Origin of the sequence: Micromonospora sp. II (assembly GCF_001709195.1) — a bacterium.
In the GTDB taxonomy this organism is placed as follows: Bacteria; Actinomycetota; Actinomycetes; order Mycobacteriales; family Micromonosporaceae; genus Micromonospora; species Micromonospora chalcea.
In genome coordinates this window covers 114350-229044 of the sequence record NZ_LYXF01000057.1, presented here as the reverse complement: position 1 = coordinate 229044, position 114695 = coordinate 114350, and the positions used below count along the sequence as shown (strand labels likewise).

Annotated in this window: 108 protein-coding genes (2 of these 108 running past the window's edge); 49 read left to right on the top strand and 59 right to left on the bottom strand. The window is 73.6% G+C overall.

Annotation, left to right across the window (positions count from 1 at the left end; translation table 11 throughout):
• The 5 genes from A8711_RS24340 to A8711_RS24320 all read right to left on the bottom strand — a co-directional run.
• Window positions 1–1374: the 5' portion of a GH1 family beta-glucosidase gene (locus A8711_RS24340; protein WP_043325603.1), read on the bottom strand. It extends 60 nt beyond the left edge of the window; the window shows 1374 of its 1434 coding nt (coding positions 1–1374); it begins with the start codon at window positions 1372–1374; its stop codon lies beyond the left edge, outside the window.
• Window positions 1371–2171, bottom strand: coding sequence for a carbohydrate ABC transporter permease (locus tag A8711_RS24335; protein WP_197494916.1), 801 nt, complete (start codon window positions 2169–2171; stop codon window positions 1371–1373). Before A8711_RS24335 ends, A8711_RS24340 begins: the two co-directional genes overlap by 4 nt.
• Window positions 2172–2276: 105 nt before the next feature.
• On the bottom strand, window positions 2277–3257 hold the full coding sequence (locus tag A8711_RS24330) for a carbohydrate ABC transporter permease (RefSeq protein WP_043325606.1): 981 nt from the start codon (window positions 3255–3257) through the stop codon (window positions 2277–2279).
• A 119-nt stretch (window positions 3258–3376) separates the two neighbouring features.
• Window positions 3377–4696, bottom strand: coding sequence for an ABC transporter substrate-binding protein (locus tag A8711_RS24325; protein ID WP_043325608.1), 1320 nt, complete (start codon window positions 4694–4696; stop codon window positions 3377–3379).
• Window positions 4697–4929: 233 nt separating this feature from the next.
• Window positions 4930–5475 (bottom strand): plasmid pRiA4b ORF-3 family protein, encoded by a 546-nt coding sequence (locus tag A8711_RS24320; RefSeq protein ID WP_069089401.1) that lies wholly within the window; start codon window positions 5473–5475, stop codon window positions 4930–4932.
• A gap of 150 nt (window positions 5476–5625) precedes the next feature.
• Between A8711_RS24320 and A8711_RS24315 the strand changes: the two genes are divergently transcribed.
• The 10 genes from A8711_RS24315 (at window position 5626) to A8711_RS24270 (ending at window position 17635) form a co-directional block, all read left to right on the top strand.
• Window positions 5626–6468 carry a pyrimidine reductase family protein gene (locus A8711_RS24315; RefSeq protein WP_069089400.1) on the top strand — a complete coding sequence of 281 codons (843 nt, stop codon included), beginning with the start codon at window positions 5626–5628 and terminating at the stop codon, window positions 6466–6468.
• A gap of 472 nt (window positions 6469–6940) precedes the next feature.
• Entirely contained in the window at window positions 6941–8689 is a 1749-nt protein-coding gene (locus A8711_RS24310) for an ATP-binding protein (RefSeq protein WP_043325613.1), read from the top strand.
• A gap of 11 nt (window positions 8690–8700) precedes the next feature.
• Window positions 8701–9849, top strand: coding sequence for an exonuclease SbcCD subunit D (locus A8711_RS24305; RefSeq protein WP_069089399.1), 1149 nt, complete (start codon window positions 8701–8703; stop codon window positions 9847–9849).
• A complete protein-coding gene (locus tag A8711_RS24300; protein WP_069089398.1) occupies window positions 9849–12323 on the top strand; it encodes an AAA family ATPase in 2475 nt (824 codons plus the stop codon). The genes A8711_RS24305 and A8711_RS24300 overlap by 1 nt, the downstream gene beginning before the upstream one ends.
• Entirely contained in the window at window positions 12320–13291 is a 972-nt protein-coding gene (locus A8711_RS24295; protein WP_064447178.1) for a hypothetical protein, read from the top strand. Before A8711_RS24300 ends, A8711_RS24295 begins: the two co-directional genes overlap by 4 nt.
• A complete protein-coding gene (locus A8711_RS24290; protein WP_069089397.1) occupies window positions 13291–14148 on the top strand; it encodes a spermidine synthase in 858 nt (285 codons plus the stop codon). Before A8711_RS24295 ends, A8711_RS24290 begins: the two co-directional genes overlap by 1 nt.
• 82 nt (window positions 14149–14230) lie before the next feature.
• Window positions 14231–14929, top strand: a complete 699-nt coding sequence (locus tag A8711_RS24285) for a sigma-70 family RNA polymerase sigma factor (RefSeq protein ID WP_030503038.1) — start codon at window positions 14231–14233, stop codon at window positions 14927–14929.
• Window positions 14926–15708 (top strand): anti-sigma factor, encoded by a 783-nt coding sequence (locus A8711_RS24280; protein WP_030503037.1) that lies wholly within the window; start codon window positions 14926–14928, stop codon window positions 15706–15708. The genes A8711_RS24285 and A8711_RS24280 overlap by 4 nt, the downstream gene beginning before the upstream one ends.
• 205 nt (window positions 15709–15913) lie before the next feature.
• Window positions 15914–16573: a hypothetical protein gene (locus A8711_RS24275; protein ID WP_064447175.1), complete on the top strand. Its 660-nt coding sequence runs from the start codon at window positions 15914–15916 to the stop codon at window positions 16571–16573.
• Window positions 16574–16720: 147 nt separating this feature from the next.
• Window positions 16721–17635, top strand: coding sequence for a DNA-3-methyladenine glycosylase (locus tag A8711_RS24270; RefSeq protein ID WP_069089396.1), 915 nt, complete (start codon window positions 16721–16723; stop codon window positions 17633–17635).
• Window positions 17636–17639: 4 nt separating this feature from the next.
• On the opposite strand, the gene A8711_RS24265 is transcribed toward A8711_RS24270, so the two are convergent.
• Entirely contained in the window at window positions 17640–18161 is a 522-nt protein-coding gene (locus A8711_RS24265) for a DUF1990 family protein (protein WP_043325624.1), read from the bottom strand.
• Window positions 18162–18216: 55 nt separating this feature from the next.
• On the opposite strand from A8711_RS24265, the gene A8711_RS24260 reads away from it, so the two are divergent.
• Entirely contained in the window at window positions 18217–18705 is a 489-nt protein-coding gene (locus tag A8711_RS24260) for a GNAT family N-acetyltransferase (protein WP_043325626.1), read from the top strand.
• Here A8711_RS24260 and A8711_RS24255 read toward each other — a convergent pair.
• Both A8711_RS24255 and A8711_RS24250 read right to left on the bottom strand, forming a co-directional pair.
• The gene (locus A8711_RS24255) at window positions 18680–19102 is read right to left on the bottom strand and encodes an SRPBCC family protein (RefSeq protein WP_069089395.1); all 423 of its coding nucleotides are present in this window, start codon (window positions 19100–19102) and stop codon (window positions 18680–18682) included. The genes A8711_RS24260 and A8711_RS24255 overlap by 26 nt on opposite strands.
• Window positions 19103–19371: 269 nt before the next feature.
• On the bottom strand, window positions 19372–19584 hold the full coding sequence (locus tag A8711_RS24250) for a hypothetical protein (RefSeq protein ID WP_069089394.1): 213 nt from the start codon (window positions 19582–19584) through the stop codon (window positions 19372–19374).
• A gap of 136 nt (window positions 19585–19720) precedes the next feature.
• Here A8711_RS24250 and A8711_RS24245 point away from each other — a divergent pair, with 136 nt between their 5' ends.
• Both A8711_RS24245 and A8711_RS24240 read left to right on the top strand, forming a co-directional pair.
• Window positions 19721–20833, top strand: coding sequence for an ATP-dependent DNA ligase (locus tag A8711_RS24245; protein WP_069089393.1), 1113 nt, complete (start codon window positions 19721–19723; stop codon window positions 20831–20833).
• A gap of 34 nt (window positions 20834–20867) precedes the next feature.
• Window positions 20868–22457 carry an alpha/beta hydrolase gene (locus tag A8711_RS24240; protein WP_124778834.1) on the top strand — a complete coding sequence of 530 codons (1590 nt, stop codon included), beginning with the start codon at window positions 20868–20870 and terminating at the stop codon, window positions 22455–22457.
• 51 nt (window positions 22458–22508) lie between these two features.
• Here A8711_RS24240 and A8711_RS24235 read toward each other — a convergent pair whose 3' ends face one another.
• Entirely contained in the window at window positions 22509–23783 is a 1275-nt protein-coding gene (locus A8711_RS24235; protein WP_069089392.1) for a YncE family protein, read from the bottom strand.
• A 163-nt stretch (window positions 23784–23946) separates the two neighbouring features.
• On the opposite strand from A8711_RS24235, the gene A8711_RS24230 reads away from it, so the two are divergent.
• Together A8711_RS24230 and A8711_RS24225 are read left to right on the top strand one after the other, a co-directional pair.
• Window positions 23947–25095, top strand: coding sequence for a helix-turn-helix domain-containing protein (locus tag A8711_RS24230; RefSeq protein ID WP_064447170.1), 1149 nt, complete (start codon window positions 23947–23949; stop codon window positions 25093–25095).
• Between the two features lie 67 nt (window positions 25096–25162).
• Complete coding sequence (locus A8711_RS24225; protein ID WP_069089391.1) at window positions 25163–25615, top strand: GNAT family N-acetyltransferase; 453 nt, start codon at window positions 25163–25165, stop codon at window positions 25613–25615.
• Window positions 25616–25712: 97 nt separating this feature from the next.
• On the opposite strand, the gene A8711_RS24220 is transcribed toward A8711_RS24225, so the two are convergent.
• Genes A8711_RS24220 through A8711_RS24205 form a run of 4 tightly spaced genes read right to left on the bottom strand, consistent with a single transcriptional unit; the run spans window position 25713 to window position 33340 of the window.
• Window positions 25713–26438 (bottom strand): ABC transporter ATP-binding protein, encoded by a 726-nt coding sequence (locus tag A8711_RS24220; protein ID WP_030503025.1) that lies wholly within the window; start codon window positions 26436–26438, stop codon window positions 25713–25715.
• On the bottom strand, window positions 26438–27427 hold the full coding sequence (locus A8711_RS24215) for an ABC transporter ATP-binding protein (protein WP_069089390.1): 990 nt from the start codon (window positions 27425–27427) through the stop codon (window positions 26438–26440). The genes A8711_RS24220 and A8711_RS24215 overlap by 1 nt, the downstream gene beginning before the upstream one ends.
• A gap of 1 nt (window position 27428) precedes the next feature.
• The gene (locus A8711_RS24210) at window positions 27429–30158 is read right to left on the bottom strand and encodes an FtsX-like permease family protein (RefSeq protein ID WP_069089389.1); all 2730 of its coding nucleotides are present in this window, start codon (window positions 30156–30158) and stop codon (window positions 27429–27431) included.
• Window positions 30155–33340 carry an FtsX-like permease family protein gene (locus A8711_RS24205; protein ID WP_069089388.1) on the bottom strand — a complete coding sequence of 1062 codons (3186 nt, stop codon included), beginning with the start codon at window positions 33338–33340 and terminating at the stop codon, window positions 30155–30157. The genes A8711_RS24210 and A8711_RS24205 overlap by 4 nt, the downstream gene beginning before the upstream one ends.
• Before the next feature lie 248 nt (window positions 33341–33588).
• Here A8711_RS24205 and A8711_RS24200 point away from each other — a divergent pair, with 248 nt between their 5' ends.
• Entirely contained in the window at window positions 33589–34434 is an 846-nt protein-coding gene (locus A8711_RS24200; protein WP_069089525.1) for a hypothetical protein, read from the top strand.
• Between the two features lie 18 nt (window positions 34435–34452).
• Here the strand turns inward: A8711_RS24200 and ligD are convergent, their stop codons facing one another.
• Window positions 34453–35478, bottom strand: coding sequence for a non-homologous end-joining DNA ligase (gene ligD, locus A8711_RS24195; protein ID WP_069089387.1), 1026 nt, complete (start codon window positions 35476–35478; stop codon window positions 34453–34455).
• A gap of 47 nt (window positions 35479–35525) precedes the next feature.
• Here ligD and msrB point away from each other — a divergent pair, with 47 nt between their 5' ends.
• Complete coding sequence (gene msrB / locus A8711_RS24190; RefSeq protein ID WP_030503019.1) at window positions 35526–35936, top strand: peptide-methionine (R)-S-oxide reductase MsrB; 411 nt, start codon at window positions 35526–35528, stop codon at window positions 35934–35936.
• Between the two features lie 8 nt (window positions 35937–35944).
• On the opposite strand, the gene A8711_RS24185 is transcribed toward msrB, so the two are convergent.
• Complete coding sequence (locus A8711_RS24185) at window positions 35945–36220, bottom strand: isoamylase early set domain-containing protein (protein WP_043325634.1); 276 nt, start codon at window positions 36218–36220, stop codon at window positions 35945–35947.
• A 155-nt stretch (window positions 36221–36375) separates the two neighbouring features.
• Between A8711_RS24185 and A8711_RS24180 the strand changes: the two genes are divergently transcribed.
• The 3 genes from A8711_RS24180 to A8711_RS24170 all read left to right on the top strand — a co-directional run bounded on the left by A8711_RS24180 (window position 36376) and on the right by A8711_RS24170 (window position 38373).
• Window positions 36376–36636, top strand: coding sequence for a hypothetical protein (locus A8711_RS24180; RefSeq protein WP_030503017.1), 261 nt, complete (start codon window positions 36376–36378; stop codon window positions 36634–36636).
• Window positions 36637–36704: 68 nt separating this feature from the next.
• Window positions 36705–37148 (top strand): GNAT family N-acetyltransferase, encoded by a 444-nt coding sequence (locus A8711_RS24175; protein ID WP_069089386.1) that lies wholly within the window; start codon window positions 36705–36707, stop codon window positions 37146–37148.
• A 106-nt stretch (window positions 37149–37254) separates the two neighbouring features.
• Entirely contained in the window at window positions 37255–38373 is a 1119-nt protein-coding gene (locus tag A8711_RS24170) for a lytic polysaccharide monooxygenase (protein WP_069089385.1), read from the top strand.
• A 96-nt stretch (window positions 38374–38469) separates the two neighbouring features.
• On the opposite strand, the gene hemQ is transcribed toward A8711_RS24170, so the two are convergent.
• Genes hemQ through hemE form a run of 3 tightly spaced genes read right to left on the bottom strand, consistent with a single transcriptional unit; the run spans window position 38470 to window position 41678 of the window.
• The gene (gene hemQ / locus A8711_RS24165; RefSeq protein ID WP_043325639.1) at window positions 38470–39171 is read right to left on the bottom strand and encodes a hydrogen peroxide-dependent heme synthase; all 702 of its coding nucleotides are present in this window, start codon (window positions 39169–39171) and stop codon (window positions 38470–38472) included.
• On the bottom strand, window positions 39168–40577 hold the full coding sequence (hemG, locus tag A8711_RS24160) for a protoporphyrinogen oxidase (RefSeq protein WP_069089384.1): 1410 nt from the start codon (window positions 40575–40577) through the stop codon (window positions 39168–39170). The genes hemQ and hemG overlap by 4 nt, the downstream gene beginning before the upstream one ends.
• Window positions 40578–40586: 9 nt before the next feature.
• Window positions 40587–41678, bottom strand: coding sequence for a uroporphyrinogen decarboxylase (gene hemE, locus A8711_RS24155; protein WP_043325641.1), 1092 nt, complete (start codon window positions 41676–41678; stop codon window positions 40587–40589).
• Between the two features lie 172 nt (window positions 41679–41850).
• Between hemE and A8711_RS24150 the strand changes: the two genes are divergently transcribed.
• A complete protein-coding gene (locus A8711_RS24150) occupies window positions 41851–42420 on the top strand; it encodes a DUF3000 domain-containing protein (protein ID WP_043325643.1) in 570 nt (189 codons plus the stop codon).
• A gap of 64 nt (window positions 42421–42484) precedes the next feature.
• Here the strand turns inward: A8711_RS24150 and A8711_RS24145 are convergent, their stop codons facing one another.
• Both A8711_RS24145 and A8711_RS24140 read right to left on the bottom strand, forming a co-directional pair.
• The gene (locus tag A8711_RS24145; protein WP_069089383.1) at window positions 42485–43288 is read right to left on the bottom strand and encodes a hypothetical protein; all 804 of its coding nucleotides are present in this window, start codon (window positions 43286–43288) and stop codon (window positions 42485–42487) included.
• A 93-nt stretch (window positions 43289–43381) separates the two neighbouring features.
• Complete coding sequence (locus A8711_RS24140) at window positions 43382–44971, bottom strand: S1C family serine protease (protein WP_069089382.1); 1590 nt, start codon at window positions 44969–44971, stop codon at window positions 43382–43384.
• A 234-nt stretch (window positions 44972–45205) separates the two neighbouring features.
• Between A8711_RS24140 and A8711_RS24135 the strand changes: the two genes are divergently transcribed.
• The 4 genes from A8711_RS24135 (at window position 45206) to A8711_RS24120 (ending at window position 50852) form a co-directional block, all read left to right on the top strand.
• Window positions 45206–46528, top strand: a complete 1323-nt coding sequence (locus tag A8711_RS24135; RefSeq protein ID WP_069089381.1) for a ribonuclease D — start codon at window positions 45206–45208, stop codon at window positions 46526–46528.
• A 101-nt stretch (window positions 46529–46629) separates the two neighbouring features.
• Window positions 46630–47826: a thiolase family protein gene (locus A8711_RS24130; protein ID WP_064447157.1), complete on the top strand. Its 1197-nt coding sequence runs from the start codon at window positions 46630–46632 to the stop codon at window positions 47824–47826.
• Window positions 47823–49886, top strand: coding sequence for a 3-hydroxyacyl-CoA dehydrogenase NAD-binding domain-containing protein (locus tag A8711_RS24125; RefSeq protein ID WP_069089380.1), 2064 nt, complete (start codon window positions 47823–47825; stop codon window positions 49884–49886). The genes A8711_RS24130 and A8711_RS24125 overlap by 4 nt, the downstream gene beginning before the upstream one ends.
• Window positions 49887–50069: 183 nt before the next feature.
• Window positions 50070–50852 (top strand): hypothetical protein, encoded by a 783-nt coding sequence (locus tag A8711_RS24120; protein ID WP_069089379.1) that lies wholly within the window; start codon window positions 50070–50072, stop codon window positions 50850–50852.
• Between the two features lie 56 nt (window positions 50853–50908).
• On the opposite strand, the gene A8711_RS24115 is transcribed toward A8711_RS24120, so the two are convergent.
• The 4 genes from A8711_RS24115 to A8711_RS24100 form a co-directional block, all read right to left on the bottom strand.
• Window positions 50909–51295 (bottom strand): VOC family protein, encoded by a 387-nt coding sequence (locus tag A8711_RS24115; RefSeq protein WP_043325653.1) that lies wholly within the window; start codon window positions 51293–51295, stop codon window positions 50909–50911.
• Between the two features lie 249 nt (window positions 51296–51544).
• On the bottom strand, window positions 51545–54091 hold the full coding sequence (locus A8711_RS24110; RefSeq protein ID WP_069089378.1) for a malectin domain-containing carbohydrate-binding protein: 2547 nt from the start codon (window positions 54089–54091) through the stop codon (window positions 51545–51547).
• A 205-nt stretch (window positions 54092–54296) separates the two neighbouring features.
• Window positions 54297–55454, bottom strand: coding sequence for a cell wall metabolism sensor histidine kinase WalK (locus A8711_RS24105; protein ID WP_176722869.1), 1158 nt, complete (start codon window positions 55452–55454; stop codon window positions 54297–54299).
• A gap of 2 nt (window positions 55455–55456) precedes the next feature.
• On the bottom strand, window positions 55457–56122 hold the full coding sequence (locus A8711_RS24100; RefSeq protein WP_043325656.1) for a response regulator transcription factor: 666 nt from the start codon (window positions 56120–56122) through the stop codon (window positions 55457–55459).
• Between the two features lie 635 nt (window positions 56123–56757).
• Between A8711_RS24100 and A8711_RS24095 the strand changes: the two genes are divergently transcribed.
• A complete protein-coding gene (locus A8711_RS24095) occupies window positions 56758–57948 on the top strand; it encodes a peptidase C39 family protein (protein ID WP_069089377.1) in 1191 nt (396 codons plus the stop codon).
• Here A8711_RS24095 and A8711_RS24090 read toward each other — a convergent pair whose 3' ends face one another.
• Window positions 57949–59241 carry a PQQ-binding-like beta-propeller repeat protein gene (locus A8711_RS24090; protein WP_069089376.1) on the bottom strand — a complete coding sequence of 431 codons (1293 nt, stop codon included), beginning with the start codon at window positions 59239–59241 and terminating at the stop codon, window positions 57949–57951.
• Window positions 59238–60473, bottom strand: coding sequence for a PQQ-binding-like beta-propeller repeat protein (locus A8711_RS24085; RefSeq protein WP_069089524.1), 1236 nt, complete (start codon window positions 60471–60473; stop codon window positions 59238–59240). Before A8711_RS24085 ends, A8711_RS24090 begins: the two co-directional genes overlap by 4 nt.
• Before the next feature lie 93 nt (window positions 60474–60566).
• Here A8711_RS24085 and A8711_RS24080 point away from each other — a divergent pair, with 93 nt between their 5' ends.
• Window positions 60567–62435, top strand: coding sequence for a hypothetical protein (locus tag A8711_RS24080; RefSeq protein WP_176722879.1), 1869 nt, complete (start codon window positions 60567–60569; stop codon window positions 62433–62435).
• A gap of 13 nt (window positions 62436–62448) precedes the next feature.
• Here the strand turns inward: A8711_RS24080 and A8711_RS24075 are convergent, their stop codons facing one another.
• Complete coding sequence (locus A8711_RS24075; protein WP_069089374.1) at window positions 62449–64227, bottom strand: hypothetical protein; 1779 nt, start codon at window positions 64225–64227, stop codon at window positions 62449–62451.
• The gene (locus A8711_RS24070; RefSeq protein ID WP_233607798.1) at window positions 64185–65936 is read right to left on the bottom strand and encodes a hypothetical protein; all 1752 of its coding nucleotides are present in this window, start codon (window positions 65934–65936) and stop codon (window positions 64185–64187) included. Before A8711_RS24070 ends, A8711_RS24075 begins: the two co-directional genes overlap by 43 nt.
• A 333-nt stretch (window positions 65937–66269) precedes the next feature.
• Here A8711_RS24070 and A8711_RS24065 point away from each other — a divergent pair, with 333 nt between their 5' ends.
• Window positions 66270–67460, top strand: coding sequence for a hypothetical protein (locus A8711_RS24065; protein WP_064447146.1), 1191 nt, complete (start codon window positions 66270–66272; stop codon window positions 67458–67460).
• Window positions 67461–67776: 316 nt separating this feature from the next.
• Here the strand turns inward: A8711_RS24065 and A8711_RS24060 are convergent, their stop codons facing one another.
• From A8711_RS24060 to A8711_RS24040, 5 genes are all read right to left on the bottom strand, one after another.
• Window positions 67777–68283, bottom strand: a complete 507-nt coding sequence (locus tag A8711_RS24060) for a GNAT family N-acetyltransferase (RefSeq protein ID WP_255365677.1) — start codon at window positions 68281–68283, stop codon at window positions 67777–67779.
• 131 nt (window positions 68284–68414) lie between these two features.
• Entirely contained in the window at window positions 68415–70358 is a 1944-nt protein-coding gene (gene dxs, locus A8711_RS24055; protein ID WP_064447144.1) for a 1-deoxy-D-xylulose-5-phosphate synthase, read from the bottom strand.
• A 58-nt stretch (window positions 70359–70416) separates the two neighbouring features.
• Entirely contained in the window at window positions 70417–71577 is a 1161-nt protein-coding gene (locus A8711_RS24050; RefSeq protein ID WP_069089371.1) for an anhydro-N-acetylmuramic acid kinase, read from the bottom strand.
• 45 nt (window positions 71578–71622) lie between these two features.
• The gene (locus A8711_RS24045) at window positions 71623–72903 is read right to left on the bottom strand and encodes a class I SAM-dependent RNA methyltransferase (protein WP_083297083.1); all 1281 of its coding nucleotides are present in this window, start codon (window positions 72901–72903) and stop codon (window positions 71623–71625) included.
• Window positions 72900–74969: an APC family permease gene (locus A8711_RS24040; protein WP_069089370.1), complete on the bottom strand. Its 2070-nt coding sequence runs from the start codon at window positions 74967–74969 to the stop codon at window positions 72900–72902. Before A8711_RS24040 ends, A8711_RS24045 begins: the two co-directional genes overlap by 4 nt.
• Before the next feature lie 158 nt (window positions 74970–75127).
• Between A8711_RS24040 and A8711_RS24035 the strand changes: the two genes are divergently transcribed.
• Window positions 75128–75793, top strand: a complete 666-nt coding sequence (locus tag A8711_RS24035) for a TrkA family potassium uptake protein (protein WP_043325668.1) — start codon at window positions 75128–75130, stop codon at window positions 75791–75793.
• 3 nt (window positions 75794–75796) lie between these two features.
• Window positions 75797–76480, top strand: coding sequence for a TrkA family potassium uptake protein (locus A8711_RS24030; protein ID WP_043325670.1), 684 nt, complete (start codon window positions 75797–75799; stop codon window positions 76478–76480).
• Window positions 76481–76487: 7 nt separating this feature from the next.
• Here A8711_RS24030 and A8711_RS24025 read toward each other — a convergent pair whose 3' ends face one another.
• The 4 genes from A8711_RS24025 to dut form a co-directional block, all read right to left on the bottom strand.
• Window positions 76488–77168, bottom strand: coding sequence for a DUF3159 domain-containing protein (locus tag A8711_RS24025; protein WP_069089369.1), 681 nt, complete (start codon window positions 77166–77168; stop codon window positions 76488–76490).
• On the bottom strand, window positions 77165–77545 hold the full coding sequence (locus A8711_RS24020; protein ID WP_043325675.1) for an OB-fold nucleic acid binding domain-containing protein: 381 nt from the start codon (window positions 77543–77545) through the stop codon (window positions 77165–77167). The genes A8711_RS24025 and A8711_RS24020 overlap by 4 nt, the downstream gene beginning before the upstream one ends.
• A 172-nt stretch (window positions 77546–77717) precedes the next feature.
• On the bottom strand, window positions 77718–78341 hold the full coding sequence (locus A8711_RS24015; RefSeq protein WP_043325677.1) for a DUF3710 domain-containing protein: 624 nt from the start codon (window positions 78339–78341) through the stop codon (window positions 77718–77720).
• A 25-nt stretch (window positions 78342–78366) separates the two neighbouring features.
• The gene (dut, locus tag A8711_RS24010; protein WP_030502984.1) at window positions 78367–78864 is read right to left on the bottom strand and encodes a dUTP diphosphatase; all 498 of its coding nucleotides are present in this window, start codon (window positions 78862–78864) and stop codon (window positions 78367–78369) included.
• 85 nt (window positions 78865–78949) lie between these two features.
• Between dut and A8711_RS24005 the strand changes: the two genes are divergently transcribed.
• Window positions 78950–79441, top strand: coding sequence for a DUF3093 domain-containing protein (locus A8711_RS24005; RefSeq protein WP_064447141.1), 492 nt, complete (start codon window positions 78950–78952; stop codon window positions 79439–79441).
• Window positions 79442–79503: 62 nt separating this feature from the next.
• Here A8711_RS24005 and A8711_RS24000 read toward each other — a convergent pair whose 3' ends face one another.
• Complete coding sequence (locus tag A8711_RS24000) at window positions 79504–80346, bottom strand: hypothetical protein (protein ID WP_369830126.1); 843 nt, start codon at window positions 80344–80346, stop codon at window positions 79504–79506.
• Between the two features lie 236 nt (window positions 80347–80582).
• A complete protein-coding gene (locus A8711_RS23995) occupies window positions 80583–80879 on the bottom strand; it encodes a DUF4193 domain-containing protein (RefSeq protein WP_013284790.1) in 297 nt (98 codons plus the stop codon).
• A 439-nt stretch (window positions 80880–81318) separates the two neighbouring features.
• Between A8711_RS23995 and A8711_RS23990 the strand changes: the two genes are divergently transcribed.
• On the top strand, window positions 81319–81834 hold the full coding sequence (locus A8711_RS23990) for a LytR C-terminal domain-containing protein (RefSeq protein WP_176722878.1): 516 nt from the start codon (window positions 81319–81321) through the stop codon (window positions 81832–81834).
• A gap of 71 nt (window positions 81835–81905) precedes the next feature.
• Here the strand turns inward: A8711_RS23990 and A8711_RS23985 are convergent, their stop codons facing one another.
• Entirely contained in the window at window positions 81906–82727 is an 822-nt protein-coding gene (locus tag A8711_RS23985) for an inositol monophosphatase family protein (protein WP_069089366.1), read from the bottom strand.
• A 287-nt stretch (window positions 82728–83014) separates the two neighbouring features.
• On the opposite strand from A8711_RS23985, the gene A8711_RS23980 reads away from it, so the two are divergent.
• Window positions 83015–84619, top strand: a complete 1605-nt coding sequence (locus tag A8711_RS23980) for an RNA polymerase sigma factor (RefSeq protein WP_064447138.1) — start codon at window positions 83015–83017, stop codon at window positions 84617–84619.
• Between the two features lie 244 nt (window positions 84620–84863).
• Complete coding sequence (locus tag A8711_RS23975) at window positions 84864–85097, top strand: hypothetical protein (protein WP_013284786.1); 234 nt, start codon at window positions 84864–84866, stop codon at window positions 85095–85097.
• A 150-nt stretch (window positions 85098–85247) separates the two neighbouring features.
• Here A8711_RS23975 and A8711_RS23970 read toward each other — a convergent pair whose 3' ends face one another.
• The 3 genes from A8711_RS23970 to A8711_RS23960 all read right to left on the bottom strand — a co-directional run bounded on the left by A8711_RS23970 (window position 85248) and on the right by A8711_RS23960 (window position 88070).
• Window positions 85248–86969 (bottom strand): DEAD/DEAH box helicase, encoded by a 1722-nt coding sequence (locus A8711_RS23970; protein WP_043325686.1) that lies wholly within the window; start codon window positions 86967–86969, stop codon window positions 85248–85250.
• A gap of 191 nt (window positions 86970–87160) precedes the next feature.
• Window positions 87161–87811 (bottom strand): trimeric intracellular cation channel family protein, encoded by a 651-nt coding sequence (locus tag A8711_RS23965; protein ID WP_043325688.1) that lies wholly within the window; start codon window positions 87809–87811, stop codon window positions 87161–87163.
• A 40-nt stretch (window positions 87812–87851) separates the two neighbouring features.
• On the bottom strand, window positions 87852–88070 hold the full coding sequence (locus A8711_RS23960) for a DUF3039 domain-containing protein (protein WP_030502976.1): 219 nt from the start codon (window positions 88068–88070) through the stop codon (window positions 87852–87854).
• An 88-nt stretch (window positions 88071–88158) separates the two neighbouring features.
• Between A8711_RS23960 and A8711_RS23955 the strand changes: the two genes are divergently transcribed.
• Together A8711_RS23955 and A8711_RS23950 are read left to right on the top strand one after the other, a co-directional pair.
• A complete protein-coding gene (locus A8711_RS23955) occupies window positions 88159–89085 on the top strand; it encodes a pseudouridine-5'-phosphate glycosidase (RefSeq protein ID WP_043325690.1) in 927 nt (308 codons plus the stop codon).
• On the top strand, window positions 89082–89978 hold the full coding sequence (locus A8711_RS23950; RefSeq protein ID WP_064447137.1) for a carbohydrate kinase family protein: 897 nt from the start codon (window positions 89082–89084) through the stop codon (window positions 89976–89978). Before A8711_RS23955 ends, A8711_RS23950 begins: the two co-directional genes overlap by 4 nt.
• Before the next feature lie 39 nt (window positions 89979–90017).
• Here A8711_RS23950 and A8711_RS23945 read toward each other — a convergent pair whose 3' ends face one another.
• Window positions 90018–90374 carry a DUF3099 domain-containing protein gene (locus A8711_RS23945; RefSeq protein ID WP_013284780.1) on the bottom strand — a complete coding sequence of 119 codons (357 nt, stop codon included), beginning with the start codon at window positions 90372–90374 and terminating at the stop codon, window positions 90018–90020.
• Window positions 90375–90481: 107 nt separating this feature from the next.
• Between A8711_RS23945 and A8711_RS23940 the strand changes: the two genes are divergently transcribed.
• Both A8711_RS23940 and A8711_RS23935 read left to right on the top strand, forming a co-directional pair.
• On the top strand, window positions 90482–90793 hold the full coding sequence (locus A8711_RS23940; RefSeq protein WP_043325691.1) for a hypothetical protein: 312 nt from the start codon (window positions 90482–90484) through the stop codon (window positions 90791–90793).
• Window positions 90783–91094: a hypothetical protein gene (locus A8711_RS23935; protein ID WP_030502972.1), complete on the top strand. Its 312-nt coding sequence runs from the start codon at window positions 90783–90785 to the stop codon at window positions 91092–91094. The genes A8711_RS23940 and A8711_RS23935 overlap by 11 nt, the downstream gene beginning before the upstream one ends.
• Before the next feature lie 4 nt (window positions 91095–91098).
• Here A8711_RS23935 and A8711_RS23930 read toward each other — a convergent pair whose 3' ends face one another.
• Together A8711_RS23930 and A8711_RS23925 are read right to left on the bottom strand one after the other, a co-directional pair.
• A complete protein-coding gene (locus A8711_RS23930) occupies window positions 91099–92331 on the bottom strand; it encodes a low temperature requirement protein A (protein ID WP_069089365.1) in 1233 nt (410 codons plus the stop codon).
• Window positions 92332–92403: 72 nt separating this feature from the next.
• The gene (locus tag A8711_RS23925; protein WP_043325693.1) at window positions 92404–92988 is read right to left on the bottom strand and encodes an HhH-GPD-type base excision DNA repair protein; all 585 of its coding nucleotides are present in this window, start codon (window positions 92986–92988) and stop codon (window positions 92404–92406) included.
• 101 nt (window positions 92989–93089) lie between these two features.
• Here A8711_RS23925 and A8711_RS23920 point away from each other — a divergent pair, with 101 nt between their 5' ends.
• The 3 genes from A8711_RS23920 to A8711_RS23910 all read left to right on the top strand — a co-directional run bounded on the left by A8711_RS23920 (window position 93090) and on the right by A8711_RS23910 (window position 97355).
• Window positions 93090–94439 carry a DUF2716 domain-containing protein gene (locus A8711_RS23920; RefSeq protein WP_124778799.1) on the top strand — a complete coding sequence of 450 codons (1350 nt, stop codon included), beginning with the start codon at window positions 93090–93092 and terminating at the stop codon, window positions 94437–94439.
• 131 nt (window positions 94440–94570) lie between these two features.
• Complete coding sequence (locus A8711_RS23915) at window positions 94571–96154, top strand: DUF262 domain-containing protein (RefSeq protein WP_069089363.1); 1584 nt, start codon at window positions 94571–94573, stop codon at window positions 96152–96154.
• 1 nt (window position 96155) lies between these two features.
• Entirely contained in the window at window positions 96156–97355 is a 1200-nt protein-coding gene (locus A8711_RS23910) for a type II toxin-antitoxin system HipA family toxin (RefSeq protein ID WP_043325695.1), read from the top strand.
• A gap of 74 nt (window positions 97356–97429) precedes the next feature.
• Here A8711_RS23910 and A8711_RS23905 read toward each other — a convergent pair whose 3' ends face one another.
• Window positions 97430–98650, bottom strand: coding sequence for a S8 family peptidase (locus tag A8711_RS23905; RefSeq protein WP_043325696.1), 1221 nt, complete (start codon window positions 98648–98650; stop codon window positions 97430–97432).
• A 180-nt stretch (window positions 98651–98830) separates the two neighbouring features.
• Between A8711_RS23905 and A8711_RS23900 the strand changes: the two genes are divergently transcribed.
• Window positions 98831–100315: a methyltransferase gene (locus tag A8711_RS23900; protein WP_043325698.1), complete on the top strand. Its 1485-nt coding sequence runs from the start codon at window positions 98831–98833 to the stop codon at window positions 100313–100315.
• Window positions 100315–100737, top strand: a complete 423-nt coding sequence (gene dtd, locus A8711_RS23895) for a D-aminoacyl-tRNA deacylase (RefSeq protein WP_069089362.1) — start codon at window positions 100315–100317, stop codon at window positions 100735–100737. Before A8711_RS23900 ends, dtd begins: the two co-directional genes overlap by 1 nt.
• Here the strand turns inward: dtd and A8711_RS23890 are convergent.
• On the bottom strand, window positions 100734–101522 hold the full coding sequence (locus A8711_RS23890) for a sporulation protein (protein ID WP_043330535.1): 789 nt from the start codon (window positions 101520–101522) through the stop codon (window positions 100734–100736). The genes dtd and A8711_RS23890 overlap by 4 nt on opposite strands.
• Window positions 101523–101742: 220 nt before the next feature.
• On the opposite strand from A8711_RS23890, the gene sigB reads away from it, so the two are divergent.
• The 4 genes from sigB to A8711_RS23870 all read left to right on the top strand — a co-directional run bounded on the left by sigB (window position 101743) and on the right by A8711_RS23870 (window position 104067).
• Window positions 101743–102729 carry an RNA polymerase sigma factor SigB gene (gene sigB / locus A8711_RS23885; protein WP_043325701.1) on the top strand — a complete coding sequence of 329 codons (987 nt, stop codon included), beginning with the start codon at window positions 101743–101745 and terminating at the stop codon, window positions 102727–102729.
• Window positions 102730–102839: 110 nt separating this feature from the next.
• Window positions 102840–103175 (top strand): helix-turn-helix transcriptional regulator, encoded by a 336-nt coding sequence (locus A8711_RS23880; RefSeq protein ID WP_043330536.1) that lies wholly within the window; start codon window positions 102840–102842, stop codon window positions 103173–103175.
• On the top strand, window positions 103172–103663 hold the full coding sequence (locus tag A8711_RS23875) for an SRPBCC family protein (RefSeq protein WP_064447132.1): 492 nt from the start codon (window positions 103172–103174) through the stop codon (window positions 103661–103663). Before A8711_RS23880 ends, A8711_RS23875 begins: the two co-directional genes overlap by 4 nt.
• On the top strand, window positions 103660–104067 hold the full coding sequence (locus A8711_RS23870; RefSeq protein ID WP_069089361.1) for a VOC family protein: 408 nt from the start codon (window positions 103660–103662) through the stop codon (window positions 104065–104067). The genes A8711_RS23875 and A8711_RS23870 overlap by 4 nt, the downstream gene beginning before the upstream one ends.
• A 169-nt stretch (window positions 104068–104236) precedes the next feature.
• Here A8711_RS23870 and A8711_RS31725 read toward each other — a convergent pair.
• From A8711_RS31725 to A8711_RS23845, 4 genes are all read right to left on the bottom strand, one after another.
• Window positions 104237–105063, bottom strand: a protein-coding gene (locus A8711_RS31725; RefSeq protein WP_199744113.1) for an IS5 family transposase whose coding sequence is annotated in 2 segments (ribosomal slippage) — window positions 104237–104700 and window positions 104700–105063 — 828 coding nt in all. Because the reading frame shifts where the segments join, the coding sequence is not laid out codon by codon here.
• A 76-nt stretch (window positions 105064–105139) separates the two neighbouring features.
• On the bottom strand, window positions 105140–107695 hold the full coding sequence (locus A8711_RS23855; protein WP_069089359.1) for a bifunctional GNAT family N-acetyltransferase/acetate--CoA ligase family protein: 2556 nt from the start codon (window positions 107693–107695) through the stop codon (window positions 105140–105142).
• 24 nt (window positions 107696–107719) lie between these two features.
• Complete coding sequence (locus A8711_RS23850) at window positions 107720–108901, bottom strand: acetoin utilization protein AcuC (protein WP_043325704.1); 1182 nt, start codon at window positions 108899–108901, stop codon at window positions 107720–107722.
• 47 nt (window positions 108902–108948) lie between these two features.
• Window positions 108949–109806, bottom strand: a complete 858-nt coding sequence (locus A8711_RS23845; RefSeq protein ID WP_069089358.1) for a sulfurtransferase — start codon at window positions 109804–109806, stop codon at window positions 108949–108951.
• Window positions 109807–109904: 98 nt separating this feature from the next.
• Here A8711_RS23845 and A8711_RS23840 point away from each other — a divergent pair, with 98 nt between their 5' ends.
• Window positions 109905–110591, top strand: coding sequence for a metal-dependent transcriptional regulator (locus A8711_RS23840; protein WP_082931031.1), 687 nt, complete (start codon window positions 109905–109907; stop codon window positions 110589–110591).
• A gap of 6 nt (window positions 110592–110597) precedes the next feature.
• Here A8711_RS23840 and A8711_RS23835 read toward each other — a convergent pair whose 3' ends face one another.
• The 7 genes from A8711_RS23835 to A8711_RS23800 all read right to left on the bottom strand — a co-directional run bounded on the left by A8711_RS23835 (window position 110598) and on the right by A8711_RS23800 (window position 114013).
• Window positions 110598–111146, bottom strand: coding sequence for a hypothetical protein (locus A8711_RS23835; protein ID WP_064447128.1), 549 nt, complete (start codon window positions 111144–111146; stop codon window positions 110598–110600).
• Window positions 111147–111232: 86 nt separating this feature from the next.
• Window positions 111233–111466, bottom strand: coding sequence for a DUF5522 domain-containing protein (locus A8711_RS23830; protein ID WP_069089357.1), 234 nt, complete (start codon window positions 111464–111466; stop codon window positions 111233–111235).
• A 58-nt stretch (window positions 111467–111524) separates the two neighbouring features.
• Window positions 111525–112175 (bottom strand): class I SAM-dependent methyltransferase, encoded by a 651-nt coding sequence (locus A8711_RS23825; protein WP_064447126.1) that lies wholly within the window; start codon window positions 112173–112175, stop codon window positions 111525–111527.
• A gap of 73 nt (window positions 112176–112248) precedes the next feature.
• Window positions 112249–113208, bottom strand: coding sequence for a DUF2332 domain-containing protein (locus A8711_RS23820; protein WP_069089356.1), 960 nt, complete (start codon window positions 113206–113208; stop codon window positions 112249–112251).
• 49 nt (window positions 113209–113257) lie between these two features.
• Window positions 113258–113437, bottom strand: a complete 180-nt coding sequence (locus A8711_RS23815) for a hypothetical protein (RefSeq protein WP_064447124.1) — start codon at window positions 113435–113437, stop codon at window positions 113258–113260.
• Between the two features lie 211 nt (window positions 113438–113648).
• Complete coding sequence (locus A8711_RS23805) at window positions 113649–113828, bottom strand: hypothetical protein (RefSeq protein WP_069089355.1); 180 nt, start codon at window positions 113826–113828, stop codon at window positions 113649–113651.
• Window positions 113825–114013, bottom strand: a complete 189-nt coding sequence (locus A8711_RS23800; protein WP_064447123.1) for a hypothetical protein — start codon at window positions 114011–114013, stop codon at window positions 113825–113827. Before A8711_RS23800 ends, A8711_RS23805 begins: the two co-directional genes overlap by 4 nt.
• Window positions 114014–114142: 129 nt before the next feature.
• On the opposite strand from A8711_RS23800, the gene A8711_RS23795 reads away from it, so the two are divergent.
• Window positions 114143–114695, top strand: the 5' portion of a protein-coding gene (locus A8711_RS23795) for a helix-turn-helix transcriptional regulator (RefSeq protein ID WP_069089521.1). It continues 290 nt past the right edge of the window; only the first 553 of its 843 coding nucleotides appear in the window; its start codon is at window positions 114143–114145; its stop codon lies off the right edge, out of view.

Genomic DNA, 114695 nt, shown 5'->3' with positions numbered 1-114695 from the left:
CGCGATCCGGGCCTGGCTGTCGTAGTCGACATAGACCATGCCGAACCGCTTCGTGTAGCCCCAGGCCCACTCGAAGTTGTCCATCAGCGACCAGGCGAAGTAGCCCTTGAGCGGCACGCCGGCCTCGATCGCGGCGTGCGCCGCCCGCAGGTGCGCGGCGAAGTAGGCCAGCCGGTCCGGGTCGTCCACCCGGCCGTCGACCAGCTCGTCGACGAACGCCGAGCCGTTCTCGGTGACGTAGAGCGGCAGGTCGGTGTACTCCCGGTGGACCCGCTCCAGCGTCTCCACCAGGCCCGGGGCGTCGATCTCCCAGTCCATGTCCGTCACCGGGACACCCCGGGTGACGAACCGGACGTCCTCGCTGCCCGGCCAGCAGGACGGCGCCCGCCAGTAGGGCTCCGGCTCCGCGCCCTCGACCGGCGCGGCGACCACGTGCCGGCTGTAGTAGTTGATCCCGACCATGTCCAGCGGCGTGGCGATGGTCGCCAGGTCACCGTCGCGCACGTGCCCCATGTCGGTGATCTGGCGCACGTCGGCGACCAGGTCCGCCGGGTACGCCCCGCGCAGCACCGGGTCGAGGAAGAACCGGTTCGCCAGCGCGTCGATCCGGCGGGCCGCGTCGGCGTCCGCCGCCGAGTCGGTCGCCGGGGTGACCGGGTACAGGTTGACGGTGATCCCGAGCTGCGCGTCCGGGCGGACCGCGCGGACCGCCTGCACGGCCAGGCCGTGACCGAGCATCAGGTGGTGCCCGGCCCGCAGCGCGTCCGCGCCGTCGCGGCGGCCCGGCGCGTGCACGCCGGAGCCGTAGCCGAGGAACGCCGAGCACCACGGCTCGTTCAGCGTGGTGAAGTACTTGACGCGGTCGCCGAGCGCGTCGGCGACCAGATGCGCGTACTCGGCGAACCGGCCGGCGGTGTCCCGGGCCGGCCAGCCGCCCGCGTCCTCCAGCGGCTGCGGCAGGTCCCAGTGGTAGAGCGTCAGCCAGGGCTCGATGCCGTGGCCGAGCAGCTCGTCGATCAGGCGGCGGTAGAAGTCCATGCCCTCCTGGTTGACGCCGCCCGTGCCGCCCGGCTGCACCCGCGGCCAGCTCACCGAGAAGCGGTACGACCGCAGCCCCAGGTCGGCCATCAACCGCACGTCGTCCGGCATCCGGTGGTAGTGGTCGCACGCCACGTCGCCGGTGTGCCCGGCCACCGTCCGCCCCTCGGTGTGGCTGAAGGTGTCCCAGATCGACGGCGCACGGCCACCCTCCGCCGCCGCGCCCTCGATCTGGTACGCGGCGGTGGCCGCGCCCCAGAGGAAGTCCGGCGGGAAGGTCAGGGCCGGACCGGCGTCGAGGAGACCGACGGCGGGCGGGCTTGCTGGATTGCTCACGACTTGACGGCGCCTTCCATGATGCCGCCGATGATCTGGCGGCCGAACAGAACGAACACGACGAACAGGGGCAGGGTCGCGATCAACGTACCGGCGAAGATCTGCGAGTTGTCGGCGAAGTAGGCGGTGTTGAGGCTGCGCAGCGAGATCTGGACGGTCGGGTTGGACGGGTCCGCCAGCACCACGAACGGCCAGAAGAACTGGTTCCACTGCTCCATGAAGGTCAGCAGACCCAGCACCGCGGCGGCCGGACGCAGCGCGGGCGCCACCACGTGCCAGTACACCCGCCAGGTGGAACAGCCGTCCACCCGGGCCGCCTCGATCAACTCGTTCGGTACCGCCTGCTCGGCGTACTGGCGCATCATGAAGATGCCGAAGCCGCCGATCAGGAACGGAACGGTCACCGACGGCATGGTGTTCAGCCAGTCGAGCTTGGCCATCAGGATGTACAGCGGCAGCACGCCGAGCTGGATCGGCACCATCATCGAGGTGAGGATGATCAGCAGCAGCGCGTTCTTGCCCCGGAAGCGCAGCTTGGCGAACGCGAAGCCGGCCAGCGAGCCGAAGAACACCGTCGCGACGGTGATCGTCCCGGCGACCAGGAACGAGTTCATCAGGCCCTTGAGGATGTTGGCGTCGCTGTTGGCGAGCACCCGCTCGATGTTCTCGCCGAGCTTGCCGCCGGGCAGGAACGGCGGCGGCCAGGAGTTGGCCGCGTCGTTCGTCCGGCTGGCGATCACGATCATCCAGTAGAACGGGAACAGGGAGAGCAGCACGCCGAAGATCAGGCCGATCATGGTGAGCGGGCTGGCCTTCCAGAGCCGCTCGGCCCGGTGGGTGGTCTTCACCGGCGCGCTGTGCCGGGTGGGCGGGCGGACCGCGGTGGTCGTCATCTCGTCACCTCACTTGTCGGAGCTGATGCGGCGGGCGAGCAGGTAGTTGATCGCCGACATCAACGCGATGAGCACGAAGAGCACGAGCGCGACCGCTCCGGCGTACCCCCACCGGAAGCGCTGGTTCATCACGTCGAGCAGGTACATCGTGATGGTCTGGAACTGCCCCTCCGAACCACCGGAGAGACCGCCCGAGCCGCTGGTGAACAGCAGGGGCTCGGTGAACAGCTGAAGGCCGCCGATGGTGGAGATGATCAGCGTGAAGATGATCGTGGGGCGCAGCTGCGGGACCGTGATCGACCAGAACTGCCGCCGCCGGGAGGCGCCGTCCAGCGCCGCGGCCTCGTACATGTCCTTGCTGATCGACTGCATGGCGGCGAGGTAGATCAGCGCGTTGTAGCCGACCCACCGCCAGTCGACCATGGTGGAGATGGCGAACCATGAGGCGAAGCGGTTCGCCCGCCAGTCGATCGGGTCCAGGCCGATGCTGTCGAGCAGCCAGTTGACAAGGCCGAAGTCCTTGGCGTAGAGCATCGAGAAGATCAGCGCGACCACGGCGGTCGAGGTGATGATCGGCATCGCGATGGCCATCCGGAAGAACGTCTGCGCGCGCAGCTTCCGGTTCAGCGCGTTGGCGAGCATCAGCGCCAGCAGCAACTGGGGCACTGTGGAGAGCGCGAACATGCCGAACGTGTTGACCACCGCATTCCAGAACTGCGGGTCCTCGGTGATCAGTTCGACGAAGTTGTCCATCCCGACGAAGGAGATCGTCGGGTTCAGCGGCGACCGGTCGGTCAGCGCGATCCAGACCGTGTACGCGATCGGGTACACGCCGAACACGGCGAAGATCACGAAGAACGGCAGGACGTACAGGTAGGGCGAGTACTTCAGGTCCAGCCGGGTCATCGAGGCGGCGCGGCGGCGTGTGTGACGTGCGGAGCGCGGCGCGCCGGGCTCGGGCGGCGCCGCGGCGTGCAGGTCGAGGCTCATGGGGAGTCCTTCTCCTCGGCCGGCGTCACCCGCCACACGGGCGACGCCGGACTCTGCGGGCACCGCGGGTGGCGCCGGCAGCATGGGCTGCCGACGCCACCCGCGGGCGGCTCAACCGGTCACTTACCGGCGGCCGCACCGTTCTTCAGGGCCGCCTGCCACTGCTCGCCGGCCGACTTGCCCTGCTCCACGGCGCGCAGCGTGTTCTCCACGGCGGTGCGGACCGCGTTGTTCTTCGGGCCGAGGTAGACCGGCTTCAGCTCGGTCGCGCCGGCTGCGAAGATCTTGCCGACCGGGGCCTTGCTGAAGTAGTCGTTGGTCGAGTCGGCGACGGCCGGGTCGGTGAGCGCCTGCGGGTTCGACGGCAGGTTGCCGACCGCCTTGTACGCGCCGATCTGACCCTTGGCGCTGGTCAGGAACTTGGCCAGCTCCGCGGCCTCCTTCTGGTGCTTGCTCGACTTCGGCACGCCCAGGAAGGAACCGCCCCAGTTACCACCGGCGCCCGGCGCCTTGGCGATGTCCCACTTGCCGGCCGCCGCGTCACCGGCCTGGCCCTTGATGACACCGGTCATCCAGGCGGGGCAGGCGATGGTGGCGAAGGTGCCGTTCTTGAAGCCGGCGTTCCACTCGTTGGAGAACGACTGGAGGTTGTTGGACAGCCCGGCGGCGATCATCTTGGTGGTGAGGTCGTACGCCGTCTTCACGTCCGGGTTCTGGTCGATGACCATCTTGTTGCTCTTGTCGTAGTACGTGTAGCCGCTGCCCTGGCCCGCGACCTGCATCAGCACCACGTTGTAGAAGTTGGTCGCCGAGTCGACGAACTTGTGCTTCTTGTCGGCGGCGGCGAACTTCTGGCCGGTGGCGATGAACTCGTCCCAGGTCGGCCAGAGCGCGCCGACCTGCTCGCGGTCGGTGGGCAGCCCGGCGGCCTTGAACAGGTCGCTGCGGTAGCACAGCGCCATCGAGCCGACGTCGGTGCCGAGGCCCAGCACCTTGCCGTCGGGCGTGGTGCCCTGCTCCCACTTCCACGGCAGGAAGTTGCCCTTGAGGTCGTTCGCGCCGTGGTCGGCGAGGTTCACGAACTTGTCGGCCTGGGCGTAGAACTGGACGATGGTGCCCTCTTCCAGGGCCACCACGTCACCGGCGCCCGAGCCCGCGGTGATCTGCTGGGTCAGACGGGTGTTGTAGTCACCGAGGCCGAGACCCTTGCCCCGCTCCTGGATCTTGACGTTCGTGTGCTCCGCTTCGTACTGCTTGTACAGCTCTTCGTAGCCGAAGCCCTGGTCGCCGAAGACGTCGACGACCAGCGTGATCGGGCCGTCGCCGCTGCCGCTGTCGCCGCTGTCCGAGTCGTCGCCGCAGGCGGCGGTGGTGCCGAGCACGACGACGGACGCGAGCGCGATGGCCGCGAACCGCCGACGACGGATTGGGACGCTCATCCGAGACCCCTCTTTCGGTGGTGAGGCGATATCTGCTGTGTGGTGGGGGGTGCGTTTCGCGCGGGCCGGAGCGGGGCAGGAGGGAGATCCGCACCACTCTCGGGAGCGCTCCCATGAGGTTGCCGGGAGGTGACAGGGGTGTCAATAGACCGTTGGGAGCGTTCCCATTTCGTTACCGCGCCGCTGGCGACCCCTCCTCGGGGCCCGCGATCAGCGGCGCGCGGGCGGCGCGATCAGCAGCAGCGGCGCAGCAGGACGGTGGCCCGGCCGGCGTCGAACGCGGCCGGATCGAACGCCGGGCCGGCCCACTCGCGCATCGTCACGTGTTCCGGGTGCGCCGGGTCGGCGAACGCCGCGAGCAGGACCGCGTACCCGGCCGGGCCGCCCACGTCCTCCGGCGGGCAGGCCCGCTCCCCGTCCAGGCAGACCGGGTAACGCTCGTCCGGGTCGGCGGCGCAGCAGTCCTCCACCACCAGGTCGTGCTCCCACCAGTCCCCGAAGTCGTAGGTGTAGCGAAACCGGTCGCTCTTGCCCACTACCGTGTCCAGCCGGACGTCCAGCTCGTCGCGCAGCGCCAGCTCGCCGTCCGGGTCGGGTTCGCCGTACTGCCGGCCGTCCACGTCGAACGAGTGCAGGTGGCAGTCGCGCCAGCCCATCGCGTGCTGGATCACCCGGTGCAGCCGGTCCAGCGTGTAGCCGCCGGGCACCAGCACCCGCCGCCACACCCGCGGCCGGACCCCGGCCAGCGACACCATGAGCTGGAAGATCTGACGCGACACGACGTCCCATCCTTCCTCGGCATAGGCTGCCTGCATGATCTGCCGAGCCTGCCGGGAACGGCGGCACGACGACTGTCCTGGCCGGAAGTGGTGCGACTGCCAGCACCGTACCCCCGAACCCACCCCTCCGGTCACCGGTCCGGCCGGCGAATGAGCGTCGGAACCCCGATCGAACGGATCTGGCCCGCACCCGTCACCGGCGCGCTGACCGATCCGGAACTCACCGCGCTCTACGGCCGGGCGGCCCGCCCGCACCTGCGGGTCAACTTCGTCGCCAGCGCCGACGGGGCGGTCACTCTGGACGGCTACTCCGCCGGGCTCTCCGGCGAGCCGGACAAGCGGGTCTTCGGGCTGCTGCGGATGCTCTGCGACGCTCTCGTGGTGGCCGCCGGCACGCTGCGCCACGAGGGCTACCGGGCGGTCCGGCTGAGCCCGGAACGCCGGGCCTGGCGCCGCGAACGCGGGCTGGCCGAGTTCCCGACGCTCGTGGTCGTCTCCGGCTCACTCGACCTCGACCCGGCCCAGGCTGCATTCGCCGACGCCCCGGTCCGGCCGATCGTGCTCACCCACGCCGACGCCGTACCGCCGCCCGGCCTCACCGACGTCGCCGACCTGGTCCGCTGCGGCACCGCCCCGGTCACCAGCACCGACCGGGTCGACGGCAGCGGCCGGGTCGACGGCAGCGGCCGGGTCGACGGCAGCGGCCGGGTCGACTTGGCCGTGGGCCTGGCGGAGCTGCGCCGCCGAGGGCTGGACCAGTTGCTCTGCGAGGGCGGCCCGCACCTGTTCGGCGCGCTCACCGCCGCCGACCTGGTCGACGAGCTGTGCCTGACCGTGGCGCCGCTGCTCGCCGGCGCCGGCCCGGGCCGGATCACCGCCGGGGACGCCAGCCCGCCCCGGCACCTGCCGCTGCGCCACGTGCTGGCCGCCGCCGACGGAGTGCTCATGTTGCGGTACGCCCGCGACCCCGCCGGATCCGCCCCCGCCGCCTGACCAGCTCCCGGCTCCCGGCTCCCGGCTCCCGGCTCCCGGCTCCCGGCTCCCGGCTCCCGGCTCCCGGCTCCCGGCTCCCGGCTCCCGAGATCTTGGTACCAAACGGCCCCTATGAGGGCGCTCTCGTACCAAGATCTCCGAGCGTCCCGGAGAGCGGGACGTGGGTCTCGACATTGGGGGCGGCTCTCGCGCGCCAAGCAACCCGGGGTTCGCGGGGCGAGTGGAACGTCATGGGTGTCAGAAGCGCGCGGAGACACCCATGACGTTCCACCGAGTCGGCCGGGCCGGGGGCCGGAGACAGCGCCGGAGCGGGCAGAAACGTACGCACCGTGGCCGGGCGGATCCGGGCGGCTACCGTTCGGCGCACGCTCGGCGTGGCGTCCGCCGCGTCGCGTGGCAACCTGTCGCATCCCTCGGGCAGGATGCACGACGTGCACCGCCAACGGTACGACCAGCCGACCGGAGACCGCCGATGACCGACGACCAGCTCGACGGGCCCGGCGAGGGTGTCGGCCGGGTGCTCGGCACCGCCGACGCCACCCCGCTCACCTTCTGGACGGCGGTCGCGCCGGGCAGCTACCTGCAGCTGGACGACGTGGTGGTGACCCGCCGCGACCTGCCCGACCGGGAGCCGGTGACGATCGCCGGGGTGGTGACCCAGGTGCGTGCCCGGCACGAGGGGGCGCAGTTCGACTCCGACGTCTTCGCCATCGCCGACGGCACGCTGCCGGCGCAGGTGCAGGAGGCGGCCGAGGTGACGACCACGCGGGTCGACCCGGAGTTCTACGTGCCGCCGACGCCGGGCGCCGTGGTGCACCGGGCCGAGGGGGACGCGCGGGCGCGGGCGCTGCACTTCGACCGGATGGAGCGGCGGATCCCGATGGGGATGGGCCGCGACGGGGTGCCGGTCTACCTCAACGCCGACTTCCTCGACGGCACCCGGGGCGCGCACGTGTCGATCTCCGGCATCTCCGGTGTCGCGACCAAGACGAGTTTCGCCACGTTCCTGCTCTACTCGGTGTTCCGCTCCGGCGTGCTGGGCGGCGACGCGGTCAACGCGAAGGCGCTGATCTTCAACGTGAAGGGCGAGGACCTGCTCTTCCTCGACCACCCGAACAGCCGGCTCGACGATCCGACCCGGGCGGCGTACGCGAAGCTGGGCCTTGATGCCGGCGCGTTCCCGGACGTGCGGGTGTACGCCCCGCCGCGGGTCGGCGACTCCTCCGGCACGCCGGATGTGAGCAGCCGGCTCACCGGGGTGGACAGCTTCTACTGGACGCTGTCCGAGTTCTGCGCCGACCGGCTCCTGCCGTACGTGTTCGCCGACGCCGACGACGAGCGCCAGCAGTACACGATGGTGGTCCACTCGGTGGCCGCGCACCTGGCCCGTTACGCCCAGCCGGCCGACGGCGGGGTGAGCATCGACGGGGTGCGGCTCGGCTCGTACGCGGATCTGGTCGACCACGTGGTCGAGCAGCTCAACGACGACGAGACGCGCGGCGAGTGGGCGGGCAGCGCGGTCGGGCTGGGCACCGTGAACGCGTTCGCCCGGCGGCTGATCGGCAGCAAGAAGGACCTGGGCCGGTTGATCCGTGGTGACCTGGCGACCCGTCGCCCGCACTCGATCAACACGGCGGAGAGCGCGCAGGTGACTGTGGTCGACCTGCACAACCTGCCGGACCGCGCGCAGCGGTTCGTGGTCGGTGTGACGCTCAAGAGCGAGTTCGAGCGCAAGGAGAAGGCGGGCACCGCCAAGCCGCTGCTGTTCGTCGTGCTCGACGAGCTGAACAAGTACGCGCCGCGGGAGGGCTCGTCGCCGATCAAGGAGGTGCTGCTCGACATCGCCGAGCGGGGCCGCTCGCTGGGCGTGATCCTGGTCGGCGCGCAGCAGACCGCCAGCGAGGTGGAACGGCGGATCGTCACCAACTCGGCGATCCGGGTGGTGGGCCGGCTCGACCCGGCCGAGGCGTCCCGCCCGGAGTACGGCTTCCTGCCGCCCGCCCAACGGCAGCGGGCGCTGCTGGCCAAGCCGGGCACGATGTTCGTCAATCAGCCGGACATCCCGGTGCCGCTCTGCCTGGAGTTCCCGTTCCCGGCGTGGGCCACCCGGGTCTCGGAGGCGGGCCGCGCGCCCTCGGAGACGCTACGGTCGATCACGCAGGCCGCCGATCCGTTCGCGGTGGTCGGCTCCGGCTCCTCCGACGACGACATCCCGTTCTAGGCGGCACCCAGATGAAGATCCTGCACACCYCCGACTGGCACGTCGGCAAGGTCCTCAAGGGGCAGTCCCGGGCCGAGGAGCACAAGCAGGTCCTCGCCCAGGTCATCGAGATCGCCCAGCGTGAGCGGCCGGACCTGGTCATCGTCGCCGGTGACCTGTACGACACCGCCGCGCCCACCCCGGAGGCGACGCGGCTGGTGACCCGGGCGCTCACCGCGTTGCGGCGAACCGGCGCGGACGTGGTGGCGATCGGCGGCAACCACGACAACGGCGCGGCGCTGGACGCGCTGCGCCCGTGGGCCGAGGCGGCCGGGATCACGCTGCGCGGCAGCGTCCGGGAGAACCCGGACGAGCACGTCGTCGACGGGGTCACCGCCGGTGGGGAACGCTGGCGGCTGGCCGCGCTGCCGTTCCTGTCCCAGCGGTACGCGGTGCGCGCGGTGGAGATGTACACGCTCACCCCGGCCGAGGCGAACCAGACGTACGCCGACCACCTGGGCCGGGTGCTGGACCGGCTCGCCGAGGGGTTCACCGAGCCGGACCGGGTGCACCTGGTGACCGCGCACCTGACAGTGGTCGGGGCGAGCACCGGCGGCGGCGAGCGGGACGCGCACACGGTGCTCGGATACGCGGTCCCGGCCACCGTCTTCCCCGGCAACGCGCACTACGTGGCGCTGGGTCACCTGCACCGCTCGCAGCGGGTCATCGGCCCGTGCCCGATCCGCTACAGCGGCAGCCCGCTCGCCGTCGACTTCGGCGAGCAGGAGAACGTCAGCTCGGTGACGATCGTGGAGGTCACGGCGACCACCGCCGCCCGCATCCGGGAGGTGCCGGTGCCGGGCGCGGTGCCGCTGCGCACGGTACGCGGCACGCTCGCGCAGCTCGCCGAGATCGAGGCGCCGGAGGGCTGGCTGCGCGTCTACGTCCGGGAGCAGCCCCGGGCCGGGCTGCGCGAGGAGGTGCAGGAGTTGCTGCCCCGGGCGCTGGAGATCCGGATCGACCCGGAGCTGGTGCCCGCGCCGGGCAGCGGGACCCGGACGGCCCAGCGGGCCGGGCGGTCGCCGGGCGAGTTGTTCGGCGACTACCTGGACAGCCGCGGGCACGCCGACGAGGGTGTCCGGGAACTCTTCGACGAGCTGCTCGAGGAGGTGGAGCACTGATGCGGCCGATGCGGCTGGACATGGCCGGGTTCACGGTGTTCCGCGACGAGACCACTGTCGACTTCACCGACGCGGACTTCTTCGCGCTGGTCGGGCCGACCGGTTCGGGCAAGTCGACGGTGCTCGACGCGATCTGCTTCGCGCTCTACGGCACGGTGCCGCGCTGGGGCGGCGCCCGGGGGCTGGCGAACGCGCTGGCGCCGTCGGCCACCGAGGCGCGGGTCCGGCTGGTGTTCGAGTCCGCCGGGGACCGCTACGTGGCGACCCGGGTGGTGCGCCGGGACGGCCGGGGCACCGTGAAGACGGCGAACGCCGGGCTGCAGCTCATGCCGCCGGGCTTCGACGTCACCAAGCTCGACACCGGGCTCAGCCCGGAGGATCTGGGCGAGGTGGTGGCGGGCACCCCGGCCGAGATGGAACAGGCGGTGCTGGACGCGGTCGGGCTGCCGTACGAGCAGTTCACCTCCTGCGTGGTGCTGCCGCAGGGGCAGTTCGCCGACTTCCTGCACGCCAAGCCGGCCACCCGGCAGCAGATCCTGGTGAACCTGCTCGGGCTGGGCGTCTACGAGAACGTGCAGAAGAAGGCGGTCGAGCGGGCCGGGCAGGCCGAGGCGAAGCTGGAGACCGTCGACAAGCTGCTCGGCGGGCTCACCGACGTCGACGACGAGAGTCTGGCCGCCGCCCGGGAGCGGGTGGACGCGATGCGGGAGCTGGCCGCAGCGGTGGCTGCCGCCGTACCCGAATGGGAGCGGGCCCGGGCGACGGCGGGTGAGCGGGCCGCGGCGCTGGCCGCCCTCGACGCGGAGCTGGGTGTGCTGGCCGGGGTGCGACCGCCGGACGGCACCGCCGAGCTGGCGCGGGCGGTGGCGGCGGCCCGGGTGGCCGCCGACGAGGCGGCGGGCGCGGTCGGGCTGGCCGAGGAGCGCGAGGAGAAGCTGCGCGGGGAGCTGACCGCCGCCGGTGACGAGAGCGCGTTGCGGTTGCACCTGAAGGCGTACGCGGACCGGGACCGGCTGACCGCGGAGGCGGCGACTGTGCGCGCGGCGGTGGACGCGGCGCGCGGCGAGCACGACGCGGCGGTGGCGGCGCTGGCGGCGGCGCGGGCGGACGCGCAGCGGGCCGAGACGGAGCTGGAGTCGGCGTTCCGCGCGCACGAGGACGCGAAGGCCGCCGACCAGGCGGCGGCGCTGCGGGCGCACCTGGTCGACGGCGCGCCCTGCCCGGTGTGCGAGCAGACGGTCACCACCGTGCCCGCGGTGCCGAAGGGTTCGGCGGTGAGCCGGGCGATCGAGGCGGGCAAGGCGGCGCGGGCGGCGAGCGAGGCGGCGAAGCGGGTGGTGCAGGAACGCGACGCCGCGGCCCGCGAGCTGGACCGGGTGCTGCTGCGCGCCCGGACCCAGCACGACCAGCTCGGCGCGCGCCTGGCCGAGCTGGACGAGCAGCTCACTGACGCGCCCACGCCGGAGCGGCTGCGGGAGGCGCTGGCCGAGCACGCGCGGCTGCGCGCCGCGCTGGAGGAGGCGGCGGGCGCGGTGCGGGCCGGGCGGGAGGCGGCCCGGCGGGCGCGGGGCGCGCTGGACGCCGCGCAGGATCGGCTGCGCCGGGCCTGGCGTGACTTCGACGCGGTACGCGACGGGCTGGCCCGGTTCGGGCCGCCGGCCGCCGACCGGGACGACGTGGCGGCGGCGTGGACGGCGCTGGCCGACTGGGCGGGCGAGCAGGCGCGGGCGCGGCGCGCGGACCGCGACGGGCTGGCCGAGTCGGTGGAGGCGGCGCAGCGGGCCGCGGCCGAGGTCGCCGACGGGATCGCCGCGCTGTTCACCGCGGCCGGGCTGGACGCCCCGCAGGACGCGCCGCGCGACGTGGCGGTGGCGGTGGAGCGGGCCGAGGCGGAGTTGCGCCGCCTGGACGAGCGCCGCGAGCAGGCCGCCGGGCTGCGGGAGCAGCGGGCCGGGCACGAGCACGAGGCGCGGGTGGCGCGGGCGCTCGCCTCGCACCTGCGGGCGAACAACTTCGAACGCTGGCTGCTCACCGAGGCGCTGGACCTGCTGGTCGACGGCGCGTCGCGGATCCTGCGGGAGCTGTCCGGCGGGCAGTACGACCTGGTGCACGACAAGGGCGAGTTCTTCGTGGTCGACCACCACGACGCCGGGTTGCGGCGCGGGGTGCGCACGCTGTCCGGCGGGGAGACGTTCCAGGCGTCGCTGGCGCTGGCGCTGGCGCTGTCCGAGCAGCTCGCCGGCATGTCCACCACCGCGGCCAGCCTGGAGTCGATCGTCCTGGACGAGGGTTTCGGCACGCTCGACGCGGCGACGCTGGACACGGTCGCGGCGACGCTGGAGAACCTGGCCGCCCGGGGCGACCGGATGGTCGGCGTGGTCACCCACGTGCCGGCGCTGGCCGAGCGGATCCCGGTCCGGTTCGAGGTGCGCAAGGACGCGCGGACGGCCCGCGTGGAACGGACCGGCCTGTGACGTCACAGTCGCCGGCGTTCTTCGTCGACGCCTGGGATCCGGCCTACGGCGCGTCGTTCGAGGCGGCCGGTGGGTCCGGTCCGGCCGCGCCGAGCAGCGCCCAGGTGGACGCCGACGTCGAGCTGCCGGCCACCGACTGGCGGGCGATCGGCCCCCGCGCGGGCGTGCGGTCGCCGGACGTGGTGCTGCTCGTCGACGGGGTACGCCGGATCGACGCCAGCGTCTGGACGGCCGAGGAGGACGGCGGCTCGTTCCCCGGCATCGCCGCCTCGTACGCGGCCGGTGTGGTGCGCTGCGACCTGGACCGGGGCGCCGCCGAGATGGCCGGCGCCCGGGTGGGCCGGGGGTTGTTCACGGCGAGCCCGTCGGCGCAGGACGTGGTCGCCGGGACTGTGCGTTACCCGGTGCACCGGGTCAGCGGCACCGGTGAGCTGAGCAAGTTGCCCGCGGCGGTGCAGGCGCCGCTGACCGCGCTGGAGGTGGCCGTCTCCGACGCGGTACGCACCGACGGCGACCTGCTGGTGGTGGACGGTCCGCTGCGCAGTCGGCGGAACCTGCCGCGCACGCTCGGGTACATCAAGACGCAGCACAGCCAATACCTGGACGGGCGGCTGACCGCTGTGGTGACCGGGCTGGCGCCGGGTGAGCGGTGCCCGGTGTTCCGGCTGGGCACGGCGTGGGGCGGCTGGTCGTGGTATCTGCGCCTGCCGGTGCGCGCCGGGGCGCCGTGGGCCGGGATCGTGCGGGTGGAGTGCTCGGCCGACCTGACCGTGCCGGAGGCGATCGCGCTGGCCGACCTGTCGCTGGTGACGTTGCCCCGGTTCGCCTCCACCCCGTACAAGGATCCGCGTGCCCCGCAGAACCTGGTGCCGATCGCCGGGCTGGAACGCCGGTTACGCGGGATGCTCGGCGACGCGCGGCTGCTGCACCGGGTGCTCACCGCGGCGGCGCGCGGAATGCGGCGCTGATGGGCCGGCGACGCGACGCCGACCGGGTGGTGGCCGACGTCGACACCGGGCGGGCCGAACTGGTGCCGGACCGGGACCGTCCGGGCTCGTGGACGTTGCTGCTGGACGGCGCACCGCAGTCGCATGTCGACCTGACCGACCCGGCTCACCTGGAGTTCGAGTACGTCCGGCGGCTGGCCGCCGCGCTGGACCTGGTGGCGCCGGCCGGGGCGCCGCTGCGGGTGCTGCACCTGGGCGGCGGCGCGCTCACCCTGCCCCGGTACGTGCAGGCCACCCGCCCGGGTTCGACGCAGCGGGTGTCCGAGGTGGACGGCGCGCTGGTGGAGCTGGTCCGCCGCGAGCTGCCGTGGCCTGCCGATCCGCGACTGCGGGTACGGGTGGCCGACGCGCGGGCGACGCTGACGTCGAGCCGGGACGGCGCGTACGACGTGATCGTGGCTGACGTGTTCGCGGGTGCCCGTACCCCCGCGCACCTGACCTCGGTGGAGTACGCCGCCGAGGTGGCCCGGGTGCTGGCGCCCGGCGGCAGCTACCTGGCGAACGTGGCCGACGGCCCGCCGCTGCGGCACGCGAAGGCGCAGGTCGCCACAGTGCGTACCGTGCTGCCCCGGGCCTGCCTGGTCGGCGACGCGGCGGTGCTGCGCGGCCGCCGGTACGGCAACCTGGTGCTGGTGGCGTCCCGGGTGGAGCCGCCGGTGCCGGAGCTGGCCCGGCGGGCGGCCGGCGACTGGTTCCCCGGCCGGGTGCTGGCCGGCGCGGAGCTGGACCGCTTCACCGGCGGCGCGGCGGTGGTCCACGACGCGGGCGCCGTCGACTCCACTCCCCCGCCGCCCGGAACTTTTTCCGTCAAACGTTGATCCGATCGACTGGTGGCTGCGTATCACCGGGCGGCCATGCCCGTGGGGGGCCGGCTGATGTCATTGGACAGCGGAGGTCTGCATGCATGCGGTGGCGGCCGGCTGGCACGGCGAAGTGGCGCGGCCCGAGTGGATGTTCGCCCGGGCACAACCACACTCGCGCGCCTCGCGTTCCCGCCGGGGGGTCGACGCCCGGCCCGCCGATCGCCAGAATGACCCGGTGCCGCCGCGACCCGCTCCCGGACGCCACCAGGCGACCTCCGCCGAGGCCAGCCACTCCGACCAGCTGATCCGCCTGCTGTACGCCGAGCACGCCGGCCCGCTGCTGATGTTCGTGATGCGGCTGACCGGCGGGGACCGGCAGCGGGCCGAGGACATCGTGCAGGAGACGCTGCTGCGGGCCTGGCGCAACGCGCACCGGCTCGGCGTGCAGGGCCAGGGCTCGTTGCGTCCCTGGCTGGTCACGGTGGCCCGGCGGATCGCCATCGACGAGCACCGCAGCGAGCAGGCCCGCCCGCCGGAGACGTACGACCGGGATCTGACCGCGTTCGCCGAGGCGGACAGCACCGACCGGGTCCTGCGCACGATGACGGTGGCGGACGCGCTGCGTACGCTGAGCCAGTCGCACCGGGAGATCCTGGTGGCGACGTACTTCCGGGGGCGCACCGTGCCGGAGGCGGCCGAGGAGCTGGGGCTTCCGCTCGGCACCGCCAAGTCGCGGGTCTACTACGCGCTGCGCGCGCTGCGCACGGCTCTGCAGGAGAGGGGGGTGACCGAATGAGCCGGGCCGACCACATGGACGTCGCCGCGTACGCGCTCGGCGTGCTGGACGCGGAGGACGCGGAGCGGTTCGAGGAGCACCTGGCCACCTGCTGGGCCTGCGCGGCGGAACTGGAGACGATGGTCCCGGTGGTGGGGCTGCTCTCCGGCATCGACGGCGAGGCGATGGCCGCGCTGGAGCAGACGCACACCGATCCGGCGCTGCTGGACCGGACGCTGGTGGCGGTGCGGCGGGACCGCCGTCGTACCCGGGTGCGGCAGTTGCTGGCGACGGCGGCGGCAGTGGTGGTGTTCGGCGGCCTGAGCGGGGTCGCCGCCGGGATGCTCGGCGACGAGCCGGGGCCGACGCCGCAGGCCGGGCCGACGCAGACCGCGCCGACCGCGGCGCCGAGCGGCGAGCCGGGCAACCCGAACGACCCGGGCGTCGGCGGGGAGAAGCCGATCGAGGGCGACCAGCACAACGCCACCGACGCGGGCACCGGCGTGCAGACCACGATGTGGCTGGCGCGCAAGGAGTACGGCACGCAGATCTCGGTGCAGCTGAGCCGCCTGCCCGGGCCGCGTGTCTGCCGGCTGGTGGTGGTGCGCAAGAACGCCACGAGCGAGGTCATCTCCACCTGGTCGGTGCCGGCCGGCGGCTACGGCACGAACCAGAACCAGCTTCCGCTGGAGCTGACCGCGTCCACCTCCGCCCCGGTGCGCGACATCGACAAGCTTCAGGTGCAGTCGGTGGACGCGAACGGGGTGGCGAGTCCGCTGGTGACGGTGGACGACATCTGATCCGGTACGACGACGGCGTCGGGCGGCTGGACCGCCCGGCGCCGTCTTGTCGTGTCCGGGCCGGCAGACCCCCTCGTGCTGACGCACGCGCCAGAACGGCTGTCGGTTCAATCAGTCCACTGTGAAATGTGCCACCGTTTCGACTTCAACCTTGACAGTGCCGCGCCCGTACTACTCGGCGAACTGCCAAGAACGAGGAGGGCACGTGGCACACCACAAGCGGACGACCGTCATCGTCGCGAGCGCGATGGTCGCACTTACGGCCTGCGCCCCCGCAGGCTACAACGGGGCGAACTCGAGCGCGGCCGAGCCGGTCGCCGTCGCCGCGGCCGAACCCACCGCGGCGGCCGAACCGGAGGCGTCGGCGGCTCCCGAGGAGGAGCCGGTCGCGGACAAGGCGCCCCCGGCCAACGTGAAGATCACCGACGAGCTGGTCGGCAAGAAGCTGCCCCGGATGGGCCGCGTCGTCACCGACCAGGACGGCTGGGTGCTGTACCGGTTCGACAAGGACTCCGACGACCCGCCGCAGTCCAACTGCGTGGACAAGTGCGCCGAGGTCTGGCCGCCGTCGCTCACCGACGGCAACCCGAAGCTGCGTGGCGTCTCCGACGACAAGGTCGGCACCATCACCCGCCAGGACGGCACCCGGCAGCTCACCATCGGCGGCTGGCCCGTCTACCGCTACATCGGCGACAAGAAGCCGGGCCAGTGGAAGGGCCAGGGCGTCGGCGGCACCTGGTTCGTGGTCGACCCGAACGGCAAGAAGAACCTGACCTGCCTGCCGACCGGCACGCCCAAGCCGGTCGCGCCGCCCGCGGCGGGCAGCTCGAACAGCTCCGGCGGCGGGTCGGACTACTCGTACTGACGCACCAGGTCACGGTGACCGGTCGCCGCCGGGGAGGGCGCGGCCGGTCATCGTCGGGAACCCGGGAGGCGGGGCGCACCGGCATCGCCCCGCCTCCCGGCTCGGCGTGTCCGGCGTCACCGCCGGGACGCGTGGCAGAGTGGCCGGGTGACCTCGCACGCCGCCCGCCGCACGCTGCGCCCCCCGGCCGGCTACCGGCTGGCCGCGTCGGTGCGGGCGCTCACGTTCAGCCCGTACGACCCGTGCGCGCGGATCGCCGCCGGCACGTTCTGGTGGGCCACCCGCACCCCGGACGGACCGGCCACGCTGGCACTGCGCCCGGAGGCCGGCGAGCTGACCGCCGAGGGGTACGGCCCCGGCGCCGGCTGGGTGGTCGAGCGGGCCGACCGGATCGCCGGACTGTGCGACGACCTGACCGGGTTCGCCACGCTCGCCGCCGCGCACCCGCTGGTGGCCCGCCTCGCCCACACGCACCACGGGCTGCGGATGCCCGCCACCGGCCAGATCTTCCCCCGGCTGCTGCGGGCCGTCTTCGAGCAGAAGGTCACCGGCAAGGAGGCGTACCGGGCGTACGCCGCCACCGTGCGGCACTTCCGCGAACCCGCCCCGGGTCCGCTGCAACCACTGCTGCTGCCGCCGGAGCCGGCCGCGGTGGCGGCCACGCCGTACTGGGTGTTCCACCCGTTCGGCGTGGAGCAGCGACGCGCCGACACGCTGCGCCGCGCGGCGGCCGTCGCGGACCGGTTGGAACGCTGCGCCGACTCGGCCGAGGCCACCCGGCGGCTCACCGCGATCCCCGGCATCGGGCCGTGGACCGCCGCCGAGGTGGTGCGCATCGCGTACGGCGACCCGGACGCGGTTAGCGTCGGCGACTACCACGTGCCGAACACGGTGGCCTGGGCGCTGGCCGGTGAGCCGCGCGGCGACGATGCCCGGATGCTGGCGCTGCTGGCGCCGTTTCAGGGGCACCGGGGCCGGGTCTGCGTGCTGCTGGAGGCGGCCGGGATCCAGGCGCCGAAGTACGGCCCGCGCGCCCCGATCCGCTCGTTCGCCCGCTACTGACCGCTCAGCGCCGCCGGCACAGCCGCCGCAGCGTCCGGCCCAGCCACCAGGCGTACGCCCGCTGGAAGCCGAGCACGACCGGCCCGCCGGCCCGCACGTACCAGTGCGCGGGGCGACTGAACGCAGTCACCTCGAACCAGACGCCGTCGGCGCCCCGGGTGACCAGGAACGCCTCCTCACCGACCTCCGGGTGCCCGGGCAGCGTGCCGTAGCCGAACCCGGCCCGGTCCGGCTCGTCCACCACCCAGACCACCTCGGTCGGGCCCCACAGCCGCACCGGGCCGACGCCCAGTCCCGGCGTGACACGTACCCCGGGCGCCGCGCGCGGCGCGTCCGCGCGCATCACCACGCCCGCGGCGCGGTGCAGCCGCCAGCCCAGCAGCGCGTCCGCCGCGACCGGGAAGCCGCCGTCCGGCAGCCGGACCCGGTGGCGCAGGTGGTGGTAGCCGGCCGGCAGGCCGCCGTCGCGGGTCGCGCCCACCTCCGGGTACGTCAGCTCGGGCACGCCGGTCACCTCCACGCTGATGGGAACACCCCCGCCAGCGTACGGCCGCTTCTGAGCGCTGTGGTGAGCTGAGCCGGTGACCGACGTGACCATCGCCCCCGCCGACGTCGCCGACGCCGGTGAGATCCTCACCGTGCAGCGCGCCGCGTACCTGGTGGAGGCGCAGCGCTACCGGGACGTGTTCCTGCCCCCGCTGACCGAGACGCTGGACGAGGTCCGGGCGGCGCTGGCCGGACCGGACGTGGTGCTCGCCGCGCGGCGCGGCCCCCGCCTGGTCGGCTCGGTACGCGCCCGCGTCGACGGCGACACCGCCCACGTGGGCCGCCTCTCGGTCGCGCCGGACCAGCAGGGCCGGGGCGTCGGCGGACGGCTGCTGGACGCGGTCGAGCAGGCCTGCGCGGGCCGGGTGACCCGGTTCGCGCTGTTCACCGGCGCGGACAGCGCGGCGAACCTGGCCCTGTACGCGCGGCGCGGCTACCGGGTGGTGGCACACCGGCCGGACGAGAACGGCAACCGCCTCGCCGTGCTGGAGAAGACGGTCAGCCCTGCTCGCAGCGGCGCCTGAGCCCGTCCGCCTCCTGGCGCAGGTAGCGGCGCATCATCGACCCGGCGAGCAAGCCGATCAGGCCGGCCAGCGGCCCGGTCTGCACCAGGGCCAGCTCGGCCCGGGTGCGCCCGTCGCCGAGCGCGACGAGGCGGTGCTCACCCCGGCTGCGCACGCCCGGGCTCGCGGACTCCCAGACGAACGAGTACGGCGGCTCGATCTCGGTGACCCGCCACACCGCCGGGGGCAGGCGCGGCTGCTCCAGCCGGGCGGTCGAGCCGAGCGCCAGCGGACCGGGTTCCAGCCGGCGGGCGGCGGTGACCGAGGGCGTCCACTCCGGCCAGCGCTCGACGTCGCTCTGCACCGCCCACACCCGGTCGACGTCGGCGGCGATCTCGGCGGACTCGACGAACCGCATCGGCGTTCCTCCCCCGTGGACGCGTCAGCTCAGGCTACGCCCGCACCCCACCCGCCCGCCGTCCCGCGCGCGCCCCACTCCGCCCTCGCCCCGCCCCCGCTTCGTCGATCTTGGACTTAGGGTGCCCAGGATGCCCGATTGACGAACTTTACGAGGCACCACAACTCCAAGATCGGCGGCTTGCCGGGGCGGAGATGCCGGGGCGGAGGGGCAGCCGGCATTCCGTCGCTCGGCGCCGGCCGGCGGGCAGCGGGTCGCCGGGCGGAGGGTCAGGCGGCCTCGTGGAGGTCGGCCAGGGTGACCGGGGCGTAGCGCTTCAGCAGGCGTTCCAGCTCGGTGATCGAGCCGACCTCGCCGAGGACGTTCGCGCCGCCGCCGTGCTCGGCCGGATAGCGGTGCGCCAGCCGGTAGCGGTAGCGGCCACGGATCAGCTCGACGCTGACCCGCCAGCGCCCGCAGCATCCGCAGCTCCACTCCGGCACGCCGCGAAGGTAGCTCTGACCTGCGGTTTCACCATCCGGGCAGCGGTGACGAACGCACCCTGGGCGGGACACGCCACCCGGCCCCCGGCGGTGATCTGCCTCACCACTGTCGGTGGGGTCTGGTTGACTGGTCGCCGTGGACCTGCCGATCAACCCTCCGGTCGAGCCGATGCTGGCCAAGAGCGTGTCCGAGCTGCCCACCGATCCCGGCCTGACCTACGAGCCGAAGTGGGACGGCTTCCGCTGCATCGTGTTCCGCGACGGTGACGAGGTCGAGCTGGCCAGCCGGGGCGGCAAGTCGATGACGCGCTACTTCCCGGAGGTGGTCGAGCAGGCGCGCCGGCAGCTTCCGCCCCGGTGCGCCGTCGACGGCGAGCTGATCGTGATCCGCCGGGACGGGCCGGGCGGGCACCCCCGGCTCGACTTCGAGCTGCTGGCCCAGCGGATCCATCCGGCCGCCTCCCGGGTGAAGCTGCTGGCCGAGACCACCCCGGCCGACTTCGTCGCGTTCGACCTGCTGGCCATCGACGACGAGTTGCTCACCGGGCAGCCCTATCCGCGGCGCCGCGAGCGGCTGGAGCAGGCGTTGTCCGGGGTGCGGCCGCCGGTGCACGTGACCCAGGTGACCACCGACCCGGAGACGGCCCGCCGCTGGTTCGAGGTGTTCGAGGGCGCCGGCCTGGACGGGCTGATCGTCAAGCCGGCCGACCTGCCGTACGAGCCGGGCAAGCGGCTCATGTTCAAGGTCAAGCACGCGCGCACCATGGACGCGGTGGTGGCGGGCTTCCGCTGGCACAAGTCCGGCCCGGTGGTGGGCTCGCTGCTGCTGGGGCTCTACGACGACCAGGGCGTGCTGCACCACATCGGCGTCAGCTCCTCGTTCACCATGGCCCGCCGCAAGGAGCTGCTGGACGAGCTGGAGCCCTACCGCGAGGTCGGCGGCGAGCACCCGTGGGTGCACGGCGACCACGAGCGCGGCCAGCGCATCCCGGGCGGGGTGAGCCGGTGGACCGGCGGCAAGAACCTGGAGTGGGAGCCGCTGCGTCCCGAGCTGGTGGTCGAGGTGGCGTACGACGCGATGGAGGGCGACCGGCTGCGGCACACCGCCCGGTTCGTGCGCTGGCGCCCCGACCGTGATCCGCGCTCCTGCGACTACGGCCAGCTCGACCGCCCGATCCGCTACGACGTCGACGAGGTGCTGCGCGGCGATCCGGCGGCGACGGTCGGTGACGCGGCCGGCCGGGCGTAGCCTGGCGGTCGACACGATCATGGAAGGCGCCCACGTGACAGGCTTCCCCGACCGGACCCGCCGGTTCCGGCCCGCCCTCGCCGCGTTCGTCGCGGCGGTGGTGCTCACCGCCGGCTGCACGCTGCCGGCGTTCGCGCCGCGCGCCGAGAGCGAGGGCGAGGCCGCCCCGCCGGGCACCGCCCCGGAGTGGCGGGCCTGCCCGGAGGTGCCGAACGAGCTGGTCGGCCGGGGTGCGGCGGACATGCGCTACGACTGCGCCCGCATCGCCGTGCCGCGTAACTGGGGCACCGGGGCAACCACCGGCGCGACCGCCGGGCCGGGCGCGGGAGAGACGTTCGAGATCGCGCTGATCCGGGCCCGTTCGACAAAGCAGCGCGACCGGATCGGGTCGCTGGTGGTCAACCCCGGCGGGCCGGGGGCCTCGGGCGTGGACACCGCCGTCTACCTGTCCTTCGGCCCGGCGTTCGGCGGGCTGCCGACGTCGGTCACCGACCGGTTCGACATCGTCGGCTTCGACCCGCGCGGGGTGGCCCGGTCCAGCCCGGTCAAGTGCATCTCCGACGCCGACCTGGACGCCAGCTTCGGCTACGACCCCGACCCGGAGAGCCAGTCGTCGTTCGACGGCTTCGTCGGCCTCAACCGGCGCATCGGCGAGCGGTGCGGCGCGAAGTACGGCGACCAGCTTCGGCTCTACGGCACCGAGCAGGCGGCCCGCGACATGGACGCGGTCCGGGCGGCGGTCGGCGACGACAAGCTGACGTACCTCGGCTACTCCTACGGCACGCTGCTCGGCGCCACCTACGCCCAGCTCTATCCGCAGCGTGTGCGCGCCCTGGTGCTCGACGGCGCGGTCGACCCGCAGCAGAAGCTGATCGCCGGGTCGGAGAGCCAGGCGAAGGGCTTCGAGCGGGCGTTCGACAACTTCTCCCGCTGGTGCGCGGCGAACGCCGGCCGCTGCCCGATCGCGCCGGACGCCCGCGGTGCGGTCACCGACGCGATCGCCAAGGCGAAGACCTCCCCGGTACGCGGGCAGGACGGCCGGGAGGCGACCTCCGGCTGGGTCTTCTACGCGGTGATCTCCTCGCTCTACACCGAGCAGGGCTGGCAGGAGCTGGCCCGGGCGATCGACGAGTTGCAGGGCGGCGACCCGGCTGGCGTGTTCAAGCTGGCCGACTCGTACGCGGGCCGGGAGCCGGACGGGCACTACTCCAACCTGTTCGACGCCAACCTGGCGGTCAACTGCGCGGACGAGACCGAGAAGCCGACCCGGGAGCAGGTCCGCCAGTTGCAGTCGCAGTGGCGGCAGAAGTACCCGCTGTTCGGTCCCGCCCTCGCGGTGGGGATGCTCGGCTGCGTGGAGTGGCCGGGCGAGCGGGACCCGTATCCGACCGGCCGGGCGAACGGCGCGCCGCCGATCCTGGTGGTCGGCACCACAGGTGACCCGGCCACGCCGTACGAGCAGACGCCCGCGCTGGCCGCGATGCTGGGCGTGGGTCGGGTGCTCACCTGGGAGGGTGAGGGACACACCGCGTACCCGCAGACGCCGTGCGTGACGTCGGCGGTCGACGCGTACCTGATCTCGCTCACCGTCCCCCGGGAGGGGCTGCGCTGCCCCGCCCGGTGACGGCCCGGCCGGCGGCCGGGAGCCGGACGCCGGCCGGTCGAACGTCGGCGGTCAGCCGGCGGCCGGGGGCGTCCAGTCCTGCGGCACGTGCCCGATGCGGACGCGCTGGGGGTGGTCGCCGACCGGGACGCTCGCGACCTTCTGCCCGGTCGCGAAGTTGATCGCGGTGACCTGGTCCGCGCCGGATTCGGAGATCACGCAGTCCCGGCCGTCCCCGCTGACCGTGGCCCAGTACGGCTTGTTCGCGGGCACCAGCGGCCCCTCGCGCAGCGTGGCCCGGTCCAGCACCGTGGCGTAGTCGTCCATGGTGCCGGCGACGCAGATCCGGGCGCCGTCGGGGCTCATCGACAGGCCGTGGTGCCGGGAGTCGTTGACCCAGGTGGTGCGGTCCTCGCTGGTGGCCGGGTTCTTCGGCAGCGTGGCGATGCGGGTGATCCGGTCGGTTGCCACGTCGTACTCGACCACGCCGTTGAAGAAGGACACCTGGAAGTAGAGCCGGCTGCCGTCGGGGGTGAACACGGCCGGGCGGACCGCGTCGGAGAGGTCGCGGCGGCCGGCGGCGTCGAGGCGGTCCCGCATGTCGATGACCTTGACCACCTGGTACGTGCTGGTGTCGGCGACGGTGATCCGGCGGTCGCCCTTGGTCCAGTCGAGCCAGGGCGCGTCCAGGTCGGTGTTGACCTCGCCGATGGACATGTTCCACAGCCGGGTGCCGCCGTCGGTGTAGATGTTCTCGTGCGGCTTGTCGCCGGCGCCGAACGAGCCGAGCTGCGTTCCGGTGCGGATGTCCAGCACATGCACGGTGTTGGAGGTCGAGGCGGAGACCGCGACGCGGGTGCCGTCGGGTGACACGGCCATGTGGTCGGAGCGGTAGCCGGAGACCGGGAACCGCCAGCGCAGCGCGCCGGTGGCGAGGTCGATCGAGACGACGTCGGCGAAGCTGGGCCGGGACACCACCACCGCGCTGCCGTCCGGGGTGGTGTACATGTCGTCGACGAACTGGTCGTGGCCCTCCCCCGGGCCCTGCCGGATGCCGAGGAAGTACGCCAGTTTGATCGGGTTGAGGTAGATCTCGCGCAGCCGCGCGGCGCGGTCCGGGATGACGTTGATCCGGCCGAGCTTGGCGTAGTCACCACGGGACCGGATGACGTCGGCGGTGCCGTCCCAGTTGTTGCCGACGAACATCACCTCCTGGAGCGGGACCGCGGCGGCGGCCGGCGCGGGCGCCGTCAGCAGCGGGGCCGGGGCGACGAGGGCGAGCGCGGCCAGCACGACCAGGCCGGCACGGCGGCGGGTACGGGACGGGTGCTGTGGCACGGGTGTCATGGACGCCTCCTGGCAGCCGGTACGACATCGACGTTTCTCAGTGGCGCGAACGGTGTTACCTTGCGGTAACAACCAGGAGAGCAACCGGCCGGCTACCGGGGCTAGGGACCGGACGCCAACGCCCGCGCGACCTGGTTGTGCCGCGACGACAACGGGAGGCGGCGTGACCCGGACCGGGAACGTCCCCACGTTCGGCACGCTGCTGCGCGACCTGTCCGCCGACCCGGCCGCCGTCGACGAGGTGGCGCGGGCGGCCCGCGTGAACTCCCCCGAGGTGGCCCGGCTGCCCGCCGACGAGGTACGCCGCCAGGTCGTCCTGCTGCTGACCAGTGGTCTCGGCGCGCTGGAACGCCACGAGGACCCGGCCGGACGGGACTTCGCCGAGGCCCGGCGGCTGGGCGCGGACCGGGCCGCGCAGGGCGTCACGGTGGCCGGGCTGCTGCGCGGGGTGCAGGCCGGACGGGACCGCGCGGTGGAGCTGGTGGTCCGGCACGGCCGGGCCGCCGGCATCCCGGACGAGGTGCTGCTGGAGGGGCTGCTCACCATCGGCCGGTACGCCGCGGCGGTGGAGCGGGCAGTGGTCGACGGGCACCGGGCCGCCGAACGGGACCTGCTCCGCACCGGCGCGGCGGCCCGGGCGCACCTGCTGCGGCGGCTGCTGCGCGACGGCCCGGCGGGCCTGCCACCGGCCGAGCTGACCCGGTTCGGGCTGCGGCCGGACGGGCGCTACCACTGCCTGGTCGCCGCGCCACCCGACCCGGTACGCGCGCACGCGCTGCACCGGCAGCTCATCCGGCACGGCGGGCTGCTCGGCACCGTCGACGACCGGCTCGCCGGGCTGCTCCCGCGACCGCCCGACGCCGTACCGGCCGACCTGCTGACGCTGGTGACGCCCGCACAGCCGCTGGCGCGGGCCCCGGCCATGTACGCGCTCTGCCTGGCGGCGCTGGCCACGGCGGCGCACCGGCGGCTGCGCGGCCTGCGTCAGGTCACCGACCTGGCCGGGGAGACCGCGCTGGCCGCCCAGCCGGTCCTGGCCGAGCTGCTGCGCGGCACGCTGCTCGGCGCGCTCGACCCGGCCGACGACTTCCACCGGGACCTCGCCGGCACCGCGCTCGCCTGGCTGCACCACGGCCAGCGGCTGGACCAGACCGCCGCCGCGCTGCACGTACACCCGAACACGGTGCGCTACCGGCTGCGGCGGCTGCGGGAGCTGACCGGCGGGCCGCCGGTCGAGGAGGGCGCGCGGTGCACGGTGCCGGAGACCGTGCACTGGTGGTGGGCGTTGCGGAGTTGGCTGGACGGCGGCTGAGGCCGCCGCACCTCCTCGACGCCAGACCGGGCGACACCGGCACGAGGCGCTGTGCCAGGCTGGCCGGATGACCGAGGTGATCTTCCGGGAGGCGGTCCGCGCCGACCTGCCGGCCGTGCTCGCGCTGCTCGCCGACGACGTGCTGGGGCGTACCCGTGACCTGCCCGAGGTGGACGCGGCGTACGAGCGGGCCTTCGCCGACCTCGACGCCGATCCGCGCAACGAGCTGATCGTCGCCGACGACGGCGGGGAGCTGGTCGGCTGCTTCCAGCTCACCTACATCCCCGGGCTGGGCCGGCACGGCGCCGAGCGGTGCCTGATCGAGTCGGTGCGGGTGCGCTCCGACCGGCGCGGCCGTGGGCTGGGCGGGACGATGATGCGCTGGGCGATCGACCGGGCCCGGGAGCGCGGCTGCGCGCTGGTGCAGCTCACCACCGACAAACAGCGCGCCGACGCGCACCGGTTCTATCGCGACCTGGGCTTCGTGGCCAGCCACGAGGGCATGAAGCTGGCGCTCTGACCAGGCCGCGACCAGGCGCCGGGCCGCCGCGACCCGGCACCCGGCCGCGATCGGGCGCCGGGCCGCCGCCCGCAGGCGCGCGGCCCGGTCAGCCGGGTCAGTCCTCCGGCGCCAGCCGGCCGTCGCGCAGCGTCAGCGTCCGGTCGGCCATCTCGATCAGCGCCGGATCGTGCGTGGCCACGAGCGCGGTCATCCCCCGCGCGTGCACCACCGCCCGGAGCAGGTCCATGATCGAGCGACCGGTCTCCGAGTCGAGCTGGCCGGTCGGCTCGTCGGCGATCAGCAGGTCCGGCTCGTTCGCCAGCGCCCGGGCCACCGCCACCCGCTGCTGCTGCCCGCCGGACAGCTCATACGGGCGCTGCGCCGCGTGCCCGCCCAGCCCGACCAGCTCCAGCAGCACCGCCACCCGCTGCTCCCGCTCGGCCGCCGGCACCTTGGCCAGCCGCAGCGGCACCCCCACGTTCTCCGCCGCGGACAGGATCGGCACCAGGCCGAACGTCTGGAACACGAACCCGATCGTGCCCCGGCGCAACGCCAGCAGCTCCCGCTCGCCCGCGGCGGTGACCTCGTGCCCGGCCACCCGGATCAGGCCGGCGTCCGGGCGGTCCAGGCCGCCGACCAGGTTCAGCAGCGTGGTCTTGCCGGCGCCGGAGCGACCCCGCACCGCCACCAGCTCGCCGCGCCGCGCGGTGAACGAGACGTCCCGTACGGCGTGCACGGCGTGCTCGCCCTTGCCGAAGGTGCGGCTCACCCCCTCGACCCGGACCACGTCCTCGACTGCCGTCCCCGGCACCGCCGGCAGCACCACTGTCTGGTCGGTCATCACTCACTCTCCTCGGCGTGCGTCCGGTCGCCGGGGCGCACCTCGACGTGGTCGGGTTCCAGGTTGAGGCGGACCCGGTCACGCAGCGACAGCGCCTCCACGAACTGCGCCGGCAGCTGCATCCGGCCGGTGCGGTCCAGCACCGCGTACTCCTCGCTGACCATCTCGGTGCCGCCGTCGGCGGTGACGCGCGCGGTCCGGCGTACCTCGGAGGCGGTCCGGCCGTCGCGGATCGCGACGGTACGGCGGACCTGGCCGGCCACGGCGTGGTCGTGGGTGACCACCACGATGGTGACGCCCAGCTCGGCGTTGATGGTGCGCAGCGCGGCGAACACCTCCGCGCCGGTGGCCTCGTCCAGCTCACCCGTCGGCTCGTCGGCGAAGAGGATCTCCGGGTCGTTGGCCACCGCCACGGCGACCGCGCAGCGCTGCTGCTCGCCGCCGCTCATCTGGCCCGGACGGCGGTCCGCGCAGTAGCCGACGCCGACCATGTCCAGCAGCTCGCGGGCCCGTTCCCGCCGCTTGCGCCGCCCGCCGCCCCGCCCGGCCAGCTTCATCGGCAGCTCCACGTTCTCCAGCGCGGTCAGGTACGGCAGCAGGTTGCGGCCGGTCTGCTGCCAGATGAAGCCGACCACCTCCCGCCGGTACGCCAGCCGCCGCTTGTTCGACAGCGACAGCAGGTCGTAGTCGGCGACCCGGGCGATGCCGGCGGTCGGGGTGTCCAGGCCGGACAGGATGTTCAGCAGGGTCGACTTGCCGGAGCCGGAGGCCCCGACGATCGCGACCAGCTCACCCCGGTCGATGACCAGGTCGAGGCCCTGCAGGGCGACGACCTCGACGCCCTCGGTCTTGAAGATGCGTACCAGGCCGTCGCAGACGATGTGCCCGCGCAGCCGGTCCCGCCCTCCGGCCCGTTGCGCGGCCCGTTCGGCCGCGCGTTGCTGCAGGGACGCCAGGTCCGGTACGGACGTCTCGGCGGTCGCGGTCATCTCAGCTCTCCTCTCCGAGCCGCAGCACCTCGCCGAGGCGCATCCGGCGGTTGTTCACGGCCTCCACGGTGATCGCGAAGCCGAGGGCCAGCATGGCCAGGACCGACACCCCGGCGACCAGGCCGGGTTCGAACTGCGGGCGTACGTCCACGCCGCCGGTGAAGGCGGGCAGCCCGAGCACCGGCGTGAGCAGCAACGGCAGCAACGCGCCGACCACCGCCCCGGTGAGCACCGACACCAGCACCAGCGGGGTCAGCTCGACCATCAGCATGCCGCGCCACTGCCGGCGGGACAGGCCCATGGTGCGCAGCCGGGACAGCACCTGCCCGCGCGAGCGGGCCCCGGCGAGCACCGCGAGCGCGAGCCCGAGCAGCCCCAGCACGGCGCCGCCCCCGGCGCCGAGCGCGAAACCGAACACCAGCAGGCCGTTCACGCCGGTGCCGCCCAGGTCCGCGCGGACGGCCGAGCGGGTGGTGACCTCCGGCGCGCGGGCCTTGTCCCCGGTGCCGACCCCGCCGATGCGCAGGTAGCGGTTCTGCCCCTCACGCGCGACCCGGTCCACCTCGGCGGCGTCCACGCCCGCGCCGGCCAGCACGAACCCGGTGGGCGCGAGCTGGTGCGGCGCGTCCGCCGGCAACGCCGGCCACGGCAGCACCACGAACCGCGCCACGCCGTCGCCGACGAGCGCGAACTCGTCGACGGTGGCGGCGGTGCGCACCGGCAGCCGGTTGCCCTGCACGTCCAGCCAGGCGGGCCGGTCCCCCTGGGCGTCGGCGAGCCCGGCGTCGGCCAGCTCGTCGGCGACCGCCGGGGACACCAGCGCCGGCAGCGGCGTGCTCCCGTCGGCGCGGGCCCGCACCGGGTCGGGCACGCTCACCGGTACGCCTGCCGCACTGGCCACCTCGGCGAACCGCTCGCCGTCCACGAGCACCACGCGCAGCTCGGTGACCGGGGCGGGGCGGCCGGCGCGGTCGGCGTACGGGCGCTCGGCCGGCACTGTGAGCAGCGGCGCGACAGCGCGTACCCCGGGCAGCTCGGCCAGTTTGCCGGCGGTGTCCGGCGCGAAGCGCTCCCCGCGTACCAGCAGGTCACCCGGCACGGCCTGGGCGGCGGCGGTGTCCCGGCCGGTCTCGATGCCGGTCGCCACCACGCCGCAGAACGCGGCGGTGGCGACGGCCAGCACCACCACGACCAGCGGCCCGGTGCTCGCGGCCCGGCCCGCGCGGGCGGCGCCGAGGAACGCGACGCTGCCGCGCGCCCGGGCGGCGACGCGGCTGACCAGCCGCAACGGCCAGGGGTACGCGCGCAGCGCCACCAGCGCCGCCGCGATCGCCAGCAGCACCGGCACGGACACCAGCAGCGGGTCCACCGAACCGGCAGTGAGCCCGCGGCGGCGCAGCAGGAACGCGCCGAGCACGGCGAGCCCGAGCACCGCCACCTCGACGGTGAGCCGGACGGCGGGCGACCGGCCGCCGAGGTCGGAGCGGCCACCGGCGCGGCGGCCGACCGCGAGCGCGGCGAGTGGCGGCAGCAGCGTGGCCAGCAGCCCGGCGATCAGCACCCAGAGCCACGGCGACCCGGCGCCGGGCAGCAACCCGCCGAGCAGCCAGCCGATCCCGGCCGCGGCCGGCAGCACCAGCAGCGACTCGGCCAGACCGCGGCGCAGCACGTCACCGGTCGAGCCACCGCGGGCCCGGATCAGGTGGAACTCGGCGCGGCGTCGGTTCGCGGCCAGCCGGGCGGCCAGCAGCGTCAGCCCGGCCAGCGTGGCGAGCAGCCCGGCGGCGATGACCGCGAGCAGGGTACGCGCGGCGGCGAGCGAGTCGGCGAAGCGCCGCAGCGGGATGTCCACGCCCTGGCTGAGGGTCACCTTGACCTCGGTGGGCAGGGCCCGGTCCAGCCCGTCGACGCCGGCGATCAGCGCGTCGAGGCGGCCCGGTTCGAGCCGGTCCGGTGCGATCCGGTACCGCCAGCCGAAGGCCACCGGCCATTCCCCAGCGGTGATCGAGTTCAGACCCGCGTCGGCGGTGTACGCGACGCCCACGAACGGTTGGCCGTCGCCTTCCGGCGGGCTGAGCTTCAGCATCGACGGCAGCGTGTCCCAGACACCGCCGGCCGGGTCGTTCGGCCGCCACACGCCGACCAGGTCGACCGGGCGGGAGTTGAGCACGTTGTTGTCGGCGTCCAGCAGCGAGAGACGGAACCGGTCGCCGGCCGCGACGCCCAGCGTGGTGGCGATCGTCTCGGCGAGCGTCACCTCGATCGCGCCGGCCGGGGTGACGCCGCGTTCCGGCCACCGCCCGCCGACCAGGGTGGCCGCCTCCCGGATGCCGGTGCCGGCGCGCAGGTGCAGGTCGATCAGCCCCTTGTCGTCGCTGAGCGTCGGACCGCGCAGTCGCCCCGGGACGGTCTGCGCCGCGAACCAGCGCTCGCCGATCGTGTCGCGCACTTCGGCGGGCATCTTCTCCTCGATCGCCGCGAGCAGGGTCCCCCGGCTGGCGGCGACGGGCTGCTCCGAGGCGGGCACGACGTCCGGCGCGGTGCTGTACGTGAGGTCCCGGCGGGCCACCGGCTGACCGGCCACGTACTCGGTGAGCCCCTGCCCGGTCAGCCGGTCGGCGACCCGGGGCACGCCCGTGATCAACAGCGCGGTCACCAGGGTCAGGACGGCGAGCAGCAGGAACTGCCCCCCGTATGCGCGGACCCGGCGCGCGGCACCAGGAAGGCTCATCGTTCTCCTCCGATCCGGAGCTGCGCGGCGGCGACCCGCTGGCGGATGCCGGTGGTGATGACGGCGGCGAAGGCGAGCGCGGCGAGCAGCAGCCCGGCGGCGGTCGCCCCGATCGGCACCCAGGGCACTGTGAAGACCGCCTCGGGCACCGGCCGGCCGGCGGCCGGGGTGAGGATCACAAGCGGCACCATGGTGGCCGCGACGAGGGCGCCGACCAGCAGCCCGACGCCGACTCCGATCGCGGCCAGGAAACCCTGCTCGGCGAGGTAGGCGCGGGCCAGCAGCCGGGTGTTCGCGCCGAGCGTGTTGAACACGGCCAGTTCGGTGAGCCGCCGCCGGGTGGTGGCCCACACGTCGACCGCCAGGCCGACCAGCGCCAGCAGCACCGACCCGAGCGCGGCGGCGAGCAGCCCGGTGCGGGCGCCCTGCCAGTACGGGTCCCCCGCGGCCTCCTCCGCCACGCGCTGCCGGTCCAGCAGCACCGTGCCGCCGACAGCGGCGAGGGCCTCGGTCGCGGCGGCGTGCCCACCCGGCGTGGTACGCAGCCACCACTCGGCCACCGGCCGTATGCCTCCGCTGCGTTCCAGCAACTGGGTACCGGCGGTGGGCAGGTCCAGCAGCACGCCGTCGCCAGCGGTGCCGGGGATCGCGGCGACCTGGCCGACCACCGTGGCCTCGATCGTCACCTCGGAGACCGACAGCTTGACGGTGTCACCGGTCTGCACGCTCAGCGCGGCGGCGACCCCCGGTGTGATCAGCACCGGCACCGGCGGGTCCTCGGCCATGGGCACCACGGCGAACCGGGACGACGGCACCCGGGCAAACTGCAACAGCCCCGCGGGCACGTCGAAGCCCTGCGTCGCGTCCACCTCGGTGGGGGTGGCCCGGGCGTCCCGGCGCGGCCCGCTGCCCGGGTCGATCACCCGCCACGCCCCCTCCACCGGCAACGGCAGCGCCGCGCCGCCGCCGTCGGTGAGCCGCAGGTCGCTGAGCAGCAGCCGGTACGAGTTGCCGGTGGCGTCACCGCCGTCGGCCTCGAAACCGGCCAGCCGCAGCGGGGCGCCGCCGGTGTCGGGCAGCGGCACGGAGAAGCGCACCGGCCGTCCCTCGCCGCCGGCCTCGGCCAGCCGGACCCGCCACGTGGCCCCGGCGTCGGTGGCGAACAGCGCGGTCACGGCGACGCGCGGCCGGTCGTACATGCTCTCCACCGGGGTGCGGACAATGCCGGAGAACGTCTTCGCCCCGGCCGGCAGGACACCGCCGACCGGCGCGCCCCGGCCGCGCGCGAGCCGGTCCAGCAGGGCACCGGTGGACGCCCCGCCGTCGGCGTCGTCGAGCCGGATCATCCCCTTCGCGGCGGCGGCGTCCAGGGCCACCACCGTCGCCGGCCGGGCCTCGCGGCCCAGGCGCACGTCGTCACGCCAGGCGGGCAGCACCCGGTCCAGGCCGGGCGCGGCGGCCAGCTGGGCGGCCCGGTCCGCGGGGGCGGTGCCGTCACGTTCGGTCAGCCGCAGGTCCGTGCCGACGGTGTGCTGGGCCTGGTCGCGCTGCGAGCGTTCCCAGGAGGCGACGAGCGACCACGCGAGCGTGCTGCCGCCGACGGCGAGCGCGAGCAGCAGCACCGGGCCGGCGTGCGGGCGACGCCCCGCCTGCCACATGCCGAACATGGTGGCGTTCCACGGCCGGCGGTCGACGAAACGTTCCGCGATCCGGGTGGTCGGCGGCAGCAGCCGCAGCGCGATCACCGCGCCGGCCAGCACGCCGATCGTGGGCGCGGCGGCCAGCAGCGGGTCGATGCCGAGGCTGCCGTTCGCGCCGGCCAGCGGCGAGGAGTACTGCCGCAACTGGGTCCAGGCGAGCACGGCGAGCGCCACCAGCACCACGTCCACGCTGGCGCGCTGCACGGCGGCGCTGCGGGACGGGCGGGACCGGGCCGCCATGTCGGCGACGTAGGTGCCGGCCCGGCGCAACGCCGGCAGCACCATGGCGAGCAGGCAGCCGACCGCCGCGCCCACCGCGACCACCCAGACCCGGGCCAGATCGCCGTCGGCCAGCCGCAGGTCCGCGCCGAGATACCGGACCGCCTGCCCGGTCAGCGCCGGAGCCAGCAGCAGCGCCGGCGCCACCACGAGCGTGGCCTCGCGTACGGCGAATCCGGCGATCTGCCGACGCGCGGCGCCCCGGGCCCGCAGCAGCGCGGTCTGCGCCCGCCGGTCCTCGTTGAGCAGCGCGGCCACCAGCACCAGCGCGTACCCGCCGAGCACCACGATCAGCAGCAGCGGGGTGAGCAGCGCGGACCGGCCCACCAGGTCGGCCCGGCCCAGCCGGTCCACCAGCCGGTCCAGGTGGCTGACCTGCTGCGTCGAGGAGCCCAGGCCGGTGGCCTCGGGCAGCTTCTCGGTGATCTCGTTCAGCGCTGTGGTCACGGCCGGCAGGCGAGCCGGCTCGACGGCCACCAGGTCGGGGTCCACCAGCCAGGCCGCCGAGGTGGAGCCGGGGAAGGTACGGGCGAAGTCGGCCGGGTCGAGCGCGAACGGCCCGTACGAGGTGACCTCCGCGTCGCCCTGGCTCTCCCCCACTCCCGGGGCGAGCCGCCAGTACGCCTCGGCCGCGTCGCGGGGCCGCCACGTGCCGGCCACCACCACCGTGCTGGCCCGCTCCGCGCCCCGGTCGTACAGCGGCACCCGCTCGCCGACCTCCAGGCCCAGTTGCGCGGCCACCTTCTCCGGCAGCGTCACCTGCAGCGGGTTGCTGCCGGGCACCGGCCACGCCCCGGCGGTCAGCTCGGCGTGCGCCGGCAGGTCGTCGAGCGTGGCCAGGTTGGCGAACATCGGGTCGTCGTCGGTGCGGGCGGCCCCCACGTCACCGGTCAGCTCCCGCCCGGTGCCGGAGCGGATCCCGGCCACCGTGACCGGCGCCCCGCCCAGCCCGTTGGCGAACTGTGCCCGTACCGCCCGGTCCCGCTCGGCGTACGCGGCGGCGTCCGCCCCGCCGGAGCCGCTGATCAGCAGGCTGCGCTCCTCCGCCGGGGCGGCGTCGAGCACCGCCCGGGCACCCGCGTCCACCGCCCGGCGGTTGTAGTCGGAGAGCCCGGTGACCAAAGCGACCGCGACGAGTGCCGCGACAGCGGCGGCGAGCAGCAGCCCACGGGCCTCTACCGCCCGCCTCCACACCAGCTTCATCCGACGTCCTCTCCTGGCCCCGGCGGGCCGATGCCGAGAGAGAGCAGTGAAGCCCCGGAAAAGGTTCGCGCCCGTTACATGATCGTTATCGGTCCCTCCGCCTCGCCGCGCACTCTCCCCGTCGATCTTGGAGTTGTGGTGCCTCGAATGACGCCGATGCGGCTTTTGTGCACGACCACAACTCCAAGATCGACGGCGGCTGTCCACAGGGGCGGCTTTCCAAGGGCAGCGGGCGGGAGGGTGGGCGGGTGTGGCGGTATGGGGAGTTGCTGGCGGGTGGGGTGAGCCGTGCGGCGGTACGGCACCAGGTGGAAGCGGGGCGGCTGGGGCGGTTGTCCCGGGGTGTCTACGGGTACGCGGACGACGAGACGAATCGGTTGCGCGCCCTGTTCCGGCGGTTGCCGCCGGGAACCGTCGCGGGATTCCACACCGGCGCGCGACTGCACCGGTTCGGGGCGGTGACCGACGACCGGGTGCACGTGATCGTGCCGCCCGGTGTGAGCGCGCGGCGAATCCGGGGCGTGGCGACGCATCAGACGGTGCTGCCGGTGCCGGACGCGGTGGAGATCGCCGGCATCCCCTGCGCGCCGGCCGCCCGCTGTGCCGTGGATCTGGCCCGCGTGATCCGGCGGGCGGACGCGCTGCCGGTGCTGGATCTCTGCCTCCGTGCCGGCGCCTGCCGCCGCGAGGACCTGCTCACCGAAGTGGCGTGGCACGCCGGCCTGCGGGGAGTACGACAGGCCGGGCAACTCGTCGCGCTCGCCGACCCGCGCTCGGAGTGCCGGCAGGAGAGCCAGCTGCGCCTGTTGCTGATCGACGGCGGGCTGCCTCCGCCGGAGCCCCAACTGTGGGTTCCCGACGAGGACGGAAACCTGATCTACCGCCTCGACCTGGGCTATCGCGACCGGCGCATCGGCTTGGAGTACGACGGCCGGTCCCACCTAGATCCCGGCCGGCTGCACCACGATCGATCCCGGCTCAACTGGCTGGCCGAGCACGGCTGGYGGATGCGGGTCTACACCGCCACCGATCTCTACCGCCGCCCCCGGCACATCGTCGCGTCGGTCCGGAGCATGCTCACCGCGCCCGCCTGAGCCCTGGTCACCCAGGCGTCAGGGGCGGGGGCGGTCGCGGTCCTTGGACGGCTGGACCCGCTTCGGCTCGCCGGGCATCTTCGGGTATTCCGGCGGGTACGGCATGTCGCCCAGCCCGTCCGCCGCGTCCCGCTCGGCCCACTCCAGCAGCGGCGTGATGTCCCACGGGGCGTCGTCGATGCCGGCGTGCGGGTCGCCGCGCTCGGCGAACCGGGCCGGCACCGTGCCCAGGTGGAAGTCGTCCGGGTCTACCTGGGGTAGTTCGTCCCAGTCGACGGGGGTGGAGACGGTGGCGCGCGCGTTGGCGCGCAGCGAGTACGCGCAGGCGATGGTGCGGTCCCGCGCCATCTGGTTGAAGTCGACGAAGACCCGTTCGCCCCGTTCCTCCTTCCACCAGGCGGTGGTGACCAGCTCGGGGCGGCGTCGTTCCAGCTCGCGGGCCAGCGCGATGGTGGCGCGGCGGACCTCGACGAACGTCCAGCGCGGCTGGATGCGCAGGTAGACGTGCACGCCCCGGCCACCGGAGGTCTTCGGCCAGCCGGGCACGCCCAGCTCGTCCAGCAGGCCGCGCAGCTCACCGGCAGCGGTCACCGCGTCGGCGAAGTCGGTGCCCGGCTGCGGGTCGAGGTCGACGCGCAGCTCGTCGGGGCGGTCGGTGTCGGCGGCGCGCACCGGCCACGGGTGGAACACGACGGTGCCCATCTGCGCCGCCCAGGCCACGTGCGCCAGGTCGGCGGGGCACAGCTCGTCGGCCGGGCGGCCGCTGGGGAAGGCGATCCGCGCGGTGCGGACCCACGGGGGTACCCCCCGCTGCGGCACCCGCTTCTGGAAGAACATCTCCCCCTCGATGCCGTCAGGGAAGCGCTGGAGCGTGGTCGGCCGGTCCCGCAGGGCGCGCATGATCCCGTCGCCGACGGCCAGGTAGTAGCGGAAGACGTCGGCCTTGGTGAAGCCCCGCTGGGGGAAGATCACCCGGTCGGGGCTGCTCAGCCGCACCGTGTGCCCGGCTACCTCGATCTCTTCGACCGTGCCCTTGCCCGCCATCACGCGACCATATGCGATGCCACCGACAGCCGACGTACCGTGAAGGGGTGAGTCTTTCCGACAACGAACTGCCCCGTACCGAGGACGAATGGCGCGTGCGGCTGAGCCCCGAGGAGTTCCGGGTGCTCCGCGAGGCCGGCACCGAGGCGCCCTGGACCGGTGAGTACGTCGACACCAAGACCCCCGGCGTCTACCACTGCCGGGCCTGCGGGCTGGAACTGTTCCGCAGCGAGGACAAGTTCGACTCGCACTGCGGGTGGCCGAGCTTCGACGACGCCATCCCGGGCGCGGTCAAGGAGATCCCGGACAACACGCTCGGGATGCGCCGGATCGAGATCCGCTGCGCGCGCTGCGACAGCCACCTCGGGCACGTCTTCGAGGGTGAGGGTTTCACCCCGAAGGACACCCGGCACTGCGTCAACTCGATCTCGGTGCGGCTGGAGCCCAGCGCCGGCTGACGGCGGCGTCACAGCCGCAGCAGGCCGCCGGCCTCGTCCACCCGGTCGGCGGCCTCGTCGTCCAGCCACACGCCGCCGGTGGCCAGGTAACGGAAGCGGTACTCCCCCGGCTTCAACCGGACCGTCACGGTACGGGTGCCGTCGCGGCGCGGCACCAGCTCGTGCCGGCCGGGCTCCCAGCCGTTGAAGCAGCCGACCACGCTCACCGTGCCGGGCGGGGTGTCCCGGGGCAGCGAGAACGTCACCCGGGTCTGGTTGCCGAAGAGTTTGTTGCGCTTGATCACGGATCCTCCGGGGATTTTCGGCGGTCACCGGAGTCAACGCTCGACACGCCGGGAGCGACTCGCCGTAGGGCCGGATCAGGTTCGCCGGTTCCGGTTGCTCGATGGTGTCGTCTGCGCAACCCTCGGATGACAGGTCCATTTTCGGGGGGTTTCGCATGGCAACCTGCGAGGTTTGCGGTAACGACTACTGGATGGCGTTCGAGGTGCGCACGGTCGACGGGTCGCGGCACACGTTCGACTGCTTCGAGTGCGCGGTGCACAAGATGGCGCCGATCTGCGAGCACTGCCAGATCAAGATCGTCGGCCACGGCGTCGAGGTCTCCGGCCGCTTCTTCTGCTGCGCCCACTGCGCCCGCGCCGTCGAGGGCGAGCAGGGCGCCGAGGTACGCGACGCGGTCGGCGCCCGCCCCGCCTGACGCGGGCGCTCCCCGGCCGTCCCGCACCCGGCCCGGCCGGACCGCGGGGCGCCGCCTAACCTGGGCCGATGCCCGTCGAGTCCCACCTGGCCGGTTTCGCCGACCTGGACGCCCGCACCTTCCACGACCTGCTCCGGCTGCGCATCGACGTGTTCGTGGTCGAGCAGTCCTGCCCGTACCCGGAACTGGACGGCCGGGACGTCGAGCCCGGCACCCGCCACCTGTGGCTGAGCAGCGACGGCGCCGTGGTCGCGTACCTGCGGATCCTGGCCGACCCCGGCGGCGTGGCGCGGATCGGGCGGGTGGTGGTGGCGCCGGCGGCCCGCGGCGCGGGCCTGGCCGGCGCGCTGATGGCCGAGGCCCTCGCGGTGGTGGGTGACCGGCCGTGCGTGCTCGACGCGCAGACGCACCTCGTGGGCTTCTACGAGGGCTGCGGTTTCACGGTCGACGGCCCCGGTTACGTCGAGGACGGCATCCCGCACACCCCGATGCGCCGCGACCCAACTCATTGACGTTTGTCACTTTTTGTGGCAACGTGCGGGCGGAGCCGCCACGCGGGAGAGGGCAACTCCCGACAGTCCGGGCGTCGTGCACCGACACCCATCCCGGAGGCTTTCCATGTCCACTCCGTACCGCCGCCCGTTACCGCTCGCGGCGGCGATTCTCGGCGTCTGCGCGGTCGTCGCGGCGCTGCTCACCACCGCGTTCTCCGGCCCGGCCTCGGCGCACGGGTCGGTGGTCGACCCGGCCTCGCGCGCCTACAGCTGCTGGCAGCGCTGGGGCGGTGACTTCCAGAACCCGGCCATGGCCACCCAGGACCCGATGTGCTGGCAGGCGTGGCAGGCCGACCCGAACGCCATGTGGAACTGGAACGGCCTGTTCCGCGAGGGCGTGGCCGGCAACCACCAGGGCGCCATCCCGGACGGGCAGCTGTGCAGCGGCGGCCGCACCCAGAACGGCCGGTACAACGCGCTCGACACCGTCGGCGCGTGGAAGACCGTGCCGGTCACCAACAACTTCCGGGTCAAGTTCTTCGACCAGGCCAGCCACGGCGCCGACTACATCCGGGTGTACGTGACCAAGCAGGGTTTCAACGCGCTCACCTCGCCGCTGCGCTGGAGCGACCTGGAACTGGTCGGCCAGATCGGCAACACCCCGGCCAGCCAGTGGACGCGTGAGGTCGACGGCGTGTCCATCCAGATCCCGGCGAACGCGCCGGGCCGCACCGGCCGGCACATCGTCTACACCATCTGGCAGGCCAGCCACCTGGACCAGTCCTACTACCTGTGCAGTGACGTGGACTTCGGCGGGTCCGGCCCGACCACCCCGCCGCCCACCAGCACCCCGCCGACGAGCACCCCGCCCACCAGCACGCCGCCGACGAGCACGCCGCCGACCAGCCCGCCGCCGACCACGCCGAACCCGGCCGGCGGCTGCACCGCGACGTACGCGATCACCGGTTCGTGGGGCGGCGGCTTCCAGGCCGACGTGAAGGTGACGAACAACAGCGGCTCGCCGATCCGCGGCTGGTCGGTGAGCTGGAACTACCAGAACGGCCAGCAGGTCAGCTCGGCGTGGAACGCCACTGTCACCACGAGCGGAACACTGGTGACGGCACGAAACGCCGCCTACAACGGCTCACTCGCGCCGAGTGCGAGCACCTCGTTCGGCTTCACCGGCTCGGCCGGTGCGACGAACCCGGTGCCCAGCATCGTGTCCTGCACGACGACCGCCTGACGCCGGTCTTCCCGGTCGGGGCCCTGCTCGACACCCGCCGGGGTGTTAAGCGGGGCCCCTTCCTCTACCGCAGGCGTTAAGAAGGTGCCCTTCCTTTCACACCAGGCAGTTGACGATGTCGGCCACCGAGCGGCGGCGGCCGGTGTAGAACGGGATCTCCTCCCGCACGTGCCGGCGGGCGCCGGAGGCGCGCAGGTCACGCATCAGGTCCACGATCCGGTGCAGCTCGTCGGCCTCGAACGCGAGCATCCACTCGTAGTCGCCGAGCGCGAACGACGCGACCGTGTTGGCCCGTACGTCCGGGTAGCCGCGGGCCATCTTGCCGTGCTCGGCCAGCAGCTCGCGCCGCTCCGCGTCGGGCAGCAGGTACCACTCGTACGAGCGCACGAACGGGTAGACGCACAGGTAGGGGCGCGGCTGCTCGTCGGCCAGGAACGCCGGGATGTGGCTCTTGTTGAACTCGGCCGGGCGGTGCAGCGCCATCTGCGACCAGACCGGGGTGAGCGCCCGGCCCAGCGTGGTGCGGCGGAACCGCAGGTACGCGTCCTGCAGCGCGTCGCTGGACGACGAGTGCCACCAGATCATCAGGTCGGCGTCGGCGCGCAGCCCGGCCACGTCGTACGTGCCCCGGACCGTGACGTCCTTGCCGGCCAGCTCGGTGAAGAGCGACTCGACCTCGTCGACGACGTTCTCCCGCAGCGACGGCAGCGGGCTGGTGGCCCGGTACACCGACCACATCGTGTAGCGGATGGTCTCGTTGAGCTCCCGCAGCCGCGCCGCGTTGGTCTGCTCGGTCATGCTGCCGATCCTTCCAGTGCCGTGATGATCTCTTCGGCCGCCGTCTCGCCGGAGCGGACGCACACCGGGATGCCGACGCCGTCGTAGCCGGCCCCGGCCACCGCAAGCGTCGGGTACGCGGCGCGCAGCGCCGCCCGGACCGCCGTCACCCGGGCGGTGTGCCCGGGCGTGTACTGGGGCAGCGCGCCGCCCCACCGCTGCACGTGCCGGGCCACCGGAGTCGGCAGCGGCGCGCCGAGCACCGCCGACAGCTCCCGGTGCACCGCGTCGGCCAGGTCGTCGTCGGTGAGCTGCAGCGACGTCTCGTCGCCGTACCGGCCGACCGAGGCGCGCACCAGCGCCAGCCCGTCCGGCCGCCGCAGGTGCCCCCACTTGGTGGTGAAGAACGTCGACGCCTTGATCGTCAGCCCCTCACCGGCCGGCACCAGGAAACCGGACAGCTCCGGCAGGGCCGGACCGGGCAGGGCCAGGGTGATCAGGGCGACGCTGGCGTAGTCGAGCGCGCCCACCGTGTCGGCCGCCTCGGGCGCGGCGGCGGCGAGCAGCCGGGCGGCCGGGCGGGCCGGCACCGCGAGCAGCACCGCGTCGGCCTCGACGTGCTCGGCGTCGCGGGTCGGCCCGACGGTGAGCCGCCATCCGGACGGGGTGCGGCGCAGCTCGCGTACCGCCGCGCCCCGCAGGATCGTCGCGCCGCTCGCCGTCGCCGCCGCCTCGACCAGCGTGCTCAGCCCACCGGCCAGGGTGCCGAAGACCGGGGCGCCGGGCGCGCGCGGCGCGGCGGCCTGCGCGGCGCGTACCGCACCGACGAGCGTGTGCTCGGCGCGTGCCGCGCGGGCCAGCGCCGGCATCGTGGTGACCAGCGACAGGTCGTCGGCCCGCCCGGCGTACACGCCGCCGAGCATCGGATCGACCAGCCGCTCCACCACCGCGTCACCGAGACGCTTGCGGACCAGCTCACCGACCGAGGTGTCCTCACCGTCGGCCAGCAACGGGTGGCCCGCGTCGCGGTCGGCGTCCGCGGCCGGCGGCGCCACCGCCGCCACCTTCTCCAGATCCCCGGGTACGCCGACGAGCGTCCCGCCCGGCACCGGGCGCAACGTGCCGTCGACCAGCAGGGCGGCCTGCCCGACGGTCGGGTGCACGATCGCCTCGGCCAGACCGAGGCGCCGGGCCAGCGTCACCGCCGCCGACTCGCCACCGGCCGGGTCGCGCATCAGGAACGACTCCGCGCCGAACTCGACCGGCCCGCCTGCGAGCTCACCGGTGAACAGCTTGCCGCCGAGGCGGCCGGACTGCTCGTACACGGTGACCTCGGTGCCCTCGGGAGCGCGGTCGCGAAACCGGACGGCGGCGGCCAGCCCGGTGATCCCGCCACCGACGATCGCCACCCGCCACGGTCGCACCACTGTCGCCTCCTAGCGCTCCGGTCGCGCGGTCAGCTCGTGCACCAGCGCGACCACCCGGGTCAGCACCTCGGGGTCGGTCTCCGGCAGGACGCCGTGGCCGAGGTTGAACACGTGGCCGGGAGCGGCCCGGCCCTGCTCGACGATGCGCCGCACCTCGGTCTCCACCACCGGCCAGGGCGCGAGCAGCACGGTCGGGTCGAGGTTGCCCTGCACCGCCTTGTCCGGCCCGATCCGGCCGGTGGCGACGTCCAGCGGCGTACGCCAGTCCACGCCCACCACGTCGGCGCCGGCCTCGCCCATCGCGCCGAGCAGCTCGCCGGTGCCCACCCCGAAGTGGATCCGCGGCACGCCGGAGTCAGCGAGCCCGCCCAGCACGTACGTCGAGTGCGGCAGCACGAAGCGGCGGTAGTCGGCCTCGGAGAGCGCGCCGGCCCACGAGTCGAACAGCTGCACCGCGGAGACCCCGGCGTCGATCTGCACCTGGAGGAACGCCAGCGTCACCTCGGCCAGCCGGGCGCACAGCGCGTGCCACAGGTCCGGGTCGCCGTACATCAGCGCCTTGGTCTTGGCGTGGGTACGCGACGGCCCGCCCTCGACCAGGTAGCTGGCGAGCGTGAACGGGGCGCCGGCGAAGCCGATCAGCGGGGTGTCGCCCAGCTCGACGACGAGCTGGCGGACCGCCTCGTCCACGTACGACACCTCGTCGCGGCCGATCGGGGAAATCCGCTCGACGTCGGCGGCGGTACGGATCGGCTCGGCCACCACCGGGCCGGTGCCGGGCACGATGTCCAGGTCGATGCCGGCCGCGGCGACCGGCACCACGATGTCGCTGAACAGGATCGCCGCGTCCACGCCGTGCCGGCGCACCGGCTGGAGCGTGATCTCGGTGACCAGGTCCGGCCGGCGGCAGGACTCCAGCATCGGCACGTTCGCCCGGATCTCGCGGTACTCCGGCAGCGACCGGCCGGCCTGGCGCATGAACCAGACCGGCGTGTGCGGGCCCGGCTCGCGCCGGCAGGCGCGCACGAAGGGCGAGTCGGCCGGCCCGCCGCGGCGGGGTTCTCCGTCTCGGGCGGCAGTGCCCGTGGTGTCGGTGGTCATCGCGGCAATCGTGCCACGCCCCCGGCAGGCGCCCGCGCTCACCGTCCGCATTTGTGACGTAGAAGGAAGGGCCCCCGCTTAACGCCTCCGGTAGAGGAAGGGCCCCTTCTTAACCGTCGATCACCCGGCGCGCCGTCGCGCGCCGTACGGTGGGCGCGCATAGGCTGCCCGCATGGCCCCCCCGATCGCGCTCCCGGAAACGTTCGCTCGCGCGGTCGCGGGGCTGCGGTCGGTGACACCCCGCCCGGAGATCATCCTGGAGGAGGTCGGCGCGCCCCAGCGGCTGGCCCCGTTCGCGTTCGCGCTCTCCGCCGCCGTGATGCGCGACGACGACGAGGTGGCCACCGGCCGGCTGATCCTGCTGCACGACCCGGCCGGGCACGAGGCGTGGCAGGGCACGTTGCGGCTGGTCACGTACGTCACCGCCGAACTCGAGGTCGACCTGGCCAGCGACCCGCTGCTGCCGGGCGTCGGCTGGACCTGGCTGACCGACGCGCTGGACGCGCAGGGCGCCGGGCACCGGGCGATCGGCGGCACCGTCACCCAGACGCTCTCCACCCGGTTCGGCGAGCTGGCCGGGCCGCCCGCCGCCGGTGACATCGAGATCCGCGCCTCCTGGACGCCGCTGCGCGCCGACCTGGGTCCGCACCTGCTCGGCTGGTGCACGCTGCTGGCCTCCACGGCCGGCCTGCCGCCGCCCGGCGTCACCGCGCTGCCCCGGCGTTCCGCCGGCGCCGCCTGACCACACCCGGCCGGATACGCGAAGGCCGCCCCGGCGAACCGGGGCGGCCTCGGGCGAGTACAGGTCAGAGATAGTTCTCGGCCTCGTCGCAGACCTTGTCCAGACCCTTGTTCGCCGCCTCGAAGGCAGCCCGGTCGCCACGCGACGCGGCGGCGATGGCGGTGGTCAGCTTGTCCAGGCAGCTCGCGATGACCTTCTTCTGCCGGGCCTGCTCGTCCCGGTCGTTCTTGGTGCCGGTCAGGTCCTGCTGGGTGTCCGACAGCCGCTCCTGCACCGTCTTCAGCTCACCCTTGAGCTTCTCGATCTCCTGCTGGTTCGCCGAGATGGTGCCGTCGCGCTGGCTGACCAGCCGCTGGGACTTGTCCAGCTCGCCGTCCGTGGAGACGTACAGGAAGGTCATCACGCCACCGAAGACGAACAGCAGCGCGGCGACGAGGCCGAGGACCAGCGGGGCCCACCTCCGGCCGCCGCCGGCGGGCGCGCCGCCGGCCGGTCCGTAGGGGCCGGGCGGCCCGGACATCGGCGGCGGGCCGTAGCCGGGGCCGGACACCGGTGGGGCGGACAGCGGCGGGGCCGACAGCGGCTGCGGGTAGCCGGGGCCGGAGACCGGCGGTACGGAGACCGGCGGCGCCGACATCGGCGGGGGCACCGGAGCGGCGCCCGGCGCGTAGCCCGGCTGACCCGGCGCGGCGGGCTGGTATCCGCCGTACCCGGGTGCGCCGTCGGGCGCGGTGGGCTGGTGCAGGGTCGGGGCGGGCTGGTTCGGGTCGTACTGCTGGGGCGCGGGCCGGCTGCCGTACACGTTGCCGTAGACCGTGCCCCCCGGCGCCGGGGGCGGGTTGTCGCCCCCGGCCGGTGGGTAGGACATGTCGTTCCTCCAGATGAGCTGGTCCCCCGCGGGGTGGCCCGATGGGCCGGGGTCGATGCGCTGCGGTCGCCCCACACCGGCGTGGGCGACCGGTCAGCAGAGGCGGAACCGGTCGCAGGCGGTCTTGATCGGCACCGCCAACCCGATGCCCTCGGCGTTGCGGGCCTTGGCCGTGGCGATGCCGACGACCTCCTTGGCGCCGTTGATCACCGGGCCGCCGGAGTTACCGGGGTTGATCGGCGCGTCGAACTGGATCACCGGGCCGCCGCCGCGCTCGTCTTCGCGGAACGCGCTGACCACGCCCGTGGTGACGCTGTCCTGCAACCCGAGCGGCGCGCCGACCACGATGATCTGCTGGCCGGACCGCACCGGATCACTGGCCGCGACCAGACCGGCGAACTTGGCGGTGGTGCGCAACTGCGCCAGGTCCTTGTCCTTGTCGGTGGCGATGATCGTCGCCTCGAACCGCTGGTCCTTGCGCTCCAGGAACACCTTGCGCTCACCGGCGGTGAAGACCGACTCGACCACGTGGAAGTTCGTCAGCAGCGTGGTGCCGCCGCCGGACGGGGCCTTGCCGACGGCGAACGCCGTACCGGTGAACTGCCCGGCCCGCACCCGGAACACGCTCGGCAGCACCGCGCTGGCCACCGCCTCCGGGTTGAAGGCGGCTCCGGCCTGCTTCTCCAGGCTGCCGGCGCGCTGCTCCAGGCCGTCGAGCCGGCTGGCGTCCGCGCCCTGCCCCTCGGCCATCCGCTTGTCGGCGGCGGCGAGCCGGTCGTCGAGCCGGTAGATCTGGTACGCCTGCACGCCGCTGACCACCGCAAGCACGGCGGCCAGGGCCAGCGCCACCACCGCGAGCCGGCTGCGCCGGGGGGCGCGCTCCGGCGGGCCGAGCGGCGCGCCGAAGCCGGAGACCTGCTGACCCGGGTACGCCGCCGGCTGGGCGGGGTAGGACGGCGCGGACACCGGCTGGCCCGGATAGGCGGGCGCGGAGACCGGCCGGCCCGGGTAGGACGAGCCGGAGCCGGACGGGGCGCCGGAGTGCCGGTCCGCGTACGGCGACGAGGCCTGGCCCGGGAACGACTGTGACCCGGCGGGCGCCTGGCCCGGGTAGGCCGGGGCGGACTGGGCCGGTGCCGAGCCGAAGGAGGACTGCCCCGGCTGGGCCGGCGCGCCGCCGAACGACGACGGGCCCGGCTGGGACGGCGCGGCGCCGAACGACGGCTGGGACGGCGCGGGCGGGGTCGCGACACCCGACGACGCGGAGTAGGCGGCCGACGGCGACGCCCCGGCCGCGTCGGCGCGGCCCGGGTAACCGGCGGACGGCGGCGCGGTCGCCCGCGCCGGATGACCCGCGCCCGAGGACGGGGCCGGGTAACTCGTGCCCGAGGACGCCGGGTAGCTCCCCCCGGACGATCCCGGGTAGCTCGCGCCCGGCGACGTGGTCGGGTAGCCCGCGCCCGGCGACGTGGTCGGGTAGCCCGTGCCCGGCGCCGCGTGGCCGGGGGTGCCGCTCCACGCCGGACCGCCACCGCCCGCTGCCGACCCGGGCACGGTCGACCCGGACAGTGGAGCCGGACCGCCGGGCGGGTCGAAGCGCGGCGGCAGCGGGCCCGGCCGATCGGCCGTCGGGTCACCGCCCTGCCCCGGCACGCCGTCGCCGGTTCCGTACCCGCCTGTCATGCTCGACCGTCCTCCCCGTCGGCTTCGCCGACGCCCCCGACCGCTGTCGTCCGGCCCTGTGCGCCGCTCGCGGCTCGATGGACCGTACCGGCGGAAACGGGCTTTGTCTCCCCCGCTGTCCGACCCTCTCACGGCCCCGCAACCCGGTTCGTTCCGGACACCTGACGGACACCGCGCCGACACGCGCCGGACCGGCTGCGCACACCGGATCGTCCGGCCTACTAGGGTTGTCAGGTGACCGACGAACCACCCCTGCGCCGTCGGGCCGCCGAAAGCCGTACGGGAGAGGTCTCCGCCGATCCGACGTCGGCCCTGCCGGAGCCGGCGGACGCGGGGACCGAGACCGAGCCGGGCGCGGCCGTCCCCCTGACCGCGCCGCGCGACGGCACGCCCGCCCCGGTGGCCACACCGGCCGAGTTGAACGAGGTCGTGGCCCGTTTCGCGGGCGGCACCGGCCCGGTGGCCCTGGACGCCGAACGCGCCTCCGGCTACCGCTACAGCCAGCGCGCCTACCTGGTGCAGTTGCGCCGCGTCGGCGCCGGCACCGCGCTCATCGACCCGCTGCCGCTGCCCGACCTGTCCGCCCTCGACGAGGCGATCGCCGAGACCGAGTGGGTGCTGCACGCGGCCAGCCAGGACCTCGCCTGCCTGGCCGAGCTGGGCCTGCGCCCGCGCCGGCTGTTCGACACCGAACTGGCCGCCCGGCTGGCGGGATTCGAGCGGGTCGGCCTGGCCGCGCTGACCGAACAGCTGCTCGGGTTCAGCCTGGAGAAGCACCACTCCGCCGCGGACTGGTCCAGCCGGCCGCTGCCGGAGTCCTGGCTGACGTACGCGGCGCTGGACGTCGAGCTGCTGGTGGACCTGCGCGACGCGCTGGACGAGGAGCTGGGGCGGCAGGGCAAGTCCGGCTGGGCGGCGGAGGAGTTCGACGCGCTGGTGCGCAACGGCGCCCGTCCGCCGCGCGTGCGCGCCGAGCCGTGGCGGCGCACGTCCGGCATCCACCGGGTACGCGGCGCGCGCGCCCAGGCCCGGGTGCGGTCCCTCTGGTACGCGCGGGACCAGATCGCCGCCCGTCGGGACGCCGCGCCGGGCCGGGTGCTGCCCGACTCGGCCATCGTGGCCGCCGCCGAGCTGGACCCGAAGGACGAGAAGACGCTGCTCACGCTCCCCGGTTTCGGTGGGCGCTCGGTGCGCCGGCTGGCACGTACCTGGCTGGCGGCGCTCGACGACGCGCGTCAGTTGCCGGACGAGGCGCTGCCGGTGAGCCCGACCGTGGAAGGGCCGCCTCCGCCGCACCGCTGGGCCGAGCGTGACCCGGTGGCGGCCGGGCGGCTGGCCCGGGCCCGGGAGGTGGTGGTCGGCACCGCCGGGGCGCACCGGCTGCCGGCGGAGAACCTGATCGCGCCGGACTCGATCCGCCGGCTGGCGTGGCAGCCGCCGGAGGAGATCACCGACGACACCGTCGCGGAGGCGCTGCGCGCCTTCGGCGCCCGGGAGTGGCAGATCGGCCTGCTACTGCCCGCTCTTACCGAGGCGCTGCGCACCCCCCAGCAGTAACGTCGGTGGCAGGTGTGAGGTGGGCCACGCGGGGGGTGGTGCCGCGTTTGGTTACTGGCGAGTAGCATCCGGGGAAATGCCCGTGCCGAGGGAGGCTCCAAGTGCCCCGTGAAGTCCGGGATGTCGTCTTCGTCGACGGCGTCCGTACCCCGTTCGGCAAGGCGGGTGGGATGTACGCCAACACCCGCGCCGACGATCTGGTGATCCGCTGCATCCGCGAGCTGATGCGCCGCAACCCGCAACTGCCGCCGGAGAAGGTGGAGGAGGTGGCGATCGCCGCCACCACCCAGATCGGTGACCAGGGCCTGACCATCGGCCGCACCGCCGCCCTGCTGGCCGGCCTGCCCAAGACCGTGCCGGGCTTCGCCATCGACCGGATGTGCGCCGGCGCGATGACCGCCGTCACCACCGTGGCCAGCGGCATCGCCATGGGCGCGTACGACGTCGCGATCGCCGGCGGCGTCGAGCACATGGGCCGCCACCCGATGGGTGAGGGCGTCGACCCCAACCCGCGCATCGTCGCGGAGAAGCTCGTCGACCCGTCCGCCCTGGTGATGGGCTCCACCGCGGAGAACCTGCACGACCGGGTCCCGCACATCACCAAGGAGCGCACCGACGCGTTCGCGCTGGCGTCGCAGCAGAAGACCGCCAAGGCGTACGCCAACGGCAAGCTCCAGGGCGACCTGGTGCCGGTGGCGGTGCGCGACCCGGAGGCGGGCTGGGGCCTGGCCACCGTGGACGAGGCGCCCCGCGACACCTCGATGGAGAAGCTGGCCGGGCTGAAGACGCCGTTCCGGCCGCACGGCAAGGTCACCGCCGGCAACGCGGCCGGCCTGAACGACGGCGCCACCGCCGCGCTGCTCGTGGCCGAGGAGACCGCTCGTGAGCTGGGCCTGCCGGTCGGCATGCGCCTGGTGTCGTTCGGCTTCGTCGGCGTCGAGCCCGAGGTGATGGGCGTCGGCCCGATCCCGTCGACCGAGAAGGCGCTGCGCATCGCCGGCCTCAGCATCGACGACATCGGCCTGTTCGAGCTGAACGAGGCGTTCGCGGTCCAGGTGCTCGCCTTCCTCGACCACTTCGGCATCGCCGACGACGACCCGCGGGTCAACCCGTGGGGCGGCGCGATCGCCATCGGTCACCCGCTCGCGTCCTCCGGCGTCCGGCTGATGACCCAGCTCGCCCGCCAGTTCGCCGAGCACCCCGAGGTCCGCTACGGCCTCACCGCCATGTGCATCGGCATCGGCATGGGCGGCACCGTGATCTGGGAGAACCCGCACTGGGAGGGTGGAGACAAGTGAGCCTCGCCGCACCGAACGAGGTCGTCACCAAGGCGCTGCTGCGCCAGGTGGCCGTACCCGGGCTGGACCGGCCCGCCGCCCTCATCACGCTGGACAACGGCTTCGACCACACCAAGCCGAACACCTTCGGCCCGGCCGGTCTGACCAGCCTGGACGAGGCGATCACCGCCGCGCTGGCGGCGGAGCCGGCGTTCATCGCGGTCACCGGCAAGCCGTACATCTTCTGCGTGGGCGCGGACATCACCAGCCTGCCCGCGCTGGAGAACCGCGAGCAGGCGCTGGAGATCGGCCGGCTCGGCCACCGCGTCTTCGCCCGGCTCAAGGACAGCGCCGTCCCCACCTTCGCGTTCGTCAACGGCGCGGCGATGGGCGGCGGCCTGGAGCTGGCGCTGCACTGCCACTACCGGACGCTGTCGGCGGGCGCGGCGGCGCTGGCGCTGCCCGAGGTCTCGCTCGGCCTGATCCCCGGCTGGGGCGGTACGCAGCTGCTGCCGAACCTGATCGGCATCCCGGCCGCCACCCAGGTGATCATCCAGAACCCGCTGATGCAGAACAAGATGCTCAAGCCGAAGCAGGCGGCCGAGATGGGCATCGCGGACGTGCTGCTGGAGCCGGCCGACTTCCTGGAGCGGTCGCTGGAGTGGGCCGCCGGCGTGGTCCGGGGCGAGGTCGCCGTGACCCGCCCCGAGGTCGACAAGGACATGTGGGCGGGCGTGCTCTACTTCGCCCGGCAGACCCTCGACCAGCGGCTGCACGGCGCGGTCCCGTCCGCGTACAAGGCGCTGGACCTGCTGGAGACGGCGAAGGACGCCGACTTCGCCACCGGCACCGCGGCGGAGGACGACGCCCTCGCGGACCTGGTCTTCTCCGAGGAGCTGCGCAGCGGCCTGTACGCCTTCGACCTGGTGCAGCGGCGGGCCAAGCGCCCGGCCGGCGCGCCGGACAAGGGCCTGGCCCGCCCGGTCACCAAGGTCGGCATCGTCGGCGCCGGCCTGATGGCCAGCCAGCTCGCGCTGCTGTTCGCCCGGCGGCTGCAGGTGCCGGTCGTGATGACCGACCTGGACCAGTCGCGGGTGGACAAGGGTGTCGGCTACGTGCACACCCAGATCGAGAAGGCCGTCAGCAAGGGCCGGATGGACAAGGGCACCGCGGCCAAGCTGTACGGCCTGGTCAGCGGCTCGGTCGACAAGTCCGTCTTCGCCGACGCCGACTTCGTCATCGAAGCCGTGTTCGAGGACCTGGGCGTCAAGAAGCAGGTCTGGGCCGAGCTGGAGAAGATCGTCAAGCCGGAGGCGGTGCTCGCCACCAACACCAGCTCGCTGTCCATCACCGAGATGGCCGCCGACCTGGAGCACCCGGAGCGGGTGGTCGGCTTCCACTTCTTCAACCCGGTCGCGGTGCTGCCGCTGCTGGAGATCGTCCGCGGCGAGCGGACCGACGACGCCACGCTGGCCACCGCGTTCGCTGTCGGCAAGCAGCTCAAGAAGTCGTCGGTGCTGGTCAAGGACGCCCCGGCGTTCGTGGTGAACCGGCTGCTGACCCGCTTCCTCGGCACCGTGTTCGCGGCCGTCGACCAGGGCACCCCGCTGGACGTGGCGAACAGCGCGCTGGACCCGCTGGGCCTGCCGATGCGTCCGCTGGCGCTGCTGCAGCTCGTCGGGCCGGCCGTGGCGTACCACGTCGGCGGCACCCTGCACGAGGCGTTCCCGGACCGGTTCGGCGTCAGCGAAAACCTCAAGCGGATCGCCGACTCGGGCCAGCCGATCGTGGTCGACGACCAGATCAACGACGAGGTGGCGAAGCTGCTGGTGGTCGGCGACGAGCCGCTCACCGCCGAGCAGGTGCGGCAGAACGCGCTGGACGCGCTGGCGCAGGAGATCCGGCTCATGCTCGACGAGGGCGTCGTCGCCGAGGCGCAGGACATCGACCTGTGCATGATCCTCGGCGCCGGCTGGCCGTTCCACCTGGGCGGCGTGACGCCGTACCTGGACCGGACCGGCACCTCCGAGCGGGTGACCGGCAAGCGGTTCCTGCCGCGCGGCGTGGCCAGCCTGCGCTGACCGATATCGCATCGATCGCGGTGGTCGGGCTGTCCGAGACGGACGCCCGGCCACCGCGATCGGCGTTTCGCGGGCAGGTCACGGGTCGGATGCGGTTTCGTCCCGCCGGCCTTCCACGGACAGCGGCATGTCGGTGCTCCTGGCTACGATCACGCCTTCAGTTTTCTCACAGGAGCTGCCTACATGTCCCAGCCGCCGTCCAATCCCTACCCCGGCCACTACCCGCCGCCCCAGCACCAGCCCGGCGGCTTCCAGCCGCCCCAGCAGCCGCAGTACGGCGGTGGCTACCCGCAGGCTCCGCAGCAGCCCCAGTACGGCGCTGACTACCCGCAGATCCCGCAGCAGCCCCAGTACGGCAACCAGTTCGGCGCGCCGGTCCCGCCGAAGAAGTCCGGCGTCGGCAAGATCCTGCTGATCGTCCTCGCGGTGGTCCTGGTGCTCTGCGTCGGTGGCGGCATCGTCACCTGGCTCGTCACCAAGGAAACCGTCGGCGAGGTGGTCACCGCCACCAAGACCCGGGTGGTCGAGCCGCAGACGCTCGGCGGCCGGCCGAAGGTCACCGACCCTCAGCTGCAGAACGCCGCGACGCAGATGAAGGCCTCGCTCAGCAAGGACGTGCCGGACGCGACGAGCACGGCCGGCGCCTTCTACGGCAACCCGGAGAAGAAAGACCTGGTCATGATCGTCGCCGTGTCCGGCGTCATGGCCGACCCGAAGAAGGAACTGGACGACGCCGCCACGGCGGTCACGCCGGACCTGGCCACCAAGGACTTCAAGACGGTCGACCCGGGCCCGCTTGGCGGCGACGCCAAGTGCTCCGACGGCAAGGCCTCGGGTGAGCAGGTGGCCGTCTGCATCTGGGCCGACCGGGGCAGCCTCGGCATGGTGGTCGTCTACTTCAAGTCCGCGGCCGAGCTCCAGAAGGAGTTCGTCACGATGCGCGGCGAGATCGAGAAGCAGGGCTGACACCGCTACGCACCGGGCCCCCGCCGCGACGGCGGGGGCCCGGTGTCGTTTCCGGATCAGGCGGACTCGGCCCGTTCGGCAGGGCTCCGGCAGACGCAGAACTCGTTGCCCTCGGGGTCGGCCAGCACCACCCAGCCGCTGCCGTCCGGCCGGCGCCGGTCGGCCACCAACGTGGCGCCGAGGTCACGCAGCCGCGCCACCTCCTCGTCGCGGGTGCCCTCGGCCGCGTGCAGGTCGATGTGGAACGCGCCCTTGCCGTGCCGCTCGCCCACCCGGACGAACAACAGGTCGGGGCCGTCGCCGGCGGGCGCGGCGAGGACCGCCTCCGGGTCGTCCGGGTGGTCGTCGTCGGCGAGCCGGCGGTCGAGCACCCGGGCCCACCATCCGGCGAGGGTGTACGGGTCGTCGGATTCGACTGTCACGCAATGGAACTGTGCACTCATCGGTGCTTCCTCCTGTGGGGTACGCGCCCCGGCGGAGTGGGAACGTCAGCGGGGAACGCGGGGCGCGGGACGGTTCACGAAAGACATCGACCACACCCCCTTTCCACCTCATCGGGCTGACCGGTTGATCATTCCACCGCCCTCCGGCGCCGGCAACCCCGCCCCACCGCAAGGAAGGGCCCCTTGTTAACACCTGCGTGTTAACAAGGGGCCCTTCCTCTACCGGAGGCGTTAAGAAGGTGCCCTTCCTTACGGGCCGACGAACACCGCCTTCGCGCGCCAGTCGACGCCGTCGACCGCCGGGCCGCTGCGCACGGTGAACGTCGCGGCCGGCACGCCGTTCACCCAGTCGGTGGCGGCCAGGTCACCGGTGTTGCGGTTGACCTTGTAGAGCGTGCCGCCGGAGACGAAGACCGCGCCCGCGTCGGCGAACCCGCTCGCCCCGGACACCGTGAACCGGTCGGCGCCGACGACGCCGCTGTCCGGGGTGAACCAGCGCCAGAACAGTCCGTTCTGCCCGTTGAGCGTGTAGTAGAGCCGCCCGCCGGAGAAGAACATGCCGGTCACGTTCGGGATCTCGGCGTAGAAGCCGGTGGTCGCGCCGACGTACGTCTGCCCGGTCGGCCCGGAGTTGGTGATCACGTTGTCCCAGTACGGGTCGTGGTACGGGTCCACCAGTTCCGGCGTGCCGAACGTGGTGCCGTTGAACGTACGCCGCCACAGCGCGCCGTCGGCGCCGTAGAACACCGTCCCGCCGACCCAGAACGCGTTGCGCGCGCCCGCCCAGACGGTGCCGTCCGGGTCGGTCACCGGGTCCGGCGCGCCGACCGTGCTCTGCCCGTCGTACGAGCGCACCTGCACCGGCGAGCTGGCCGGGGCGGGCGGGGGCCCGGTCTTGACGATCTCGACGGCGTTCACCAGCGGGTTCTCCCGCACGTGGCGGAACTCCACGTCGATCGAGCCGTCGCTGACCACCGTGAACTCCCGCATGGTGCCCACGTTGTGCCCGGCGGTGGCGGACAGGTCGAGGTCGTCGAGGACGACAGCGCCCTCCAGCGCCACGTCGAAGATCCGCGTGCCGGCGTTGGCGGTGCCCGCGTACCGGTTGGCCATGTAGAGCCGCACGTGCACCTCGGTGCCGTTGGGCACCGGGAACTGCCAGGTCATCTCCGCACCGCCGGACGGGTCGTACCGCTCGTGGTTGTAGAGCTCGACCGGGGTGCCGGCCGGCACCGTCGAGTCCAGGCTCGCGGCGGTGGTGTAGCTGGAGACGCTGCTGCCGGTGTTGTGGTACGGGCTGGGGCTGGAGCTGGTGTCGGCCGCCCAGTCCGGCCCGCCGTCGGTGGCGGCGACGGACGAGCCGCCAGCGTTCACCCGGTACAGCACGTTCGTCGGCTGCGGCAGGCCCGCCTGGTAGATGTTGCCGGGCAGGGTGGCCGTGGTGGTGGGGTGCACCGCCGTCCCGCCGGCCAGCGGGAAGAACGCGATCCGCTCCCGGCGGTACTGGAAGTTGCCGATCCACAGCGTGTCGCCGCCGACCCAGAGCCCGGTCGGCGTGACGAGCATCTCGGAGGCGCCGATGCCGCGCGGGTGGCGGCCGGGGTTCCAGGACAGCGGCAGGCCGTTGGCCGGGTCGAGCGCGGCGATGCTGGCCCGGCCGACCGCGCCGGCCCGGGCGTTGTCGGTGCCGGTGGTGTTGTTGAGCCAGCGGAGGTGGCCGCCGACGTAGACCGCCTCTTCGCTGATGCCGACGGACAGGAACGTGTCGCCGCCGCTGTAGTCGACCCAGGTCGGCTGGAGAGCGGAGCCGGTCGCGCCGGCCTCCCAGCGGGCCGCGGTGTCGCAGAGCGTTCCGCTGTACGGCGCGCCGGTGGTGACCACCACGAAGTAGCTGTTGTCCGGGGAGAACGCGACGTCACGGACGTACGAGTCGAAGGACTGCCACTTGCAGCGCGGCGTGTAGCGGGCCGTGTTCCAGTCCGCGACGGTGGCGGCGGTGGCACCCAGGTCGATCTTGACGATCTGGTCGTGCAGCACCCCGTCGGCCTTCTTGAAGTTGCCGATGACGACGAGCTGCGTGCCGTCCGGGGAGACGGCGAGCTTCTCCGCGCCGACGCCGGCCTTGGCGCCGCTGACCCCGTCCCAGTTGTGGTTCTCGGTCAGCGTGGTGGTGAGGTAGCTGTCCACGGCGCCGGTGGTGGCGTTGAGCGACGCGAGTCCGCCGCGCGGGTTGGGGTTGCCGGCCGTGGTGAAGATGCCGCCGACCAGCAGCCGGTTGCCGACCAGCGCGATGTCCTTGATGAGCCCGTTGAACGCGGGCGGCGCGAAGCTGGTGACGACCGCCCCGGTGTTGACGTCGAGCAGGGCCACCTTGCGCCGGGTCACGCCGTTGACGGTGTTGAACTTGCCGGCGACGAAGACCGTGTTCGCCGTGGGCCCGCCCGTGACCGCTGTCACCTCGTTGTCGAGCGTGGGCGCGAACGCGGTGTCCACCGCGCCGGTGGCCTTGTCGAACGCGAGCAGGTAGTCGCGGGGGATGTCGACGTCGGAGTTGCGGTTCTGCACACGGGTGAAGGAGCCGCCCGCGATGATCTTCGTACCGGCGTCGTGGATCGCGTCGACCGAGCCGTCCTGGACGTCGGGCGAGGCCGTGGAGGGGACGGTGTGGACCACTTTGTCGTGGCCGGGCGCGGCGGCGGCCGCGGGCGTGGCCGGAGAGAGGCCGACGACGGTGAGGGCGCCGGCGGTGAGGACCGCGAGAAGACGGCGGCGGCGCGGGGCCGAGAGGTGGGTCACGGGCAGCTCCGGTGGGTGAGCAGGGTGAGGCGTCGCTGCGCTTACTCTCCGTTGATCACCGCTCCGCGTCCAGCGTGAGCCGAGCATTCTGCCCGACCACCGTGCCGCCGGGGGCCGACCACCGCTGGGTCCGGCCAGGACAGCCGAGGCTGTCCGCACGAAAAGGTGAGGCCGCCTCGCCGGCTGGACGGATCGGGATGGGCGGTCAGGTGGCCGCGGGCGGGTCGGCCGACGGAAGCGTGACGGTCACCTCCAGGCCGCCACCGGGCTGGGCGACCGCCTTCACCGTGCCGCCGTGCGCGTCGCAGACGGCCCGCACGATCGACAGACCGAGCCCGGAGCCGCGAGCACCGGTGCGTTCCTGGCCGCCGCGCCGGAACGGCTCGAACAGCCCGGGTACGTCGGCGGGGGCGACCTCGAAGCCGGTGTTCCCCACCACCAGCCAGGACCGCTGCCCGTCGGTGCCGGTGCGCACCCAGATCCGCCCGTGCAGGTGGTTGTAGCGGACCGCGTTCTCCACCAGGTTGCCGGCCAGCCGGTCCAGCAGCCCCGGGTCACCGACCACCGGCGCCGGACGCAGCGACGTGTGCACCTTCAGGCCGATCCGCTCGACCTCCCGGGACACCGCGGACAGCGCGTTGGCGGTGCCGACGGCGAGGTCCGACTCCGCGCGCCGGGCCAGCCGCCGGCCGGTCTGGGCCTCGCTGCGGGCCAGCACCAGCAGCGCGTCGACCAGGCCGTTGGCCCGCTCCGAGGCGTCCCGCACCACCCCGGCCATGCGGCGGTACTCGGCGAGGTCGGCGTCGTCGTCGCTGAGCGTCACGTCGATTTCGGTACGCATCACCGCGAGCGGCGTCCGCAGCTCGTGCGAGGCGTTCGCGACGAACCGTTTCTGTGCCTCGAACGCGCCGCTGATCCGGTCCAGCATCGCGTCGAACGTCTCGGCCAGCTCGGCCACCTCGTCGTCGGCGCCGGACCAGCCGATCCGCTCGTCGAGCGTGGCCTCGCCGAGCCGGCGCGCGGTGGCTGTCACCTGGTGCAGCGGGCGCAGCGCCCGGCCGGCCACCAGGTACGCCCCGGCCACCCCGACGACGCTGATCGCCACGAGCGCGAGCAGTCCCTTGACCAGCAGTTCCTGCGACGCCGCGTCGACCAGTTGCCGCTGCCACTGCCCGGCGTCGAGGGTACGGCCGTCGGTGAGCACCACTGTGGTGCCGGGCAGCAGCTCGTCGGTGGGGCGCAGCGCGTCGCGGACCAGCAGCCAGGCCAGCAGCACCAGGATCGCCCCGGCACCGACCAGCAGGACGCCGTTGAGCAGGGTCAGCCGCAACCGCAGCGTCGGCCGCACCCGCCGGGTGCCCACGCTCACTGCGTGCGGCCGATCCGGTAGCCCGCCCCGACCACCGTGTCGATGAGCGGCGGGTCGCCCAGCTTCTTGCGCAGCGTCATCACGGTGACCCGGACGATCGTGGTGAACGGGTCGGTATTGGCGTCCCAGACCCGTTCCAGCAGCTCTTCGCTGGACACCACCGCGCCGCGCGCCTTGAGCAGCTCGGCGAGCACGCCGAACTCCTTGTTGGTGAGGTCGAGCGGCACGCCACCACGGGTGACCACCCGCCGGGCCGGGTCCAGCACCAGGTCGGCCACCTCCAGCACCGGCGGCGCGGCCGGGGTGGCCCGGCGCCCGAGCGCCTGCACCCGCGCCACCAGCTCGTCGAACGCGAACGGCTTGGCCAGGTAGTCGTCGGCGCCGAGCTGCAGCCCCTCCACCCGGTCGGCGACGGTGCCGCTCGCGGTGAGCATCAGCACCCGGGTCAGCGCGCCGGAGGCGGCCAGATCGGCGCAGATCTGGTCGCCGTGCACACCCGGCAGGTCGCGGTCCAGGATCACCACGTCGTACCGGGTGACGAACGCCGCCTCGTGGCCGGCGTCGCCGTCGTAGGCGACGTCCACCGCCATCCCGCGCTTGCGCAGCCCGCGCGCGATCGCGTCGGCGAGGTTGCGCTCGTCCTCGACCACCAGTACCCGCATCCCGGCCCTCCCGCCTCGTGACCTCTGACAACCTAGTGCCGCCGGCCAAGTGTGTCGCCGGAGGAGCTGCCCCGGCGGCGCATGATCCGCCCGCCGCCCACCGGGTCGCTCTTCCGCACCTGCGCGGATTTCTGTGACTGTCAGTGAGATTGGCGACGGCGCGCCGCTGCGTCACTCACTGTCACCGACGGTTGCTCCTCCACGCGAGACTGCCGCCGAGTCAGAAGCCGTTGAACTGCAGATATGCCAATTCAGCCGTCGGGGCCTGCGATGCCCTTCCGTCGACTTTGCTCTGCAGCCCGATACGCACTTGTTGCGGTGAGTCACCGTTGCGTCGATGGCTGCAGAGCAAAGTCGGCGCAGGGTGAACCCCGGGAGCTCACGTCACGGTTACCTTCGGTGACGAAAATGCAGTCAGGTGGGCCGCCCCATCGACTCGCTACGCCCCTGATCACACCGGGCCCGGCGAGCAGGCGGACCCTCCCGCGCGGCTGGCCCGAACCCACTGGCCGACCCGTCCAGCGCGGGGCCCGCACCCACCGCCGTTGCACAAAACCTTCGGGTACGCGATGCTCAGCGGCAATGATCGACAAGCACGCGGTCGAGACACCCGATCCACGCCGGGCGGCACCCCGATGACCGGCCGCGACATCGCGTACCGCCGGTTCCGTTTCCCGGCGGACCGGGACGTGGGCCTCGCCGACGGGCTCACCGCGGGGCCGGACGGGCTGGTGCTCGACGGCGCGCCCGGCCGCCTGACCCACACCGATCCGCACTCCGGGACCACCGCCGAGTACGCCGCCGGGAGCTGGACCTCCCCGGTGACGCCACTCGGCTTCGCCGCCGTCGAGCTGGTGCCCTCCTGGACCGCGCACACGCCGGCCGGCTGCTGGCTGCGCGTGGAGCTGCGGGGCTGGGCCGGCGACGCGGCCTCCACCGGCTGGTACGAGCTGGGCCACTGGGCCGCCGACGACAGCACGGTGCACCGGGCGTCCGTACCCGGGCAGGCGGACGACCGGGCGCGGGTGGCCGCCGACACGCTGCGGGTGACCGGCGCGACGGTGACCGGCTGGCAGGTGCGGGTGACGCTGCTGCGCCGCCTCGACGCGGCGGACGGCCCGGCGCTGCGCACGATCGGCGTGGTCGCCTCCACCGACCCGCCCGGCGTCGGACAACGAGCCGGCGCAAGAACCGATGCCGGCGCGGGCGGCGCGCGAGGGCGGGTGCTGGACGTGCCGCGCTACGCGCAGCGGCTGCACGCCACCGGGGAGACCCGCTGGGGCGGCGGTGGAGACTCCTGGTGCAGCCCCACCTGCGTGTCCATGGTGCTCGACTTCTGGGGCGCCGGCCCCACCCCGGACCGGTACGCCTGGGTGACGCCGCCCGGCCCCCGCCCGCGGGTCGTGCACGCCGCCCGGCACTGCTTCGACCACGCGTACGCCGGGGCGGGCAACTGGCCGTTCAACACCGCGTACGCGGCGACGCACGGGGTGGACGCGTTCGTCACCCGGCTGCGTTCGCTGGCCGAGGCGGAACTGTTCGTGGCCGCCGGCATCCCGCTGATCGTCTCGGCGGCGTTCACCGCCGGGCAGGTGCCGGGGCTGGACTACGACACCCGGGGGCACCTCATCGTGCTGGCCGGCTTCACCGCCGACGGCGATCCGGTGCTGAACGACCCGTACGCGCCGGACGACGAGCGGGTCCGCCGCGCCGTGCCGCGCGCGCCGTTCGAGCGCGCCTGGCAGGTGGGCAGCGGCGGCATCACGTACGTGCTGCGGCCCGAGTCGACGCCCCTGCCGCCGCCACCGGCGCAGGCCAACTGGTGATCAGCGTCCGGCCGGCCAGATCGCCATGCCGCCGGTCGGGCGCAGGCACACCAGCTGCGTACCCGTGTCCGCGCACTCGGACCAGGCGCCGGGCAGGATCCCCCGGATCCGCACCTGCCCGGCCGCCACGTCCAGCGCGCCGACGAGCGTCCGGTCCTCGGTGAGCGTGCGCAGCCCGAGCAGCGGCCCGGACGGGAGGTCGTTGCCCGAGACGCGCCAGCGGCCCAGCCGGGCCAGCACCCGGCCGGTCGGCGGGTCCAGCGCCGACAGTTCCAGCTCCTCCCCGACCCCGCGCTCGGCGGCGATCAGCCGGTCGCCGACCGGCCCCATCCCGAGCCACCGCTCGTCGGTCCAGGCCGGGCGGCCGGTGGCCGGATCGAGGGCCTGCGCGCCGCCCACCTGGTTGCGCAGGCACACCATCCCGGCGCAGTCGGCGAACCAGAGTCCGGCGCGGGAGCCCACCGGCAGGCTCCACCGTTCCTCGAGCCGGTCCAGCCCGTACCCGGTGACCGAGCCCCGGGCGTCCTCGACCAGCAGCAGATCGGCCACCACCTGGGCGTACCGGTAGTCGGCGCGGCCGGCCGCGGGCGCCACCCGGCCGGTGTGCGCGACGGTGCCCGCGTCCGCGTCGTACACGGTCACCCGGCCCTGCGGGGTGACCAGGACGAGCTGTGTCACCCCGTGGTCGTCGCGGCGGTACCCCACCTCCTGGCCTGGTACGGGCAGCGTCCACCGCACCGCGCCGGAGGCCGGGTCCACGGCCCGTACGGTGCCCGCGCCGGGCGGGCGGGGGTTCTCCAGCAGCAGCCCGCCGGAGGCGGTCGGGACCGGGTATCCGGGATGCCGCCAGCGCAGCGTGCCGGTCGCCGGGTCGAGCATCGCCGACACCGAGTCACCGTCCCCGGCCGGGCTGCTCGTCACCAGCAGTCCCCCGGCCACTGTGGTGAGGCCGAGCACGTGGTCGCCGTCGGTCAGCGCGAACCGCCACGCCGGTTCCCCGCCGGGCAGCCGGTACGCGGCGACCACCCGCCCGCCCCGGCCGGTCGCGCCGGGGCCGTCGGCCACCACCACCCGGTCCGGCCGGACCACGAACGCCGCGCCCTGCGGGGCGGGAATCCGGATCGGCACGGGCCGGCGCGGCGGCCCGGCGGCAGCGTGCACGACGAGCAGCACCAGTACGCCGAGCAGCGCCACCCGGACCGCCGGGCCGGGCGGCCGACGGGGCGGCGCGGGTTCCGGCTCGTCGGCGGACTCGCCGTGCCGCATCTCGCCCAGTTCGATCACCGGGCTCACGGCAGCCGCCGCACCACGTAGTCACCTGCGGGCCTGCGGCAGACCAGCAGCGTCACGCCGGTCGTGCAGTCGGTCCCGGTGATCACTCCCCTGATCGGGGGCGGACCGCCGGACAGGTCCATCTCGGCCAGGAGCTGCCGGCCGCCGCCCAGCAGCCGGGTGGCCAGCAGCGGGCCGCCGGACCCGTGCTGCGGGGCCAGGGTCCAGCCGCCCAGCTCGGCGATCAGACGCCCGTCGGCCTGGCCGAGCACCGCCAGGCCGCCAGCGCCGATCGCGGTGTCGCCGACGAGCAGCCGGTCGTCGCGCGCCGCCACGACGCGCGCCCACCGGTCCACGCTCCAGCGCACGGCGCCGGTCGCCGGGTCGAGCGCTGTCATCCCGGCGCCCGGCCGGACGGCGCAGAGCAGGGCACCGCACCTGTCGACGTAGTCGACGAGCTTCTGTTCGACGGTCCAGCGCGGTCGCAGCGTGTCCAGGTCGTACGCCTCGATGAGCCCGCCGCCGATCTCCAGCAGCAGCCCGGCCACGGTCATCACGTGGCGCGGGCCGGGCGGTCGCACCGGGTGCAGGTCCCGGGCCGCGACCCGCGCGCCGGTGCGCGCGTCCACGACCACCACCTGCCCGGTGGCCGGCCACAACAGCATGCGTTCCGTCCCGGAGCCGTAATCGAACCCCAGCATGCCCGTCGAGGGCAGCGTCCACATCGTCCTTCCGTCGGCGGGGTCGACCCGGGTGATCGACGGGCGGGGGTCGGACGCGGCGGACTGCGACAGCAGCACCCGGCCGACCGCGAACGCGACGCCGCGCCGGCGCCAGACGTCCGCGCCGGTGGCCGCGTCGTACGTCACCGTCTCCCAGTCCTCGTCGTTGCCGGCCGGGCCGGCCACCATCACCCGGCCGTCCTGCTCCCACACCGACACGGCGGTGCCGATGCCGGGCAGCGGACTGCGCCACAGTTCCCGCCCTTCGCGGTAGGCGACGATCTCCCGCCCGTCACCGCGGTTCGGCCGCACCACGTACACCACGTCGCCGGAGACGAACACGGCCGAGCCCAGGCCGCCGGGCAGCGTCCACTCCGCCGGTCCTCGCGGCGGCGCGGCGGCGGTGAGCGTGAGCAGCGCCAGCAGCAGGAGCGCCAGGGTGCGGGCCGGCCGGCCGACGCTGCGCGGCGGGCGGGGGGCCGCCGGGGGCGGAGCGTCGTGACGCAACTCCCCCAGATCGATGACGGTCACGACCATCCTCTCCCGCGCGCCCGGCCGCCGTCCGGCCGTGACCGGCATTGCCACAATTCGCCTGTACGATGGCGCGTCGTGGCCGTGCCCGTGGTGGACCCCTCGTTGAACCCCTCGTCCGTCGAGACGGACGCCGTCGTGGCCGATCCGCCGCGCCGTGCCCGTCGCCGGCCGGCCCGCGCCGATCTGCTGGCCATCGGAGCCTATGTGCTGCTCGGTGTTCTCGTCTGCCTCAACTACTGGGGCGACGTGGAGCAGCGGGTCTCCTCGCACCTGCCGACCGACCACAGCTGGTTCGAGTGGCTGTTCGCGCACGGCGCGTACTCGGTGCAGCACCTGGAGAACCCGCTGTTCACCACCCGGCAGAACGCGCCGGACGGGGTGAACATGATGGCGAACACCTCGCTGCTCGGGGTGACCCTGCCGCTTGCGCCGCTGACGCTGCTGCTCGGCCCGCAGGTGATGTACGCGCTCTACCTGGGCGCGGCGCTGTCGGCGACCGCCGCCACGTCGTACTGGGTGCTGTCGCGGCACCTGGTCCGGTCCCGGGCCGCCGCGTTCGCCGGTGGCGCGTTCCTCGGCTTCGCGCCGGGCATCGTCCACCACGCGAACGGCCAGCCCAACTTCGTGTCGAACTTCCTCCTGCCGCTGATCGCGGCGCGGGTGCTGCGGCTGGGCGAGGCGGGGCGGTGGCGGCGCAACGGGCTGGCGCTCGGGCTGCTGGTGGCGTACCAGGTCTTCATCAACGAGGAGATGCTGCTGCTCACCGCGCTGGCCTGCCTGGTCGTCGTGGTGGCGTACACGGTGCAGCGGCCCCGGGCGGCCCGCGAGCGGGCCGGGTCGTTCCTGGCCGCGCTCGGGCTCGGCGGCGGGCTGGCGCTGCTGCTGACCGCGTACCCGATCTGGTTCCAGTTCAACGGGCCGCAGTCATACCGCGGATTGCAGGGCGGCGTCTTCCACAACTGGGGTGAGGACCTGGTGGCCTTCGTCACGTTCGCCCGGGACACGATCGCCGGTGACGAGGCGGTGGAGAAGACCATCGGGCTGACCGAGCAGAACACCTGGTTCGGCTGGCCGCTGGTGCTGGTGGCGCTGGGCGCGCTGGTGCTGCTGGTCCGCCGGTCGGTGCCGGCCCGGATCCTGGCCGTGCTGGTGGTCGTCTTCACGATCGCCTCGATCGGCCCGGTGGTGCGGTTCAACGGTGTGGAGACCGACGTCGACGGGCCGTGGGCGTACATTCCGGACGACCTGCCGCTGGTCGAGATGATGATGCCGACCCGGTTGAGCCTGGTCGTGGTGGCCGCCGTGGGTGTGCTGCTCGCCCTGGCGTGGGACGCGCTGGCCGGTGCCGGCCGTCCGCCGGTGCCCGCCCCCCGCGCCGCCGCCGACGACAGCACGGACGGCGACGGTGACGGGACGGCCGCGCGCGACACGCGCCGCCGGGTGCTGCGGCTGGCCGGGTACGCCGCGATCGTGGCCGCCCTGGTGCCGCTGATCCCGCGTCCGCTGCCGGCGGAGCACATCGACCCGCCGCCGCGCTTCATCACCGCCGGTGGCTGGCGGCCGTACGTGCCGGAGGGCCGCACGCTGGTGCCGGTGCCGATCCCGAGCAACGTGCACGGGCTGCACACGCTGCGCTGGAGCGCGCTGACCGGGCACGAGTTCCCGATCCCGGGCGGCTACTTCATCGGCCCGAACGAGCGCGGTGAGGGTGTCTTCGGCGCACCGAACCGCCCCACCAGCACGCTCATCTACTCCACGATGGACGCCAACGTGGTGCCGGAGATCACCGAGGAGAACCGCCGCCAGGCCGTGGACGACCTGCGCTTCTGGCGGGCGTCGGTGGTGGTGCTCGGGTCCGGTCCGCGCGAGGCGGTGCTGCGCGACCTGATGGCCGAGCTGCTCGGCCCGCCGCAGCGGGTGGACGACGTGTGGCTCTGGGACGTGCGCGGCCGGGTCTGAGCCGGCGTCCCGGTCAGCCGGTCAGCGCCCGGACGTCCCACAGGTGCCCGCCGGGCACGTCCCGGCCGGGGCCGAGAAGGGCGTCCAGCGTGGCGCGTACCGGGTCGGCCGGCGTCGAGTCGGCCTGCACCAGTGCCGCCGCCCGCCAGTGCCGCAGGTCGGCCACCGCCTGCCGGCGTTCCGCGTCGCCGACCGGCGGCACCTGGCCGCTCTCGGCGGCCCGGCGCAGCAGCAGCGACGTGGGCCGGTCCGGCGCGCCCCAGCGGGCGGCCGGGTCGTCCGCCGAGCGCGGGCCGATGAAGTAGCCGCCCGGCGCGTCGAACGCCAGCGCGGTGCGCGCCGACCAGAACATGGCCGGGCTGACCGCCGCCCCGGTCACCGGCGGCACCGGCACCAGCGTGCGGCCCTGCGGCACGTACGCCTGCCAGCCGCCGCCGGACACGACGGCCGGGACCGGCGCGACCGGCACCGTGCGGATCGGGGTCGGCGCCAGCGGCAGCAGCGCGGCGGCGACCGCGCCGGCCCACGGCGCCCAGGCGCGCACGGCGCCGTGCCGGACCCGGTCGACTGCGAGCGCCAGCAGCACCCCGAGCACCGGTACGCACACCAGCGCGAAGCGCGCCGGCACCACCAGGTCCAGCAGCGGCACCCCGGCGAGCAGGCGGTACGGGCCGGGCAGCCCGGTGTCGTCGCGGTTCACCACCACCGAGGCGCCGAGCGACAGCGCCGCGAACAGCAGGCCGCACGCGGCGAGCGCGCGTACCAGCGGCCGCCGCCACAGCCATACCACGACGAGCAGCGCCAGCAGCGGCAGGAACGGGCCGAAGAACGAGTTCTGCTCGGTCGGGTTCGGCGACAGCAGCCCGGCCCGGTGGGCGTCCCCGGCAACTGTCTGCCGGGCGGAGGCGACGAACGAGACCAGGTCCAGCCGGTAGCCCCCGGTGTGGAACGGCATGCCCCGGTAGTGGCCCGGCCCGGCGAACTGGAACCACAGCGGGTACGCCAGCAGCACGCCCGCCACCAGCGCGCCGACGCCCAGCCGGCGGGCCACCACCGGCGCCAGGCGACGCGCGGCGGCCCGGTCGGCGAGCGCGTACGCCCCGGCGAACACCCCGGCGGCCAGCGCCAGGAAGACGAGCACCTCCTCGCCGAGGAACACCTGGTACGCGACGGCGAGCCCGAGCAGCACGCCGTCGCGGCGTACCCGGTCGGTGGCCGGGCGGAACACCAGCGCGAGGATCACCGGCACCAGGAACTGGGCGGCCATGTGCAGGTGCGCGCCGGCCTGCGCCACCATGCCCGGGGCGAAGCCGCAGACCAGGCCGCCCACCGCGGCGGCGGCCCGGGAGCGGACCAGCCGGCGGGCGAGCAGCGCGTACCAGGCGGTGGCGGTGCCGGCGAGGCTGATCGTCACGGCGACGAGGAACGCCGCCTGGGAGCCGAACGCGACGGTGACCGGGGTGAGCGGCACGCCCAGCCCGAGCACCGACGTGTTCGCCATCAGGTTCACCCCGTCCGGGGCGTTCAGCGCGGCGCTGTGCAGCGGGTTCTCGCCGCCGGTGACCGCGCGGGCGGCCCGGGCCAGCATCCACTCGAACAGGATCTGGTCGCCGGCCTGGTGGAACAGCCGTTCCGGGCGGCGCCACTGGTCGCTGGTGAGCAGCACCGCGAGCGCGAGGTAGCCGGCCACCACCAGCGCGTCGACCGGCCGGCGGCGGCGGGGCGCGGGCGCGGGCTGCTCGGGTGCGGTCAGGCGGGCCGGCTGGTCAGTTTCCGCACGTCCCACAGCCACACGTCCAGCTCCTGCCGTCCGGGCCCGACCAGTTGCTCCACCGTGCGGCGCAGCGGCTCGGCGTTCTGCTCGGCCAGCGGCAGCACCACCACCGCCGCGTTCCAGTGCCGCAGCTCGTCCAGGTAGCGGCGGCGCTGCCGGTCGTCGAGCTTCGGCGTCCGGCCGGTGGACGACACCTCCCGCAGCATCTCGCCGATGCCGCTGGGCCGCCCGCCGAAGCGTCCCGGGTCTCCGGTGACGCCGTTGCGCGGGGCGAGGAAGTAGCCGCCGGGAATCTTGAAGTCGAGGTTGGTGCTGGCCGCCCAGCGCATCGGGTCGGTGTTGCCCATCGCCGGCACCGGCACGGACACGAGCGTCTGGTCCGGGCCGACGTACTGCCGCCACCGGTCGGCGGTGATGAACTTCGGCACCGGCTCCCGGGTGGTGACCCGCAACGGCATCGGCGCGATCGGCAGCAGCGCGAGGATCAGGCCGGCGGCGGTGAGCTTGCGGGCCGTCCGCCGGTCCACGACCCGCAGCGCCCAGGCGCGGCGCACCGCGTACGCGAGCAGGATCGCCACCGTCACGCTGGTGATCAGGCCGAAGCGGGTGGGCACCACGGCGTCCAGCAACGGCAGCCGCACCAGGAACTCCCACGGCCCGGTGACGAGTTCCCGGTCCCACCAGGAGATCCGCTCGCCGAGGGAGAGCACGGCGAAGAACAGCCCGGTCGCGGCCAGCGCCCGGACGATCACGTCACGCCGCAGCCAGATCACGATGCCCACGGCAATCAGCGACAGGCTCCAGCCGAAGAACGCGTTCTCCTCCGAGTAGTTCGGGGCGAGGTTGACGTTGGCGCGCTCGTTGCCGCCGAACGTGGGCGAGCCGGGGGCGAAGTACGCGGCGATGTCGTTGCCGTAGTCGCGTACCGCGTCGCTGAGCCCGTGGTACGCCATCGGGCCGGCGAACTGCACATACAGCGGGTACGCCAGCAGCGCGCCGGCCAGCGCCGCGCAGACCGCCAGCCCGGCGCCGAGCGGACGCCACGCGGTCGTCCACCGCTCGCGCTGCTGCACCACCACGGCGATCAGGAACACGCCCAGCGCGAGCGCGGTGAAGAGCAGGATCTCCTCGTTGATGAACGCCTGCGCGGTGACCAGCAGCGCCAGCAGCACGCCGTCGCGCACCGGCCGGGTCGAGCGGGTCAGCACCAGCACCCGCCACACGATGAACGGCAGCAGGAACTGGCTGATGATGTTCGGATGCCAGTTGGCGTGCGACAGCATGGCCGGCGAGAACCCGCAGAACCAGGCCGCCACGGCGGCGGCCGGGCGGTGCCGGATCACGTGCCGGGACAGCACCCGGTACCAGGCGGCAGCGGTGCCGGCCAGGCCGAGCGTGACCAGCGTGACGAAGGAGACCGCCGGTCCGAACAGGAGGGTCACCGGCACCATCGGGATGCCGAGCGCCAGGATGGCGGTGTTCGCCATCAGGTTGACCCCGTCGGGGTAGTTGAACTGCTCGGTGAAGAACGGGAACTCGCCGTGCAGCACCACCCGTACCGAGTGGGCCAGGAAGAACTGCACCTGCGCCGGGTCGCTGCTGTAGAGCGCGGCCACCCGCCCGGCCGGGTCGGCCCAGATGCCGCTGGTCACCCAGATCGCGGCGAGCAGGAATCCGCCGTACACGATGAGGTCGATCCGGCGGCGGGTCCACCGCCACCGGCGCACGCGCCGCGCGCCCGGCGTGGCCGGCGCCTCGGGCTCGGCCGGCGGTTGCGGAGGTGTCGTGGTCGCCGGCTCCGGCTCGGCGACGGTGACCGGTGGTGGATCAAGGGTGACGGAGCGGTGGCCCGTCGGGGCGGCGGCGTCCGGCGTCGAGGCGCCGCGGGTCTCGGCAGGCGTCACAATCGGCGGAGTCTACCGGAGCCGGATATTGATACCCGAATCGCCCGTCACGTTCCGCAGTGGTCACTCGACCGAAAGGGTGAGCCGGGCGCGGCCGGGTGGCGGGCCGTCTCGTACCATGTGGGCTTCCGACCGACGACCGGCGAGGGGATCAGGGTGCTTTCAGCCCGCCGAAGCGCTACGACGGGCACCGCGCTGGCAGCTCTGCTGCTGGTCACCGCGGGTTGCGGACCGATCGCGGACCGGAAGCCGGCGGATCTGCGGGTCGGCTACGACAGCCTGGACGGCAACCTCGCGGTGTGGCCGCCGCGCGGCAGCCTGGCCGGCGACGCGGCGGCGACCGCCGCGATCACCACAGCGGTACGCGAGTGGCGCTCCCCGGTAGACGACCGGGTACACGTGCCCACCTCCGGCATCCTCTTCTCCGGTCAGGTGGCCGGCTCCGCGCTGGCGCTGGTCGCCGCCGATGTCCCCGGTGACGCCGCCTCCTGGCTGCTGCAACTCGACCGGGACGGGCAGCGCTGGCGGGTGGCCCACGCCACCGAGTACACCGATCCCGGCTACCTGGTCTACTCCGACGTGCTGCCGGTGCGCGACCCGGACGGCCGCCGCTACCTCACCTCGGCCCGCGTCGCACGCCTGCTCGGCCCCGACGGCAAGGCCGTCACCAGCACCGACGGCGTCACCGAGCCGGTCGCCGTGCCGGCGTGCCGGGCCGTCGAGCTGACCGCGGCGCTGCGGCCCACGACGTCGCTGCCGCGCGGCAAGGCCGCGGACCGCGTCCTCGACCTGGGTACGGCCACCGAAGCGCCCCGCTACCCCCTGGTACGCGACGACACGGGCGCCGGGAAGCGCGCGCTGACCGGGCTGGACACCTGCGTGCTGGCCGGTGAGCGGGGCCCGTTCGGCAGCGTGCCGCGCCGCATCGGCGACCGGGACGCGCCCCGTTCCGCGCCGGAGTCCTGGCCGATGGCGAAGATCGCCACCCGTTCGCTCGGCTCGGTGGCGCTCGGCGACGGGGAGCCGGGCGAGTTGGAACAGTTGAGCTGGGACAGTCCCAGCGGGACGATGACCGCGGTGGTCTACCGGCCCGCGGACGGCGGCACGCCGGTGGTCTCCCCCGCCGACCGGTCCACCACGCTCCAGGCGTACCACCTGCCGATGCCCGGCCGGCCGCTGGCGGTGCTGAGCTGGCGTACGGGCGAGGTGTCGTTCTCCGCCCCGCCCGGCACCACCCGCCTGGTGGACCGTCCCGGCCTGGTGGTCGTCGAGCACACCGACCAGCGGCAGACGTTCAGCCTGGCCGGCACCGAGAAGACCTGGTACCGCTCCCTCCCCACCCCGTAACCCCCGCTCTCCCGCCCCGCCGCCCACCCCGTCGATCATGAACTTGACGGCGACAAACCGGACACCAATCCCCGCCAACCTCATGATCACCCGACTGGCTCGGTGATCAAGGAGTTTGTGTCGTCCGGGAGGCTCTCCACGCACCCAAACTCCTTGGTCAACAGGGCAGGCCAGGGCGGGGCCAGGGCTGGAGGGACTCGGCGATCTTGCAGTGAGGGCCCCGCCGATCAGGGCAAAACCGGCAACCTCGGGGTCGGAAGTGCAAGATCGACGGGTTCAGGGCGGGCTGAGGTGAGGGTGAGGGCTAAGCGACGGGCTAAGGGTGGGTCAGCTGCATGCCTACGTAGGGGGTTCGGGCCGGGCCGGGGCGGGAGGTGCCGTCGGGGCGCCAACCGTGGCGCGTGTAGAACGCGCGGGCCCGGGTGTTGCGCTCCCACACCTCCAGCACGCCCAGCACCAGCCCTTCGTGCGCCAGGTGCCGCACGAACATCGCGTGCAGCGCGCCACCCACGCCTCGAGCCCAGAGTCCCGGATCGACGTGGATCTGGTAGAGCTGCGCCGTCGTCCGCGGATCCAGGTCGGACGAGTGCGGCGGACCCATGGCCAGCACCCCGGCCAGGACACCGTCCACGATGGCGACTCGCACCTGCTTGCGCGCCGAGGTGATTGCCGCCGCCCAGCCCTCCCGCTGCTCCCGAGCCAGCTCCGGAGTAAGGACCTCCTCGGTCGGCAACCCACCGGCCCCGTAGTAGGCGACCCGCGCCCGGCTGTGCAACTCGACGATCCCCGAAAGATCCCCGAGCCCGGCCTCCCGAATCTCCACCGCCCCTCCCTCGACACAAGACATCCAGCGATCTTGCGGTTGCGGCCCTCCCTTATCGGGCGAAGCCGACATCAGGAGGGCCGCAAGTGCAAGATCGACGCGCAGACCGGGCGGCGCGCAGGAGAGCGGGGTCAGCTCTGGGCTCGGGCTCCGTTCGCGGCCGGGTCGACCGGGGTGGCGTCCAGGCTGGAGATCCAGCCGGTGACGTCGCGTGCCACGTCCTGCGCGGTGAGCCGCAGGTCGGCCAGGATCTGCGCGCGGCTGCCGTGCGGGTGCCAGTCGGCCGGTACGCCCATGTCCTTCACCGGTACGCGGACGTCCGCGTCGCGCATCGCCTGCGCCAGCGCGGAGCCGACGCCGCCGATGCGTACGCCGTCCTCCACGGTGACCACGAGCCGGTGCGCGGACGCCAGCTCGACCAGTTCGGCCGGCACCGGGCGCACCCAGCGCGGGTCGACCACAGTCACGCCGTACCCCTGCTCGGCGACCCGGGCGGCGACCTCGACACCGAGGCCGGCGAACGAGCCGACCGCCACCAGCAGCACGTCGGTACGCGCCGACTCGGCCAGCACGTCGACCGGGCCGACCCGGCGTACGGCCGGCAGGTCGGCGGCGACGGTGCCGGTCGGGAAGCGCAGGATGGTCGGGCCGTCGTCCACGGCGATCGCCTCGCGCAGCTCCTCACGCAGCGTGGCCGAGTCGCGGGGCGCGGCGATCCGCAGGCCGGGCACCACGCCGAAGACCGACATGTCCCAGATGCCGTAGTGGCTGGGCCCGTCGGGGCCGGTGATGCCGGCGCGGTCCAGCACGAACGTGACGGGCAGCTTGTGCATCGCCACGTCCAGCAGGACCTGGTCGAACGCGCGGTTGAGGAACGTGGCGTAGACCGCCACCACCGGGTGCAACCCGCCCATGGCGAGGCCGGCGGCGGAGGTGGCCGCGTGCTGCTCGGCGATGCCCACGTCGTAGACCCGCTCCGGGTACTTGCGGGCCAACGTGGCGATGCCGGTGGGCTCGGCCATGGCGGCGGTGATGCCGACCACGTCGGGCCGCTCGTCGGCGATCGCGACCAGCTCGTCGGCGAAGACGTTGGTCCACTTCACCGACGGCACGGCGAGCAGCTTGCCGGTCTCGGCGTCGAACGCGCCGGGGCCGTGCAGGCAGTCGGCCTCGTCGTCCTCGGCGGGACGGTAGCCGTAGCCCTTGCGGGTGACCGCGTGCACGATCACCGGGCCGCCGAAGTTCTTGGCCGCGCGCAGCGCCGCCTCGACGGCCGGCACGTCGTGGCCGTCGACCGGGCCGACGTACTTGATGCCGAGGTCCTCGAACATGGCCTGCGGGGCGACCGCGTCCTTGATGCCCTTCTTGACCGCGTGCAGCACCTCGTACATCGGCTTCCCGACGAACGGGGTGTTGCCCAGCGCGTCCTTGACCGTGTCGAGCACCTTCTCGTAGCCGGGGTTGAGCCGCAGCGACGACAGGTGGTCGGCGAGGCCGCCGATGGTCGGCGAGTAGGACCGGCCGTTGTCGTTGACGACGATCACCAGCGGGTTGCCGGCGGTGGCGATGTTGTTCAGCGCCTCCCAGCACATGCCGCCGGTGAGCGCGCCGTCGCCGACCACGGCCACCACGGAGCGCTTCTCGCCGCGCAGCGCGTACGCCTTGGCCAGGCCGTCGGCGTACGACAGGGCGGTGGAGGCGTGCGAGTTCTCGATCAGGTCGTGCTCGCTCTCCGCCTGGCTGGGGTAGCCGGAGAGGCCACCGCGCTGGCGGAGCTTGTCGAAGCCCTCCTGCCGGCCGGTGAGGATCTTGTGTACGTACGCCTGGTGGCCGGTGTCGAAGAGGAGCCGGTCGCGGGGGGAGTCGAAGACCCGGTGCATCGCCAGGGTCAGCTCGACCACACCCAGGTTGGGGCCGACGTGGCCGCCGGTGCGGGAGACCTTGGCGATCAGGAAGTCACGGATCTCGGCGGCGAGGATGTCCAGCTGCTCGGCGGTCATCCGCTTCACGTCCTGCGGGCCGCGGACGGTGCCCAGCAGCCGACCGTGGTTGGCCGTGCCCTCTTCAACACTCATGACCGGAGAGTCTATCGGCCGCGCGACAGTCCGCAGCCCGGCCGTGCATCGACCCAGGTCAGGCGTCGACCACCAGCCGCCGGGGCGCGGGTGGGCGCGGCGCGGCGGCGGACGGGCCGGCCGGCGTCCAGGAGCCGAGCACGGCGGCCCGGGACGCGCCGGTCACCGACGGCACCGCGCCTGGCAGGCCGTGCCAGGACAGCCAGCCGAGCAGCGCGAACGCGTACGCCTCCTTGGCCTGGGCGGGTATGCCCAGCTCGTCGGTGGTGCGCAGCCGCCAGCGTCCCGCGCCCAGCGCGGCCAGCCGCGCCCGGAGTGTGGGATTGCGCACTCCCCCGCCGGCGGCCACCACCTCGGTGACCCGGTGCCGGTCGCAGGCGTCGGCCACCGTGCGGGCGGTCAGCTCGGTGAGCGTGGCCAGCACGTCGTCGGCGGCCACCGGCTCGCCGAGCGCGGCCAGCGCGGCGTCCAGGTAGCCGCCGTGGAACAGCTCCTTGCCTGTCGACTTGGGCGGCGGCGCGGCGTAGTACGGCTCGGCGAGCAGCCGGGCCAGCAGCGCCTCGTGCACCCGCCCGGCCGCGGCCCGCGCTCCGTCGACGTCGCAGGGCCGGTCCAGGAAGCGCCGGGCGGCGGCGTCCAGCAGCGCGTTGGCCGGGCCCACGTCGTACCCGAGGACGGGCGCGCCGGGCGCGACCACGGTGAGGTTCGCGATCCCGCCGAGATTCAACGCCGCACGTGGGCCGGCAGCCGGGTCGAGCAGCAGCGCGTCGAACGCCGGGACCAGCGGCGCGCCCTGGCCGCCGGCCGCCACGTCCGCCGAGCGCAGGTCGTGCAGCACGGGTACGCCCACCCGGGCGGCCACCCGGGCCGGAGCGCCGAGCTGGAGCGTGCCGCGCACCCGGCCCGCCTCGACCCAGTGGAAGACCGTCTGCCCGGGCGACACGACCGCGTCGGCAGCGCCCCCGGCCAGCTCGACGCCGGCCGCCGCCGCCTCGGCGAACACCTCGCCGAGGCGGTTGTCCAGCCGGCAGACCGCCTCGATGGTGGTGGCCGCCGGAGGCAGCAGCGCGCCGATCTCGGCCCGCAGGTCGTCCGGGTACGCCAGCTCGCGGTGTCCGAGCGGCCGCAGCCGCAGCGTGTCGCCGTCGGCGGTGAACTCGGCGGCCACCACGTCCACGCCGTCGTAGGACGTGCCCGACATCAGCCCGACGATGCGCAAGGAAGGGCCCCTTCTTAACGGATCCGGTAGCAAAAGGGCCCCTTCTTAACGCGCGGGGCCGGGGCCGTGCGCGGGCAGGAACAGGCCGACAAGCTCCACGTGCTGGGTCATCGGGAACAGGTCGTACCCGCGCAACTCGGCCAGCCGCCACCCCGCCTCGCGGAACGTGTGGACGTCCCGGGCGAAGGCGGCCGGGTCGCACGCCACGTACGCGACCGCGCGCGGCCCGGCGGCCACCACGTCGCGGACCACCGGCGCGCCCGCGCCGGAGCGCGGCGGGTCGAGCACCACCAGGTCGACCGGGCCGGTGATCCGGCGCCGGGCCAGCGCGGTCTCCACCCGCGCCGCGACCACCTCGACGCCGCGCAGGTCGGCGAGGTTCTCCCGGGCCGCGGCCACCCCGTCCGGCGCGGACTCGACGAGCGTCACCCGGGCCCCGTCGACCCGTTCGGCGAGCGCGGCGGCGAACAGCCCGGCGCCGCCGTACAGGTCCCAGGCCGTCTCGCCCGGTTGCGGGTCGAGCAGGTCGAGCACCGCGCCGGTCAGCGCGTCCGCCGCCGCCGGGTGCACCTGCCAGAACCCGGAGGCGGGCAGCGTGAAGGACCGCCCGGCCGCCGTCTCCCGGACCCGCTCCGGCCCGCTCACCGCCGTCGGAACCCCCTCGGCGTACGCGACCACGGCGACGTCCCCGCCGGTGCTGGCGACGGTCTCCACCGCGTCGGCGTCGGGCCAGCGGGCGCCGGTCGGCGGGAGCACCGGCAGCTCCTGGATCGCCGGGTGCGCGATCAGGCACCGCTCGATCGGCACCACCTCGTGCGAGCGGTGCTTGAGCAGCCCGGCCCGCCCGGCCGCGTCGACCGCGTACCGGACCCGGGAACGCCAGCCCAGCGGCCCGCCGGGCAGCGCCTCGACGCGTACGCCGAGCGCGTCGATCTGCGCGGTGGTGAGCCCGCCCAGCCGGGTGAGCTGCTCGCGCACCACGGCGAGCTTCCAGTCGAGCTGGGCGGCCGGGGCGACGTGCTGGAGGTCGCAGCCGCCGCACCGGCCCGGCCGGGCGTACGGGCACGGCGGGGCGACCCGGTCCGGTGCGGCGTCCAGGATCTCCACCGCGTCGGCGCGGGCGAAGCCCCGGTGCAGCTCGGTCACCTCGGCGATCACCCGCTCGCCGGGCAGCGCGTGCCGGACGAAGACCACCTGCCCGCCGACGCGGGCCACGCAGTGCCCGCCCGGCGCGACCGCGTCGACTGTCAGCTCGACCCGCTCGGCCTCCTCCAGCCCGGGGCGTTCCGCCGTCGGCACCGGACCGGGACGCTCGTCGGCGCTCACGGCCGCTCCTCCCGCTCGGCGGAGGGCGCGGACGGCGTGGACGGGGTGGACGCCACCGGCGGCGGCAGCGTGCTCTGCGGCGCCACCCGGGGGCCGCGCGCCGGACCCCGGCTGAGCGTGGCGTCCAGCCGGTCCAGGTTCTTGCTGGCGGTGGAGGCGAGCTGCCAGGGCACGCTCGTCACCATCACGCCCGGCTCGAACAGCAGCCGCCCCTTGAGCCGCAGCGCGCTCTGGTTGTGCAGCAGGTTCTCCCACCAGCGCCCCACCACGTACTCGGGAATGAAGACGGTGACCACGTCGCGCGGCGACTCCCGGCGCACCGACGCGACGAAGTTGAGGATCGGCCGGGTGATCTCCCGGTACGGGGAGTCGATCACGGTGAGCGGCACCGGCAGCTCGCGGCGCTCCCAGTCGGCCTGCAGTTCCCGGGTGTCCTGCTCGTCGACGTTCACGGTGACCGCGGTGAGCGTGTCCGGCCGGGTCGCCCGGGCGTAGGCGACCGCCCGCAGCGTCGGCTTGTGCAGCTTGCTGACCAGCACGATGGCGTGGTTGCGGGCGGGCAGCACGCCCCGCTGCTCGGTCGGTTCCAGTTCCTCCGCGACCCGGTCGTAGTGCCGGCGGATGCCGAGCATCACCACGTACATCACCGCCATCGCGACGATCGCGATCCACGCCCCGAGCAGGAACTTCGTGGCCAGCACGATGACCAGCACCACGCCGGTCATCACCATGCCGAACGTGTTGATCGCCCGGGAGCGCAGCATCCGGCGGCGCGCCTCCGGGTCCCGCTCGTTGCGAAGGTGCCGGTTCCAGTGCCGGATCATGCCGGCCTGGGAGAGCGTGAACGAGACGAACACCCCGACGATGTAGAGCTGGATGAGCTTGGTCACCTCGGCCTGGAAGCCGATGATCAGCACCACCGCGAAGACGGCCAGGAAGAGGATGCCGTTGGAGAACGCCAGCCGGTCGCCTCGGGTGTGCAGCTGGCGCGGCAGGTAGCGGTCCTGCGCCAGGATCGAGCCGAGCACCGGGAAGCCGTTGAAGGCGGTGTTGGCGGCCAGGAACAGGATCAGCGCGGTCATCCCGGCGACCACGTAGAGCAGCACCGAGCCGCCGCCGAACACGGTCTCCCCGAGCTGCACGGTCACCGTCTTCTGCACGTAGTCGACCGGGCCGGAGACGATCTGCGTCCTCGGGTCCTCGACGAACTGCAGGCCGGTGAGCCGGGACAGCCAGATGATGCCGACCAGCATGGTGACCGCGATGCCGCCGAGCAGCAGCAGCGTGGTCGCCGCGTTCTTCGACTTCGGGGCCTTGAAGGCGGGTACGCCGTTGGAGATCGCCTCCACGCCGGTGAGCGCCGCGCAGCCCGACGAGAACGTGCGCAGCAGCAGGAACACCAGCGCGAACCCGGTGACGCTGTGCTCGGCCTGGATCTCCAGGCCGGCGCTCGGCGCGCGCAGGTCGTCGCCGAGCACGAAGACGCGGACCAGCCCGGTCAGCAGCATGCCGCCGATGACGATCACGAAGCCGTACGTGGGGATGGCGAAGGCGGTGCCGGACTCGCGCAGGCCGCGCAGGTTGATCGCGGTGAGCAGCACCACCGCGCTGACCGCGATGAGCACCTTGTGGGTGGCCACGAACGGCACCACCGAGCCGAGGTTCGCCACGCCGGAGGAGACCGAGACGGCGACGGTGAGCACGTAGTCGACGAGCAGCGCGCTCGCCACCGCCAGGCCGGCCTTGGGACCGAGGTTGACCGTCGCGACCTCGTAGTCGCCGCCGCCGGAGGGGTAGGCGTGCACGTTCTGCCGGTAGCTCGCCACCACGGTGAGCATGACCACGACGACCGCGAGCGCGACCCACGGCGAGAAGAAGAACGCCGAGGCGCCGGCGATGGACAGCGTCAGGAGGATCTCGTCCGGCGCGTACGCCACGCTGGAGAGCGCGTCGGAGGCGAAGACCGGCAACGCGATGCGCTTCGGCAGCAGCGTGTGCTGCAGGCGGTCGGACCGGAACGGTCGACCGAGGAGGAGTCGCTTCAGCAGCGAGGTGGGTCGGGCCACAACCGCCAAGCGTACGACCACCTGGTGCCGGGCGCGGGGGTGGTCGATCTCCGGCCTGCGCGCCCGCGCGGTACGGTTCGGTCCCCCGTCCCGTGGAGGGACGTGGCAGGCTCGCAGGCGACGGGTCGGCGGGCGGCGCCGTGGGAGGAGCGGACACCGTGCATGTGGTGATCATGGGCTGCGGCCGGGTCGGGTCGACCCTGGCCCACAGCCTGGAGTCGCGCGGCCACTCGGTGGCGGTGATCGACCAGGACGCGGACGCGTTCCGCCGTCTCGGGCCGGACTTCGCCGGCATCACGGTGACCGGCGCGGGCTTCGACGGTGAGGTGCTGCGCCAGGCCGGCATCGAGCGGGCCGACGCGTTCGCGGCGGTCTCCAGCGGTGACAACTCCAACATCATCTCGGCCCGGCTGGCGCGGGAGACGTTCGGCGTGTCCCGGGTCGCGGCCCGCATCTACGACCAGCGCCGGGCGCAGGTCTACGAGCGGCTGGGCATCCCCACCGTGGCGACCGTCCGGTGGACGGCCGACCGGATGCTGCGCCACCTGGTCCCCGAGGGCAACGTGGAGATCTTCCGCGACCCGACCAGCACCGTGTCGATCATGGAGGTGCCGGTGCACAAGGACTGGATCGGCCGGCCGCTGCGGCAGCTGGAGCAGGCCGCCGGCGCCCGGGTGGCCTACCTGAACCGGTTCGGCATCGGCACCCTGCCCACCGCCTCCACCGTGGTGCAGGAGGGCGACCAGGTCTTCATGCTGGTGACCGACGACATCAACGGCCCGGTCACGTCGGTGGCGGCGGCGCCGCCGGAAGGGGGGCACTGAGCCATGCGGATCGCCATCGCCGGCGCCGGCAACGTGGGCCGCTCGATCGCCCAGGAGCTGATCGACAACGGCCACCAGGTGATGCTGATCGAGCGGCAGCCGAAGATGCTGCGGCCCGACCGGGTGCCCGCCGCCGACTGGGTGCTCGCCGACGCGTGCGAGCTGGCCAGCCTGGAGGAGGCCGACGTGGCCGGGTGCGACGTGGTCGTCGCGGCCACCGGCGACGACAAGGTCAACCTCGTGGTGTCGCTGCTGGCCAAGACCGAGTTCGCGGTGCCCCGCGTGGTGGCCCGGGTCAACCGGGCGGAGAACGAGTGGCTGTTCACCGAGCAGTGGGGCGTCGACGTCGCGGTCAGCAAGCCGCGCGTGATGGCGGCGCTGGTCGAGGAGGCGGTCACCGTCGGCGACCTGGTCCGGCTGATGACGTTCCGGCAGGGCGAGGCGAACCTGGTCGAGATCACCCTGCCGCCGACCGCGCCCTACGTGGGGCAGGCGATCCACGCGGTGCCGATCCCCCGGGACGCGGCGCTGGTGGCGATCGTGCGCGGCAAGCGGGTGYTGGTCCCCACCCCGGACGACCCGATCGAGGCCGGCGACGAGCTGGTGTTCGTCTGCACCGCCGCGGTGGAGGACGACGTACGCGCGGTGATCCTCGGCCCGGCCAGCGCGGACCGCCACCGTTCCTGAAGCGGCCTCAGGCGCCCGGCAGCGGGGTGGGCGCGCCCTCCCGGGTGACCCGGCGCACCACCCAGACGGTGATCAGCAGCAGCAGCGCGTACGGCGGGTAGCCCAGCGCGAGCCGGGCCACGCCAAGCGCGGTGTCCTGGTGGGCCAGGTAGAGCCCGGCCTGTACGCCGACCTTGGCCAGCCACACCACGCCCCACAGCACGGTGAGCTGGGTGAAGGTGCGGACCAGCTTGGGGTCGTCACGCCACTCGGAGCGGCCCTTGGCGACCAGCACCGACCAGATCCAGCCGACCAGCGGCTGCCGGATCGCGGCCGAGAGCAGCAGCGCCAGGCCGTAGCCGATGCCGTAGAGGATGCCGGGCAGGTAGAAGTCGCGCTCGTCGCCGGTACGCAGGGCCAGCAGCGCGCCGATGCCGACGCCGAACAGGCCGTTCACCGCGTGCCGCACCGGCTTGCGCTGGGCCAGCCGCAGGCCGGCGATCAGCAGCGCCACCGCCACCGAGGCGTACACGGCGGGGCGCAGCTCGCCGATCACGTTGGCGACCACGAAGACCACCACCGGGATGCTCGACTCGACCAGCCCGCGCCATCCGCCGAGCTGGTCGGCCATCTGCTCGGCGAGGCTGGGCAGCCGCTCCTCGTCCTGCGGGCCGAGACCCGACGGGGTGTGCTGCTGTCCGGTCGTCACTTCGGCGACTCCAGCTCGTAGTACGGGTTGTAGATCACCTTGCGGTCGTCACGCACCGCCACCCGGCCGCGCGCGGTCAGGTGCCGGCCCGGCTCGATCCCGGCGATGTGCCGACGGCCCAGCCAGACCAGCGTGACGACGTCGGTGCCGTCGTAGAGGTCCGCCTCCAGCGTGGGCAGGTTCGTCCGCGGCGTGTAGACGACGGTGCGCAGCCGCCCGGCCACCGACACCACCTGGCCCCTGTTGCACTGGCGGGCCGGCGTGCCGCCGGACTCGGCGCTCTCCCGGCGCAGCTCCTGCGCCTCGATCTCGGCCTCGCTGGCGGTGAGCCGGTGCAGGAGCCGCCGCAGCGACCCCCGGCTCTCGTCGGTCGTCATGACCTCCGCGTCACCCTCTCCACAGCGGGGCCCCACTGGTGGCGGAACCGTCCCGCCAGAGTACGCCGACACGGCCCGCCGGCGGGAGCGCCGTGGTACGCGTACCGCCGCCCGGGACGCCGGCACGCCGCGGGCCCGGCGCCATTCGACGCCGGGCCCGGGCACGTGTGGATCAGACCTCCTGCTGCTCGGCGGCGGCCTGCTGCTCGGCGACCTCGCGGGGCAGCCGCAGCGGCAGCGGCTCGCGCACCGGCTTGGCCTCCTGCCCGCGGTCGACCACCAGGCCGTCCAGGCAGGCCGTCAGCGGCCCGGCGGTGGCCGCCTCGGTGGCCGCGAGGCCCTGGAAGACGCCGCGCACCATCCAGCGCGGGCCGTCGATGCCGACGAAGCGCAGGTCGGTCGGGCCGTCCGGGGTACGCACCCGGGCGCGCAGCTCGGGACCGCGCTCCCCGTCGACCTCCTGGACGGTGGCGCCGTCGGCGACGAGCGACTGGCGGATCTCCTCGCGCACCTCGTCCCAGATGCCCTCGGAGCGGGGCGCGGCGAAGACGCCGAGCTGCAGCGCGCTCTGCCCGTGCACCAGCACCACCTGCTGGATCACGCCCTGCGGGTCGGCCTGGACGCGCACCTCCACGTCCGGCACCGCCGGGATCTGGAGGCTGCCCAGGTCGAGCCGGGGCGCGTCGGGGGCCTCGCTGACGTCGTACGGTCCGCGGTCCGGCGCCGACGGGGTCTCCTCGGCGTCGAGGACCCCATTGTCACGCGCCTCGTCGGCCCGCTTCCGGGAGAAGATCACTGCGCCCACCCTCCGCTGTTCGCACTCACCCTGCCACCTCTTCGCTCTGCCCGCCGGACGGCGCCGGGACCAGGCCGGCGTGCCCGCCGGTGGACCCGTGCCCGCCCGTGCCACGCCGGGACGCGGGCAGCTCGGCCACCGGCCGGAACTCGGCCCGGGCGACCCGCTGGACCACCAGTTGCGCGATGCGGTCGCCCCGGCTGATCTTGGCTGGCGTGTCCCGATCGTGGTTGATCAGGTTGACCAGGATCTCACCCCGGTAGCCGGCGTCGACCGTACCGGGCGCGTTGAGCACCGTCACGCCGAGCCTCGCCGCCAGACCGGATCGGGGGTGGACCAGCCCGACGTACCCGTCGGGCAGCGCCACCGACACGCCGGTGGGCACCAGGGCCCGGCCGCCGGGGGGCAGCTCGACGTCCGCGGCGGCCACCAGGTCCGCGCCGGCGTCACCGGGATGGGCGTACGCCGGCAGCGGCAGCTCCGGGTCGAGCAGTCGCACGGGCACGGGTACGACGTCTGTCACGGTCATCCTCTTCCGTCCGGTCCTGCGGGGGTGCCCTGTCATCCTGCCGGTTGCCGGGCCCGCGACGCGCCGTACCCTCGTCAGTGTGCGTCAGTCGTCATCTCCGGCCGCGCCGCCGGCCACCGCCGCGCCGTACGCGGAGCGCCTCGGTCTGCCCTGGTGGGCCTGGCCGCTCGGGCTGGCCGCGGCCGCGCTGCTCGCGGTCGAACTGTGGATGGGCGCGACCGGCGTCCGCGCCTGGCTGCCGTTCGTGCTGCTGATCCCCGCCGCGGTGGCCGCCCTGTGGTGGCTGGGCCGGATCCGGGTCGAGGTGCGCGACGGCGAGCTGCGGGTGGACGACGCCCACCTCCCGGTGCGGTACGTCGCGGACGTGGTGCCGCTGGACGCGGCCGGCCGGCGCGAGGTGCTCGGCGTCGGCTCCGACCCGCTGGCCTTCGTGGTGCAGCGTCCGTGGATCGACGGCGCCGTGCAGGTGGTGCTGGACGACCCGGAGGACCCGACCCCGTTCTGGGTGGTCAGCACCCGGCACCCGGTCCAGCTGGCGGCCGCCGTCCTGGCCGCCCGCGACGCGGCCTGATCCGACGCTGCCCCGAGGCGGCCTGACCCGGCGCCGCCCGCGAACGGCCGGTCCGCCGCCGGTCAGGACGGCTTGTCCGGCAGTGCCCGGGCGGTCCGCCGCAGGTCCTTGCGCAGTTGCTCGCCGAGCGCGCGGGTGGCCCGGCGGTTGAGGTAGCCGGCCACGGCGGCGCCGGTCAGGAACGGCCCGAGCGTGGTGAGGTTGCGCCCGAATCGGCGCATCAGACTGTCCCGCAGCTCGCGGCGGGCGGCGGTGCCGAGCACCGCGCTCACTCCGACGCCCGGCATCATCGGGTTGACCCCGCGCTGGGTGGCCCAGGACTGCACCAGCGACACCGCGCGGCCGGTGCCGCCGGCCGGCAGCGGCACCCGGTGGACCTCGTGCAGCTCGCCGATGAGTTTCAGCTCGATCGCCACCACCGCGACCGTCTCGGCGGCCAGCAGGACGGGGGCGGAGAGCAGCGTGGGCGTCACCGCCCACTCGACAGCTGCCACTCCGCCGCCGGCCGCGCCGACCCCGGCGGTGGCCCGGGACGCGTTGCGGACCAGCCGGTCGGCGAGCGCGTCGTCGTCCAGGCCGGGGAAGTGCCGCCGCAGCGTGGCGAGGTCGCGGATCGGCACGTGCGGGGCGATCTCGGCGACCGTGTCGGTCATCCAGCGCACCGCCGCCCTCGGCTTGAACAGGTCGGTGATCCCCCGGGCGCGGGCCTGCCCGACCAGCCGGGTCAGCAGTTGCCGCCGGCGGGCCGGGGCGATGTCGTCGGCGGTCAGGGCGGCGACCGTCGCGCCGAGTTCCCCGGCGTCCGCGCCCGGCTCACCGGACGTCGAACCGGAGCCGGTAGTGGCCGCCGTCGCGGCGAGTTCGGTGGAGGCCGGCGGCACGGTGGAGCCGCCAGGTGCGGGCACGGCGGAGCCGGTCGGTGTCGCATCCGGCCCGGTCGGTGCCGGTCTCGCCGCTGGAGCCGGGGTCCGGTCGGCGCCGGTCCCCTCGCTGCGCTCGCTCACCCGTCCGCCCTCCTTGCTCCGCGCGGCGTGGCAGCCGCCCGTAACGAGTCAAGCAGCAACCGGCCACCGGCGCACGGCGGCGGCTCGAACAGCGGCGGCCCCGTCGAGGAGGCCGCCGCCGGTGTCCCCGGTCGGGATCAGACGCACTCGCGGCAGATCAGGTCGCCGTTGCGCTCGACCGCCAGCTGGCTGCGGTGGTGGACCAGGAAGCAGCGGGCGCACCGGAACTCGTCCTGCTGCATCGGAAGGACCTTGACCGTGAGCTCCTCGTCGGCCAGGTCGGCGCCGGGCAGCTCGAAGCTCTCGGCCACCTCGGCCTCGTCGACGTCCACGGCGCCCGACTGTGAGTCGACCCGCCGGGCCTTGAGCTCTTCGAGGCTGTCCTCGCCGAGGTCGACCTCGTCGCGACGCGGGGCGTCGTAGTCGGTGGCCATCGGTTTCACTCTCCAATATCGATATTGTCGCTGCCGGTTGTAACGCCGGACGACGCCGTTTCGGTTCCCCTGACCGGCCACCATCTCTGTCGGGCACCCGACCCGACGAGCGGTGGGCCGGGCTCGCCGGTGCGAAATGCCCCCGGTGAGCGCGGAACCTTACCCCCCCTGTGGGCGAGGCATGTATACCGCCCTCGCGGGGGAGATGTACGCCTCGGCGCCCGAAGTTGTTCCCAATGTGACTCAGGCGACACGAAGATAGGGGTAGTCCTACCGGTTCACCGCGTGGCGCGCCGGTATGTCGGACTGTTTCCACGCCTGAGCCGGACAACGGTTAACCTCAGCGGCGTACTGGACGGCCGACCGGTCGCGGCCCGACCGCGTCGCCCGCCACCACCCAATCACTGTCCGGGGAGCGCCCAGGATGAGTTTTGCGCGAGTGCGGGCACTCGTTGTCGTCGGACTGCTGGCGGTCGTCGCCCTGGTCGTCGTGGTCATCGCCGTGTTGAAGGACAGTCAGGGCACAGCCGGTACGGCGGCCGCCTGCCCGGACGGCTGGCCGCTGGTCGACCTGCGGCTGCGGGAGCAGAAGGACGTCAAGATCAACGTCTACAACGCCACCGACGAGGCCGGCCGGGCCGGCAGCGTCGCGGACGACTTCCGCAACCGCAAGTTCCAGGTCAAGAAGGTCGGCAACGAGAAGAAGGCGTTCGACGGCGTGGCCGAGTTGCGGTTCGGTCCCAACGCCGTGGGGTCGGCGCACCTGCTGCGCGCGTACTTCCTGAACGAGGCCAGCCAGAAGTTCGACGCGAACCGCAAGGACGACGTGGTCGACGTGGTCCTGGGCAACCAGTTCCAGCAGCTCGCCACCACCACCGAGGTCAACCAGTCGCTCGGCGACCTGGGCGCCCCGCAGGCGCCGCCGGAGACCTGCCCGAAGCCGGTCGAGAAGTAGGCGACCGGCGGCCCGACGACGCAGGGCGGTCCTCCTCCGGGAGGGCCGCCCTGTCGCGTGTGCGGGGCAGGTCACGGCCCGCCGGAGGCATCCAGGTCGGCCAGCCGGGCGTGCAGCGGCCCGTGCAGCGCCGGCGGCGCGGCGAGCACCAGGTCCGGTCCGGCCGGGCGGCCGGACAGGCCGGTCACCAGCAGCCCGGCCTCCCGGGCGACCAGCCCGCCGGCGGCCAGGTCCCAGTCGGCCAGGCCCTTCTCGTAGTACGCATCCACCCGCCCCTCGGCGGCCAGGCAGAGGTCGAGCGCGGCGGCGCCCATCCGGCGGATGTCCCGGATGTGCGGGATCAGCTCCGTCACCACCCGCGCCTGGTGGGCCCGGCGGCCGGCGTCGTAGCCGAAGCCGGTGGCCACGAGCGCCTGGCCGAGATCGGTCGCGGTCGAGCCGCTCAGCCGCTGCCCGTCGCGCCAGGCGCCGCCGCCGAGCGTCGCGGTCCACTCCTCGCCGGTGACGACGTTGCGGACCACCCCGGCGACCACCTCGCCGGCCACCTCAGCGGCCAGCGAGACCGCGCAGTAGGGCAGCCCGTACAGGTAGTTGACGGTGCCGTCGATCGGGTCGAGGATCCAGCGCACCCCGTCGGCGCCGGCGGGGCCGGTCTCCCCCGCGCCGTACTCCTCGCCCAGCACCGCGTCGCCCGGCCGCCGCTGCCGCAGCGCGGCCAGCACCTGCCGCTCCACCGCCCGGTCGGCGGCGGTGACCACGTCGGTCACCGTGCTCTTCGTCGCGGCCACCGAGACACCCTCGACCCGCATCCGGTACGCGGTGGCGGCGGCCTCCCGGGCCACCTCGACCGCGATCGTGAGCAACTCCCGCGCCGTAGGCGTCGCGGTGATCATGTTTGTCCCCTTCCCGCACGATCGGGAACGGCCCACCCGTGCGCGGGTATCATCCTTACAAAGTCCACATCTGCGCCGATTCGGCGGTCCCGGACCGCCGGTCCGCCGTGCGGCGCGGGATGATCGCGGCAGACGGCGTTACAATTCACCCTGCCCACGCGCCACGGACCGCCAGCGACCGGACGGCCCGGGACACGGGGGTCCTCAACGACTCGCCCGGCACGGCCGTCCCATGCTGCGCCGGACGACCCGGCCGTGCTCGCTCTTTTCGCCTCCGGAAGGTCTTCGTGACAGATCCCCGCCAGACCGGCGCCGACGTTCGCTCGCTCACCGACACCCTGATCGCCCACGCGCAGAGCGCCGGCGGTCAGCTCACGTCGGCCCAGCTCGCGCGCACCGTCGAGTCCGCTGAGGTGACCCCGGCCCAGGCCAAGAAGATCCTCCGCGCGCTCTCCGAGGCGGGCGTGACGGTGGTGGTGGACGGCTCGGCGAGCACCCGCCGCCGCGTCGCCGCCGCCCGGTCCGCCACCCCGGCCTCCCGCGCGACCACCGCCAAGACCACGAAGAAGGCCGCCGCGCCCGCCCCGAAGCAGGCGCCGGCCGCCGAGGAGGCGCCCGCCGCCCCGGCCCCCCGGAAGGCGACCGCGCGCAAGGCCACCACGGCCGACGTCGCCAAGGCCGCCGCCCCGGCGAAGGCCACCAAGGCGACCCGCGCCACCAAGGCCACGGTGGCCGCCAAGACCGCCGCGGCGAAGCCGGGGAAGGCCGGCGGCAAGGCGGAGGGCCCCGACGGCGAGATCGACCCGGAGGAGCTGGCCGCCGAGATCGAGGACGTGGTGGTCGAGGAGCCGGCCGAGCTGACCCAGGCCGCCGAGGCCGACGCGGCCAGCTCCGCCACCGACAACGACTTCGAGTGGGACGACGAGGAGTCCGAGGCGCTCAAGCAGGCGCGCCGGGACGCCGAGCTGACCGCCTCCGCCGACTCCGTGCGGGCGTACCTCAAGCAGATCGGCAAGGTTCCGCTGCTCAACGCCGAGCAGGAGGTCGAGCTGGCCAAGCGGATCGAGGCCGGCCTCTACGCCGCCGAGCGGCTGCGCGCCGCCGACGAGGGCGAGGAGAAGCTGGTCCGCGACCTGCAGCGCGACCTGATGTGGATCTCCCGGGACGGCGAGCGCGCCAAGAACCATCTGCTGGAGGCCAACCTCCGCCTGGTGGTCTCGCTGGCCAAGCGCTACACCGGTCGCGGCATGGCCTTCCTCGACCTCATCCAGGAAGGCAACCTCGGCCTCATCCGCGCCGTCGAGAAGTTCGACTACACCAAGGGCTACAAGTTCTCCACCTACGCCACCTGGTGGATCCGCCAGGCCATCACCCGCGCCATGGCCGACCAGGCCCGCACCATCCGCATCCCGGTGCACATGGTCGAGGTGATCAACAAGCTCGGCCGGATCCAGCGCGAGCTGCTCCAGGACCTGGGCCGCGAGCCCACCCCGGAGGAGCTGGCCAAGGAGATGGACATCACACCGGAGAAGGTGCTGGAGATCCAGCAGTACGCCCGGGAGCCCATCTCGCTCGACCAGACCATCGGTGACGAGGGTGACAGCCAGCTCGGCGACTTCATCGAGGACTCCGAGGCGGTCGTCGCCGTCGACGCGGTGTCGTTCTCGCTGCTGCAGGACCAGCTCCAGCAGGTCCTCCAGACGCTGTCCGAGCGTGAGGCGGGCGTGGTGCGCCTGCGCTTCGGCCTCACCGACGGTCAGCCGCGCACCCTGGACGAGATCGGCCAGGTGTACGGCGTGACCCGGGAACGCATCCGGCAGATCGAATCGAAGACCATGTCCAAGTTGCGGCACCCCTCGCGTTCCCAGGTGCTCCGCGACTACCTGGACTGACCGCGTACGTCAACAATTCGTGCCGGTTTGATCACCAGCCGTAGAACACTCATCAGTGATCGATCGGTTGCCTGTTTGTGATCGTTGACGTGGCACCCTTGGTGCACGGCACACTGTCCCCCACGCCATGTGTGACCTCGGTCCCCCGCGGGCACACAGGGAAGGCAGGGCCCGAGATGGGTGTTGCACGATAGGTGAGCAACCGAAGAGAGTGTTCATCGGTGACGACCAGAGGAGGAAGGCGATGACCCCGACCCTCACGCCGCCGCCCGAGACGGTGAGCCCCCCGGCCGCCGATGAACGGTGCGACCGCTGCAATGCTGCCGGCAAGCTCCGGATCACTCTGGCGGGTGGGAGTGAGCTGGTGTTCTGTGGGCACCACGCGAACAAGTACGCGGAGGATCTCGTGAAGATCACCGTGCGCTACGCGTCGGACCCGGAGTTCAGCTGGCGTGGCGCCGATCTCATGGCGAACTGAGGTCCGACAGGAATCCACATCACGACATAACCGGCCGGAGGCACCCACACGGGTCGCCTCCGGCCGGTTTTTCGTGCCGGTGCCGCCTGCGCCGCCCGGTGTTAAGAAGGGGCCCCTGCTCTACCGGAGGCGTTAACAGGGGGCCCTTCCTTACAGGGTCTGCACGGTGGCGATGCGCTCTTCGAGCTGCTCGATCGTCGCCTGCGCGCTGGGTGGGCCGCCGCAGATCCGGCGCAGCTCGGCGTGGATCTTGCCGTGCGGCTGGCCGGTGTGGTGGTGCCGGGCGGCCACCAGAGCGTTCAGCTGCCGCCGTAGCGCCACCCGGCGCTGGGCGGCACTCATCGGTGGGGGCGCCGCCGCCGGGGCCGCAGCGGCCGGCTCAGCGGTCCGCTGGGCGGCCCGGCGCTTCTGCGCGGCGAGCTGCTCGGCCTGCCGCTTGGTCAGCAGCAGCGAGACCTGGTCGGCGGTGAGCAGACCGGGCAGGCCGAGATATTCCTCCTCCTCCGGCGTACCGGCCTGGGCGGCGGTGCCGAAGGACGCGCCGTCGAAGATGACCTGGTCCAGCTCGGCGGTCGCGGAGAGCGCGGCGAAGCGCTTCTCCAGCTCGCCGCTGGCGCCGTCGTCGCGCTGGGCGCGCTCCAGCAGGTCGTCGTCGAAGCCCTCGCGGTCCTTCGGCTTGCCGAGCACGTGGTCCCGCTCGGCCTCCATCTCGCTCGCCAGCCCCAGCAGGTGCGGCACGCTGGGCAGGAACACCGACGCGGTCTCGCCGGGACGGCGGGCCCGGACGAACCGGCCGATCGCCTGCGCGAAGTACAGCGGGGTGCTGGCACTCGTCGCGTACACGCCGACCGCGAGCCGGGGGATGTCGACGCCCTCGGACACCATCCGCACCGCTACCAGCCACCGTTGCTGCGAGGCGGCGAACGTCGCGATCCGCGCGGACGCGCCCTGGTCGTCGGAGAGCACCACGGCTGCCTTCTCACCGGTCACCTGCTCCAGCAGCTTCGCGTACGCGCGGGCCACCTGCTGGTCGCTGGCGATGACCAGGCCGCCCGCGTCGGGCATGCCGTTGTCGCGCAGCACGCTGAGCCGGGCGTCGGCGGCGCGCAGCACCTGCGGCATCCAGTCGCCGGCCGGGTCCAGCGCGGTACGCCACGCCTGGGCGATCAGGTCCTGCGTCATCGGCTCGCCGAGGCGGGCCGCCAGCTCCTCACCGGCGTTGGTGCGCCACCGGGTCTCCCCCGAGTACGCCAGGAACAGCACCGGCCGGACCACGCCCTCGCGCAGCGCGTCGGAGTAGCCGTAGACCGAGTCGGCGCGGGAGCGCAGCAGCCCGTCGCCGCCGCGCTCGTAGCTGACGAACGGGATCGGATTGTCGTCGGAGCGGAACGGCGTGCCGGTGAGCATCAGCCGGCGTACCGCGGGCTCGAAGGCCGCCTTGACGCCGTCGCCCCAGGTACGCGAGTCGCCGGCATGGTGGATCTCGTCGAGGATGACCAGCGTGCGTCGGGTCATGGTGCGCCGCCGGTGCACCTGCGGCGCCATGCCCACCTGCGCGTACGTGACCACCGCGCCGTGGAAGTCGGCGGCGGAGTGCAGGTCGGCGTTGCGGAACGCGGCGTCGAGCTGGATGCCGACCCGGGCGGCGGCCTGCGCCCACTGGGTCTTCAGGTGCTCGGTCGGCGCGACCACGGTGACCGCCTCGACGGTGCCGTCGGCGAGCAGCTCGGCGGCGATGCGCAGCGCGAACGTGGTCTTACCGGCGCCGGGCGTGGCGACCGCGGTGAAGTCCTCGGTCCGGCGGCGCAGGTATTCCACGAGCGCCTTGCGTTGCCAGGCGCGCAGGGGCGGGAACGTGTCGAGCGCCGGCATCCGCGGTGGCACGCGTAGCTCCTCTCCGCCGCGGACGGCGGCGGGCCCGACCGGGGCCACGGGAGCCGCCGCCCATGAAAACGCCCTCGCGCATCCGGTGCCGCGAAGGCGGACTCAGCATAACCAGCGCGGGCCGTACGCCCCACTCGACGCCACGCCTGTCACATCCGCCCACCCCGGTGGGAAGCGGGTCAGGGCAGTGGTCCCCGGGTGCCGGTGCGCGGCGGCCGCAGCGTCGCCACCGGCGCGGACCAGCGTCGGCGCAGCGCGATCAGGCGCAGCCCGAACACGAGCAGGGCGGCGGCGGTGAGCGGCACGGCGGTCGCCTGTCCGGACGCCGACAGCAGCGCCACGGTGACCGCGCCGGCGAGCGCGGCGAGGGCGTAGATCTCCCGGCGCAGCACCACCGGGATCTCGCCGGTGAGCAGGTCGCGGCCCAGCCCGCCACCGATCGCGGTGAGCATGCCGATCATGCAGGCGCCGACCGGGGGCACGGCGGCGTCGAGGGCCTTGAGCGTGCCGATGACGGTGAACAGGCCGAGGCCGGCGGCGTCGAGCACCAGCACCGTGGTGCGCAGCCGGGCGAGCTGCGGGTGAAGCCAGAACACGGCGGCGGCGGTGACGGACGCGGTGGCGGCGTACCGCCAGTCGGCGAACGCCAGCGGGGGCACCTCGTCGATCGCCAGGTCACGGAAGATTCCTCCGCCGAGCGCGGCGACCACGCCGACGAAGACGACGCCGAACAGGTCGAGCCGTTTCGCCACCGCCGCGGAGGCGCCGGAGGCGGCGAAGACCGCCACGCCGGTGAGGTCGGCGACAAGCAGGGCGGTGGAGGTGGTCACCGCCGCAGGTTACGTCGAGGGGCGGCGGAGCCGCCCGCTGTCACTCGGCGTACGAGTCGTAGATCTCCTTGCACTTCGGGCACACCGGCGAGCCGGGCTTGGCCGCCTTGGTGACCGGGAACGTCTCGCCGCAGAGCGCGACCACGAAGGTGCCCATGACGGCACTCTCAGCGATCTTCTCCTTACGGACGTAGTGGAACATCTCCGGACCAGTGTCCGCGTCCTTCAGCTCGGGACGCTCGAGAACCTCTGTGCTCACGACTCCACCTCCGGCGTTCCAGTTTTCCAGGTCGGTCCGTCCTGGTCCACCTGGGCCCCGGGCGGGAGCGGGCCGTACGGTAGCCGACGTGACCAACTTTCACATCAGTCTCGGTAGTGAGGTGGCCGACGCCCTGCGCGACGGCCGCCCGGTCGTGGCGTTGGAGAGCACGATCGTCTCGCACGGGCTGCCCCGGCCGGACAACCTGCGCGTGGCGCGCGAGATCGAGCAGGCGGTACGGGACGCGGGCGCGGTGCCGGCCACCATCGGCATGGTCGCCGGCGAGTTGCGGGTGGGGCTGGACGACGCCCAGCTCACCCGCCTCGCCACCGTCGACGGCGTGAGCAAGCTCTCGGTCCGCGACCTGGCCCCGGCGGCGGCCACCGGCGCGGACGGCGCCACCACGGTCGCGGCCACCAGCGCGGTCGCGGCGGCGGCCGGGATCGGCGTGTTCGCCACCGGCGGGCTCGGCGGCGTGCACCGGGAGGCGGCGCAGACGTTCGACGAGTCGGCGGACCTGGTCACGCTGGCCCGGACCCCGATCGCGGTGGTCTGCGCCGGGGTGAAGTCGATCCTCGACGTGGGCGCCACGCTGGAGCGGCTGGAGACGCTCGGGGTGGGCGTGGTCGGCTACCGCACCCGCCGCTTCCCCGGCTTCTACCTCACCGACGCCGGCTTCGACCTGGACTGGTCGGTCGAGTCGCCGGAGCAGGTGGCGGACGTGCTGGCCGCCCGCGCGGCGCACGGCGTGCACCACGGCGGCCTGGTGGTGGCCAACCCGCTGCCCGCCGACGAGCAGCTCGACCCGGCGCTGCACGACCGGACGCTCGCCGAAGGGCTGGCCGCGCTGGCCCGCGAGGGGATCACCGGCAAGGCGGTCACCCCGTTCCTGCTGTCGCACTTCCACTCGGCGACCGAGGGCGCCAGCCTGGCGGTGAACGTCCGGATCATCCTGCGCAACGCCGACCTCGCGGCCCGGATTGCGGTCGCCGCGGCGACCCGTCGCGCCCCATGAGCGCCACGCCGCGCATCGTCGTCGTCGGCGACGTGATCACCGACGTGCTCGCGGTGCTGTCCGGGCCGCTCGCGACCGGCTCGGACACCGCGGCCGGGATCCGGTTCAGCGGCGGCGGGCAGGCGGCGAACACCGCGGCCTGGCTCGCCGGGCAGGGCGCGGCGGTGACGCTGGTCGCCGCCGTCGGCGACGACGAGACCGGCCGGGAACGGGTGGCCGAGCTGACCCGGATCGGTGTGGACTGCGCGGTGGAGCGGCACGAGGGCTACCCGACCGGCACCGTCATCGTGCTCGCCCACGACGGGGAGCGCACGATGATCAGTCAGCGGGGCGCGAACCTGCGGCTGACCGCCGCGCACGTGGACGCGGCGCTGGCCGCCGCGCCCGACGCCGGGCATCTGCACCTGTCCGCGTACACCCTGTTGGACGTCGGGTCGCGCGGCGCCGGCCTGCGCGCGCTGGCCACGGCCCGCGAGCGCGGGCTGACCGTCAGCGTCGACGCGGCGTCCGCGGCGCCGCTGCGGCGCGTCGGCGGGGCGTTCCTGACCTGGGTACGCGACGTCGACCTGCTGCTGGTCAACACGGACGAGGCGACGGTGCTGGCCGGCGGGCTGGACCCGGCGGCGCAGGCGCGGGCGCTGACCGCGGTGGCGCACCGGGTGGTGGTCAAGCGCGGCGCGGCGGGCGCGGTGTGGGTGGAGCGCGGCGGTGTGGTGGAGTTCGCGCCGGCACCCGGGGTGGACGTGGTGGACGTGACCGGCGCCGGGGACGCGTTCGCCGCCGGGCTGCTCACCGCGTGGCTGGCCGGGGCCGACCCGCGTGCCGCGCTGGCCCGCGCCGGTGACCTGGGCGCGCTCGCCGTGACGACGGTGGGCGCCCGCCCGGCGCCCTGACGCGGTGGCCGGTCCGGGCGGGTGCTCCGCCCGGGCCGGTCAGGGCTCGGCGTCGATGATCTTGTGCGGGTTCTCCTCGGCGGTGAGGGCGGTGGGCGCGGGCTCCTCGCGGCGCCGGTTCTGGAACCGGTTCGCCAGCCGGTGCTCCTCCTTGGGCGGCCGGTCGTTGGCGAGCAGCACGGCGAGCCAGGGCACGAGCACCATGCCGAGCGCGCACAGCGGCAGCCAGAGCCAGAGCAGCGGTGCCTTCGCGCCGACCAGGATCGCGCCCGCCACCAGACACGCGACCCGGATGGCCATCATCAGCACGTAACGCTTCTGCCGGCTGTTGAGCTGGTCGTCCTGGCTGCGCGGGGCGTCGGTGATCAGGATCGGCTGGTACGCCTGACGCTTCACCACGGACCTCCTACGAGGGGATACGGCCCATCCTGTCACTCCGGACGGATGATCGGCGAAATTCGTGACGAGCGGTCGCGTGTTACGTGGGTGGTACGCTTCGATCCGTGGCCAACCGGTTCAGCTTCACCGACGAGGCGCTAGCGAACCTGCGGGTCTACGACGTCACACCCGGGGAAGTCTGGGAGGCCCTGCACAGCAGGCACCGGGTCATCCGGCACCTCGGTGACGACGTGATGGTGGTCTACGCCACCGAGCACCGCGGCCGGCGACTCGCCGTGCTGCTGGCCGAGGCCGACGGCACCGACAACGACTGGGACATCCTCTCCGCCCGCGAACTGAGCGACGTCGAGGCCAAGCGCTACGACGAGGCGGTGCGGAACTCACGCCGACGAGGAGGCGGTCACGATGCACCGTGACGAGGCGACCAAGCGGTTCCACGCCGGGGGCGACACGTTCGCCGACCTGATCGACGACACGTCACCGGCCCAACTGCCCACCCCCGACACCGACGTGCCGATGGTCAGCCGGTCGGTCCGGCTGCCGCTGGAGACGTACGAGCGCGTCCGCGCCGCCGCCGACGCGCGCGGCATCGGCGTGACCACGCTGATGCGGCAGTGGATCGAGGCCGGCCTGGCCGACCTGGACGACTCGGCCACCGTCTCGCTGGCCGACGTACGCCGCGCGCTGGCCTCGCTGTCCCGCCCGACCGCCGCCTGACGACTCACGCCTCGGGGCCACCCTCGCCGAGCGCCTCCCGCCCGATCGGCGAGGCGGAGGACTCCGGCGGCCGGTGCCAGGCCCGGCGGGCGTCGGCGAACGCGACGAGCGCCAGCAGGACGGCCACCGCGCCGAGCGCGAACATCGCCGGCACGGTCACCAGCGCGGGCAGGAGCAGCACCAGGGCCAGCAGCCCGGCCAGCCGGGGGCGGGACACCCGGCCGAAGATCTCGTACTCGAACCGGGAGCGGGCGGCCAGGAACAGCGCCGGACCGCCCACCACGAAGACCAGCCAGTCGGGCCGGGCCGTGTCGTACGGGTGGGCGATGACCAACTCGTAGCCGACCGCCGCGCCGATCACCCCGAGCACCATGAACAGGTGGGTCTGCGCCGCCGACTCGGCCAGCCGTCCCGGCGTGCCGGCCGTCCGCAGCGCCTGCGCGAGCAGGTGACCGGCCCGGTAGAAGTAGATCCGCCAGAGCAACGCCGTGATCACGAACGAGATCGCGAACGCCACCGCGGCGTCGCCGGAGAACTCCTTGCCGCTGTAGGTCACGCCGATCACCAGGATCGACTCGCCGAGCGCGATGAGGAAGATCTGCTGGTAGCGCTCGGCGAGGTGCTCCCCGGCAACGAGCCACTGCCGGACCCGCGAGGCCCCGAGCCGGGGCAGCGGCCAGCCCAGGAGCGTGCCGAGATGGTCCACCGCCAGCGCGACGACCCACAGCGCCAGGCGCGGGCCGGGCATCAGCGCGCCGGCGAGCCAGAGCGGGGCGCTGAATCCCGCCCAGGCGGCCAGCCGCAGCGGGACCATGCGGCGCGGATGCCCCCGCAGCGCCACCGCGATCAGCAGCGGCCGGCCGACCATCACCGCGACGTACGCGAGCGCGAACGGCAGCGCCCGTTCCTCCAGCGCCCGGGGCAGCGTCACCCCCAGCACCAGGCTGCCGAACATGGTGCCGACCACCACGACCTGGATGACCGTGCGCTCCGGCTCGTACCGGCTGGTCACCCAGGTGGTGAGGGTCCAGACCTGCCAGAGCACCAGGAACAGCAGCAGGGTCTTGCCCACGTCGGCGGCCACCGCACCGGCCGAGCCGTCGAGCCCGTCGATCAGGCGCTGCGAGACCCGGGTCAGCGCGAACACGAAGACCAGGTCGAAGAAGAGCTCCAGGAAGGTGGCCCGGCCGGGGCTGGACGCGGTGCGCAGCAGCGCCCCGCCCCGCTGCTCGGTCATCGTCCGCCCCCGTCCCCCGTCCTGGCAACAAACGACAGGGGCGGCGGGCCGGTTGCGGCGGCGGGCGGCGGATCAGCCCTTCGCGGCCTTCGCCTCCGCCTTCATCCGCTGCTTGAACTCGCGTACCCGGCGCAGCGACTCCGGATCGGTCACGTCCGCCACCGACCGGTGGGCGTCCGCGTCGCCGTAGTCACCGGCCGCCTCGCGCCAGCCGTCCGGGGTGACTCCGAACCGCTTCCCGAGCAGCGCGACGAAGATCTGCGCCTTCTGCCGGCCGAACCCGGGCAGCTCGCCGACCCGGCGCAGCAGCTCCCGCCCGTCGGCCACGTCCGACCAGAGCCGGGCCGGGTCGCCGTCGTAGCGCTCGACGAGCATCCGGCACACCTCCTGCACGCGGGCCGCCATCGCCTTCGGGAAGCGATGCAGCGCCGGCGGCCGGGCGAAGAGCTCCACCAGCGCCTCCGGGTCGTACCCGGCCAGTTCCGCGGCGTCCGGCTCGTGGCCGAGCCGCTGCGCCAGCACGTACGGGGAGGAGAACGCCTTCTCCATCGGCACCTGCTGGTCCAGCACCATGCCGAGGAGCAGGGCCAGCGGGCTGCGCGCCAGAAGTTCGTTGGCCTGCGGGTCGATGGGCAGTGACAGCGTCATGGCGAACATGCTGTCACCCCGCATCGGCCGACGACGGGGACACGCGTACGGCACACAGGAGGAATACTTACGGATCCAGTACGGGAACGGGGGAACAGCCGGTGCCGTCCGTGGCCGATGAGTTGCTCGCCGCCTACGACACTCAGTTGCGGGCCTGGACACCGCCGGCCCTCGGCCCACTCGGAGTCGTCTTCGAGCAGGACGGACCCGTCGTACGGGCGCATTTCGGCACCCACGGCACGGTGGACCACCGTGACCTGCCCGGGGCCGGGCTGGGCGCCCTGATCCGGCGGCAGCAAGAAGCCTTCGCCGCAAGCGGCGAGCCGGTCGAGTGGAAGGTCCACGCGTACGATCCACCGCAGCTCGCCGAGCACCTCGTCGCCGCCCGATTCACCCCCGGCTGGGAACGTCACGTGCTGGTGGCTCCGATCGACTCCCTGCCCTCCGCACCGTTTCCGCTTCCCGTCGGACAGCGCGTCCGGGAGGTCACGTTCGGGGAGCACCCACTGCTGGCGCGGGTACAGGCGATGGCTGCGGCCTCCGGCCCGCACCGGACGACGCTGGCGCAGTCGGAGGCGGACGGCGACGCCATCGGCTGGTGCCGAAACCTGGCGGTGCGAGAACTCGACGGATGGGCTCTGGCAGCCGGCTGGGCCATCCTCGTCGACGGCACCGAGTTCGTCTCCATCGGCGGCATGACCTTGCCTGAGCCCGCATTCCTGCCCGGTTGGCGGGCCTGGATCGACCTGCGTACCCGGCACCCGGGGGATTCTCGTCCGCCGGATGGCTGCCGATGGCGATACGTTGTCGCGGAGGCCACCGGTGATCTCCGGGCGATGCTTCTGGGCGTGGGCTTCCATGATGTGACGACGGTCCGTTCCTACCACTGGTCTCCCCCGAACCCGCCGGCGCGGGAGCGTCCGGTGGTGCTGGTCTTCGACGATCCGCAGGGGGATGAGATCTGGGGGCGCTTCGCCTCTCAGTGGGAGTTCTCGGCCGCAACGCAGGCTCATCCTCGGCTGGTGGAGCCGCCGGAGTCGGTGGCCTGGCACCTCGCCGCGATCGAGGAGGACGAGGCAGGCATCGCGGCACTGGAGTCGATCGTCCAGCGCGGCCTGCGGGCCACCGTTCGCCCCGGCGAGCGCGTGTATGCCCTTCATCCGTTCGTCCAGGGATACCACTTCGACCCGCGACGGACCGGCGGGCCGGGGCAACCGCCTACGCCGCGCTGCGCCTTCCCGGACCGCGGCGACCACCGCCTTTTCACCACAGCCGACCTGCGGCTGGGCACGTTCGGCGACCCGTGGGGCCAATCGCTCTGCGTCTTCGGCGGTGATCTGCTCGCCGCGGTCGAGGCCGACCTCACCGCCCTGCTCGGAACCGTTCTCCGCCGTGGGGGCCGTCCCGTGGGCAACATCTGGAGTTTCGGCCCGGACGGGCACAGCGTCAGCGGCCCGTGAACGTCTCCCTGGGTTGCCGCTCTGGTCGGCGGTCGTGGGTGCCGACTCTCCGACAGGAGACATCGAGTGCCTGAACAAGCCGCGAGGAGCAGAACGGTTACCCTCGGTGCGTCGTCCCAACGGAGGTTGCCGTGCCGAGTCTGGAGAGGCCCCGCGTCGAGTACCGCACGCCCGAAGATCTGGTCCGGGACGTCACGGCAGGGCTGGTGCGGATTCCCCCCTTTCAGCGCTCCTTCAAGTGGGAGGGATCGGACATCGTCCGGCTCTTCGACAGTCTGTTGCGCGGATTTCCAATCGGGAATCTGCTTCTCTGGCAACGCCCCGCACCGGCCCAGCGGCTCCAGGTGGGGCCGCTCGACATCGAGGCTCCCGAGGTAACCGCCGCCCTCTGGGTGGTGGACGGGCAGCAGCGCATCGTGTCCATCGTCGGCGCGCTGACCATGGCTGACCAAGCTGTCGATCCACGATTTCGCATCCACCTCGATCTCGACACCGGCGAATTTCACACCGCCGGCACCCGTCAACGGCCCCCACGTACCTGGGTGCCCGTCAGCTTCCTGCTCGACACCGCGGTCCTGCTCCGCTGGATGCGCGACAACTCGTGGCTGTCAGAGAGTCAGCTAGCGCTGGCCGACCAAGCCGCCAAAGCGATCCGCGAGTACCAGATCCCGACCTACGTGGTGCACTCCGCCGATGAGCACGCGCTGCTCGAGATCTTCACGCGGATGAACTCGACCGGCAAACGCCTGACCAAGTCCGAGGTCTTCCAGGCTCTGCATGCCGGCGCCGTCGGCGACGAGTTGAGCAGCCTGCACGAACTGGGTCAGGTTCCCGCCGTCCTGGGATTCGGCGCGCTTGACGATCGGTTGACCCTCCGCTGCGTCCTGGCGTACCGAGGTGGAGACATCTTCCGGGAGGACTTCCGCCAGGAGTTCGGGCCGCGGGACGACCCGGGCGAGACGCTGCGCGAGGTCGCCGCACGACTGCGTGAGGCCGTCGAATTCCTCCGCGGTACCTGCGGCATCCCACACATCAGGCTGCTGCCCTACTCCCACGTGCTGCCGATCCTGGTCCGTTTCATCCGCTTGCACGGCGTACCGGCCGGCCGGCCGGCGACTCTGCTTCGACGCTGGGTCTGGCGGAGCGCGGTCGCTGGAACGCGGGCCCGCGCAGTGAGCGTCGCGGACATCCGCAGCCAGGTCGAGGCGGTCGGCACCTCCACCGCGCAAGCTGCGGCAACGAACCTGCTGCGGCAGGTGCAGCAGTTCCCGGATTTCGTCGCGGAACTGGACAAGGTCCACTTCAATCACGCGATGGCGAAGCTCAACACGCTCGGGTTGCTCTCTGCCGAACCTCGCGACCCGTTCCGGGGCGAGATTCTGGACGTCAGCCGCCTGCTCGACCAAGGGAGCCCGTTGAGACCACTCCTGGCCGTCAGTGGACACGCTGGCGGAACGATCGCCAACCGGTTCATCCTGCCGCCCGGGGAACGCCCGTCACCGCAGCTCCTCGCGTCGGCTGAACCGGCCGTCGCCGCCAGCCACCTGATCGACGAGCAAGCGCAGGAACGATTGGCGCGCGAAGACTGGCCAGCCTTCCTCGAGCTACGCGGCAGGTCGTGCGAGCGGACCATCACCGAGCACGTCAACCGCATGGCCGAGTGGGGCGCGCGGGACGGCCGCGCGATGGCTGACATTCTCCGACCGGTCGCCTGACATGGCAGTCGTCACTGCCGAAGTACGGCTGCACGGTAGACAGGTAGGCGAGCTGAGGTTCCGGCAGGGCGGCTCGGAGTTCAGCTACGACGACGATCTCGCCTCGCCCCGGCACCAAGTGCTGGGGCAGGTCTTCGAGGACGATCCGCGGGCGATCCGGCGGGCGAGGGTGGGCCTGCCCGCCTGGTTCGCCAACCTCCTGCCGGAGGGTGCCCTCCGCCGCCAGATCGTCCGGGAACTGGGCGGGGGGAACATCGGCGACTTCACGCTGCTGCTACGTGTGGGCGGCAACCTGCCGGGGGCGGTGACGGTTCACGCCGATGTCGAGCCGGCGGATGACGTGATCTCCAACGCGCTGGATGAAGCGAACCATCCTCTGCGGCATTCCCTGGCAGGCGTGCAGCTCAAGTATTCGATCTCCGCAGACCGCCTGGCTGTTCCCGTGAGCGGGCAGGGTTCCTGGTGGATCGTGAAGCTGCCCGACCAGGGCCTGCGAAATCTTCCCGTCAACGAGTACCTCACGATGAGTTGGCTTCGCGCGGCTGACTTCCCGGTGCCGCCGGTGGACCTGATCCGGGCGGATGCCGTGAAGGGTCTCCCCGACGGAATGATCGATCCCGGTGACCTCGTCTACCTCATCCGGCGGTTCGACCGGTCGACCACCGGGCGTATCCACGTGGAGGACTTCGCCCAGGTTGCGGACATCGGGCCGATGTTCAAGTACAGCGAGTCGGGCGCGAGCTACGACACGTTGGCCGCAGCGATCCTCCAACTCACCGGAGAGGACGGCTACCTCGACTTCATCAGCCGCTTGGTCGCGATGCTGGTGGTCGGAAACACCGACGGGCACCTGAAGAACTGGGCCCTGATCTATCCGGACGGCCGCACGCCACGCCTGGCTCCGGTCTACGACTTCCACTCACTGTCGGTCTATTCCCGTTACCGCTGGTCGCCGTTGGCGCTCAGCCTCGGCGCCGAGACCGTCCCGGCGCTCATCGACCAGGAGCACTTCCACCGACTGGCGGACGGTGCAGGCGGTGATCCGGGCCGCACACTGGAGACGGTCGCCCGGACGGTGGACCGCCTCCGCGAGGCGTGGCACAGCGGCCTGATGAACGAGACTCATGCCCGTTTTCCGGCCCTGGCCGACCACTACTCCCAGCGGCTGACGAGCCTGCCGATCTGTCAGTCCGCTCACTGACGTGACGCGGCCCGGCGGACCTCTGGGAGGTCCACCGGGCCGCGGCCCACGGTGTGGTCAGGTCACCCGTGTCGTCAGTTGACGACGAAGAGCAGCCGGTTCGGCGAGCCCGAGCCCGGGCTGGTCACCTTGCCGGTGGTGGCGTTGCTGGTCAGGTAGCTGGCCACCTGAGCCGGGGTGTAGGAGGTGTTGGCGGACAGCACGAGCGCCGCCGCGCCGGCCACGTGCGGGGACGCCATCGAGGTGCCGCTGATCGAGTTGGTGGCGGTGTCGCTGGTCCGCCACGCCGAGGTGATCGACGAACCCGGGGCGAAGATGTCCACGCAGGAGCCGTAGTTGGAGTAGGAGGCACGGGCGTCGGTGCTGGTGGTGGCGCCCACCGTGATCGCCGCGGCGACCCGGGCCGGCGACGAGTTGCAGGCGTTGGCGCTGGAGTTGCCGGCCGCGAGCGCGTACGTGATGCCGGAGTTGATCGAGTTGGCCACCGCGTTGTCCAGCGTGGTGCTGGCGCCGCCGCCGAGGCTCATGTTGGCCACGGCCGGCTTCACCGCGTTCGAGGTGACCCAGTTGACGCCGCTGATCACGCCGGCGGTGGTGCCGCTGCCGGAGCAGTTGAGCACCTTGACGGCCACCAGGCGCACGCCCTTGGCCACGCCGTACTTGGTGCCGCCGACGGTGCCGGCGACGTGGGTGCCGTGGCCGTTGCAGTCGGTGTTGTTGGTGTCGACCGTGTTGGTGCCCCAGGTGGCCCGGCCGCCGAAGTCGCTGTGCGTGGTGCGGATGCCCGTGTCGATGATGTAGGCGCGCACGTTGCTGGCGGTGTTCGGGTAGGTGAAGGTGCTGTTCAGCGGCAGGTTGCGCTGGTCGATCCGGTCCAGGCCCCAGGTGGCCCCGGTCTGGGTGCCCTGGGTGGTCATGACGCGGTCCTGCTCGACGTACGCGACCGCCGGGTCGGCGGCGAGCCGGCGCGCCTGGGCGGCGGTCATCTTCGCGCTGTAGCCGGTGAGAGCGGAGCTCCACACCGTGCCGACGTTGCCGCCGTAGCGCTTGGCCAGGCCGGCGGCCCGGTCCGGAACGGCGGTACGGGCGGCGAGGGTGTTCGCGGTGCCGACCGCGTCGCCCTTGAGCACGACCACGTAGCTGCCGCTGACGGCGTCGGCGGCACCGGCGTACCGGATCTCCCCGGTGGGTGCGGCGAGAGCGGGCGTGGAGGCGGCGGCGGCGAAGGCCGCGGCGGCGGCCGTGACGGCGAGCGCACGCAGCGCGCGGCGCCGGGGAAGGGACACGTCGGGCATCGTCTGGCTCCCTACCGGGGCAGCCCGGTTTGTGGCCGGATCACCCCATCGACGGATGTTGGCAGGAATGCTAACCAGAGATCGACAAACATGAAAGAGATAGTTGCCGATAGATACGGTCCACGTTATGGATCGGCGGGTGCGCGCCACGCCGGACGGCGCCCGAGGCAGGATGAGCACGTGGACCGTCACGACATGCTGCTCTCCCCCGCCGGGGTCGACGCGCTGCGCACCGCGCTGACACTCGCCCGCTTCACCGCCAACGGGATCGCCGACCGCCTGGGCCCGCAGGGCACCGGCGGCGTGGCCCGCAACGACTACCGGGCCGCGCTGCGCGCCACCGAGGACCGGGACCGGCTGGCCACGCTGATCCGCGTCTTCATCTGCGACCAGACCGAGCCGGAGGCGGCGGTCGCCGACGCGCTGGCCCCGCTGGCGCTGGACGAGGCGCTGGCCGGGGGCATCGTCGAGCGGCACGGCGACGGCCTGCGCGCCGGAGTCGACCTGGAGCCGTACGGCGACGACTGGTGGGTGCTCGCCGACGTGCCCGCCAGCGCCCGGCCCGGCCGTCCGCTGCACGCCGAGCACGTGCTGGGCATCGGCGGCGCGACCCAGACGCTGATCTCGGCGGCCGTACGCCCGGTCGTGGACACCGCACTCGACCTCGGCACCGGCTCCGGCGTACAGGCGCTGCACCTGGGCACCCACGCCCGCCGGGTCACCGCCACCGACGTCTCCGAGCGGGCGCTGCGGTTCGCCGCCACCACCGCCGCGCTCAACGGACAGGACTGGGAACTGCTGCGCGGGGACATGGTCGCCCCGGTGGCCGGACGCCGCTTCGACCTGGTGGTCAGCAACCCGCCGTTCGTGGTCGGGCCGGGCACAACCACGCACGTCTACCGGGACTCCGGGCGGGTCGGCGACGCGATCGGCGCGGAACTGGCCGCCGCCGCGCCGGACCTGCTCACCGAGGGCGGCACCATGCAGTACCTGGCGAACTGGGTGCACGTCACCGGTGAGGACTGGGCCGAGCGGGTCACCGGCTGGTTCGCCGGCACCGGCCTGGACGCCTGGGTCATCCAGCGCGAGGTGGCCGACCCGATGGCGTACGTGAACCTCTGGCTGACCGACGTCGGCGAGAGCGCCGACCCGCAGCGGATGGCAGCCTGGCTGGACTGGTTCGACGCGCACAAGGTGGAGGCGATCGGTTTCGGCATCGTCTCGCTACGCCGCTCCGGCCACGCCCAGCCGGTCGTCCGGGTGGAGGACCTGCGCCAGCGGGTCGAGCCGCCGCTGGGCGACCGGATCGGCGAGTGGTTCACCAGGCAGGACTGGCTGCGCGCCCGGGACACCGAGGGCCTGCTCGCCGCCCGCTACCGCGCCGCCGAAGGGCTCCAGCTCCGGCAGGAGGCCACCATGGGCGACGACGGCTGGGCGGTGGACCGGCAGGTCCTGGCCATGCCGCGCGGGCTGCGCTGGTCGGAGGAGATCGACCCGCTGGTGCTCGCCCTGGTCGGCGGCGCGGACGGCCGGCTGCCGCTGCGCGACCAGCTCTCGCTGCTGGCCGCCGCGCACGACGTGGCGCCGGACGAGCTGGCCGAGGCGGCCGGGCCGATCGTGGCGCACCTGGTCGAGCGCGGCATCATCGAGCCGGTGACCGACTGATGCGGGCGGTGGTGCAGACGGTCGGCCGGGCCCGGGTGACAGTCGACGACGAGGTGACCGGTGAGATCACCGACGGGCTGCTGGTGCTGCTCGGTGTCACCCACACCGACACCCCGCAGGTGGCCGCCACGATGGCCCGCAAGCTGCACGAGCTGCGCATCCTCGACGACGAACGCAGCGCCGCCGACGTCGGCGCGCCGCTGCTGGTGGTCAGCCAGTTCACGCTATACGGCGACGCGCGCAAGGGCCGGCGGCCGAGCTGGACCGCCGCCGCGCCCGCGGAGGTGGCCGAACCCCTGGTGGACGCGGTGGTCGAACAGTTGCGCGCCCGGGGCGCGAAGGTGGAGACCGGCCGCTTCCGCGCCCACATGCTCGTGGAGAGCGTCAACGTCGGCCCCCGGACCCTCGTGCTCGATCTCTAGAAGAACAGCCCACGGCGGGACAGCGACTGCCGCAGCCAGCCGTCGAGCTGGGCGGCCCAGTCGGTCTGCTCCGCCGTGGCGTGGTCCACCGTGAACCGGCCGAAGGCGTCGCGGCCCTCGGTGAACAGGCCGCCCCGCTTGTCCAGCTCCAGCACCACGTGCACCTGCTGCGGATCGGTGACGAAGGTGACCTCGAGCTGGTTCATCGCGCCCGCGTACTGCGGCGCCGGGTAGAACTCGATCTCCTGGTAGAAGGGCAACTGCTGGCGTACGCCGTAGATGTGCCCACGCTCGACGTCGGCGCGCGCGAAGCGGAAGCCCAGCCGCAGCAGCGCCTCCAGCAGCCGCTCGTGGGCGGGCAGCGGGTGCACCGACACGGCGTCCATGTCGCCCTTGTCCACCGCCCGGGCCACCTCCAGCTCGGTACGCAGACCCATCGTCATGCCGTGCAGGTGCTGGCCGTACAGGTCGGTGAGCGGGGTCTCCCAGGGCACCTGGTAGCGGAACGGCACGTCGTAGCGCTGCCCCGGCTCCAGCCGGAACGCGCCGGTCATCTGGGCGCGGCCGAACTCCTGGTTGACGTCGTACTCCGAATCGGAACTCTCCACCTCGACCCGGGTGACCAGACCGAGCGCGACGTAGCTCACGTCCACCGGGTGGTCGCCGCCGACCACCTGGATCCGGCCCTCCAGAACGCCGCCCGGGCGACAGTTCGGGTTGGCCAGGACCGTCTCCACCGACGGTCCGCCCACACCCATCGCCTGCATGAGCCGCTTGAAGACCACCACGTTCTCCGATCATCAGTGCCGGGCCGGCCCCGACGGCCGGTCGGTGGCACGGTAACCGCGCCGGACAAGGGAATGCCGGATTCCCACGTGGATTCCTGTCGGGTCCCCGATCGCCTCACTCCCGTCTCACGCCCCGACCGCCAAGCTGTTTGTCATCGGCCCCCACCGCGTGGGCGGCACGGGACCGGTAGGCACGTCGGACACGGGGAGAACAGAGATGACCCAGCAGATGATCGAGCACCAGGACATGGACGTCACCCTCACGGACCTCGACGCCACCGACGAGCGCGGCGTCTCCACCGACCTGGTCCGGGCGTACCTGAACGGCATCGGCCGCACCAAGCTGCTCACCGCGGCGCAGGAGGTCGAGCTGAGCAAGCGGATCGAGGCCGGCCTCTTCGCCGAGGAGAAGCTGGCCACCTGCACCCCCGTCTCCGCCGAGCTGCGCGCGGATCTGGCGCTGATCGCGGCCGAGGGCCGCGCCGCCAAGGACCACCTGCTGGAGGCGAACCTGCGGCTGGTGGTGAGCATCGCCAAGCGCTACACCGGTCGCGGCATGGCCTTCCTCGACCTCATCCAGGAAGGCAACCTCGGCCTCATCCGCGCCGTCGAGAAGTTCGACTACACCAAGGGCTACAAGTTCTCCACCTACGCCACCTGGTGGATCCGCCAGGCCATCACCCGCGCCATGGCCGACCAGGCCCGCACCATCCGCATCCCCGTGCACATGGTCGAGCAGGTCAACCGGATGGTCCGGGTACGCCGTGAGCTGTCCGTGTCGCTGGGTCGCGAGCCCACCGTGAGCGAGGTGGCTGTGGCGCTGGAGATCCCCGAGTTCCAGGTGATCGAGCTGATCTCCTACGACCGGGAGCCGGTCAGCCTGGACCAGGCCGTCGGCGAGGACGGCGAGAGCGCGCTCGGCGACTTCGTCGCCGCCGTCGACCCGCGTACCGAGCCCGGTGACGCCGCCACCAATGGCGAGCTGCGCAACGAGGTCCGGATTGTGCTGGCCACGCTGTCCCAGCGGGAGCAGGCGGTGATCCGGCTGCGCTTCGGCCTGGACGACGGCCGGCAGCGCACGCTGGACGAGGTGGGCCGCGAGTTCGGGCTGTCCCGGGAGCGGATCCGGCAGATCGAGAAGGTGACGCTGCTGAAGCTGCGCGACCCGGAGCGGGCGAACCGGCTGGAGGCGTACGCCTGCTGATCCACCCCTGCCCCGACAGGCCCCGGCGGTTCGCCGGGGCCTGTCGCGCTTGACCGGGGCACCTCCCAGCGTATAGAACCGAATGGTTACAAAACCAGGAGGTTATGAACGTGCCCCCGGATCTGCTCGACGCCACCTTCGCCGCGCTCGCCGACCCCACCCGGCGGGCCATCCTCGCCCGGCTGGCCGCCGGGGAGGCCACAGTCACCGAGCTGGCCGAGCCGTTCGCGATGAGCCAGCCGGCCGTCTCCAAGCACCTCAAGGTGCTCGAACGCGCCGGCCTGGTCACCCGCGGCCGGGACGCGCAGCGCCGCCCCTGCCGGCTCGACGCCCGGCCGCTGCGGGAGGCCGTGGCGTGGCTGGCGAACTACCGGGACTACTGGGCCGAGAGCTACGCGCGCCTGGACGAGGTGCTCGCCGAACTGACCGCCGAGGAGCAGCGGTGACCGGCCTGACCGTGACCCTGCACGGCGACCGGGAGATCCGCCTCAGCCGCGACTTCGCCGCTCCCCGGCATCTGGTGTTCGCCGCCTTCACCCGCCCCGAACTGCTGATGCGATGGTGGGGCGCACGCGGCTGGCATCTCGTCGAGTGCGAGGTGGACCTGCGGGTGGGCGGACGCTGGCGGTTCGTCTCCCGCGGGCCGGACGGCGACCTGATGGCCCAGGGCGGCACGTACCGGGAGATCGACCCGCCGGCGCGGCTGGTCTGCACCGAACTCTTCGACGACCAGTCCTACCCGGGCGAGACGCTGGTGCGGCACGACTTCACCGGCTCGGCGGACCGGACGACAGTCGTCACCCACCTGCGCTACGCCACCCCGCAGGGCCGCGACACCGTCCTGCGCTACCCGATGATCCGCGGCCTGAGCGAGGCGTTCGACCGGCTCACCGCCGTGCTGCACACCGACTCGACAACAGGAGCGACAACATGAACTGGACGCTGGAAGTGGTGGTCGTACCGGTCTCCGACCTGGACCGGGCCAAGGAGTTCTACGCGCAACGGCTCGGCTTCGCCGTCGACCACGACACCGATCTCGGCGGGATGGGGCGGATCGTGCAACTCACTCCCCCGGGCTCCGGCTGCTCGATCGTCCTCGGCCGGGGCGTCGTACCGGAGATGCCGCCGGGCTCACTCAAGGGCCTGCAACTCGTCGTGGCCGACCTGGAACGGGCGCGCGCCGAACTGGTCGAGCGGGGCGTCGAGGTGAGCGAGATCCAGGTGATGGGCCAGAACCCGCACCCGGTGCCGCACCCGCTGGACAACGTCGGCTTCGTCTTCTTCCACGACCCCGACGGCAACGGGTGGTCGGTGCAGCAGATCTCCGCCCGCGGCTGAGCGCTGCGGCGCCCGCGGTCGGGCGCGGCGACGCGCGGCCGTCGCGCGGGCGGGCGCTGCGGGTCGCGCGGGCGGGCGCTGCGGGTCGCGCGGGCGGGCGCTGCGGGTCGCGCGGGCGGGCGCTGTTAAGAAGGGGCCCTTCCTCTACCGGAGGCGTTAATAAGAACTCCTAACTTTGGGTGCGTTGGATGTGGCGCCAGCAGATGAGGGCGCAGGCGAGCCTGAGGAAGGCTTCGTGGATGTCGTCGCGGATTTCCCAGCGGATGCGTAGGCGGCGGAACCAGTGCAGCCAGGCGATGGTGCGTTCCACGACCCAGCGTCGGGTGCCGAGGCCGGAGCCGTGGGGTGTGCCGCGTCGGGCGATGACGGGGGTGACGCCGCGGGCGCGGATCTGGTGGCGGTGGCTGTCGTAGTCGTAGCCCCGATCGGCATACAGCCGGTCGGGGCGCCGCCGTGGTGGTCCTGGTCGGCCGCCGATCGCGGGGATGGCGTCGAGCAGGGCGGTGGTCTGGGTGGAGTCGTGCCTGTTCCCGCCGGTCAGTGTGACAGCGAGGGGGATGCCGCCGGCGTCGGTGATGACGTGGTGTTTCGAGCCAGGTTTGCGGCGGTCGACCGGGCTCGGACCGGTTTTGGGCCGCCCTTGAGCGCCCGAATGTGCGAGCCGTCGATCACCGCCCTGGACATGTCCAGTTGCCCGGTGCCGCGTAGCCGGGCCAGGAGCAGCTCGTGTAGCCGTTGCCACACTCCGGCCTGGTTCCAGTCCCGCAACCTGCGCCAGCAGGTCATCCCCGACCCGAAGCCCAACTCCTGGGGCAGGTACTCCCACGGGATCGCGGTATAGAGCACGAACAAGATCCCGCACAACACCTTGCGGTCATCCAGCGGCTTACGCCCCGGATACCGACTACGGCGTGGTGGGCGGGGTGGCAGCAGCGGTGCGATCTCGGCCCACAACTCATCCGAGACGATCCACGGCGGCTGCTCACCCCTCCTCATGTCCAGACGAAACGACCCTCACATCCAGTCGGTTACGCCCACCCTCAAAAAGTTAGGACCTCTAAGGGGCCCTTCCTTACAAGCGGCGGGGGCCGGTGTCGGGGCGCGCCACCTCCGCGCCGGTGCGCACGGTGGCGTGCAGCACCGAGATGCCGTCCGGCCGGGCCAGCACCGGATTCAGCGTGAGCGACCGCACCCGGGGCTGCTCGTCGGCGAGCCGCCCGACCCGCACCAGCAGGTCGACCAGCGCCGCCCGGTCCACCGGCGCGGCGCCCCGGTGCCCGTGCAGCAGCGGCGCGGCCCGGGGCTCGTCGACCAGTTCGGCGGCGTCCCGGTCGGTCAGCGGCACCGCCCGCCAGGCCCGGTCGCCGAGCAGCTCGGTCGCCACGCCACCGAGCCCGAACCCGACCACCGGCCCGAACGCCGGATCCTCCACCAGCTCCACCACGCACGCCACGCCGGGCGCGACCATCGGCTGGACCAGCACCTCCGCGCCGAACACCGGGGCCATCTCGGCGTACGCGCGGCGCAGCGCGGCGGCGTCGGCCAGGTCGAGGCGTACCGCGCCGAGGTCGAGGCGGTGCCGCAGCCCGGGGGCGGCGGCCTTGAGCGCCACCGGCCAGCCGAGCCGCTCGGCGGCGGCCAGCGCCTCCTCCGTCGTGGTCGCCGGGACCGACTCCACCACGTCGATGCCGTACGCGCGCAGCAACGCCGCCGCGTCGGCCCCGTCGGGGCGCAGCGCGGCGTGCCCGGCCGTGCGGTCCACGTCGGGAAGTTCCGGCAGCACCCCAGCGGGCCGCCGGAGCCAGTCCGCGTACGCGGTGACCCGGCCCAGCGCGCGTACCGCCTCCTCCACGCTCGGGTACGCCGGCACCCCGGCCGGCACCAGCCCGGCGAGGAACGTCGCCACCACCGGCTTGCCGGTGACCCGCGCGTCGGGCAGCGCCGAGGCGAAGTCGGCCACCGGGTCGGCGAGCTGGCCCGGCAGCGGCGGCGCGAACACCGCCACCACGGCGTCCACCCGCTCGCCGGCGACCGCGTCACCGAGCGCGGCGGCGTACGCGGCGGCCCCGGCGCTCGGCCCGACGTCCCGCGGGTACCCGTCGGCGACCGTCAGTCCCTGAGCGGCGCAGGCGGTGGCGGCCAGCCCGGTCAGCGCCGACGAGTTGCCCACCACGGCGACGCGCCGCCCGGCGGGCAGCGGCTGGTGGGCCAGCAGCACACCCACGTCGAGCAGCTCGGACACGGTGTCCACCCGGATCACCCCGGACTGGGCGAACAGCGCGCTCACCGCCGCCGCGTCCAGCGCGGGCGCCTCCCCCACGCCCGGCGGCCGGGCCAGCGAGGCGAGCGCCACCACCGGCTTGCTGCGGCCGATGCGCCGGGCCAGCCGGGCGAACTTGCGCGGGTTGCCGAACGTCTCCAGGTAGAGCGTGATGACGTCGGTGGCCGGGTCGTCCTGCCAGTACTGCAGCAGGTCGTTGCCGGACACGTCGGCCCGGTTGCCGGCCGACACGAAGCTGGACAGGCCGAGCCCGCGCCGGGACGCCTCGGCCAGCAGCGCCACCCCGAACGCGCCGGACTGGCTGAACACGCCGACCCGGCCCGCCGCGGGCAGCACCGGGGCGAGCGTGGCGTTGAGGCGTACCGCCGGGTCGGTGTTGGCGACGCCGAGGCAGTTCGGGCCGACCACCCGCATACCGGCCAGGTGCGCGGCGCGGACCAGCGCGCGCTGCGCCGCCGCGCCGGCCGGGCCGGACTCGGCGAACCCGGCCGAGATCACCACCAGGCCGTGCGCGCCCGCCCGGGCCGCGTCGCGGACCACGTCGGTCACCGCGTCCGGCGGGACCGCCACCACGGCGAGGTCGACGTCCTGGCCGGCGTCGGCCGCCGACGGGTACGCGGGCAGCCCCGCCACCGTCGCCGCGCTCGGGTGCACCGGCACGATCGCGCCGGTGAACCCGCCGTCGCGCAGGTGCCCGAGCAGCGCCGCGCCGACGCCCTGACCGGTGGTGCTGGCGCCGTAGACGGCGATGCCGCGTGGCGCGAGCAGCCGGGCGATCGAGCGGGCCTCGGTACGGTGCTCCCGGCCGCGCTGCACCTCGAGCGTCGCCTCGGTCGGCGCGATCGGGAAGGTCAGGTGCACCACGCCGTCGGCGTACTGGCGCTGGACCTGGTAGCCGAAGTCGGCGAAGACCCGCAACATCGCCCCGTTGGCCGGGAGCACCTCGGCGACGAAGTGCACGATGCCGTTGCGTCCGGCCGCGTCGGCCAGGTGCTCCAGCAGCACCGAGCCGATGCCCCGGCCCTGGTAGGCGTCCTCGACCACGAACGCCACCTCGGCCTCAGGCGAGGCGGGGCCGAGGCGCTCGTACCGGCCGACGGCGACGATCCGCTCGCCGGCGAGCACCACGAACGCCTCCCGGTCGCGGTGGTCGACGTTGACGAAGCGCTTCAGGTCGCGTTCCGGGATACGCGGGTACGGCGAGAAGTAGCGCAGGTAGCGGGTGCGCTCGGAGAAGCGGCCGTGCATGGCCACGATCTCGGGCGCGTCCTCGGGACGGATCTGTCGCAGCTGGACGGTCGTACCGTCGCTGAGCAGCACGTCCACCGGTTGTTCGACGGTGGTCACCGGTCGGTCCTCCCTGCCGCCGGCTCAGTCGCGCGGGTCGTGCGGGTCGAGCCCGAGCAGCGGGAAGACGGCCTTGCGGGTGGCCGCGACGGCCCGGTCCACCGCGTTCGGCTCGCCGCTGGGCTGCCACGGCTGGTACGACGGGTCGACGTCGTCGGTCATCCGCAGCGGCACCTCGTGCCCGGGTCGCCGCCGCGCGGCCAGGTCCCGCCAGCCCGGCGGGGTCAGCGTGGCCGGGTCGACCGGCTCGCCGGTGGCGATCGCGAGCAGGTGCGTCCAGGCCCGGGGCACCACCTCGACCAGCGCGTACCCGCCGCCGCCGGTGGCGATCCAGCGGCCGTCGCACAGCTCGTCGGCGAGCGCGCGCAGCGTGCGGTAGGTGGCCCGCTGCCCGTCCACCGACAGGTGCAGGTCGGCCAGCGGATCCTTGCGGTGCCCGTCGGCGCCGCACTGGGTGACAAGCACCTGCGGCCGGTACGCGCGCAGCACCGACGGCACGACCGCGTGGAACGCGCGCTGCCAGCCGGCGTCGCCGACTCCGGGCGGCAGCGGCACGTTGACGGCGGTGCCCTCCGCGCCCGGCCCGCCGGTCTCGTCCGGGAACCCGGTGCCGGGGAACAGCGCGAGCGGCGTCTCGTGCAGGCTGATGGTGAGCACCCGCGGATCGCGGTAGAAGATCTCCTGCACGCCGTCGCCGTGGTGCACGTCCACGTCCACGTACGCGATCCGCTGCGCGCCGAGGTCGAGCAGCCGGGCGATGGCCACGGCCGGGTCGTTGTAGACACAGAAGCCGGCGGCGCGGGCGGGCATGGCGTGGTGCAGCCCGCCGGCCACGTTCACGGCGCGGCGGGCGTCGCCGCGCCAGACCGCCTCGGCGGCGGCCACCGTGGCGCCGGCGATCAGCGCGCTCGCCTCGTGCATGCCGTCGAAGACCGGATTGTCCGAGGTGCCCAGGCCGAACCCGGCGAACAGCGGGTCGCGCGGCGCGGCCCGGACCGCGTCCAGATAGGCCGGATCGTGGACGCGGGTGAGCAGCGCGTCGTCGGCCGGCTCGGGCTTGACCAGCCGCACGCCGGGCCGGTCCAGCACGCCCAGCTCGCGGGCGAGCGCCATGGTCAGCTCGACCCGGACCGGGTCCAGCGGATGGTCGCCCATGTCGTAGGTGAGGAGAGCCTCGTCCCACACCACCACCGTGTCGTCGGCCATGCGGCCATCGTCGCACGTGGGGCCGGGTGCGCCCACCTGACGTACGCTCACCGGCCGGACGTGCCACCGGTGGCGACCGGACGGTCCGGGTCGGCCACCCACTCGCTCCACGAGCCGACGTACAGCGCGGCGTCCGGGCGGCCGGCCAGGTGCAACGCGAGCACGGCCTGCGCGGCGGTCACCCCGGAGCCGCAGTACGCGCCGACCGGCGCGCCCGCGTCCACCCCGGCGGCGGCGAACCGCTCCCGCAGCGCGTCCGCGTCCGGGAACCGGCCCTGCGTGACGTACTCCGGGGCGGGCAGGTTGACCGCGCCCGGCACGTGCCCGGCGACCGGGTCGACCGGCTCGTGTTCGCCCCGGTAGCGCGGCGCGGCCCGTACGTCGAGCAGCACCCCGGGCTCGGCGGCGGCGAGCCGGGCGGCCCGCGCGGCGTCCAGCACCGGCAGCGCGCCCGGCGCCACCGTCACGTCGCCCGGCGCCGGGGCGGGTACGCCGGTGTCGACCGGCAGGCCGGCTGCCGTCCAGGCCGGGTAGCCGCCGTGCAGCACGCGCACCTGCCGGTGGCCCGCCCAGCGCAGCGTCCACCAGGCCCGGGCGGCGGACATCCCGTCGCCGCCGTCGTACACGACAACGGGGTGACCGGCGCGGACGCCCGCCGCCCGCAGCGCGGCCTGCAACGCCGCCGGGTCCGGCAGCGGGTGCCGGCCGGCGGCGCCGGGCCGCCCGCACAGCTCGGTGTCCAGGTCGACGAAGACCGCGCCGGGCAGGTGGCCGGCAGCGTAGTCCGCGCGGCCGGGCGGTCCGGTGAGCCGCCAGCGGACGTCGAGCAGGGTCGGCGGGTCGGCATGATCGAGTTCGGCGGCGAGCCGGTCGGGCTCGACCAGCAGGTCTGCGGTGGCGGACATGCGGTCCAGTCAACACCATCCGGGCCGCCACCTCCGGCTTCGCCTGCCGTCGATGGTCGGTGGTAACGGGTACCATCGGTGCCCGGGAGGCCGCTGACGTGAAGCACGACCTTGTTGACACGACCGAGATGTACCTGCGCACCATCCTCGAACTCGAGGAGGAGGGTGTGCCGCCGCTGCGTGCCCGCATCGCCGAGCGGCTCAAGCAGAGCGGCCCGACCGTCAGCCAGACCGTCGCGCGGATGGAGCGGGACGGCCTGCTCACGGTCGAGGGCGACCGGCACCTGAGCCTCACCCCGGCGGGTCGCAACACCGCCGTGTCGGTGATGCGCAAGCACCGGCTGGCCGAGCTGCTGCTGGTGAACGTGATCGGGATGCCCTACGAGGAGGCCCACGAAGAGGCCTGCCGGTGGGAGCACGTGATGAGCGACGCGGTGGAGAAGCGGGTCTTCGACCTGCTCAACCGCCCCACCCGCTCGCCGTACGGCAACCCGATCCCGGGCCTGGAGGAGCTGGGCGACCCGGGCCAGCCGCCGGTCGAGGCCGGCGAGAGCGAGCGCAACCTGGCCTTCCCGGGCCTGTCCGGCCAGGTCGTGGTGCGCCGCATCTGCGAGAGCGTGCAGACCGACTCGGACGTGCTCCGGCAGTTGCACGCAGCCGGTGTCGACCCGGGCGCGACGGTGACCGTGGCGCAGGAACGCGACGGCGTCTCCATCGACCGCTCCGGCGACCGGGTCCGCCTGCCCCGCGAGGTGGCGTCCCGGGTGTTCGTCGCGGCCCGCTGACCCGGGTCAGAGCTGGCGGGTGTCGATCACCTTGGCCAGCGTGACCAGCTTGCCGGCCGTCTTGTCCGCCTCCGCCTTCGCGGTGCCGGTGGGAGCGGTCCAGCGTAGGGTGGCGAGCCGGCCCTCGGTGGCCAGCCAGCCGACCTCGGCGACCGGGCCCGCCTTCGCGGTCTTGGGCAGCGTGCGCCGGTAGCCGGCCTTACCCAGCTTGGTGATCTTCGTGGCGCCGCTGGGCTGCACGTCGAGGGTGAACGTGGCCGCGTCGATCGATGTCTCGGTGACCGACAGCGTCAGCTCCGGCAGCACCGCCCCGGCCGCGCGTACCACGCACGTGTGCGTGTCGCCCCGCTCGGTGGCGGCGGCCACGTCGAACTCGCCACCGGTGTGCTCGGCGATCACCGCGAAGTCGAGCAGCCGGCAGGCGCCGCCCGAGGAGGCGGCCGCGACCGCGACCGGTGGGCGCGGCTCCGTCGGCACGTCGACCGTCGGGGCCTCCTCGGCGCAGCCGGCGGCGAGCAGGACGGCCGGCACGGCCAGCCAGATTCGGGCACGCACGGGAGACCTCCGCGGTCGGCGGCGGGTCCGACCCGCCGGAGTTCCGTCGGACACCGTACGGCGTGCCCGCGCGGGGACGGAAGCCCCTAATCGGTTACGTACGGACAGTGCCGACATCCTCGCCCGCAGCACGTCCCTCGCCGGGCCAGGAAGCCCGCGCTGAGCACGAACAGTCCGGTCTCCGGGTCCAGGTAGCCGGCCTCCCCGGCGGCCAGGGCGGCGGCGTGCACGGCCAGGATCCGGTCCCGCCCCGGGTGATCCGGCGACAGCCGCGACGGGTGCGGTTCGGTAAGCGGCCGGTCCGCCAGCTCGTCACGCACCGCTGAAGTGTAAGGAAGGGCCCCTGCTTAACGTTTTCTGCATAGGAGGGGCCCCCTTTTAACATCCCCCACGGATGGTCCGCTCGGCCAGCAGGAACGCCTGGGACTGCCGCTCCGTGGCGACCGGCGCGCGGACCAGCGTCGCCGAGACCGTGAACCCGGCCGTCGCGAGTTGCGCGGCCAGTCGTTCCGGCGGCAGCCAGTGCACGTCGTACGCGACGTCGTGGCCGTACGCCCGCTCCAGCCGTACGCACCGGTCACCGGCCTTGACCGCGAGGAGCAGGTGACCGCCCGGGGCGAGCGCCCGGTGGAAACCGGCGAACACCCCGGGCAGCAGCTCCGGTGGCAGGTGGATGATCGAGTACCAGGAGACCAGCCCGGCCAGCGAGGCGTCGGGCACGGTCAGCTCGGTCAGCGAGCCCACCTCGAAACGCAGCTCCGGGTACGCGCGGCGGGCCACCGCCACCATGCCGGGCGACAGGTCGACGCCGCCGATGTCCAGGCCGAGCCGGTGCAGGTGGGCGGTGACGCGACCGGTGCCGCAGCCCACTTCCAGCACCGGCCGGCCCGGCCCGACCGTCTCGGCGTACGCGGCCAGCAGCGCCCGGTCCAGCGGTGGTTCCACCACGTCGGGCAGCAGCCGCGCGTAGTCCTCGGCGACCGTGTCGTACGCGGCCCGCGTCTCCACCAGCCACCCGGGTTCGCTCACACCCACCTGCCCCACCCCTCGATCATGAAGTTGACGGTCGCCGCGTCGGCGTGTCGCACCGCCAACTTCATGATCACGCGCTCGGGGTTGGGGTGGGGGTGGGGAGCCAGGTGAGGGCCTGGCCGTGGCCTCTGGTCCAGGCCAGGGGGCGGCCGTCCAGGGCCAGCACGTTGTGGAAGCCTTCGGCGGGTGGCTCGGGCAGCGCCGCGTGCGGCAGCACGGACGGGTCCTCGTTGGCGATCCAGTGACCGGGCAGCGTCCGTACCAGCGCGGTGAACGCGTCCCGGCGCGCCTTCGGCACCTGGTAGAGCACCGAGCTGTGGAACACCACGAGCGTCGCCCCGGCCGGGGCCTGCTCGGCCAGCGCCGGCAGGTCGTCCACCAGGTCACCGCGTACCAGCAGTGGCGGATCGGCCGCCGCGACCGCCGCCGCGGCGCGCAGCCGGTCCCGGCGGTGCCGGTGCTCCGGCCAGATCAGCGCCTCCAGCCAGGCCACGTCGGCCGGGTCGGTGACGTCGAGCGGGTTCACGTCCAGCCCGGCCCGCCACACCACCTCGGGCAGCCGCTGCGGCGGCTCGGTGCCGGTCAGGTCACAGTCGAGCAACGGCTCGCCGTCGCCGATCCGCCGATCGCCGTAGCGGTAGGCGTACCGGTCCGGGTAGAGGCACAGCCCGGCGGAGGCGCCGACCTCCAGCAACGCCAGCGGCTGCGGCAACGCGGCGAGCACCGGCAGCAGAGCCGCGCAGCGTCCCGCCTCGTTCGTCTGCGTCGCCCGCACCCGCATCTGCGCCGCCACGTCCGGCCAGTGCCCCATCACGTACGCGCGGAACGCCGCCGGGTCGTCCACCGGCCCGCCGCGCAGCCGCACCACCCCGAACAGCAGGTTCGGCTGACGCTTGGCCGGCGGCAGCGTGTCGAGCAGGGCGAGCAGCTCCGGGTCACCGGCGACCACCCGCGACAACCGCTCGTACGCCGGGGACACGCCGCGCGCCTCACGCTCGGCGAACGCCCGATAGATGTCGGTCGTGCTCATCCCCCGAGCATTCCAGCTCGCGTACGCGATGGGCTGTGACAGTGGGCACCTACGGAAGTTTGGGCCGACGGGGACGAAGCCCTCGGGAGATCTCCTCCAGGTGCCGCTGTTGGTGCTCGCGCACCATGGCCTCCCAGACCTCCTGGTCGAAGTCCGGATCGAGCGGCACCCACCGGTGCGAGCCGTCGCAGTAGTGGAACCGTTCGTCGCCCGGCCGAATGACACTCATCGCACCCACCCGAGGAAGCGCTGATGCAACACCCCGGCCGGTACCCAGGTCAGATCCTCCGCCGCCCACACCAGATAGGACCCCATGTACAAGCTCAACGACACCGGCGCTCCGGCGAACTCGGCCCGCAGCTCGCGACGCCGCGTCGGGCAGGGCCACGGAGCGCCACACCCACCGCAGCTCCACACCGGAAGAACCGGCCCGTGGGTGGTCACCGGAGGCCGTCCAGGAAGCGCCGGGTGGCGGTCCGCGCCTGCCTGCGGGCCGCCCATTCGACCTGCTGACAGGGGTACGGGCACAGACGCGCCCACCATGCCCGGCACCCCGTGCAGAAGCCGTCGACGCCGGGTACGTGTACCGACAGGATCTGCCGGACCTGCGGCTCCGTCACGTCTGCTCCTCACCCGGCCAGTGGCCGCGACGGATCGGGATGCGATGGCGTGCGCGGCACGGCAGTTCCGCACCGCAGCGGCAGATCCACCGCCAGCGTCGCCAGGACCACACCGGACGGTGCCGCCGGGCGAGGGTCAGCGCGACCGCCAACACGTACTCCTCGTACGACACACGAGCACGCATGCCGCCTCCTACTTTGTTCATGCGCGGGTAATTTTGCGCGCGCATTTTCAGTCAGTCAACGATGTGCGCGCATGTCGTGCGGGCGTGTCGCGTGTCCACCGCACGCCGGCCGGCGGCACAATCACCGGCATGGAAAGTCCGACCTTCGTTCGCTTCCAGCTCGGGGCGCAGTTACGCAAAGCGCGAGAGCAGGCCGATGTCACCGCCGAGGAAGCAGCGGCGGCAATCGAGGTGACCGCGAGCACCCTGCGCCGCATCGAGGCCGGTCGGGTCGGTATCAAAGGCCCTGCGCTCAACGCGCTGCTTGATCGCTACGGCGTCACCGATGCCGAACTGCGCGACACGCTGCTGTCGATGGCGCGCACCGGGAAGCAGCGCGGCTGGTGGGCGAAATMCGGGGATCTACCCTCGTCGTATCGGCAGTACATCGGATTGGRATCCGCAGCCGAGGAGGTGCAGACCTTCGAGACGCTTGTCGTGCCGGGCCTGCTCCAGACACCGGCATACTCGCGGGCGATGATGGCGGAGGATGCCTTCGAACCTTCACCCGAGGCGGTCGAGAGGCGAGTCGCCGTCCGGACGCACCGCCAGGAGCTGATCTCGTCGGGCAAGCTCCGCCTGGTAGCTGTACTGGACGAAGCAGTCCTGCACCGCCAGATCGGTGGTGCAGCCGTCATGGCCG

Coding starts and splice junctions, on each gene's coding strand:
- A8711_RS24335 (WP_197494916.1), bottom strand. CDS start 2,171: ATGATCGGCCTGATCTTCGGCGTGCTGCTCTCCCTGTTCCCGTTCTAC.
- A8711_RS24330 (WP_043325606.1), bottom strand. CDS start 3,257: ATGAGCCTCGACCTGCACGCCGCGGCGCCGCCCGAGCCCGGCGCGCCG.
- A8711_RS24325 (WP_043325608.1), bottom strand. CDS start 4,696: ATGAGCGTCCCAATCCGTCGTCGGCGGTTCGCGGCCATCGCGCTCGCG.
- A8711_RS24315 (WP_069089400.1), top strand. CDS start 5,626: ATGAGCGTCGGAACCCCGATCGAACGGATCTGGCCCGCACCCGTCACC.
- A8711_RS24310 (WP_043325613.1), top strand. CDS start 6,941: ATGACCGACGACCAGCTCGACGGGCCCGGCGAGGGTGTCGGCCGGGTG.
- A8711_RS24300 (WP_069089398.1), top strand. CDS start 9,849: ATGCGGCCGATGCGGCTGGACATGGCCGGGTTCACGGTGTTCCGCGAC.
- A8711_RS24290 (WP_069089397.1), top strand. CDS start 13,291: ATGGGCCGGCGACGCGACGCCGACCGGGTGGTGGCCGACGTCGACACC.
- A8711_RS24285 (WP_030503038.1), top strand. CDS start 14,231: ATGCATGCGGTGGCGGCCGGCTGGCACGGCGAAGTGGCGCGGCCCGAG.
- A8711_RS24280 (WP_030503037.1), top strand. CDS start 14,926: ATGAGCCGGGCCGACCACATGGACGTCGCCGCGTACGCGCTCGGCGTG.
- A8711_RS24255 (WP_069089395.1), bottom strand. CDS start 19,102: ATGCGGTTCGTCGAGTCCGCCGAGATCGCCGCCGACGTCGACCGGGTG.
- A8711_RS24235 (WP_069089392.1), bottom strand. CDS start 23,783: ATGACACCCGTGCCACAGCACCCGTCCCGTACCCGCCGCCGTGCCGGC.
- A8711_RS24225 (WP_069089391.1), top strand. CDS start 25,163: ATGACCGAGGTGATCTTCCGGGAGGCGGTCCGCGCCGACCTGCCGGCC.
- A8711_RS24220 (WP_030503025.1), bottom strand. CDS start 26,438: ATGACCGACCAGACAGTGGTGCTGCCGGCGGTGCCGGGGACGGCAGTC.
- A8711_RS24215 (WP_069089390.1), bottom strand. CDS start 27,427: ATGACCGCGACCGCCGAGACGTCCGTACCGGACCTGGCGTCCCTGCAG.
- A8711_RS24210 (WP_069089389.1), bottom strand. CDS start 30,158: ATGAGCCTTCCTGGTGCCGCGCGCCGGGTCCGCGCATACGGGGGGCAG.
- A8711_RS24205 (WP_069089388.1), bottom strand. CDS start 33,340: ATGAAGCTGGTGTGGAGGCGGGCGGTAGAGGCCCGTGGGCTGCTGCTC.
- ligD (WP_069089387.1), bottom strand. CDS start 35,478: ATGGCGGGCAAGGGCACGGTCGAAGAGATCGAGGTAGCCGGGCACACG.
- A8711_RS24180 (WP_030503017.1), top strand. CDS start 36,376: ATGGCAACCTGCGAGGTTTGCGGTAACGACTACTGGATGGCGTTCGAG.
- A8711_RS24175 (WP_069089386.1), top strand. CDS start 36,705: ATGCCCGTCGAGTCCCACCTGGCCGGTTTCGCCGACCTGGACGCCCGC.
- A8711_RS24170 (WP_069089385.1), top strand. CDS start 37,255: ATGTCCACTCCGTACCGCCGCCCGTTACCGCTCGCGGCGGCGATTCTC.
- hemQ (WP_043325639.1), bottom strand. CDS start 39,171: ATGACCGAGCAGACCAACGCGGCGCGGCTGCGGGAGCTCAACGAGACC.
- hemE (WP_043325641.1), bottom strand. CDS start 41,678: ATGACCACCGACACCACGGGCACTGCCGCCCGAGACGGAGAACCCCGC.
- A8711_RS24150 (WP_043325643.1), top strand. CDS start 41,851: ATGGCCCCCCCGATCGCGCTCCCGGAAACGTTCGCTCGCGCGGTCGCG.
- A8711_RS24145 (WP_069089383.1), bottom strand. CDS start 43,288: ATGTCCTACCCACCGGCCGGGGGCGACAACCCGCCCCCGGCGCCGGGG.
- A8711_RS24140 (WP_069089382.1), bottom strand. CDS start 44,971: ATGACAGGCGGGTACGGAACCGGCGACGGCGTGCCGGGGCAGGGCGGT.
- A8711_RS24120 (WP_069089379.1), top strand. CDS start 50,070: ATGTCCCAGCCGCCGTCCAATCCCTACCCCGGCCACTACCCGCCGCCC.
- A8711_RS24115 (WP_043325653.1), bottom strand. CDS start 51,295: ATGAGTGCACAGTTCCATTGCGTGACAGTCGAATCCGACGACCCGTAC.
- A8711_RS24100 (WP_043325656.1), bottom strand. CDS start 56,122: ATGCGGGTACTGGTGGTCGAGGACGAGCGCAACCTCGCCGACGCGATC.
- A8711_RS24095 (WP_069089377.1), top strand. CDS start 56,758: ATGACCGGCCGCGACATCGCGTACCGCCGGTTCCGTTTCCCGGCGGAC.
- dxs (WP_064447144.1), bottom strand. CDS start 70,358: ATGAGTGTTGAAGAGGGCACGGCCAACCACGGTCGGCTGCTGGGCACC.
- A8711_RS24020 (WP_043325675.1), bottom strand. CDS start 77,545: ATGACGACCGACGAGAGCCGGGGGTCGCTGCGGCGGCTCCTGCACCGG.
- A8711_RS23995 (WP_013284790.1), bottom strand. CDS start 80,879: ATGGCCACCGACTACGACGCCCCGCGTCGCGACGAGGTCGACCTCGGC.
- A8711_RS23985 (WP_069089366.1), bottom strand. CDS start 82,727: ATGATCACCGCGACGCCTACGGCGCGGGAGTTGCTCACGATCGCGGTC.
- A8711_RS23975 (WP_013284786.1), top strand. CDS start 84,864: ATGACCCCGACCCTCACGCCGCCGCCCGAGACGGTGAGCCCCCCGGCC.
- A8711_RS23970 (WP_043325686.1), bottom strand. CDS start 86,969: ATGCCGGCGCTCGACACGTTCCCGCCCCTGCGCGCCTGGCAACGCAAG.
- A8711_RS23950 (WP_064447137.1), top strand. CDS start 89,082: ATGAGCGCCACGCCGCGCATCGTCGTCGTCGGCGACGTGATCACCGAC.
- A8711_RS23935 (WP_030502972.1), top strand. CDS start 90,783: ATGCACCGTGACGAGGCGACCAAGCGGTTCCACGCCGGGGGCGACACG.
- A8711_RS23930 (WP_069089365.1), bottom strand. CDS start 92,331: ATGACCGAGCAGCGGGGCGGGGCGCTGCTGCGCACCGCGTCCAGCCCC.
- A8711_RS23925 (WP_043325693.1), bottom strand. CDS start 92,988: ATGTTCGCCATGACGCTGTCACTGCCCATCGACCCGCAGGCCAACGAA.
- A8711_RS23910 (WP_043325695.1), top strand. CDS start 96,156: ATGGCAGTCGTCACTGCCGAAGTACGGCTGCACGGTAGACAGGTAGGC.
- A8711_RS23905 (WP_043325696.1), bottom strand. CDS start 98,650: ATGCCCGACGTGTCCCTTCCCCGGCGCCGCGCGCTGCGTGCGCTCGCC.
- dtd (WP_069089362.1), top strand. CDS start 100,315: ATGCGGGCGGTGGTGCAGACGGTCGGCCGGGCCCGGGTGACAGTCGAC.
- sigB (WP_043325701.1), top strand. CDS start 101,743: ATGACCCAGCAGATGATCGAGCACCAGGACATGGACGTCACCCTCACG.
- A8711_RS23870 (WP_069089361.1), top strand. CDS start 103,660: ATGAACTGGACGCTGGAAGTGGTGGTCGTACCGGTCTCCGACCTGGAC.
- A8711_RS23850 (WP_043325704.1), bottom strand. CDS start 108,901: ATGGCCGACGACACGGTGGTGGTGTGGGACGAGGCTCTCCTCACCTAC.
- A8711_RS23845 (WP_069089358.1), bottom strand. CDS start 109,806: ATGTCCGCCACCGCAGACCTGCTGGTCGAGCCCGACCGGCTCGCCGCC.
- A8711_RS23820 (WP_069089356.1), bottom strand. CDS start 113,208: ATGAGCACGACCGACATCTATCGGGCGTTCGCCGAGCGTGAGGCGCGC.
- A8711_RS23815 (WP_064447124.1), bottom strand. CDS start 113,437: ATGAGTGTCATTCGGCCGGGCGACGAACGGTTCCACTACTGCGACGGC.
- A8711_RS23800 (WP_064447123.1), bottom strand. CDS start 114,013: ATGCGTGCTCGTGTGTCGTACGAGGAGTACGTGTTGGCGGTCGCGCTG.